The organism is Ruegeria sp. ANG-S4, assembly GCF_000814005.1.
Lineage (GTDB): Bacteria > Pseudomonadota > Alphaproteobacteria > Rhodobacterales > Rhodobacteraceae > Ruegeria.
The window spans coordinates 1,409,174-1,522,307 of record NZ_JWLK01000001.1; the positions used below are offsets into that span (position 1 = coordinate 1,409,174).

The 113,134-nt window shown below is 57.3% G+C and carries 114 protein-coding genes and 4 tRNA genes (2 of these 118 cut by a window edge); 58 read left to right on the plus strand and 60 right to left on the minus strand.

Annotated features, from left to right (window positions below):
* The 14 genes from RA28_RS07005 to RA28_RS07070 form a co-directional block, all read right to left on the minus strand.
* A protein-coding gene (locus RA28_RS07005; RefSeq protein WP_039524994.1) for a hypothetical protein crosses the window boundary here: on the minus strand, nt 1–302 show its start. 2,167 nt of this gene lie to the left of the window's left edge; 302 of the gene's 2,469 nt are visible here — the first part of the coding sequence; it begins with the start codon at nt 300–302; its stop codon lies beyond the left edge, outside the window.
* Nucleotides 303–526: 224 nt separating this feature from the next.
* Complete coding sequence (locus RA28_RS07010; protein ID WP_039524997.1) at nt 527–1,222, minus strand: RraA family protein; 696 nt, start codon at nt 1,220–1,222, stop codon at nt 527–529.
* On the minus strand, nt 1,215–1,919 hold the full coding sequence (locus tag RA28_RS07015) for an alpha/beta fold hydrolase (RefSeq protein ID WP_039525013.1): 705 nt from the start codon (nt 1,917–1,919) through the stop codon (nt 1,215–1,217). Before RA28_RS07015 ends, RA28_RS07010 begins: the two co-directional genes overlap by 8 nt.
* A complete protein-coding gene (locus RA28_RS07020; protein WP_039525033.1) occupies nt 1,920–3,047 on the minus strand; it encodes a cobalamin-independent methionine synthase II family protein in 1,128 nt (375 codons plus the stop codon).
* Between the two features lie 11 nt (nt 3,048–3,058).
* The gene (locus tag RA28_RS07025) at nt 3,059–3,661 is read right to left on the minus strand and encodes a class I SAM-dependent DNA methyltransferase (protein ID WP_039525041.1); all 603 of its coding nucleotides are present in this window, start codon (nt 3,659–3,661) and stop codon (nt 3,059–3,061) included.
* Nucleotides 3,658–4,617 (minus strand): cupin domain-containing protein, encoded by a 960-nt coding sequence (locus tag RA28_RS07030; RefSeq protein WP_039525042.1) that lies wholly within the window; start codon nt 4,615–4,617, stop codon nt 3,658–3,660. Before RA28_RS07030 ends, RA28_RS07025 begins: the two co-directional genes overlap by 4 nt.
* A gap of 152 nt (nt 4,618–4,769) precedes the next feature.
* Complete coding sequence (locus RA28_RS07035) at nt 4,770–5,741, minus strand: ester cyclase (RefSeq protein ID WP_039525044.1); 972 nt, start codon at nt 5,739–5,741, stop codon at nt 4,770–4,772.
* Nucleotides 5,738–6,751, minus strand: coding sequence for a LacI family DNA-binding transcriptional regulator (locus RA28_RS07040; protein WP_039525046.1), 1,014 nt, complete (start codon nt 6,749–6,751; stop codon nt 5,738–5,740). The genes RA28_RS07035 and RA28_RS07040 overlap by 4 nt, the downstream gene beginning before the upstream one ends.
* A complete protein-coding gene (locus tag RA28_RS07045; protein ID WP_039525050.1) occupies nt 6,751–7,515 on the minus strand; it encodes an SDR family NAD(P)-dependent oxidoreductase in 765 nt (254 codons plus the stop codon). The genes RA28_RS07040 and RA28_RS07045 overlap by 1 nt, the downstream gene beginning before the upstream one ends.
* Complete coding sequence (locus RA28_RS07050) at nt 7,515–8,567, minus strand: ester cyclase (RefSeq protein ID WP_039525052.1); 1,053 nt, start codon at nt 8,565–8,567, stop codon at nt 7,515–7,517. Before RA28_RS07050 ends, RA28_RS07045 begins: the two co-directional genes overlap by 1 nt.
* Before the next feature lie 6 nt (nt 8,568–8,573).
* Nucleotides 8,574–9,902: a histidinol dehydrogenase gene (gene hisD, locus RA28_RS07055; RefSeq protein WP_039525054.1), complete on the minus strand. Its 1,329-nt coding sequence runs from the start codon at nt 9,900–9,902 to the stop codon at nt 8,574–8,576.
* A gap of 9 nt (nt 9,903–9,911) precedes the next feature.
* Complete coding sequence (locus tag RA28_RS22990; protein ID WP_241481080.1) at nt 9,912–10,859, minus strand: ester cyclase; 948 nt, start codon at nt 10,857–10,859, stop codon at nt 9,912–9,914.
* The gene (locus RA28_RS07065; RefSeq protein ID WP_039526126.1) at nt 10,859–11,395 is read right to left on the minus strand and encodes an ester cyclase; all 537 of its coding nucleotides are present in this window, start codon (nt 11,393–11,395) and stop codon (nt 10,859–10,861) included. Before RA28_RS07065 ends, RA28_RS22990 begins: the two co-directional genes overlap by 1 nt.
* Before the next feature lie 138 nt (nt 11,396–11,533).
* A complete protein-coding gene (locus RA28_RS07070; RefSeq protein WP_039525056.1) occupies nt 11,534–12,580 on the minus strand; it encodes an ABC transporter ATP-binding protein in 1,047 nt (348 codons plus the stop codon).
* A 285-nt stretch (nt 12,581–12,865) separates the two neighbouring features.
* Between RA28_RS07070 and RA28_RS07075 the strand changes: the two genes are divergently transcribed.
* The 5 genes from RA28_RS07075 (at nt 12,866) to RA28_RS07095 (ending at nt 18,319) form a co-directional block, all read left to right on the plus strand.
* Nucleotides 12,866–14,095, plus strand: coding sequence for an ABC transporter substrate-binding protein (locus tag RA28_RS07075; RefSeq protein WP_082029743.1), 1,230 nt, complete (start codon nt 12,866–12,868; stop codon nt 14,093–14,095).
* Nucleotides 14,096–14,170: 75 nt separating this feature from the next.
* The gene (locus tag RA28_RS07080) at nt 14,171–15,202 is read left to right on the plus strand and encodes a carbohydrate ABC transporter permease (protein WP_039525059.1); all 1,032 of its coding nucleotides are present in this window, start codon (nt 14,171–14,173) and stop codon (nt 15,200–15,202) included.
* Nucleotides 15,203–15,204: 2 nt separating this feature from the next.
* Nucleotides 15,205–16,089, plus strand: coding sequence for a carbohydrate ABC transporter permease (locus RA28_RS07085; RefSeq protein WP_052261319.1), 885 nt, complete (start codon nt 15,205–15,207; stop codon nt 16,087–16,089).
* 43 nt (nt 16,090–16,132) lie between these two features.
* Nucleotides 16,133–17,269, plus strand: a complete 1,137-nt coding sequence (locus RA28_RS07090; protein ID WP_039525062.1) for a nuclear transport factor 2 family protein — start codon at nt 16,133–16,135, stop codon at nt 17,267–17,269.
* Between the two features lie 57 nt (nt 17,270–17,326).
* Nucleotides 17,327–18,319: a nuclear transport factor 2 family protein gene (locus tag RA28_RS07095; RefSeq protein WP_039525064.1), complete on the plus strand. Its 993-nt coding sequence runs from the start codon at nt 17,327–17,329 to the stop codon at nt 18,317–18,319.
* Nucleotides 18,320–18,359: 40 nt separating this feature from the next.
* Here the strand turns inward: RA28_RS07095 and RA28_RS07100 are convergent, their stop codons facing one another.
* A complete protein-coding gene (locus RA28_RS07100) occupies nt 18,360–19,598 on the minus strand; it encodes a Tm-1-like ATP-binding domain-containing protein (RefSeq protein WP_039525066.1) in 1,239 nt (412 codons plus the stop codon).
* A gap of 12 nt (nt 19,599–19,610) precedes the next feature.
* Nucleotides 19,611–21,095 (minus strand): aldehyde dehydrogenase, encoded by a 1,485-nt coding sequence (locus tag RA28_RS07105; protein ID WP_039526135.1) that lies wholly within the window; start codon nt 21,093–21,095, stop codon nt 19,611–19,613.
* A gap of 177 nt (nt 21,096–21,272) precedes the next feature.
* Between RA28_RS07105 and RA28_RS07110 the strand changes: the two genes are divergently transcribed.
* From RA28_RS07110 to RA28_RS07145, 8 genes are read left to right on the plus strand one after another with little or no spacing between them, the layout of a single operon-like run.
* A complete protein-coding gene (locus RA28_RS07110; RefSeq protein ID WP_039525070.1) occupies nt 21,273–22,211 on the plus strand; it encodes a tripartite tricarboxylate transporter substrate-binding protein in 939 nt (312 codons plus the stop codon).
* A gap of 58 nt (nt 22,212–22,269) precedes the next feature.
* Complete coding sequence (locus tag RA28_RS07115) at nt 22,270–22,803, plus strand: tripartite tricarboxylate transporter TctB family protein (RefSeq protein WP_052261320.1); 534 nt, start codon at nt 22,270–22,272, stop codon at nt 22,801–22,803.
* Entirely contained in the window at nt 22,803–24,407 is a 1,605-nt protein-coding gene (locus tag RA28_RS07120; protein ID WP_039525074.1) for a tripartite tricarboxylate transporter permease, read from the plus strand. The genes RA28_RS07115 and RA28_RS07120 overlap by 1 nt, the downstream gene beginning before the upstream one ends.
* Nucleotides 24,388–25,644 carry a cytochrome P450 gene (locus tag RA28_RS07125; protein WP_039525077.1) on the plus strand — a complete coding sequence of 419 codons (1,257 nt, stop codon included), beginning with the start codon at nt 24,388–24,390 and terminating at the stop codon, nt 25,642–25,644. The genes RA28_RS07120 and RA28_RS07125 overlap by 20 nt, the downstream gene beginning before the upstream one ends.
* Before the next feature lie 7 nt (nt 25,645–25,651).
* A complete protein-coding gene (locus RA28_RS07130; protein WP_039525080.1) occupies nt 25,652–26,944 on the plus strand; it encodes a glutamine synthetase family protein in 1,293 nt (430 codons plus the stop codon).
* A gap of 1 nt (nt 26,945) precedes the next feature.
* Nucleotides 26,946–27,656 (plus strand): type 1 glutamine amidotransferase, encoded by a 711-nt coding sequence (locus RA28_RS07135; protein ID WP_039525083.1) that lies wholly within the window; start codon nt 26,946–26,948, stop codon nt 27,654–27,656.
* On the plus strand, nt 27,657–28,463 hold the full coding sequence (locus RA28_RS07140; RefSeq protein WP_052261321.1) for an IclR family transcriptional regulator: 807 nt from the start codon (nt 27,657–27,659) through the stop codon (nt 28,461–28,463).
* A 4-nt stretch (nt 28,464–28,467) separates the two neighbouring features.
* On the plus strand, nt 28,468–29,820 hold the full coding sequence (locus RA28_RS07145) for an aminotransferase class III-fold pyridoxal phosphate-dependent enzyme (protein ID WP_039525089.1): 1,353 nt from the start codon (nt 28,468–28,470) through the stop codon (nt 29,818–29,820).
* Between the two features lie 12 nt (nt 29,821–29,832).
* Here the strand turns inward: RA28_RS07145 and RA28_RS07150 are convergent, their stop codons facing one another.
* Nucleotides 29,833–30,303 carry a MarR family transcriptional regulator gene (locus RA28_RS07150; protein WP_052261322.1) on the minus strand — a complete coding sequence of 157 codons (471 nt, stop codon included), beginning with the start codon at nt 30,301–30,303 and terminating at the stop codon, nt 29,833–29,835.
* Between the two features lie 108 nt (nt 30,304–30,411).
* Between RA28_RS07150 and RA28_RS07155 the strand changes: the two genes are divergently transcribed.
* From RA28_RS07155 to RA28_RS07180, 6 genes are all read left to right on the plus strand, one after another.
* Nucleotides 30,412–30,801: a 5-carboxymethyl-2-hydroxymuconate Delta-isomerase gene (locus RA28_RS07155; RefSeq protein WP_039525092.1), complete on the plus strand. Its 390-nt coding sequence runs from the start codon at nt 30,412–30,414 to the stop codon at nt 30,799–30,801.
* Nucleotides 30,798–32,306 carry a 5-carboxymethyl-2-hydroxymuconate semialdehyde dehydrogenase gene (hpaE, locus tag RA28_RS07160; RefSeq protein ID WP_039525097.1) on the plus strand — a complete coding sequence of 503 codons (1,509 nt, stop codon included), beginning with the start codon at nt 30,798–30,800 and terminating at the stop codon, nt 32,304–32,306. The genes RA28_RS07155 and hpaE overlap by 4 nt, the downstream gene beginning before the upstream one ends.
* 84 nt (nt 32,307–32,390) lie before the next feature.
* Nucleotides 32,391–33,374 (plus strand): 3,4-dihydroxyphenylacetate 2,3-dioxygenase, encoded by a 984-nt coding sequence (hpaD, locus tag RA28_RS07165; RefSeq protein ID WP_039525102.1) that lies wholly within the window; start codon nt 32,391–32,393, stop codon nt 33,372–33,374.
* 13 nt (nt 33,375–33,387) lie between these two features.
* Nucleotides 33,388–34,242, plus strand: a complete 855-nt coding sequence (locus RA28_RS07170; protein ID WP_039525105.1) for a fumarylacetoacetate hydrolase family protein — start codon at nt 33,388–33,390, stop codon at nt 34,240–34,242.
* Nucleotides 34,239–35,039 (plus strand): 2-oxo-hept-4-ene-1,7-dioate hydratase, encoded by an 801-nt coding sequence (gene hpaH, locus RA28_RS07175; RefSeq protein ID WP_039525109.1) that lies wholly within the window; start codon nt 34,239–34,241, stop codon nt 35,037–35,039. Before RA28_RS07170 ends, hpaH begins: the two co-directional genes overlap by 4 nt.
* 12 nt (nt 35,040–35,051) lie before the next feature.
* Nucleotides 35,052–35,843, plus strand: coding sequence for an aldolase/citrate lyase family protein (locus tag RA28_RS07180; RefSeq protein WP_039525112.1), 792 nt, complete (start codon nt 35,052–35,054; stop codon nt 35,841–35,843).
* A 30-nt stretch (nt 35,844–35,873) separates the two neighbouring features.
* Here the strand turns inward: RA28_RS07180 and trhA are convergent, their stop codons facing one another.
* From trhA to RA28_RS07245, 13 genes are all read right to left on the minus strand, one after another.
* Entirely contained in the window at nt 35,874–36,542 is a 669-nt protein-coding gene (gene trhA / locus RA28_RS07185; RefSeq protein ID WP_039525118.1) for a PAQR family membrane homeostasis protein TrhA, read from the minus strand.
* A gap of 108 nt (nt 36,543–36,650) precedes the next feature.
* Nucleotides 36,651–39,014: a fatty acid cis/trans isomerase gene (locus tag RA28_RS07190; RefSeq protein WP_039525121.1), complete on the minus strand. Its 2,364-nt coding sequence runs from the start codon at nt 39,012–39,014 to the stop codon at nt 36,651–36,653.
* Nucleotides 39,015–39,114: 100 nt separating this feature from the next.
* On the minus strand, nt 39,115–40,224 hold the full coding sequence (locus tag RA28_RS07195; RefSeq protein WP_039525124.1) for an alpha-hydroxy acid oxidase: 1,110 nt from the start codon (nt 40,222–40,224) through the stop codon (nt 39,115–39,117).
* Nucleotides 40,224–40,778: a sulfopyruvate decarboxylase subunit beta gene (gene comE, locus RA28_RS07200; RefSeq protein ID WP_039525128.1), complete on the minus strand. Its 555-nt coding sequence runs from the start codon at nt 40,776–40,778 to the stop codon at nt 40,224–40,226. Before comE ends, RA28_RS07195 begins: the two co-directional genes overlap by 1 nt.
* Nucleotides 40,775–41,281, minus strand: a complete 507-nt coding sequence (gene comD, locus RA28_RS07205) for a sulfopyruvate decarboxylase subunit alpha (protein ID WP_039525131.1) — start codon at nt 41,279–41,281, stop codon at nt 40,775–40,777. Before comD ends, comE begins: the two co-directional genes overlap by 4 nt.
* Nucleotides 41,282–41,329: 48 nt before the next feature.
* Entirely contained in the window at nt 41,330–41,740 is a 411-nt protein-coding gene (locus RA28_RS07210; RefSeq protein WP_039525135.1) for a universal stress protein, read from the minus strand.
* A gap of 25 nt (nt 41,741–41,765) precedes the next feature.
* Nucleotides 41,766–42,746 (minus strand): alcohol dehydrogenase catalytic domain-containing protein, encoded by a 981-nt coding sequence (locus tag RA28_RS07215; RefSeq protein WP_039525138.1) that lies wholly within the window; start codon nt 42,744–42,746, stop codon nt 41,766–41,768.
* Nucleotides 42,743–43,504, minus strand: coding sequence for an SDR family NAD(P)-dependent oxidoreductase (locus RA28_RS07220; protein ID WP_039525142.1), 762 nt, complete (start codon nt 43,502–43,504; stop codon nt 42,743–42,745). The genes RA28_RS07215 and RA28_RS07220 overlap by 4 nt, the downstream gene beginning before the upstream one ends.
* Nucleotides 43,497–44,804, minus strand: a complete 1,308-nt coding sequence (hisD, locus tag RA28_RS07225) for a histidinol dehydrogenase (protein WP_039526150.1) — start codon at nt 44,802–44,804, stop codon at nt 43,497–43,499. The genes RA28_RS07220 and hisD (RA28_RS07225) overlap by 8 nt, the downstream gene beginning before the upstream one ends.
* 12 nt (nt 44,805–44,816) lie before the next feature.
* Nucleotides 44,817–46,145 (minus strand): TRAP transporter large permease, encoded by a 1,329-nt coding sequence (locus RA28_RS07230; RefSeq protein WP_039525147.1) that lies wholly within the window; start codon nt 46,143–46,145, stop codon nt 44,817–44,819.
* A gap of 11 nt (nt 46,146–46,156) precedes the next feature.
* Nucleotides 46,157–46,669 (minus strand): TRAP transporter small permease, encoded by a 513-nt coding sequence (locus tag RA28_RS07235; protein WP_039525149.1) that lies wholly within the window; start codon nt 46,667–46,669, stop codon nt 46,157–46,159.
* Nucleotides 46,670–46,786: 117 nt separating this feature from the next.
* Nucleotides 46,787–47,932: a TRAP transporter substrate-binding protein gene (locus RA28_RS07240; RefSeq protein WP_039525152.1), complete on the minus strand. Its 1,146-nt coding sequence runs from the start codon at nt 47,930–47,932 to the stop codon at nt 46,787–46,789.
* Between the two features lie 23 nt (nt 47,933–47,955).
* Nucleotides 47,956–48,141 carry a hypothetical protein gene (locus RA28_RS07245; RefSeq protein WP_039525155.1) on the minus strand — a complete coding sequence of 62 codons (186 nt, stop codon included), beginning with the start codon at nt 48,139–48,141 and terminating at the stop codon, nt 47,956–47,958.
* A gap of 135 nt (nt 48,142–48,276) precedes the next feature.
* Between RA28_RS07245 and RA28_RS07250 the strand changes: the two genes are divergently transcribed.
* Nucleotides 48,277–49,296 carry a LacI family DNA-binding transcriptional regulator gene (locus RA28_RS07250; RefSeq protein ID WP_039525159.1) on the plus strand — a complete coding sequence of 340 codons (1,020 nt, stop codon included), beginning with the start codon at nt 48,277–48,279 and terminating at the stop codon, nt 49,294–49,296.
* A gap of 13 nt (nt 49,297–49,309) precedes the next feature.
* On the opposite strand, the gene RA28_RS07255 is transcribed toward RA28_RS07250, so the two are convergent.
* The 13 genes from RA28_RS07255 to RA28_RS07315 form a co-directional block, all read right to left on the minus strand.
* Nucleotides 49,310–51,151 (minus strand): V-type ATP synthase subunit A, encoded by a 1,842-nt coding sequence (locus RA28_RS07255; protein WP_039525161.1) that lies wholly within the window; start codon nt 51,149–51,151, stop codon nt 49,310–49,312.
* Nucleotides 51,148–51,840 (minus strand): hypothetical protein, encoded by a 693-nt coding sequence (locus tag RA28_RS07260; RefSeq protein WP_039525164.1) that lies wholly within the window; start codon nt 51,838–51,840, stop codon nt 51,148–51,150. The genes RA28_RS07255 and RA28_RS07260 overlap by 4 nt, the downstream gene beginning before the upstream one ends.
* A gap of 1 nt (nt 51,841) precedes the next feature.
* Nucleotides 51,842–52,519 (minus strand): hypothetical protein, encoded by a 678-nt coding sequence (locus RA28_RS07265; RefSeq protein WP_039525166.1) that lies wholly within the window; start codon nt 52,517–52,519, stop codon nt 51,842–51,844.
* Nucleotides 52,519–52,962 carry an ATP synthase subunit C gene (locus RA28_RS07270; protein ID WP_039525169.1) on the minus strand — a complete coding sequence of 148 codons (444 nt, stop codon included), beginning with the start codon at nt 52,960–52,962 and terminating at the stop codon, nt 52,519–52,521. The genes RA28_RS07265 and RA28_RS07270 overlap by 1 nt, the downstream gene beginning before the upstream one ends.
* Nucleotides 52,959–54,755: a V-type ATP synthase subunit I gene (locus RA28_RS07275; RefSeq protein WP_039525172.1), complete on the minus strand. Its 1,797-nt coding sequence runs from the start codon at nt 54,753–54,755 to the stop codon at nt 52,959–52,961. Before RA28_RS07275 ends, RA28_RS07270 begins: the two co-directional genes overlap by 4 nt.
* The gene (locus RA28_RS07280) at nt 54,752–55,357 is read right to left on the minus strand and encodes a V-type ATP synthase subunit D (protein ID WP_039525176.1); all 606 of its coding nucleotides are present in this window, start codon (nt 55,355–55,357) and stop codon (nt 54,752–54,754) included. Before RA28_RS07280 ends, RA28_RS07275 begins: the two co-directional genes overlap by 4 nt.
* Nucleotides 55,335–56,696 (minus strand): V-type ATP synthase subunit B, encoded by a 1,362-nt coding sequence (locus tag RA28_RS07285; protein ID WP_039525179.1) that lies wholly within the window; start codon nt 56,694–56,696, stop codon nt 55,335–55,337. The genes RA28_RS07280 and RA28_RS07285 overlap by 23 nt, the downstream gene beginning before the upstream one ends.
* A 240-nt stretch (nt 56,697–56,936) precedes the next feature.
* Nucleotides 56,937–57,011, minus strand: a tRNA-Glu gene (locus RA28_RS07290).
* A gap of 22 nt (nt 57,012–57,033) precedes the next feature.
* A tRNA-Glu gene (locus RA28_RS07295) sits at nt 57,034–57,108 on the minus strand.
* A gap of 109 nt (nt 57,109–57,217) precedes the next feature.
* Nucleotides 57,218–58,960 carry a single-stranded-DNA-specific exonuclease RecJ gene (gene recJ, locus RA28_RS07300; RefSeq protein ID WP_039525182.1) on the minus strand — a complete coding sequence of 581 codons (1,743 nt, stop codon included), beginning with the start codon at nt 58,958–58,960 and terminating at the stop codon, nt 57,218–57,220.
* Nucleotides 58,961–59,051: 91 nt separating this feature from the next.
* The gene (glpX, locus tag RA28_RS07305) at nt 59,052–60,035 is read right to left on the minus strand and encodes a class II fructose-bisphosphatase (protein ID WP_039526152.1); all 984 of its coding nucleotides are present in this window, start codon (nt 60,033–60,035) and stop codon (nt 59,052–59,054) included.
* A 71-nt stretch (nt 60,036–60,106) separates the two neighbouring features.
* Nucleotides 60,107–61,393, minus strand: coding sequence for a homoserine dehydrogenase (locus tag RA28_RS07310; RefSeq protein ID WP_039525184.1), 1,287 nt, complete (start codon nt 61,391–61,393; stop codon nt 60,107–60,109).
* Nucleotides 61,394–61,531: 138 nt separating this feature from the next.
* The gene (locus RA28_RS07315) at nt 61,532–61,780 is read right to left on the minus strand and encodes a hypothetical protein (protein WP_039525187.1); all 249 of its coding nucleotides are present in this window, start codon (nt 61,778–61,780) and stop codon (nt 61,532–61,534) included.
* 99 nt (nt 61,781–61,879) lie between these two features.
* Between RA28_RS07315 and RA28_RS07320 the strand changes: the two genes are divergently transcribed.
* Nucleotides 61,880–62,467, plus strand: coding sequence for a TetR/AcrR family transcriptional regulator (locus RA28_RS07320; RefSeq protein WP_039525190.1), 588 nt, complete (start codon nt 61,880–61,882; stop codon nt 62,465–62,467).
* A gap of 24 nt (nt 62,468–62,491) precedes the next feature.
* Here RA28_RS07320 and RA28_RS07325 read toward each other — a convergent pair whose 3' ends face one another.
* Nucleotides 62,492–63,403: a pirin family protein gene (locus tag RA28_RS07325; RefSeq protein WP_039525192.1), complete on the minus strand. Its 912-nt coding sequence runs from the start codon at nt 63,401–63,403 to the stop codon at nt 62,492–62,494.
* A gap of 161 nt (nt 63,404–63,564) precedes the next feature.
* On the opposite strand from RA28_RS07325, the gene RA28_RS07330 reads away from it, so the two are divergent.
* On the plus strand, nt 63,565–64,044 hold the full coding sequence (locus RA28_RS07330) for a hypothetical protein (protein WP_039525196.1): 480 nt from the start codon (nt 63,565–63,567) through the stop codon (nt 64,042–64,044).
* Nucleotides 64,045–64,056: 12 nt separating this feature from the next.
* Here the strand turns inward: RA28_RS07330 and RA28_RS07335 are convergent, their stop codons facing one another.
* The 3 genes from RA28_RS07335 to RA28_RS07345 all read right to left on the minus strand — a co-directional run bounded on the left by RA28_RS07335 (nt 64,057) and on the right by RA28_RS07345 (nt 67,095).
* On the minus strand, nt 64,057–64,569 hold the full coding sequence (locus tag RA28_RS07335; RefSeq protein ID WP_241481081.1) for a hypothetical protein: 513 nt from the start codon (nt 64,567–64,569) through the stop codon (nt 64,057–64,059).
* 79 nt (nt 64,570–64,648) lie between these two features.
* A complete protein-coding gene (locus tag RA28_RS07340; protein WP_052261324.1) occupies nt 64,649–65,281 on the minus strand; it encodes a TadE/TadG family type IV pilus assembly protein in 633 nt (210 codons plus the stop codon).
* Nucleotides 65,278–67,095 (minus strand): pilus assembly protein TadG-related protein, encoded by a 1,818-nt coding sequence (locus RA28_RS07345; protein WP_052261325.1) that lies wholly within the window; start codon nt 67,093–67,095, stop codon nt 65,278–65,280. The genes RA28_RS07340 and RA28_RS07345 overlap by 4 nt, the downstream gene beginning before the upstream one ends.
* A 323-nt stretch (nt 67,096–67,418) precedes the next feature.
* On the opposite strand from RA28_RS07345, the gene RA28_RS07350 reads away from it, so the two are divergent.
* The 9 genes from RA28_RS07350 (at nt 67,419) to rpoD (ending at nt 79,490) form a co-directional block, all read left to right on the plus strand.
* The gene (locus RA28_RS07350; RefSeq protein WP_039525202.1) at nt 67,419–68,849 is read left to right on the plus strand and encodes a Glu/Leu/Phe/Val family dehydrogenase; all 1,431 of its coding nucleotides are present in this window, start codon (nt 67,419–67,421) and stop codon (nt 68,847–68,849) included.
* A gap of 142 nt (nt 68,850–68,991) precedes the next feature.
* Nucleotides 68,992–69,846, plus strand: a complete 855-nt coding sequence (locus RA28_RS07355; RefSeq protein ID WP_241481082.1) for a hypothetical protein — start codon at nt 68,992–68,994, stop codon at nt 69,844–69,846.
* A gap of 142 nt (nt 69,847–69,988) precedes the next feature.
* Entirely contained in the window at nt 69,989–71,242 is a 1,254-nt protein-coding gene (locus RA28_RS07360) for a sarcosine oxidase subunit beta family protein (protein ID WP_039525205.1), read from the plus strand.
* Nucleotides 71,243–71,297: 55 nt separating this feature from the next.
* Nucleotides 71,298–71,561, plus strand: a complete 264-nt coding sequence (locus RA28_RS07365) for a sarcosine oxidase subunit delta (protein WP_039525208.1) — start codon at nt 71,298–71,300, stop codon at nt 71,559–71,561.
* Complete coding sequence (locus RA28_RS07370) at nt 71,558–74,491, plus strand: sarcosine oxidase subunit alpha family protein (RefSeq protein ID WP_039525211.1); 2,934 nt, start codon at nt 71,558–71,560, stop codon at nt 74,489–74,491. The genes RA28_RS07365 and RA28_RS07370 overlap by 4 nt, the downstream gene beginning before the upstream one ends.
* The gene (locus tag RA28_RS07375) at nt 74,484–75,029 is read left to right on the plus strand and encodes a sarcosine oxidase subunit gamma (RefSeq protein ID WP_039525216.1); all 546 of its coding nucleotides are present in this window, start codon (nt 74,484–74,486) and stop codon (nt 75,027–75,029) included. The genes RA28_RS07370 and RA28_RS07375 overlap by 8 nt, the downstream gene beginning before the upstream one ends.
* Before the next feature lie 34 nt (nt 75,030–75,063).
* The gene (locus RA28_RS07380; RefSeq protein WP_039525218.1) at nt 75,064–75,360 is read left to right on the plus strand and encodes a hypothetical protein; all 297 of its coding nucleotides are present in this window, start codon (nt 75,064–75,066) and stop codon (nt 75,358–75,360) included.
* A gap of 80 nt (nt 75,361–75,440) precedes the next feature.
* Complete coding sequence (dnaG, locus tag RA28_RS07385) at nt 75,441–77,387, plus strand: DNA primase (protein ID WP_039525223.1); 1,947 nt, start codon at nt 75,441–75,443, stop codon at nt 77,385–77,387.
* Between the two features lie 114 nt (nt 77,388–77,501).
* Nucleotides 77,502–79,490, plus strand: a complete 1,989-nt coding sequence (rpoD, locus tag RA28_RS07390) for an RNA polymerase sigma factor RpoD (protein WP_039525226.1) — start codon at nt 77,502–77,504, stop codon at nt 79,488–79,490.
* A gap of 183 nt (nt 79,491–79,673) precedes the next feature.
* Here the strand turns inward: rpoD and RA28_RS07395 are convergent, their stop codons facing one another.
* A complete protein-coding gene (locus tag RA28_RS07395; protein ID WP_039525229.1) occupies nt 79,674–80,696 on the minus strand; it encodes a helix-turn-helix domain-containing protein in 1,023 nt (340 codons plus the stop codon).
* A 378-nt stretch (nt 80,697–81,074) separates the two neighbouring features.
* Here RA28_RS07395 and RA28_RS07400 point away from each other — a divergent pair, with 378 nt between their 5' ends.
* The 6 genes from RA28_RS07400 to ribD all read left to right on the plus strand — a co-directional run bounded on the left by RA28_RS07400 (nt 81,075) and on the right by ribD (nt 84,625).
* Nucleotides 81,075–81,491 carry a thiol-disulfide oxidoreductase DCC family protein gene (locus tag RA28_RS07400; protein ID WP_052261355.1) on the plus strand — a complete coding sequence of 139 codons (417 nt, stop codon included), beginning with the start codon at nt 81,075–81,077 and terminating at the stop codon, nt 81,489–81,491.
* Between the two features lie 4 nt (nt 81,492–81,495).
* Nucleotides 81,496–82,041, plus strand: coding sequence for a DUF4166 domain-containing protein (locus RA28_RS07405; protein ID WP_193747359.1), 546 nt, complete (start codon nt 81,496–81,498; stop codon nt 82,039–82,041).
* 78 nt (nt 82,042–82,119) lie between these two features.
* Entirely contained in the window at nt 82,120–82,521 is a 402-nt protein-coding gene (locus tag RA28_RS07410) for a hypothetical protein (RefSeq protein ID WP_039526166.1), read from the plus strand.
* 2 nt (nt 82,522–82,523) lie between these two features.
* On the plus strand, nt 82,524–82,937 hold the full coding sequence (locus tag RA28_RS07415; RefSeq protein WP_039525236.1) for a secondary thiamine-phosphate synthase enzyme YjbQ: 414 nt from the start codon (nt 82,524–82,526) through the stop codon (nt 82,935–82,937).
* A 120-nt stretch (nt 82,938–83,057) separates the two neighbouring features.
* Complete coding sequence (gene nrdR / locus RA28_RS07420) at nt 83,058–83,528, plus strand: transcriptional regulator NrdR (RefSeq protein ID WP_039525240.1); 471 nt, start codon at nt 83,058–83,060, stop codon at nt 83,526–83,528.
* Complete coding sequence (gene ribD, locus RA28_RS07425) at nt 83,525–84,625, plus strand: bifunctional diaminohydroxyphosphoribosylaminopyrimidine deaminase/5-amino-6-(5-phosphoribosylamino)uracil reductase RibD (RefSeq protein WP_082029744.1); 1,101 nt, start codon at nt 83,525–83,527, stop codon at nt 84,623–84,625. The genes nrdR and ribD overlap by 4 nt, the downstream gene beginning before the upstream one ends.
* A 2-nt stretch (nt 84,626–84,627) precedes the next feature.
* Here the strand turns inward: ribD and RA28_RS07430 are convergent, their stop codons facing one another.
* The 3 genes from RA28_RS07430 to RA28_RS07440 all read right to left on the minus strand — a co-directional run bounded on the left by RA28_RS07430 (nt 84,628) and on the right by RA28_RS07440 (nt 89,145).
* On the minus strand, nt 84,628–86,628 hold the full coding sequence (locus RA28_RS07430) for a capsular polysaccharide biosynthesis protein (RefSeq protein ID WP_052261327.1): 2,001 nt from the start codon (nt 86,626–86,628) through the stop codon (nt 84,628–84,630).
* Nucleotides 86,629–86,631: 3 nt separating this feature from the next.
* Entirely contained in the window at nt 86,632–87,765 is a 1,134-nt protein-coding gene (locus RA28_RS07435; protein ID WP_039525253.1) for a polysaccharide biosynthesis/export family protein, read from the minus strand.
* A gap of 66 nt (nt 87,766–87,831) precedes the next feature.
* Complete coding sequence (locus tag RA28_RS07440; protein ID WP_039525257.1) at nt 87,832–89,145, minus strand: capsule biosynthesis protein; 1,314 nt, start codon at nt 89,143–89,145, stop codon at nt 87,832–87,834.
* A gap of 138 nt (nt 89,146–89,283) precedes the next feature.
* On the opposite strand from RA28_RS07440, the gene RA28_RS07445 reads away from it, so the two are divergent.
* From RA28_RS07445 to RA28_RS07465, 5 genes are all read left to right on the plus strand, one after another.
* On the plus strand, nt 89,284–89,871 hold the full coding sequence (locus tag RA28_RS07445; RefSeq protein ID WP_039525259.1) for a riboflavin synthase: 588 nt from the start codon (nt 89,284–89,286) through the stop codon (nt 89,869–89,871).
* A 117-nt stretch (nt 89,872–89,988) separates the two neighbouring features.
* Entirely contained in the window at nt 89,989–91,110 is a 1,122-nt protein-coding gene (ribB, locus tag RA28_RS07450; RefSeq protein ID WP_039525264.1) for a 3,4-dihydroxy-2-butanone-4-phosphate synthase, read from the plus strand.
* Between the two features lie 2 nt (nt 91,111–91,112).
* Nucleotides 91,113–91,664 (plus strand): 6,7-dimethyl-8-ribityllumazine synthase, encoded by a 552-nt coding sequence (locus RA28_RS07455; RefSeq protein ID WP_039525267.1) that lies wholly within the window; start codon nt 91,113–91,115, stop codon nt 91,662–91,664.
* A complete protein-coding gene (nusB, locus tag RA28_RS07460) occupies nt 91,661–92,143 on the plus strand; it encodes a transcription antitermination factor NusB (protein ID WP_039525271.1) in 483 nt (160 codons plus the stop codon). The genes RA28_RS07455 and nusB overlap by 4 nt, the downstream gene beginning before the upstream one ends.
* Nucleotides 92,144–92,202: 59 nt before the next feature.
* Nucleotides 92,203–92,508 carry a hypothetical protein gene (locus RA28_RS07465; protein ID WP_039525275.1) on the plus strand — a complete coding sequence of 102 codons (306 nt, stop codon included), beginning with the start codon at nt 92,203–92,205 and terminating at the stop codon, nt 92,506–92,508.
* A gap of 215 nt (nt 92,509–92,723) precedes the next feature.
* Here RA28_RS07465 and RA28_RS07470 read toward each other — a convergent pair whose 3' ends face one another.
* Nucleotides 92,724–93,149, minus strand: coding sequence for an SRPBCC family protein (locus tag RA28_RS07470; RefSeq protein WP_039525279.1), 426 nt, complete (start codon nt 93,147–93,149; stop codon nt 92,724–92,726).
* Nucleotides 93,146–93,466 (minus strand): ArsR/SmtB family transcription factor, encoded by a 321-nt coding sequence (locus RA28_RS07475; protein ID WP_039525281.1) that lies wholly within the window; start codon nt 93,464–93,466, stop codon nt 93,146–93,148. The genes RA28_RS07470 and RA28_RS07475 overlap by 4 nt, the downstream gene beginning before the upstream one ends.
* A 113-nt stretch (nt 93,467–93,579) precedes the next feature.
* Between RA28_RS07475 and RA28_RS07480 the strand changes: the two genes are divergently transcribed.
* Nucleotides 93,580–94,011 (plus strand): MmcB family DNA repair protein, encoded by a 432-nt coding sequence (locus RA28_RS07480; protein WP_039526169.1) that lies wholly within the window; start codon nt 93,580–93,582, stop codon nt 94,009–94,011.
* Between the two features lie 4 nt (nt 94,012–94,015).
* On the opposite strand, the gene RA28_RS07485 is transcribed toward RA28_RS07480, so the two are convergent.
* Nucleotides 94,016–94,204 (minus strand): DUF6324 family protein, encoded by a 189-nt coding sequence (locus RA28_RS07485; protein WP_039525284.1) that lies wholly within the window; start codon nt 94,202–94,204, stop codon nt 94,016–94,018.
* A gap of 79 nt (nt 94,205–94,283) precedes the next feature.
* Between RA28_RS07485 and RA28_RS07490 the strand changes: the two genes are divergently transcribed.
* The 6 genes from RA28_RS07490 to RA28_RS07515 all read left to right on the plus strand — a co-directional run bounded on the left by RA28_RS07490 (nt 94,284) and on the right by RA28_RS07515 (nt 99,143).
* Nucleotides 94,284–94,766: a GNAT family N-acetyltransferase gene (locus tag RA28_RS07490; RefSeq protein WP_039525288.1), complete on the plus strand. Its 483-nt coding sequence runs from the start codon at nt 94,284–94,286 to the stop codon at nt 94,764–94,766.
* A 47-nt stretch (nt 94,767–94,813) separates the two neighbouring features.
* A tRNA-His gene (locus RA28_RS07495) sits at nt 94,814–94,890 on the plus strand.
* A gap of 206 nt (nt 94,891–95,096) precedes the next feature.
* Nucleotides 95,097–95,927 (plus strand): DNA adenine methylase, encoded by an 831-nt coding sequence (locus tag RA28_RS07500; protein WP_039525291.1) that lies wholly within the window; start codon nt 95,097–95,099, stop codon nt 95,925–95,927.
* 35 nt (nt 95,928–95,962) lie between these two features.
* Nucleotides 95,963–96,553 (plus strand): hypothetical protein, encoded by a 591-nt coding sequence (locus RA28_RS07505; RefSeq protein ID WP_152612031.1) that lies wholly within the window; start codon nt 95,963–95,965, stop codon nt 96,551–96,553.
* Nucleotides 96,553–97,707, plus strand: a complete 1,155-nt coding sequence (locus RA28_RS07510; protein ID WP_052261356.1) for a DGQHR domain-containing protein — start codon at nt 96,553–96,555, stop codon at nt 97,705–97,707. The genes RA28_RS07505 and RA28_RS07510 overlap by 1 nt, the downstream gene beginning before the upstream one ends.
* A 290-nt stretch (nt 97,708–97,997) precedes the next feature.
* Entirely contained in the window at nt 97,998–99,143 is a 1,146-nt protein-coding gene (locus RA28_RS07515; RefSeq protein ID WP_039525297.1) for a tyrosine-type recombinase/integrase, read from the plus strand.
* Between the two features lie 568 nt (nt 99,144–99,711).
* Here RA28_RS07515 and RA28_RS07520 read toward each other — a convergent pair.
* Nucleotides 99,712–99,785, minus strand: a tRNA-Cys gene (locus RA28_RS07520).
* 222 nt (nt 99,786–100,007) lie between these two features.
* On the opposite strand from RA28_RS07520, the gene RA28_RS07525 reads away from it, so the two are divergent.
* The 3 genes from RA28_RS07525 (at nt 100,008) to RA28_RS07535 (ending at nt 103,015) form a co-directional block, all read left to right on the plus strand.
* Entirely contained in the window at nt 100,008–100,661 is a 654-nt protein-coding gene (locus RA28_RS07525; RefSeq protein WP_039525300.1) for a protein-L-isoaspartate O-methyltransferase family protein, read from the plus strand.
* Between the two features lie 95 nt (nt 100,662–100,756).
* A complete protein-coding gene (locus RA28_RS07530) occupies nt 100,757–102,175 on the plus strand; it encodes a TolC family outer membrane protein (RefSeq protein WP_039525303.1) in 1,419 nt (472 codons plus the stop codon).
* 75 nt (nt 102,176–102,250) lie between these two features.
* Nucleotides 102,251–103,015: a hypothetical protein gene (locus RA28_RS07535; RefSeq protein WP_039525322.1), complete on the plus strand. Its 765-nt coding sequence runs from the start codon at nt 102,251–102,253 to the stop codon at nt 103,013–103,015.
* A 3-nt stretch (nt 103,016–103,018) separates the two neighbouring features.
* Here RA28_RS07535 and RA28_RS07540 read toward each other — a convergent pair whose 3' ends face one another.
* On the minus strand, nt 103,019–104,476 hold the full coding sequence (locus RA28_RS07540; RefSeq protein ID WP_039525329.1) for a cobyric acid synthase: 1,458 nt from the start codon (nt 104,474–104,476) through the stop codon (nt 103,019–103,021).
* Nucleotides 104,477–104,535: 59 nt separating this feature from the next.
* On the opposite strand from RA28_RS07540, the gene RA28_RS07545 reads away from it, so the two are divergent.
* Nucleotides 104,536–105,093, plus strand: a complete 558-nt coding sequence (locus RA28_RS07545; RefSeq protein ID WP_039525330.1) for a cobalamin biosynthesis protein CobQ — start codon at nt 104,536–104,538, stop codon at nt 105,091–105,093.
* Between the two features lie 71 nt (nt 105,094–105,164).
* Here the strand turns inward: RA28_RS07545 and RA28_RS07550 are convergent, their stop codons facing one another.
* Complete coding sequence (locus RA28_RS07550; protein WP_039525333.1) at nt 105,165–105,485, minus strand: DUF6280 family protein; 321 nt, start codon at nt 105,483–105,485, stop codon at nt 105,165–105,167.
* 218 nt (nt 105,486–105,703) lie between these two features.
* Between RA28_RS07550 and efp the strand changes: the two genes are divergently transcribed.
* Nucleotides 105,704–106,267, plus strand: a complete 564-nt coding sequence (gene efp, locus RA28_RS07555) for an elongation factor P (RefSeq protein WP_039525334.1) — start codon at nt 105,704–105,706, stop codon at nt 106,265–106,267.
* A 42-nt stretch (nt 106,268–106,309) separates the two neighbouring features.
* On the opposite strand, the gene RA28_RS07560 is transcribed toward efp, so the two are convergent.
* Both RA28_RS07560 and ygfZ read right to left on the minus strand, forming a co-directional pair.
* Nucleotides 106,310–107,257 carry an ABC transporter ATP-binding protein gene (locus RA28_RS07560; RefSeq protein WP_039525336.1) on the minus strand — a complete coding sequence of 316 codons (948 nt, stop codon included), beginning with the start codon at nt 107,255–107,257 and terminating at the stop codon, nt 106,310–106,312.
* 97 nt (nt 107,258–107,354) lie between these two features.
* Nucleotides 107,355–108,092, minus strand: coding sequence for a CAF17-like 4Fe-4S cluster assembly/insertion protein YgfZ (gene ygfZ, locus RA28_RS07565; protein WP_039525338.1), 738 nt, complete (start codon nt 108,090–108,092; stop codon nt 107,355–107,357).
* Between the two features lie 73 nt (nt 108,093–108,165).
* Here ygfZ and RA28_RS22480 point away from each other — a divergent pair, with 73 nt between their 5' ends.
* Nucleotides 108,166–108,840: a TIGR04283 family arsenosugar biosynthesis glycosyltransferase gene (locus tag RA28_RS22480; protein ID WP_082029746.1), complete on the plus strand. Its 675-nt coding sequence runs from the start codon at nt 108,166–108,168 to the stop codon at nt 108,838–108,840.
* An 844-nt stretch (nt 108,841–109,684) separates the two neighbouring features.
* Here RA28_RS22480 and RA28_RS07575 read toward each other — a convergent pair.
* Nucleotides 109,685–110,548 carry a MurR/RpiR family transcriptional regulator gene (locus RA28_RS07575; RefSeq protein WP_241481083.1) on the minus strand — a complete coding sequence of 288 codons (864 nt, stop codon included), beginning with the start codon at nt 110,546–110,548 and terminating at the stop codon, nt 109,685–109,687.
* A gap of 125 nt (nt 110,549–110,673) precedes the next feature.
* Here RA28_RS07575 and RA28_RS07580 point away from each other — a divergent pair, with 125 nt between their 5' ends.
* The 3 genes in view from RA28_RS07580 to RA28_RS07590 are tightly spaced (each overlapping or abutting the next) and all read left to right on the plus strand, a layout consistent with a single transcriptional unit that may run on beyond the window.
* Nucleotides 110,674–111,459 carry an N-formylglutamate amidohydrolase gene (locus tag RA28_RS07580; RefSeq protein ID WP_039525346.1) on the plus strand — a complete coding sequence of 262 codons (786 nt, stop codon included), beginning with the start codon at nt 110,674–110,676 and terminating at the stop codon, nt 111,457–111,459.
* Nucleotides 111,459–112,040, plus strand: a complete 582-nt coding sequence (locus RA28_RS07585; RefSeq protein ID WP_193747369.1) for a TRAP transporter small permease subunit — start codon at nt 111,459–111,461, stop codon at nt 112,038–112,040. The genes RA28_RS07580 and RA28_RS07585 overlap by 1 nt, the downstream gene beginning before the upstream one ends.
* Nucleotides 112,037–113,134 carry the 5' portion of a TRAP transporter large permease gene (locus RA28_RS07590; RefSeq protein ID WP_039525352.1) on the plus strand. Its footprint extends 222 nt past the window's final position, so 1,098 of the gene's 1,320 nt are visible here — the first part of the coding sequence; its start codon is at nt 112,037–112,039; its stop codon lies beyond the right edge, outside the window. The genes RA28_RS07585 and RA28_RS07590 overlap by 4 nt, the downstream gene beginning before the upstream one ends.

The window sequence follows — 113,134 nt, forward strand, 5'->3', positions numbered from 1 at the left end:
AATTCGGCAATGCGCGATGCGTTTTCCAACCGTTCGCTGTCGACTGCGGTGATCTGCGCCTGCAACTCAGCCAGCTCGGTTTCGGCTTGTACAACGTCCGCGGCCAAAGCGTCTTTGGTCGACCGGGCGCGGTCGATTTCTTCCTGTAATAAAGCCAGAATTTTCCGAAGAGAGGCCGCGCTTTGTGTTGGTTCTGCGGACGCGCCAGAGGCCTCTGCGGCTTCCTGCGCCAGAACAGCTGGGGTTGCCGCACCAAAACAAACAACAAAAAATGTCAAAACAATCAGGCGCGACGGGACCATACGCCAACTCTCCACACGAAAAACAACTCGATAAGTGTCTCACAAATTTGCGAAAAAGTCTAACTTCGGTCATGCGCGGAAATGTGGTGCGCACAAACCGAATGATGAGACATGACGCATTGCAATTTCCGTCAGCGCAAGTTTGCAGCGGGAAAACGACAATATTCGCCCGACCCGAGAGGCGATTGCACACGGATCAGTATGAAAAAGCCGAAAAAAAACGATTACGTGCGTGCGCGTTCGAAAGCAGCCCATGCGGTTTCGAACGCGGCGAAATCAAATCCCTCGGCCCGCGCCGGTTCAAGGATCAGCTTTTCGGTTTCTAGCAATTTGTGGATCGCATCTGCCAGATTGGGGATGACCTCATCAGGAATGACCAGCGCGCCATGCCGATCCGCATGAACCAAGTCTCCGTCTTGGACCACCATGCCAAAAACTTTCACTGGCGTGCCGACTTCGCGGACATGGACAAAGGCGTGGCTGGGCCCAATCGAGCCCGCCAAAACGGGAAAATCTGCCGGCAGATCACCAAGGTCGCGCATCACCCCGTTGGTCAAGGCTCCCGCCAGTCCGAACCCTTTGTGAACGGTTGTATTGATTTCCCCCCAATACGCACCGACGGCATTTTCGCCATCTACGTCTTCGACGACAGCTAGTGCCGGGCGGGGACCATCGGACATGTGGCGATAGTATTCCATGCGCCGCGCCCTGATTACATCGGCGGGTTCGGTGGGTGGGTGAACCGCTGCTATTTTTGCCGTTTTGGCAAAACCCACAATCGCGCCAGCCTCTGGGTCGCTGCAAAGCACCGTTCCCCGCGTGTACCGGTCAAAACCGCGTGCGCCTTGTGCGACTTCGATCGCATTGCATACAGTCGGCGTGTCAACGGCTCTCAACAAGGCCAGCAATTCTTCATTCATTGTCAACTTCCTTCAGCCAGCGACCAAGGGCGCGGGTGGTTTCAACGGGTTTTTCCAGGGTCGGCAGGTGACCGGCACCGTCGACAATCACAAGTTCGGATCGCGGCAGAAGATCATGCATCAACTCATGCCGGGAGATTGGGCACAGCTTGTCTTCCCGCCCACAAAGCGCCAGCGCCGGTTTGTCGAAACTGCGCAGGGTCTCGGTCTGGTCTGGCCTATCGCGCAGCGCGACGGATTGTTCGCAAAAGACCTTGGGACCCAACGAAAGCGCCATGTCCATGCAAAGATCCAGAATTTCGGCTCGGTTGTCCCCGTCGCTCAGATAGTTTGGCTTCATCTCGTCCCGCATGACGCTGTCCAGCTTGCCCGCAAGAGCCCGCTCCATTTGCGGGCCACGGCGGGCCTGAACATCTGGGATTTCGGCCAGAGGGTTGGTGTCCAGCAAGGCCAACCCTTTCACGCGATCGGGCGCCTGTCGCGTGATCTCCATGGCCAGAATGCCACCCATGGACAGTCCGCACAGCGCGAAATGCGCAGGCGCGTCGCCTAAAATCGCGGCCGCCAGCCCAGACATGGTGTCACTGCCCGACACTTCGGGCACCCAAACGGTTCGGTCATCCGAGAACGCCTCGATCTGCGGCGCAAACAGGCGGGCGTCGCACATCATGCCTGGCAGCAGGACCAGTGGGGTCATTCAGGCCTCCGACACGGAAGCCGCGCCTTTCGACAAAGCCTCAAGCTTGGCGTAGGCGATGGCGGGGTCGACGGCACCGAACCCGGCGAATGTGCCGAAACCGCAATCGCTGCCCGCGATCACGCGGTCCGTCCCGACGATGCCGGTAAACCTTTCGATGCGCTGCGCAACAAGGTCGGGATGCTCGACAAAGTTTGTTGTTGTGTCGACCACTCCGGGCACAAGTACCTTGTCGTCGGGAATGTCCGCTTTGCGACCACGAAAGACCGTCCATTCGTGACCGTGGCGCGGGTTTGACGTCTCGAACAGAACATAGCGGGATTTGGTCGCCATCAGCGTATCGAACATCTTGGACATCGGGATATCGCAAAGATGTGGCCCCTCATAATTGCCCCAACAGATGTGCACCCTGACGCGGTCCTTTGGCACGTCCGACAGGGCGTGGTTAAGCGCGTCCACATGCATCTGCGCGACTTTTACAAACTCATCGTCGGTAAGGTCGGTAAACAACATGTGCCGCGACAACGCCAAGTCCGGGCAATCCAGTTGCAGGTCCAGACCAGCGGCAACGATTGTCTCGTATTCCTCTTTCATCGCATCGGCCAGCGCTGCCAGATACGCCTCGCGCGTTTTGTAGAAATCGTTTTGAAGGAACAAGGAAATCACGCCCGGGCTGGCCGCATTCATAAAGCCGCGCGACACCCCGTGTTCGGCCATAGCAGCCTTGAGGTTGTCGATATCCTTGCGCAATTCGTCCTGCCCTTTGGACCGCACCTCACCGGTGCACATGGGTCGTGCGTATTGCGGCGTACCGCCGGAATCGGCCAGTCGCTGCAGAAAAGTCGGGAACATCTTCAGATCGGCGGGCGCGTTCCGGGGGCTGTCGCCTGAGAAGCCTGTATAGCGATCCTTGACGTAGGTCGCGTAGCTGATCTTGGACGTTTCTCCGTCCGAGACGATGTCAACGCCCGCATCTTTCTGCTGCTTGACTGTCTGGGACACCGCCGCGGTCATGCAAGCATCAAAAGCTGCCGGGTCATACGGCTCTTCACGTTCACGGGCAAAGATGAAATCAACCACATCCTGCGTGCGGGGCAGGGATCCGACATGTGTTGTTGCGACGGGCATGGGCGCCTCCTTCAAATCTTGCGTGCCATCAATACGCTGTGGCGTTCGGTTTCGGGATCTTTGGCCAGAAATCCCGTCATGCGCAGGCCGTTTGCCTCAAGGCAGGTGGCATAGCCAGCGGGCGAAAGCGACGCGTGGTAGACCTGTTCGGTTCCGACTGTTCCCTGCGCTTCGCCCTCGCCGGGTCCGACCGTAAGCATCAACATGCCACCCGACCGCAAGTGCCGCGACATGCGGGCGATGCAGCTTTCCTGCTCCTGGGCCGTCAGGTGAAAAAAGCTGTTCCAGGCGATTATGCCGTCGAATGTCTCATCGAAGTCAAAGTCACGCATGTCCGCCTTGCGCCAGTCGCCGTCGGGCCACCGTTGGCGCGCGATTGCCAGCATCGCGTCGGAAAAATCGACACCTGTTACCGTAAACCCTTCGGCCTTGAACCAGCGCGCAATCGGCTCGCCGGTGCCGCAGCCCAGATCCAAAACATGATCTCCCGGTTTCAGGCTTGCGGTGAAGCGCGCGAGCCAGCGCGCTTCGAACAGGACCCGCGACCTTTGCTGGTCATAGGCCGTTGCCTGCCGTTCATAGATGGCGTGCGTATCGTTTGGGTCGACCGTCATCCTGTCCAGGTCGCTCCCGCAGGGTCATCGGTTGCAGTAATACGATAAAGGCCGGCCTGACCGGTCATCGACGGCTCGACACAATACTGTTCGCCCGGCATGACCAAAGCGGTGTCGCCAACGGACAATTTGACCTCGTGCCCGTCAATGCCGACATGCCAGTGGCCGCTGGCCGGCATCAGGACGACAGGCTTTGCAGCCTCGACAGGTTCTGAGACGCAAGAGCCGCGCCCCAGGAAATCGACCTCGAACCCAGGTTTGTCCTTGATCATTCCGTTCTCGCCGATGACCACGGCGGGCGTGTTGGCGGACAGCGCCATCAGGTCCCAGTACCGGGCGACGTATTTTCCCACGACGTCCTCGACCGGAACCTCGGGGTAGGCCTTGAGTTCCTCATCGGTCAAAAGCGGCATGGGGTGCACGTTGTGAGGCAGGTCCTGGCCTTTTTTCGAATCGTACAGCACACCGTTGTCGCCCAGCATCAAGCCATGTGCCTGCGCGTCTTCGATCACCTGCGGGGCCCATGTGACCCCGCCACCCGCATCATCGCCACCAAGGATCGACATGATCATACCATAGTCCTGACCGACGTTCTCGAACCCGCGAAAGATACCGGTGGGAATGTTGAAAATGTCACCTTCCTCGGCAATGAACTCACCTGCCGTTCCGTAGCGGCCCCAGAAGAACCGCCAGCGGCCTTTGGCCACAAAAAACACCTCGGCGGTTGTGTGGCTGTGCAAAGAGTTGCGGCATTTCGGCGGTTGGCCTGCGGCGCCAATGTTGAAGCCGATCTTGTCGGTAATATGGACGTGCTGGTCCGGGGATTCAGAGACCCCGCCACCAATAATGGTAAAGTTTTCCTTTTGGTCCGAACCCGGCGTGTGGGCGTCGATGAAGGCCGTTTTACAGGGCTTCAATTCGCCGTAGCGGACGATGCGTTGTTGGACTGTGCTCATTTTCTTTCTCCTTGGAATTCTTTGGGTTTGGATGGCTCAAACCCCTATCCGGGAGGTCGATTGTTCAGCCGCCGCGCACGCAGACTGGCGCGGTGCGTGTGAAAGCGACGGGCGGCCTGACTAGCGTCCAGATATGAGACCAAAGCGGTCACTCAAACGTCTCCGGTCTGCAAGAGAATCTGTTTCCAGATGGCGACTTCATCGTACAAGCTGAACTCGCGTCGCAAACCCCAAGGGCCAAACTCGGCATGGGACATACCCATGACATGCACTTTTGCTCCGGTTGGTCGACCAAACGCCCCCCAGCCATCATGCTGTCCGTCCAGCGACCAGCGAACCGAGGCGCGCGGCGGCATCATGCCGCCATCCATCCCGATCTGGTGGTGAACCTTGAATCGCGCATCCGGGAAAGAGGACCGAAGCCCAATCCAGAACTGGCTGGCGGCCTCGCGTCCGATGGCCTGTTTCGAACCTGCATATTCACCAACGACCGCCCGGTCGTAATCCTCGAGGATATGCCGGAAGTCTTTGTTCATGATCCGGGTCAGAGTTTCGGCGTACCGGGCGCCCCATTCATTGTCGTTCCCTGTTCCATGGTACCCGCCATCGACATCGATGTCCGGCGTGAATGGGCGGCTGGCCTGATCTGGACCACCCTCGGCTGCGATCATGGCGCGGGTGTAATCCTCGGGCTCTAGCCCCAACTGGCGCACCAGCCCGCCATAGTCGCGCACCAACCACTCATCATAAATCGTTTCGCCTTTGGCGGCGCAATCGGCAATGACCCGCACCGTCCATTTCTTGCCGCTGGCCTTGCCGAACTGGCCATCCTGAAGATGCGTTGCTGTCGTCAGCAGCCGGTGAGAGGACAGATACCCGTGTTCTTCCGAAAAGGACCAGATGACATCTTCGCCATAAAGCTGCCGGTCCGGGAATTCGTGGCATGTCGCCATTGTCGCAGCGATAACGCCCTGGTTTCCGTGGCTGATGCCCATCGGAGTACGCACCGGGATCTCGGGTGCGTAATACCGGTTTAGGGTCGCTGTTCCGCGATCTTCCCAGATCTCTTTGGTGACCCCGAGGATATAATCGGGAAAATCTTTCCACTTTTCAGCGTATGTCATGGGTTGAAGCCTTTTGGTTTTCGGGCCGATCCGCGAATTTTCAACGGACCGGGTATTTGAATGCGCTCCGATGCCGAACCATGCTCGATACGCGACAGCAAAACGTCCACGGTCGCGTTGACCATTTTGTTGATCGGTTGGCGGATGGTCGTCAGGTCATAGGCGGGCCAGGCAGAGATTGGTACGTCGTCATAGCCGACAATGCTGACGTCATCCGGAACGGACAGTCCAAGCTCGAACCGCAATGTGTCCATTACGGCAAACGCCATGTGGTCGTTGCCCACAAAAATCGCGTCTGGACGATCTGTTGTGCTGCACAAGCGGCGGGCGATGCCCGACGCGATCTCTTGATTGTATTGTCCGTCTTCGATGGCGAAGGGTTGCAACCCATGGTCCTGCAGCCCGTCCACGAAGCCACGCATGCGGTCCACGCCTGTCGATGATCCTTGCCATCCGGAAATATGCGCGATTTTCCGGTGTCCGGCACTGGCGAGAAAATTCGCAACGGTGCGCCCGCCTTGAATATTGTCTGATGTCACCTGTGCCAGATTTCCGGTTTCGCGCCCGCGGTTGAACATGACGACCGGGATGCCTGCATCGTCGCACTGTTTGGCAATATCGTTGGTCATCGCTACCGAGGCCGTGATGATCCCTTCGACCTGATAAGACATCAGGTCCTCGACGATCTGCCCGACGCTGTCATCGTTTTTGGCCATGAACAGCAGGATATGATAGCCGCGGTCTTTCAATGCGCGATCCAGGTGTTCCAGCGCCATCGGATAGAACTGGTTCTCCAGATAGGCGACAACCACGCCGATCACGCGGCTTTTGCCCGTAATCATCGCACGCGCCAGCGTGTTCGGGCGATAGCCCAAGTCCTCTGCAGCTTTCATCACCTTGTCGCGGGTCGCGGCCGATGCAGACGCGCCCGGCGTGAAAACGCGGCTGACCGCAGACTGGCTGACACCCGCGCGGCGGGCAACGTCGAAGGATGTGACCTTGTCCGCCATCAGTCCGCCGTCCAGCCGCCATCCACCAGCAGCGATGTACCGGTGACAAGGTTTGCGGCGTCCGAGGCCAGATAGACAGCAGCACCGGTCAGGTCACTCAACTCTCCCACGCGGCCAAGCTTGATCTTGTCTTCAATCCAGGCGCGTCGTTCGGGTATCGCAAGCGTCTGCTCGCCCAGTGGCGTGCGAATGAAGGTCGGTGCGATGGTGTTGACGCGGATCGCGTGTGGTCCCCATTCGATCGCCATCGCTTTGGTGAACCCTTCAACAGCATGTTTGGTGCCGCAATAGACGGCACGGTCGATGCCACCGACTTGACCCATCTGGCTGGTGATGTTGATCAGGCTGCCCGGCTTGTTCGCCGCAATCAGCCCACGCGCCACCGCGCGGGTCAGGAAATAAGCGCCCCTGAAGTTCAGATTGCTGACCGTGTCGAAATCCGCTTCGGTCGTTTCCAGAGCTGGCGTGTGCTTGGCAAGACCCGCCGAATTGATCAGGATGTCGAAGGGACCGCTTGCGTCCACCGCGGCTTCGGTCGCGGCGACGTCCGCAACGTCCAGAACCAAAAGCCGGGCCTGCCACCCTTTTTCAGCAAACGCGCCGACAATTTCGGTCAACTTGTCTTCCGACCGCGCCGCAACCGTGACCTCGGCACCATGGCTTGCCAGGGCCGTGGCACAGGCCAGTCCGATACCCGAGGATGCCCCGGCAACCAACGCGCGTTTGCCGTCCAGACGGAAGGAAGGGGCAGGGGGCAAGTTCATCAGGCATCTCCGACAGGGAAGGGCACGCGTCCCGGAACCCGGGCTTTATTGAACTCGCGCAATCTGCGGAACACGTCTACCCCTAACTGTCTGTAGGCATCCAACATGTCGACCATGACCCAGTTCTCGCGAATGCGGCCATCCGCAATACGCCAGAAATCGAGACTGCGCATGGTAATCTTCTTGCCGGACGGTGCGATGCCCAGCCAGCCATCATGCGTCACTGTCTGAACCATGTCGGGCCAACCTGTGACCGCGGCGTAGGGTCCATCACCGAAAAAGTGATAGGTGATCTCGTCCAGGTACTGACCGCGATCCGGCATACCCGACAAAAACGGGATTTGGTGCCAGTTTCGGAAGCCGCGAATGCCACGGCAGGTTCCGATTCCAGCAGGGCCGTACCATGTCATGTTTTCATGCCAGAAACGCGCCATCTCCATCACTTCGGGTCCGCCCTGCGACGGGTGGCGCTTCATGTGGTTCAGCATGTCCACAATCAGGTCACGGCTGGCATTGCTTTCGACCTCGCTGCGGTCCGGACGGTTCAACCCGTCTTCTGCCGCCGGGCCCGGGATGAAAATCTCGGCCCCCAATGACGGAGACATGGGCCACGCACCGACCTGCATCATGACCTCGGGCAAATCCCAGATCATTTGCATCTCGGCCACTTTGCCATCAACGATGCGGTAGTATTCGTGAAACCGCATGTGAACTAGATGGCCGGATGGAGGAATGTCCAGCAATGGTCCGGCGAAGGTGCCCACATAGTGCCCGCCACAGCCGACCCAGTTTTGCCCGTGCTCGTCTTCCCCGGCCATCACCAGCCAGTCGCGCCGCTCGGCGTCGGGCCATGCCGTACGCAACGGTGTCAGGACATTCTCAAAAAACGCCCGTGGTCCAATCTGATCGCCAAAGGGGTGACAGCAATGAAAGACGGCGTCCGGGGCACAAAGCGTTTCGAGAACCTGCTGAACGTCGACGTCGTTCCAGTCATAAAGCGCGGCTCGCAGCGGGGTCAGCAGGGTCCGGTTGATGTCGTGTACACTTGGCATTCGGCGTTACTCAGCGGCCTCGACAGGTGCTACGGGTTCGCCGTAAGGGACATTTCGACCACCGTACCGGCGCACGCGTATGTTGCACTGTTCAGCATGGCCGACAAAACCTTCGAGCATGCAGAGCCGAGATCCATACTCGCCGATCAAAGCGGCGGCTTCATCGGTCGTGACTTTCTGATAGCTGTGCGTTTTCAGGAACTTGCCGACCCATAGGCCCCCTGTATAGCGACCGGCTTTTTTCGTCGGCAAGGTATGATTTGTTCCGATAACCTTGTCGCCGTTGGCCACGTTGGTACGCGGCCCAAGGAAAAGCGCACCGTAAGAGTGCATATTCTCAAGGTACCAATCATCCCGGTCGGTCATGATCTGCACATGTTCGTAGGCCATGTCATTGGCGACCTGAAGCATTTCCTCATGCGTGTCACACAAGATGACGTCTCCATAGTCTTCCCAGGACGCAGAGGCGGTTTCGCTTGTAGGAAGGACTTGGAGAAGGCGGTCGATTTCGGACAGCGTGCCTTCGGCCAGGTTACGTGAGTTTGTGATCAGGCAAGCGGGTGAGTTGTATCCGTGTTCGGCCTGGCCCAGCAGATCGGTCGCACACATTTCGGCATCTACGGTTTCGTCCGCGATCACCATTGTCTCGGTCGGACCAGCGAAAAGATCGATCCCCACGCGGCCAAACAGCTGTCGTTTCGCCTCGGCCACAAATGCGTTGCCCGGTCCGACAAGCATATGGACGGGATCGATGGTTTCCGTGCCGATGGCCATTGCGCCGACGGCCTGAATGCCGCCCAATACGTAAATCTCATGCGCGCCGCCCATATGCATTGCCGCAACAATCGCCGGATGGGGGCCGCCATCGACCGGCGGGGCCGAGGCCACAATTCGCGGAACACCAGCGACCTGGGCCGTCAGCACCGACATATGCGCCGAAGCCACCATTGGGAATTTGCCCCCCGGCACATAGCACCCGACGGACTGAACCGGTATATTCTTGTGCCCAAGAATAACGCCGGGCATCGTTTCAACCTCGACATCCGTCATCGAAGCGCGCTGTGCTTCGGCAAACCGACGGATCTGCGTCTGTGCAAAACGGATGTCTTCCATTTCGCGCGTCGAGACCTTTTGCATCGCCGCCTCGATTTCCGAAGCGCTGAGGCGGAACGCGTCCGGGCTGTATCCATCAAACTTCTGGCTGAGCTCGCGCACGGCAGCGTCACCGCGTGTTTCAATATCTGCAAGGGTCGCTTCCACCACCTTGCGCACCTTGGCGTCGTCTTCAGCGCGGGCTTCCGCAGGTTTGCCGGATTTCAGGTATTGGATTGTCATATCAGCCTCCTAGGCCGCAGGTTGTGCGCTAAAGTCAAATGGCATCTCTCGTCCCCAGCCTCTTCCGGCGAAAACGTCGCCGCCCAGTTGCTCGACGATGCTGGCAAAATCGACCCGAACGATGTTCTCGGCGATTTTGGTGCCTTCGATGCGCCAGAAATCGATGTAGGGGATGCGGATTTGCTGCCCTGTGGCCTCGATACCCATAAAGTCACGTTCGAGGGTTGCGTGGCAGGCGCCGAAGCAGGCCGCCCAGTCTCCGTCCTGCATGAAGTGAGGCGTCACAAAGTCCCGATTTCCGAAGAATTCGCGGAAGGGCAAATACCATCCGCTTTCAAACTCATCGAGACCATGCTTCAGGCCGCAGCCGTAATTCGCGTCCCACACAAAATCCTCGTGAAAGAACGCGGATACATCCACGTCGGACCGTTGTAACGCGGCTTCCATCGCCTTTACGATTTCAAGCGGTTCGGCCGCGGCTCCGTGTCCCTGTTTTCCGCGCCACAACCGTGCGACGGGCGGATCGAGTCTGTCCCAGCCTTTGCCCTGAAAGACGTCCCAACCCAATTGAGCTGCAACGCCGGCGAGGTCGACATTGACTTTGTTATAAGCGATGCGCCCGTCCCGTATCTGCCAGAAATCCACATACGGAACACTCAGAGGCCGACCCGAGGGCGGGATTCCCATGAAATCGCCTGAATGCGTTGCGTGGCATGTTCCGACACAGGCGACCCAATCGCCGTCTTCCAGCCATAGGGGGGTGTCGAACCTTCGGTTGCCAAAGGCGGCCCGGAAGGGGTGTTGCCAGCCTGTCTGGAACCCGCGCAGGCCAGTCTTGCGGCCGCACCCTGCGTTTCCGTCCCAGATAAAGTCTTCGTGGAACCAAGGCGACATATCGGTCTCGGAACGCCCCAGCGCCTGTTCCATATCCTTGACCAGATCGAGCGCGGCGCCCATCACGAACCTCCGCCGGGTCTGGGCGGCGTTGCCTCGCCCCGGTCGTAGCTTTCCCAGCCTTTGCCCGCAAAAACATCGTGGCCAAGCTGTGATAACACATGCGGAAAGTCGACCATGACCCAGTTGTCCTGAATCTTGCCGTTCACCACTTTCCAGAAGTCCATATAACGGATCTCAATCCGTTTTCCGGTCGGCGCGATTCCCATGAATTCGCCGGAATGCGTGGCCTCTTGGCGACCAAATGCAGCCGCCCATTCGCCCATGTACAAACGCGCTTCGTCGACGCAAACCTTGTCGGAAAATGCAGCCTGGAATGGGCGTTGCCAATTGTCCTGGAACTCCTGCAGCCCAGTCTTGGTGCCGCAGCCGGTGTTGCCGATCCATCGAAACCCCTCGGCAAAGAACTCGCCGATGTCACCGATACGATGGTCGTTCAGTCCGTCGACCATGCCCTCGATCACTGCGCGGGTGTCTTCTGTTTTGCTCATGTCCGTGTCGCGGCTCAGCACGGCCTGTTCTGGGCGGGACCCTTTCACGCGGTATCCTCCGGAGTGTGTTGACGGGCGCTTGGCCCAAATGTTGTTTTTGCGCAGGCCTTCGGCGTTCCCCGCAGTTCGGCGATGGGTCGGCGCTTGCAAAGCAATTCCACGGTCGCGGCTTGTGCACCGGGTTCGTCAATCCAGACGTTGGCCGGTGTCCGCATCGAAGATGTGGCAAATATCGGGGGGAATGTTCACGGATGTGTGGTCTCCGATCTCTGCCCTGTATTCTTTACCAGCCCGTACGGATGCGATCGTGCCGCCCATTTTGAATGTCGCGATCGTGGCGTCACCCAGCAATTCCAAAGAATACAAGGGCGCGCCGGAGGTCCCGTTCGGGTCCAGCATTGCGTCCTCGGCCCGGAACCCGAGGGTGATCTTGCCCTCATGCGTGGTCGGAAGGCCGCTGATAGAGACATTGCTGCCGGTGAACGTGCCCCCGGAAACCTCACCTTCCAGCAGGTTCATTGCGGGGCTGCCGATGAAGCTGGCCACAAACGTGTTTGCCGGTCGGTCGTAAATGTCTGTCGGGGTGCCAACCTGCTGAACCACGCCTTTGCTCATGACCACAACACGGTCGGCCAATGTCATGGCCTCGATCTGGTCGTGCGTCACATAGATGGTCGTGACCTGCAATTCGTGGCTGAGGTTCTTGATCTGGTGACGGGTCGATACCCGCAGCTTCGCGTCGAGATTCGACAACGGCTCGTCCATCAAAAACACGTTGGGCTCGCGCACAATCGCACGGGCCAACGCGACCCGCTGCCGCTGTCCGCCCGACAATTCGGCGGGGCGTCGGTGCATGAAATCCGTCAACTCGACCATTTCCGCAGCACGTCTGACACGTTCATCATGGGTAGATGGGTCTGTTTTTCGGACCTTCAGCGGAAAGCGAATATTCTCGTAGACATCCAAATTGGGGTAGAGCGCATAACTTTGGAACACCATTGCAACGTCCCGGTCCTTGGGGTCCAGATCGTTGACGACTTTGCCGTCGATCGTGATTTCGCCTTCGGTCACGTCCTCAAGCCCCGCGATCATGCGCATGGTCGTTGTCTTGCCGCAGCCCGACGGGCCCAGCAGCACAAGGAACTCTTTGTCGGCAATCGTCAGATCGAAATTCTGAACCCCGACAAACGACCCCCAACGCTTGGAAATGTTCTTAAGCTGAATCTCGGCCATTTCGCTATCACTCGTTGCATTCGTTTTCAAAAATGTGCCAGCGAATGCATAATTTGGCAAGCGCAACTTTTGCGGAGTCCAAAGTTTGCACCAAATTTGAACGCAAGCACTAGCGATTAACTGTTAAAAATAAGAGAAATAGGGTGCGCAAAAGGAAATTCTTGTCACGGATCGTTTTATTGGCATAATGATGAATGCGAATGCATAAAATCGCAACTTCACGCGATTCGACAACACAGCGGGCGCGCAGCCCGCGAAACAGGGTCCAACCGGAGGGTTCAAATTATGTCTTTCATGAAAAGTTTTGCGATCGGTACCGTCGCGACGCTAATGGCGACCGCGGCCTTTGCCGAGTGTGAGATCGCCAGCGGCAATGTGAACGTGCTGGCCAACGACTTCCCTGCGCTCAAGGCGGTCACGGCTGCAGCGGCGGAATGCACCGGCGGTGTCACGGTCTCGGCAAACCACAACAAAGACTTCCGCAACATTACCGTGCAGGCGTTGACCGCGAACCCGGCAGAATACACAGCCGTGGTGGTCGCCAACTCTTCGATCGTACCGCTGTTGAACGAGGGCCTGCTGCGTCCGCTGGACGATCTGGTTGCCAAGCACGGTCAGGGTCTCAGCAAGAACCAGCTGATCACCATCGACGGCAAGATCATGGCAATCGCGTTCATGGCCAACGCGCAGCACCTGTTCGTTCGTCAGGACGTGCTTGATCAGATCGGAAAACCGGTGCCGGCCACTTGGGAAGAGGTTGTGGAAACCGGCAAGGCCATCAAGGACGCCGGCATCATGGATCACCCGTTCGCGTTCCTCAGCATGTCCGATTGGAACCTGGGTGAGGAATTCGTGAACATGTACCTCGGGCACGGCGGTGAGTTCTTTAAGCCTGGAACAGCAGAGCCGGCGATCAACAACGAAACGGGCGTTGCCACGCTGAATATGATGAAAGATCTGGTGTCTCTGTCGAACCCGGACTTTCTGACTTACAATACAGCGACCGTGGTTCCGATTTGGAAATCCGGCGATCTGGCAATTGCACAGCTTTGGGGTTCGAGCGGCGGCGAGTTGCTGGCAGGTGAAGGTGCTGCGGAAGGCGTTGCAGAAAACACTGTACTGGCCAGTGCCCCGACTGTCGCTGGTGGCGACACACCGGCGTCCACCCTGTGGTGGGACGGTTTCACAATCGCCAAGAACATCTCGGATGAAGATGCCGAAGCGACGTTTATCGCGATGATGAACGGCATTTCGCCCGCAATGGTCGAGGCGAACAATGACGCTGCCGTTTGGTTGATGGATGCGTACAACCCCGGACCGGCAGCAACGGGCGTTGCTGCAACAGCGACCGGAGGAGCCGAGCCGTATCCGATGTTGCCCTACATGGGTCTGCTGCATCAGGCGTTCTTTGAAGAGCTTCCCGATTTCCTGCAGGGAAATGAAAGCGCCGAGCAGACGCTTGCAGATATCGAGGCTGCCTATATCGCCGCGGCGAAAGAGGCCGGATACCTCTGATCCTGATGGTCCGGGGCCACGAACGGCCCCGGACCCATTTGATGTTAGCCGAATTGCTGGATTGGGTGCCTTGCCATGAAACATCGCACGTTCTTTTGGTTTATCCTGCCGTCTTTGGCCGCAATGATCTTGTTCATTGCACTTCCCACTGTTTCGGTGGCGATCCAGTCCCTGTTTGTCGAACACGAACAGGTCATGGTCGAGGTCGAAAACTGCGGTCCTTTCAAATGCGAAACGGTGCTGCAGGTCGATAACGAAGCAACCGCGGCGCTTCAGGAAGACGCACCGCTTGGTCGTTTCAACGGTCTGGGAACCTATACAAACCGGAAGCACCTCGCCTTTGAACAGGTCGGCGTCGCGTGGAATGAAACTGAATCATTGGGCGCGTTCCTGTCAGAGTTGCTGAACCTGCCATTCTACAAGGCACTCATCTTTACGCTCACGTTTACGTTTGTCGTCACACCTTTTGTGATCGTGCTTGGGCTGGGCGTTGCACTTGCGGTCAATACCGTACCGCGTCTTTTCAAGGGTCCGACGATTTTCGTTTCCCTTTTGCCAATGATCGTGACGCCGCTGGTCGGGGCACTGATCATTTTCTGGATGGTCGATGCCGATGGTGTGATTGGCGCGACGCTTCAGAGAATCTTCAATAACCCGAACCTGTCGCTCAAGGCCTCGATGCCGCTGACATGGATCATGTTGATCGTGTACGGAATCTGGAGTTCCACGCCGTTCAGCTTCATCGTGTTCTATGCCGGCCTGCAGACCGTCCCGAAAGAAACGTTGGAAGCTGCGAAAATTGACGGTGCGTCTCGGTGGCAGGCCATTCGATATGTCGTCGTGCCCTACATGATGCCGTTGGTCGTGTTCATCACTCTGATGCAGCTTATGGACAACTTCCGGGTGCTCGAACCAATTGTGGCGTTCCAGGCATCTGCAAAGGCCACGTCGCTTTCATGGATAATTTACAATGACTTGCGCGGTGGCGATATCCCGCAATTCGGATCGGCTGGGGCCACGTCCATTCTGACCATCATCGGTGTGGCGATCCTGTTGACCCCTGTGCTGATCCGCACTTGGCGCGACTTTAACCGCAAGAGGGCCTGATCATGTCAACATCCGTCGCAGACAGAAAATCCAAGGGCCTTATTTGGTTTACCACAAGTTTTGTTGTCTTGTGGGTTTTTATCGCCGCGGGGCCGTTCCTTTGGACGGTTTGGGGATCATTCAAGGTGCAGCCCGACTTCTTCTCAAAGTCGGATTGGACGAACGCAATATACGGAGTGATGACCAAGGCAGAAACCGGAAGCGCCTTTACCGGCGCCGGTTACTATGGCGCGTGGGTCGAACAAGAATTCTGGCGCAACTCGATCAATACCGCGATCGTGGTGTTCTTTACGGTTCTGATTTCTTTGACCCTTGGAACGTTGGGCGGATACGCTTTGGCGCGCTCTGGCTACCGTTACGCATTCTGGTTACTGATGATTGCGCTGGTATTCCGGGCCATGCCGCATGCCACATTGGTGTCGGGTTATCTGTTGCCGTTCTTTGAGTGGAATATTTGGGGCCGGTTGTCGACAACGATCATCGTTCTCGTTGCAATCAACCAGCCGTTTACGCTTTGGATGCTGCACTCTTTCTTTCTGAACATACCCAAGGATATGGACGAGAGCGCGATGGTTGACGGCTGTACGCGGTTCCAGGCCTTTCGGTACGTTATTATTCCGGTAATGTGGCCCGGCGTCATCACCACAGGTCTGTTCAGTTTCTTGCTGGCTTACAATGACTTTACGATTGGTGCGGTGTTGCTGAACTCGGAAAACCAGACCATGGTGCCAAAGATCGCGAGTTTCCTTGGCACGGTTCGCGAAACAGGCGACGTGATGTTCGCTGTCGCCGCAGCCGTAAGCGCACTGGTTCCGCTATTCTTCCTGATCTTGTTCTTCCAGCGCCAGATCGTCAGCGGACTGACTGCGGGTGCGGTAAAGGGATAAATCCAACGCATTTCCGACCACATTGCGCTGACAAGGAGGGAAAATGTCACGGAACTATGGGGCTGCGCAGCCGTTGGTCCGCCGGAACATGCCGACGGGCTATGACATATCGCTGCGCGACTACACCAAGAACCGAACAGTGCGAATTCCGCAGGAATTCGGCCCCAAACAAAGCCTTCGCGGGTTTGAAAAAAACTATAACAATATCGTCGATTACATCGTTCGCATTACCCACCGCATCTGGGAAACCGATGCGCGCGACGTCGACTACATCGGTGCCTGTTATGCGCCAAGTTCGCTCATATACGACGACTACGGTCTGCAGACCGGAAGCAAGAAAATCATTGCCGACACGCATCATACCACGGGTGCATTCCCGGACATCGTTCTGGATGCCGAAGAAGTCATCTGGGCGGGGGATGACGAGGTCGGATTTCATACCTCGCATCTGACACGGATCATCGGAACAAATACCGGGCCAAGCCGTTACGGTCCCGCGACTGGTAAAAAGATCGGTGTGTTGGTCATTGCCAACTGCGTCGCGTTGGAAAATGATATTTTCCAGGAACATGTGCTCTACAACACTTCGGCGATGCTTCAGCAGCTTGGCATCGATCTTTGGGAGGAAGCAGACCGATTGGCGGCTGATCCGCCGCCCGGTTGGCCCCGCAGCCAGCAAACTTGGGATGACCTGCGCCGCTCGGCATCGCCTGCGCAGCCTTTGTCCTTGACCGATCCCGTAGACGGGTTCGACCCCGACGCATTCGCGCGCCGTCTGCACGACAACATCTGGAACGGCGACATGACCCTTATCGATTCTGAGTACGTCGCCGAATTGCCTTTCGAAGGCACGACCGAGCGCAAGTTCAATGGCATCGTTGCGTATAAAGACTATGTTAGCAGCCTACGCGCGGCGTTTCCCGACTTGTCGCTGCACGTTGACGAGATCTATTGGATGGGCAATGACGCGGACGGTTGGTTGATCTCGACGCGATGGAGCGCTGAGGGAACGCACAACCGCGACACAGAAATCTACCGCACGGCGACCGGAGCCGCCTGTCAGATCTGGGGGATTACGCAATGGCGTGTCGTGCAGGGCCGCGTGCAGCAGGAATGGCAATTGTTCAATGAATTGGATCTGATGATGCAGATCGCGAAGGCACGCCAGAACGCGGTCTGAGTCAAAAAACACGTCGGGCACGACCGACGGCACACTAAACTTGCGAAAGAAAAAGAAATGTCAGAACTGCAATCCGCAAAAACTCTGGTGCGGAACTACTATGACGCGCTGGATGCAGATCCGGTAACGGCTGCCAAGGCCTACTTCGCACCAGATGCCATCTGGCGCGGGTACCACCCATTTCACGAAATCCATGATCCGGTCGAGGTGGCCGAGCGATTCTGGGTTCCGCTGCAATCCAGCCTGCGGCGGATGCAACGCCGGTTGGATATCTTCCTGGCCGGTGAAAACCATCTTGAGTCCGAAGGTGTCTGGGTGGCTTCAATGGGGCACCTGATGGGCCTCTTTGACGCGCCGTGGTTGGATATCCCGCACACGAACAAGATCGCCATGCTGCGGTATTCCGAATTTCACCGCGTCGAAGGCGACCGGATCACCGACACGGCCATGTTCTTCGATATTCCGCACCTGATGGCACAAGCCGGGCTGAACTTGTTCCCTTCGCAAACCGGTGCGCAGCTGATCCAGCCCGGACCAATGACCCATACAGGCGTTATGTTCGATCCGCAGGACCCCGAAGAAGGTCGCAAGACCCTTGCCGCGATTGAATTCATGGTGAACGACATTCGAGACTGGAAAGGGCGCGAGGAGCAGGGGCTTGAGGAAGAATTGCCGCGCAGCTGGAACGACGACATGATCTGGTGGGGACCGACAGGTATCGGATCGACCTACACGATCGAGCGCTACATCAAGCAGCATTCGGGCCCGTTCCGGGATGGTCTGGCCGACAGGCACTTCAATGGGCATATCGCGCGGATTGCCGAAGGTGAATTCGGGGGATTTTTTGGCTGGCCAAACCTGACACTCAGACCATCAGGCGGCTTCATGGGAATGCCCGCGACCGACAAGCTGAGCGACATGCGCGTCATCGACATGTACCGGCGGTCCGGCGACAAGCTGACCGAGAACTGGATCTTTATCGACCTGTTGCACTTCTGGAACCAGCAGGGGGTCGATCTGTTGGCGCGTATACCCTACATGCGCGGATAGTCAGGCGACTGGCCCCGCGCTTGCATTGGGCAAAACCGGCTTATGTGGCTGCTTTGACCTGACCCGACGCGATCCAGTCATCGATGACCCGCAGCGCCGCGTCCGCAAACAGCGGGTCGTTGATGTGTGCATCCAACTCGATCAGGGTCGCGTTGTCGGGGCAGTGCGCGCGCACCTCTTGCACAAAGGCGGCCAAGCCTTCGGGATCGCTGAGCGGACCGCCCGGCCGATCCCATTCGTTTCCGCCTTGTGTTGGCAAGATCAAAGTTGTCGGACCCTTTGCCAGCGCCAACTTCGTACAGATTGCGCGCGCCATGTCGCGGCGTTGGTCGGCGGTCATCATAACCGACGAAAGCAAACGATTATGCGCGTGGGTTTCCTGACCGGCCAGCGTGGCCGGTGTGTCCTGCCAGCCAACAAAATCCACCAGATCATAGCATCCGATGGACACGATTTGCGGCGTGCCGAACAACCCGGCCGCAGTCATTCGATCCGCGCCCGCGGAAACCGATGAACCCATCAGATGATTGCCGACTTCCTGCGGTGCGAAGTCCATTACGGCGGCAAACCGGCCTTCCGCGGCAAGGCTCTCAAATGCGCGACCGCCCATGCCGGTTGCATGGAACACGGCCACTTCGAAACCACGCTCTTCCAGTGCCGGTTTCAGCGCAACCATATATTTAAGGACAGTTTTTCCAAACGAGGTCATCCCGATCAGGGGCTTGTCCCGGCTTGGTCTTTCCACCGCTTTTGCGGCCCCCAAAACGGCGCCCGCTGCCTGGCTCAGGGACGCTTTGCAGACGGAATTCAAACCGTAAAGCCCGCCGGCCCAAAGGATCATCTGAATATCGGCCGGCAATCGTTCGGGTGGGATCAGGGGTGAAAACGAGACGGTTGAGACAACGTATTTGGGCACGCCGACCGGAAGGGCCGAACAGATATCCAGCGCAAGATCTGTGCCCATCGTACCGCCAAGCACCAAAGCGCCGTCGATCTTGCCTTCGGCCTGCAAACGCGCGGCAAGGATGGCACCGCCTTTGGCCATGATTTGCATGGCCGTGTTTTCATCCCCGCTGTCGATGGCTTCCTGAATGCTGTGTCCGCCTGCTTCTGCAACATCGTGCTTGGAGATGTCGGTGGGTTTTGACGGGTCGCCTAGTACGCTGACGTCCATGCTCAGAACCTGACCACCCTGTGACTGGATTTTCTCGGCCAGATAGTTCAGCTCGTCATCTTTGGTGTCATAGGTTCCGACGAGCAAGATGGTCGTATCAGTCATTGCAGAAAGTCCTCAGATTTTGATCCAGGCGGTTTTCAGGTCGAGGTATTTATCGAAGGCATGCAAGGACTTGTCATGCCCGTTGCCGGATTGCTTGACCCCGCTCAGGGGAACGGTGATGTCCGCGCCCCCGTATGTGTTGACATGCACAACACCGGCTTGAATGCGCTTGATCATCCGGTGTGCGCGGGACAGGTTTGAGGTCCAGACACCCGCCGCCAAACCGTAGTCAGACCCGTTCGCAAGCGCCACGGCCTGATCTTCGGTGTCGAAAGCTTGAACGGTCAGCACGGGGCCGAACACCTCGTCCCGCACGATGCGGTCATCGGCTGCGACACCTGTCACAATTGTTGGGGCCATGTAAGTGCCACCTGTTTCTTGCAGGATGCGCGTGCCGCCCGTTGCTATGTTTCGCCCGGCAGCGCGTGCTTCGTCGATAAAGGCAAGGTTCTGCAACAGTTGCCGTTCAGAATTGACAGCGCCTGCGTTCGTGCCGGGATCAAGAGGATCACCGACTTGCATCGCCTCGGCATGTGCGACCAGCTTCTGGACAAATGCGTCATGGATATCGCGTTCGACCAGCAAGCGAGAACCGGCGATACAAACCTGACCAGAGTTTCGGAAAATGCCCGCAGCAGAGACTTTGGCGGCTTCGTCAAGATTTGGGGCATCTGCGAAAACGATGTTGGGCGACTTGCCGCCAAGCTCAAGGTAGACGCGTTTCAGATTCGATCGTGCCGAAGCTTCCAACAGGCGGCGCCCGGTCGCCCCAGATCCGGTAAAGACCAGAACGTCGACATCATGCGACTCGGCGATGGCGGCCCCAACCACGGAGCCTTCTCCGGTCACCACGTTCAGTACGCCGGGGGGAATGCCAGCATCCAGCGCAAGTTCAGCCAGCCGGACAAGTGTCAGCGACGCTGTTTCAGCCGGTTTCAGGACAACGGTGCATCCTGCGGCAAGGGCAGGGCCAAGTTTCCAGCTGCCGATCATCAAGGGGAAATTCCAGGGGACAATGGCGCCGACGACCCCAACAGGTTGCTTGTGGATCAAGCCCAATGCGTCCGGCGCGGTCGGGGCGATCTCTCCATAGATTTTGTCGATGGCCTCGGCGAAGTGGCGGATCGTGCCAACGGCGCTTAACGGCTCGGCCTTAAAGGCCATTCCGATTTCAGTGCCATTGTCCCGCACGCCAAGAACGGCCAGTTCTTCCGCCTCAGCCTCAATAAGATCGGCCCATTTCAGCATGGCTTTCTTGCGCGCTGCTGGCGGCAACAGGGACCAGCGCCCATCATCGAACGCAGAGCGCGCCGAAAGGATTGCGGCCTCGGCATCTTCTGCGGTGCCTCTTGGGATCGTCGTCAACAGATTGCCGTCGATCGGCGATGTAACGTCCAGAGTATTGCCGTCTGACGCCGCCCTGCGTTCGCCGTCAATGATGTGACTGGCAGGAGGAACGGTACGGGCACGCAACGCCGGAATTCTGGAGAAATCCAATTTACACTCCCAAAGGTTTATTATTTGAACCGCCAGTATCAAAAAAAGTGTCAGATTTTTAAGGTGCATTTGTCAATGATGATTTTTTTGTTGACAGGTTAAGATTCAAGTTCAGAATAAATGATACTAAAGGTTCATATAATAAACCGAATAATAAGCGCATCGCAGGGAGATGACATGTCCAATACAACCAAGGCCCTTCTGGCCGCGCTCGCTGTTGGCCTCGCAGGTCCAGCCTTTGCTGAATATCCCGAAAAACCAGTCAGCTTCATCGTTCCGTGGCCTCCGGGCGATCTGGAAGACGTTCTGACCCGTATGATCGCAGAAGACTTTCAAGCGGAATATGGCGTGCCGGCGGCGGTGGTGAACAAGCCGGGCGGCGGCGGCGGTCCTTTCCCCGGCGCGGTCGAGGTCGCAACGGCCCCGGCGGATGGCTATACGATCGGGTCTTTTGTGCCGGCGGTGTCGCTGATCGGGCACGAGATCGATATTCCAGAGCTGACGCCCGAGAAATTCGACCCCATCGGCATTTTCCTGACATACCCATTTGTCATAGCCGCGTCAGGCAACGCACCGTATTCTTCGATGGACGAGCTTGCGGACTACGCGAAGGAAAACGACGTTTTTCTGGGTCATTTTGGCGACGTCCTTACGCCGACCCAAGTGACCAAGGCACTTTCGGCAACCAAAGGGTTTGAATGGGCTGGCGATGCGCCATTCGATGCCCTTGATTGCAACACTCTTGCCTCGGGCGATGCTGATGTCATCAACACGACGCTGCAGCTGATCCTGCCATGTCTGGACGATGTCAAAGTTCTGGTGTCGATCACAGGCGAGCGCATCAGCAAAATCCCGGACACGCCTGCGATTGGCGAAGTCGAACCGACATTGGACATTTCGCTGTGGAACGGTCTGTTCGTGACCAAGGACACACCGGCCGATGTGCGTGAGAAGATTGCCGCCGTCGCGGAAAAGACAGTGACCAGCGAACGCGCACAGCAACTGGCCGAAGAAACCGGCGCGCTGGTCTATTGGCTGAACGCGGATGAAAGCGCGGCTGTCATTGCAGAGGACAAGGCGACGCTGGGCACAATCGGCTCGGCACTCGGTAACTGAGAACGATCGCTAAGAGGGCGGTCCGCCGCCTTCTCAGACAAGGCAGGAGCCCTTCCACATGGACAATTCCGAGCTTTTGAAAGTCAAAACAAAGACGTCCGGGCAGGTCGTGTTTGTCGTTGCGGGGCTTGTCTTGTCCTTGTTGCTACTGTCGCAGATCGGAACGCAGACAGAATGGTCCGAACGCGCGCGCAACATCGGCAGTCAACCGCGACTGTGGCCCGCAATTGCTCTGGCGGTGATGGTGGCAGGATTTGCCATTCACTATTGGCTGATGCGCCAGCGGCGTCCCAATGCTTTGGACTGGGTCGAAACGCGCCGCTGGTCAGAGCCGCTGGAATATCTGGTCTGGTTTTTGATCTACGTCGCCGCAGTACCGCGTCTGGGCTTCATGCCGATGAGTATTCTGTTTGCCTGCGCGCTGACCTACCGGTTGGGCTATCGCCACAAGGCCGCGCTTGCCATTGCGGCGGGCTTCGCCATCGCAATGGTCGTGCTGTTCAAAGGGCTGCTGGGCGTGAACATTCCGGGTGGTCAGATCTATGAGCTGTTGCCCGATTCAGTGCGAACCTTCTTTCTGGTGTATCTCTGATGGACCTGATCCTTTCCGCAGTTGACGTTTTGGCCCGTTGGGACGTCATGCTGGCGCTTCTTGTCGGAGCGGTCGGCGGCGTGGCCATTGGCGCCATCCCCGGCGTCGGTCCTGCCGTCGCCATTGCGATCCTTTTGCCTGCGACCTTTTCGATGGACCCGATTGTCGGGTTGACGCTGCTGCTGGGTATCTATGGGTCTTCCATGTACGGCGGATCGATCCCCGCAATCCTGATCAACACGCCGGGTACAGCTGTCAATGCGCTGACGACCTATGACGGTTTTCCCATGACCCTGCGGGGCGAGGGGCGTCGCGCCTTGTCTTTGGCTTACTCGGCCAGTTTTTTGGGTGGCATCTTTTCGGTCGTGTGCCTGATCTTTCTTTCTCCGGTTCTGGCCAAAATCGCTCCGATGTTCGGGTCGCGAGAGATCTTTCTGGCCGCTTTGCTCGGGCTGGTTTTGGTGGTCGTCGCGCATAAGGGGCAAATGGCTATCGCGGCGGCTTTGGCTGGTTTCGGAATCCTCGTCGGCACCGTCGGATTGGAGCCCGCTGCCTATACCCGCCGGTATACCTTTGGCCAAAGCTGGTTGGCGGGCGGGTTCGATCTGATTGTTGTCGTGTTGGGCCTCTTCGCGCTGTCCCAGGCGTTCCTGCTGCTGACTATGGACGACGAGAAAATCCGCCTGCCAAGATCCCGCGGCTCATTGTTCCAGGGGTTTCGGGAATTGGCAAAACACCCCCGCGTCGCCGGCATTGCGGCGAGTTTTGGGGTCGTTATGGGGATGATCCCCGGCGTTGGCGAATTCACTGCCCAGTTCATGTCGTACACCACCGCCCGGAGGCTTTCCAAAAACCCAAGGGCGTTCGGGCACGGATCGTCGGAAGGTTTGATCGCATCCGAAGCCGCCAACAACGCGGTCCCGGCGGCGGCCATGATCCCTTTGCTGGCGCTGGGCATTCCGGGTGAGGCGTTGACCGCAATGATGCTGTCGGTTTTCTACGTCCACAACGTTGTTCCCGGCCCGGGGCTCTTTCAGAACGACATGGATTTTGTCGTCGCGCTTTATATTGCGCTTTTGGTCCTGAATTTGATCGTTGTTGGGTTCCTTCTGGTTTCCACCGGGTGGCTGGTTCATCTGACCCGAATCCCCAACCGGTTCTTGGGCATGTGCATCTTGCTGCTCAGTTTTGTGGGGGTTTACTCGATCCGCAACTCGGCGATGGACTGCATTATCGCGGCGGTGTTCGGCCTGTTGGGTTTCATTCTCAAACGGCTGAACATGCCCATCGTTCCCATCATCCTCGGCATGGTTCTTGGGGGCATTATGGAGGTCAAGCTGCGCGCCTCATTGGCACGTGTGAAGACACCTTTGGACTTCATCGACCGCCCAATCGCGTTTTTGCTGTTCTGCGTGATCCTGATCATCATCGGATCAACCATCTGGCGGGTCCGCAAAGAGTGGCAGCCGGTGGATCGACGTACGCTGCAGAAGAAAGCCTCGAACACTTTCTCGAAACGCATTTCGGGCCGTTCGCATCGGCATTTCGAAAACCGGAAGAAACAACAAAGACGGAGGCGCTTCTATGACCATGTGGGTTCCTGAAGACGACGGGTTTGCCGACCTCGGTTCGCATGACAGCTTTGCACAGGGTGCGCCTTACAACACCTTTGCGCGGCTGCGTCGCGAAGCACCGTGCCATTGGTCCGACTTTGACGGGGGCAAGGGCTATTGGTCTATTACGCGGCACGCGGATATCGACAAATTGGTTCGCGAGACCGAGACCTTCTCGTCCGCGCGTGGCATCCGGATGGAGGACCAGACCCACGAAGAGTACATGGCGCGCAGGACGTTTCAGGAAACCGACGGCACTGACCATCGCAAGGTTCGGATGAAAGTGGCCAAGGCATTTTCGCCCAAGGTCGTCGCCGGGTTTGAGGATCAGATCCGCGATCTTTGTGGCCCCATTCTGGACAGGGCACTTGAAAAAGGCACATTCGACGCGACCCGCGACATCGCGCGCGAATTGCCAATGCGGATGCTGGGGCAAATTCTTGGTGTACCAGACGAAGATCTTCCCTGGCTAGTCGACAAAGGTGACGCATTGATGGCGAATTCTGATCCTGATTTCACCGATCATGTGGTGGACAAACTCGAGACAGATGAATTTCGCCTCATGCCGTTCAACTCTCCGGCGGGGGCCGAGCTATATGAATACTCGCGCACTTTGATGGACAGGAAAAACGCGACCGGTGATACCAGCGGGATCCTTCACCTGATCCTGCAGCCGGATGAAAATGGCGAGACGATCTCGGAAACCGAGTTTCGCAATTTCTTTTGCCTGCTGGTGGCCGCTGGCAATGACACAACGCGCTATTCCATTGCGGCTGGCATTCAGGCCATTGCGCGTCAGGATGGACTTTTGCAAGAGCTTCAGACAGACGAGGTTTGGGGCACCGCCGCAGATGAGATTGTGCGCTGGGCGTCGCCAGCTACGTATTTCCGCCGCACTGCGATGAAGGATGTCGAGGTTCACGGGCAGCAGATCAAAGAGGGCGACAAGGTTCTTTATTGGTTCATCTCGGCCAACCGGGATGAAAGCATGTTCGAAGATCCTTACCGTCTGACGCTGTCGCGTAAACCCAATCGGCAGCTTGGCTGGGGGCAGGGCGGTCCGCATGTGTGCCTGGGAATGCATCTTGCCCGCCTCGAGGTGCGGGTCCTGTTTCAGGAACTGGCCAAACGCATCAAGACCATCGAACCTGACGGGCCCGAGGCCTTCGTTCGGTCCAATTTTGTAAACGGCATCAAACGGATGCCCGTTCGCGTCACTTTGCAGTAGGGTCCCCATGTCGAACCGTTTGCGTGCCCTTTTCATTGACCACCTGTCGATCCCGCGCGGAAAATACATGCCCGCCAGCAAAATCGGCGACGCATCGACGCGCTTTGCTCGGGCAACGTTTGGTGTTCATTACGACCGCGACCTGCTGCTTGACGCGCCACATGCGCAGGTCCGCGAAGGGGCTCCGGATATGGAGTTGCGCTGGCGGGGCGAGGAGGTACGTCAGGGGTGGGAGCCAAATACCTCTGTCGTGGTGGGTGATTTGTACGATGCGGATGGAAGCCCGTTATCGCTTTGCCCGCGCGGCGCATTGAAACGCGCGGTGTCCGATTGGGAAAAACACGGTTTAAAACCGATGCTGGGGATCGAACTTGAGGCATACGCGCTGCAAGGGGGCGAGGATGGCCGCCTGCGGCCCTACGATGCGCCGGGCGGCGGAGTTTACGGCACCGGGCCTTTCGCCGATCCGATGCGGATCAACGATGTGATCTGGAACAAGGCGTTGGAAATGGGTTTCCGTCTTGACCTGATCACGGCTGAATTCGACAGTCCGCAATTCGAATACACTCTGACCTTCGACGATGCGCTGAAGGCCGTGGACGACATCGTACTGTTCCGCCTGATGGCTCGGGAAATCGCATTGGATCACGGTATCGTTCTGACTTTCCTGCCAAAACCGCTTTCGGAACTTGGCGGGTCAGGGATGCATATCAATTTCTCGTTTCAGTATGCCAACGGAAAAAATGCGTTGGCAACGGGGGAAGTCGGTGGACCCGATCACCTGAATGACCTGTCCCGCGGGTGCCTGGCGGGTCTGGTGCACCATCACGAAGGGCTTGCTGGACTGATCGCACCAACAACAGGATCATACCGCCGGCTGCAACCGTCATCCTTGTCGGGGTATTGGAAAAACTGGGGCGGCGACCATCGCGGTGTAACAACCCGCGTGTCCGGCGAAGGCGGCGCGAAGGCACGGTTGGAACACCGAATGGCCGACGCCAGCGCAAATCCCTATACAGCCGCGGCTGCCGTGTTACAGGCCGCCCGGCTTGGGTTCGAAGGAAAGTTTGACCTGCCCCCGATCGAGACCGGAGACGGGTTCGATACCGTTGACGCCCGAACAGGCACTGCGGCCAATTTGCGCAAAGCCATACAAGACCTTGAAACCGATACAGCTTTGGTCGATGCGGTTGGGCGCGAGTTGGTCGAAAACCATGCCTTCATGAAAGAACGGGAATTCCGTAAGACGCGCGAACTCGAGCCTGACGCTCTGCTGGACTTCTACGTGTGGTTTGTCTGAGATGAAACTTGCGACCCTTGTCACAAACACGGATTTCAGCGCCTTCGCCAAGGCGCGCCCGTTGGATGACGAAAAGTTTGCGGCGCTGATTGCCGAGGTGCGACCTGATTGGGACGTCACGGCGTTTTGGGTCTGCAAGGGCGAATTTCCCGACGACATCGCGGCGTATGATGGCGTGATGATCACCGGCAGCCCGGCCTCTACAACAGAAAACGCGCCTTGGATGCAAAAGCTGGAAACCCTGGTCGAAGAGATTATCGAGAACAAAATCCCCTTGTTCGGCGCCTGTTTCGGGCACCAGATCATCGCCAAATCCCTTGGGGCACCCATTGTGCGTAACCCGGAAGGGTGGGCGCATGGCCGGATTGAAACTCACAGGGTTGCGCAGAAGCCATGGTCACTGCCTCAAAAGGACTTGCATCTTTATGGCTCGCATATCGAGCAGGTCGGCGCGCTTCCGCATGGGGCGGACCGTGTGTTTGAAAGCGACGGTTGCCCGATAGCAGGTTTTTCTATTGGAAACAAAGTTTTGACAGTGCAACATCATCCAGAAATGACAGCCGAATTCATTGCGGACTTGGTTGAAGAATATGCCGATCATGTTGGCTTCGACGTCACCAAACGCGCCCGCCGATCCATCGAAGCGGGTCCCGCCGATCGAACAGCATTTGCGACGGAAATCGCAGCATTCTTTGAGCATGGGGTGCGTTAGATGGGTACGATCACAAAAGCGCTGGACCTGCTTGGGCTTTTCGCCCGTGATCGTGCCGAAATAGGGCTGGGCGAGTTCGTGCGCCTGACGGGACGGGACAAGGCAACCGTTCATCGCCACCTGACCGAATTGGCCGAGAACGGTTACCTGGAACAGCATCCCGAAACGCGCGCCTATCGTTTGGGTCCGGCCTTGTTGCGCCTGTCAGCGCTGCGAGAGGTGCTGTTCCCGGTGCGGAAACTGTTGCAACCGATTGTTTTTGATCTGTCCGAAACGGTTGGCGAGTTGGCCCACGCCAGCCTTTTGCAGGGCGAGGCATTGTCGCCGGTCGCTCATTCGGACCCGAGTTTGCACGGGGTACAGGTGAACTTCGACATTGCCGAGATGTTGCCTTTACACGCCACTTCCTCCGGTATCGCCGCCCTCGCGTTTTGCCCGGATGAGTTGTTGGCAAAGGTGATGGCCCGGCCGTTGTCCAAATACACTGATCGTACGATTGCCGACCCTTCCGCACTGCGGGAAAAAGTGGGTGTCACGCGCCGGTACGGTGTGTGCACGGTGACGGGGACGTTCGACGAAGGCGTCAGTTCGGTTGGTGCCCCGGTCTTTGGCGACGGCGGGCGCGTTGCAGGGTCGCTTGCGGTCGCCGTCCCAAGCGCTCGTGCCACACCCGAAAAATTACGCGATATCGCGATTATCCTTTTGAAAGAGGCTGATCGGGCCTCAACCGCCCTGGGTGGGGTATTTCCAAAGACGTTTGATGCTCTGCCGGAAAACTGGGCTGACGAAACCACAGCAAACAGGTGATCTCATGAAGGATAGCAATTTCCTGAAAGAAAACAACGCCCGCCACCTGTGGCATCCGATGGCGCATCCGGCGGATAGCCTTGCAAACCCTCCCGAGATCATTGTTGGCGGGGACGGCGTTACCATTACAGACGTTGATGGCCGCACAGTTGTCGACGGGGTGGGCGGCCTGTGGAACGTCAATCTTGGGTATTCCTGCCAACCTGTGAAAGATGCGATCCGAGACCAGCTTGATCGCTTGCCCTACTATTCGATTTTCCGTGGAACGACCAATGATCTGGTTATCGAGCTCAGCTGGATGCTGCGCGAGTTCTTTGCGCCGGATGGCCTGTCGCGCGCGTTTTTCACATCCGGTGGTTCGGATGGCGTTGAAATCGCTTTGCGTCTGGCCCGGCAATACCACAAGGTTCGGGGCGAGGCCGGGCGCGTCAAGTTCCTGAGCCTGAAGAAAGGATATCACGGGACACACACGCTTGGGGCTTCGGTCAACGGAAACGCGAATTTCCGTACCCAGTACGAACCGCTGATGCCCGGCTGCCACCATATTCCTTCGCCCTATACGTACCGGAATCCTTTTGACGAAACCGATCCGGAACGGCTGGCCCAACTTTGCCTTGCAGCGTTGGAAGACGAGATCAAGTTTCAGGATCCCTCGACCATCGCTGCGATGATCATGGAACCGGTTCTGGGTGCAGGCGGTGTGATTCCGCCGCACGAAAGCTTTATGCCCGGCGTCCGCGAGATCTGTTCGAAATACAGTATCCTTTTGGTCGCCGATGAGGTCATCACCGCCTACGGTCGCACCGGGGCATGGAGCGGGTCGCGTCGCTTTGGCGTGCAACCGGACATGGCAGTAACGGCCAAGGCAATCACAAACGGATATTTCCCCTTTGGCGCGGTCATGATCAGCGATGCGGTTTCTGAAGTCTTCGAAAGTGACACTTCGGGAAAAGGGGCGATCGGGTCAGGCTATACCTATTCTGGCCATCCGGTCGGTGCAGCGGCGGCGATTGCCTGTCTGAAGGAAACAGAGCGGTTGAACGTCAAGGACAACGCTGCCGCCCGAGGCCAGCAGCTTTTTGAGGGGCTCAAAAGACTGGGTTCCAAATACGATCTCATTGGCGATGTGCGGGGCGGGTACGGCTTGATGTGTGCGCTTGAACTGGTTTCGGACCGCGCGACGAAATCTCCGATCGGCAAAACCACGATCGGGAATGTTCAAAAGACAGCTTACGATGCGGGTGCAATGGTACGTGTGTCCGGAAACAACATCATTTTGTCGCCTCCGCTTATTCTTGAAGAAGATGACGTGGAAACGATTGTGTCGGCTTTGGATCGGGGGCTTAAAGCCGTTTGAGCCTCACCGAGGCTACGGTTGCTCATCCTCAAGGCTGCGCACCAGTTTTTGCAGCAAGGCCACCAGCGCATCGTGATCCTTGTCCCCCAGAACGTCGCGAAAAAGCGCCGCAATTTCGCTGGCTTCGGACAGGTGGTCATTGATGATGGACTGCCCCTTGTCCGTGATGTTGATGTGCTGTCTGCGGCGGTCATTGGCGTCCGTCTCCCGCACGAGATAGCCACCGGTTTCCATCGATTGCACAATACGGCTTAGGCTCGCAGGCAAAAGGGCTGCGTGTTTGGCCAGGTTGCCGGCGTCCATTTTGCCGTGCTCGCTGAGAACGCGCAAAACGCGCCATTGCTGTTCGGTTATTCCGGCGCGAAGCAGCATTTTTCGTATTGGCGCCATGACCGCCTCGCGGGCACGGATCAGAGAGACGGGCAACGAGTCTCCGGTCGATGGTAACACGTTGGGTGTTTGGCTGTTCGGTGCAAGGTTCATTGTGGGGGTCCTGAAAAGAATAACATGTTAAATAAATCATTTGACTCGCCGCTGCAACATCCGCTAGTGAGTGTATTAGTTAACATATCAAAGAAATTCGGTGAAGCCATGCCGCACATTCACATCGAATATTCCGGCAATCTGGAACAGGTCGTGGATATGACTGCCTTGTGCGAAGCGTTGCGCAAGGAAGCCGTCTACATCGATGCGCTACCGATGCCCGGTGTGCGCGTAAGGGCCAGCCGGGTCGATCACTACGCAATTGCGGACGGGAACCCGAAGCACGGGTTTGTCGATATCTCCGTGCGTTTGCGAGAGGGGCGACCAGAAGATGTGAAGCAGGATGTGATCGCGCGCATTTTCGAGGCAGCACGGGTCTTTCTGCACTCCGCGATGGACACGCATTCCATCGGTTTGTCTGCGGAGTTGCGCGAGATCAACGCGGGCCTTTCACCAAAATGCGGAACCATCCGCGAGCATCTGGAGGACAGTGTATGAGCATTCTCGACCAGAACATCCAAAAGCTCCAGAATTTGCTTGAGAGGTTCCGTTCCGACGGTATCCCGAACAGGATTGCAGGCGAGGACCGTGCTGGATCGGCCGGCAGTTTCGACAATACCTCACCGGTCGACAAAAGCCTGATCTGCCGAGTCGCCCAAGGCAACGCAGACGACATTGATGCCGCGGCCAACGCTGCGGCGGATGCGTTTGCCCAATGGCGGGATATGGCGGCCACCGAGCGGCGCAAGATCCTGATCCGGGTGGCCGAAGGCATCGAGGCTCGGGCGGAAGAAATTGCTCTTTGCGAATGCTGGGACACCGGGCAAGCGTTGAAATTCATGTCCAAGGCTGCATTGCGCGGGGCCGAGAATTTCCGGTACTTCGCAGATCAGGTGGTGCAGGCCCGCGATGGCCAGCACCTGAAGTCCCCGACGTTGATGAACATCACGACTCGCGTGCCAATAGGCCCTGTGGGGGTGATCACGCCATGGAATACGCCGTTTATGTTGTCCACATGGAAAATCGCCCCGGCTTTGGCTGCAGGGTGTACCGTGGTTCACAAGCCGGCTGAGGCCAGCCCGCTCACAGCCCGCCTGTTGGTGGAAATCGCAGAAGAGGCCGGGCTGCCCAAGGGCGTATTGAACACAGTAAACGGATTTGGCGAAGAGGCGGGTAAGGCCTTGTGCGAACACCCCAAGATTCGTGCTATCGCGTTTGTCGGCGAAAGCCGGACAGGTAGCCTGATCACCAAACAGGGCGCCGACACGCTCAAACGCAATCATCTTGAACTGGGGGGCAAAAATCCTGTCATCGTCTTTGATGATGCGGACTTGGACCGGGCCTTGGATGCCGTGATCTTTATGATCTATTCGATCAATGGAGAGCGGTGCACTTCGTCCTCACGCCTGTTGGTCCAGGACACGATCCGCGAAAATTTCGAGGCCAGATTGGTGGAGCGGGTCAATAGAATCCGCGTCGGGCACCCGCTCGACCCCTCGACCGAGGTTGGCCCGTTGGTGACACAGGAGCATTTTGACAAAGTCACCTCGTATTTCGACATCGCAAGGCAGGATGGCGCGACGGTGGCCGCAGGCGGTGAAGTGATCGGCGAGCAAGGTTACTTCGTGCGCCCCACCTTGTTCACCAACGCCAACAACCAGATGCGGATCGCACGAGAAGAAATCTTTGGGCCCGTGCTGACGTCCATCCCGTTTTCGACCGAGGAAGAGGCCCTGCAAATCGCCAATGACACGCCATACGGGCTGACCGGGTATGTGTGGACCAACGATCTGACGCGCGCGCTGCGCTTTACCGACCGGCTGGAGGCGGGAATGATCTGGGTGAATTCCGAGAATGTCCGGCACCTGCCGACACCCTTTGGCGGGGTCAAGGCATCCGGTATCGGACGAGACGGCGGTGACTGGTCGTTCGAGTTTTACATGGAGCAAAAGCACATCGGCTTTGCAACCGGCCAACACAAGATCACGCAACTTGGGGCCTGAACCGAACCACCGCAAACGCGTAAACTCATATCTGTTGGCACGTGCCAAAGCCATCCGACACACTGATTTCGATAGGAGTACACCATGCCAGTTCCCACTCCGAACCTTTACCCGGATTTCAATACGATCCGCCTTAGCCACGTTTGCCTGAATGTCAGCGATCTGGCCGCGTCCAAGGCGTTTTATGTTGATATGTTCGGCTTGCAGGTGACGGAAGAAACTAGCACTCATCTGTATCTGCGCGCGCTGGAAGAGCGGGGTCACCACAGCGTCGTTTTGCAGAAGTCCGACGCGCCCGGCACGGTTGAGGTGATGGGGTTCAAGGTTTTTGACGCGGATGATCTGGATCGCGCCGAAGCGTGGTTCAAATCAAAAGGTCGCCCGACACATTGGATCGAACGCCCGCATCAGGGCCGGACATTGTTGACCTCGGACAACATCGGCATTCCGCTGGAATTCTATCAAAAAATGGACCGGCTGCCGACGATCCATCAGGAATATGCACGTTATCACGGTGTGCGGCCCCTGCGGATTGATCATTTCAACTGCTTCAGCCCGAATGTGGACAAAAGCGTCGCTTTCTACAACGACATGGGGTTTCGCGTTACCGAATATACGGAAGACGAGGACAGCAAGCGCCTTTGGGCGGCGTGGCTTCATCGCAAGGGCGGCGTTCACGACATGGCGTTCACCAACGGGACAGGACCGCGGATGCACCATGTGGCGTTTTGGGTTGCCAATCCGCTTCACATAATTGACCTGTTGGATGTCATGGCGACAACGGGTTACGTCGGCAATATCGAACGGGGTCCGGGACGGCATGGCATCTCGAACGCATTCTTTCTGTATATCCTTGATCCTGATGGTCATCGGATCGAGATTTACAGTTCCGACTACCAAACGCTGGACCCCGATCATGAGCCGCTGAAATGGGATCTCAAAGACCCACAACGCCAGACCCTTTGGGGCGCACCCGCCCCGCGCAGTTGGTTCGAGCATGGAACCCAGTTTGTCGGCGTCGACACGCAGCAGGCCGAGCTTGCGGCGACCCCAATCGTCGCGCCCTGACAAGGAGTTGCAGATGCGATTTGCCACCTTTTCCGCAGACGGCGAAACATTTTTTGGCAGCATCACGGACGAGGGCGCCATTGCACTGAACAGCGCGTTTCCGAGCCGAGGCTCGCTTTACGATGTCATAGCAGCGGGTCAGTTTGATGCGTTGGCAGATGCGGCCAGCGGAAAACCGATCACGCATAAAGACTTTGCCTATGAGATGGTGATGCCCGATGCGCGGCGTATTCTGTGCGTCGGCGTGAACTTTCCGGATCGCAACGCCGAGTACAAGGACGGCAGCGCGCAGCCAGAGTACATGTCGTTGTTCCCGCGCTTTGCCAGCGGGTTCACAGGCCATGATCGCCCCTTGATACGTCCACCGGAAAGTCAAAAGCTCGATTATGAAGGTGAAGTTGCGATTGTGATCGGCAAAGGCGGACGTCGCATTTCCCAAGCCGATGCTTATGGCCACATTGCCGCTTTGACATTGTGTAACGAGGGCACGATCCGTGATTGGGTGCGCCACGCAAAATTCAACGTGACGCAGGGCAAGAACTGGGACCGTTCCGGCGCCATGGGTCCGTGGCTGGTCCCCTTTACGGACGCGTCGCAATTGGACGAGGCGCGCCTCACAACCCGCGTGAATGGCGAGTTGAGGCAGGATGACGTCCTGTCCCGCATGATGTTTCCGATCCGGCGAGAGATCGAGTATATCTCGACCTTCATGACCTTGCTGCCCGGAGATATCATTGTAACAGGCACACCGACGGGCGCGGGCGCACGGTTCGACCCGCCCAAGTTCTTGCAGCCCGGCGATGTCGTCGAAGTTTCGGTTGAAGGCATCGGCACCTTACGCAACACGGTCGAGGACGAGCCCGGATGACCCCCGAAGATCACACACGCGCTGCCGCTGATCTGATGGCAGCCGAGCGGGAAGGGCGGCAGATCGGATTGCTGAGCCTTCGCCATCCCGATATCGGTATGGATGACGCCTATGCGGTGCAAAATGCCATCTACCGCGCCAAACTGGCTGAAGGACGCAAGGTGATCGGTTGGAAAATCGGGCTGACCTCAAAAGCGATGCAATACGCATTGAACATAGACATCCCCGACAGCGGTATTTTGTTCGATGACATGATCTTCGAAACCGGTTCAACTGTACCTGACGGCCGTTTCATCCAGCCCCGTATTGAAACCGAGATCGCCTTTGTCATGAAGGATGCCCTGGGCGGTGCGGACGTGACGCGCGATCAAGTTCTGGCCGCGACCGATTACGTTGCCCCATCGATCGAGATTCTCGACACCAGAATTCAACGCGTCGATCCGCAAACCGGAAAAGCCCGAACCGTTTTTGATACCATCAGTGACAACGCCGCCAATGCTGGCCTTGTACTGGGAGCTGAAAAGCACGATGTAGACGCCTTTGACCTGCGATGGGTTGGCGCGCTCACCTTTCGAAATGGCGAGATCGAAGAGACCGGGCTGGGCGCTGGGGTGCTGAACGATCCCGTCGAAAGTGTGGCCTGGCTGGCCCGTCGCATGGCAGACTATGGGCAGAGCATCGAGCCCGGTCAGGTGATCCTGTCGGGCAGCTTTATCCGGCCTGTGGAATGCCCATCGGGTACCGCGATCCATGCGGACTTTGGCGGTTTTGGGTCGGTAAACATAGAATTTGAATGAAGGAACACTGAAATGCCCGCTCCGCACAACCCACTGAAGGCTGCCCTTAAGGCCGGACAGCCCCAATTTGGCTGCTGGCTTGGCTTGGCGAACGCGTATGCTGCGGAAATCGCGGCCACCGCCGGGTATGACTGGTTGCTGGTTGATGCCGAGCATGCGCCGAACGACCTGCGTTCGGTGCTTGAGCAGGTACGGGTCGTCGAAGCCTCTCCCAGCCACCCTGTGGCCCGCCTTCCGATTGGCGAGGCGTGGATGATCAAGCAATTCCTGGACGCGGGCGTTCAAAGCCTTTTGGTGCCCATGGTCGAAAGCGGCCAACAGGCCAATGACCTTGTCCGCGCTGTTCGCTACCCGCCTGTGGGTGTGCGCGGCGTTGGCTCTTCGATGGCGCGGGCGTCGCGGTTTTCGGCAATCCCGGACTACCTCACGACGGCGGATGACCAGATTTGTTTGCTGGTCCAGGTCGAAAGCCGACTGGGTATGGACGCTTTGGATGATATTCTGGCGACCGACGTGGACGGTGTTTTCATTGGTCCGGCTGATCTGGCGGCAGATATGGGGCATTTGGGAAATGCGGATCACCCAGACGTGGTGCAAGCGATCCGGGATGCCTTGGGCCGGATCGTATCTGCAGGCAAAGCGGCAGGTATTTTGACACTCGACACCGAGATGCAGCAAAACAGCCTTGAATTGGGGGCAACGTTTTTGGCCACAGATATCGACGTCTTGGTGTTCGCTAAGGCAATCCGCGGCGCCGCCAAGTCGGGCAGGGCGCTTGTAGAGGGCATTTCCAGAGAAAAGTGACGGGTTGCGCCACGCGTCTGTGGGCGCGTGCTAGGCCTGCAACTCAGGCGCAAGGGCGATCCGAGCGGCCACAGCGATAAAGAACAGAACGCTGCCTGTCAGGACAAAGACGTGCCAGATCGTGTTGTGAAACGGCAACCAGTGCATCAGGTAGAATGTAATGCCGACGGTGTAAACAAGGCCGCCGCCGATCATCAACGCAACGACAAGCGTTGAAAGTTCCGACAACATCGGTTGCCCGGCCCAGATGACCGCCCAACCCATCATTACATACAGCGCCAGACCGAACCACCTGAACCGGTTTGGGTCCATCATCTTCAAAGCTGATCCGAGTGTTGCAGATGACCAAAGCCCGATCAAAAGCCCCGGCGCCTGCACCCCGGATAGCAACAGGAACGGCGTGTAAGTGCCTGCAATTTTGATGTAAATCCCTGAATGATCAAGGCGGCGCAGCAAGCCCGACCACCGGTCGCTTTCAACCATGTTGTACAAGGCAGACAGGATCAGCATCAGAATGAGCGTGACCCCGTAAACCGAGGCGCCCAGCAATGCCTCGGGCTCTGTCCGGTGGTAGGCGGTCAAAACAACCAAAACAGGCACCGCCACAACGGCGAGGCTGATGCCCAGAATGTGAACAACACCGTCACTTACGCGCTCGGCCCGACTGTAAGCCGGGCGCATCTCTGCAAAAGACACCATACCGCTTAACCTGCGAACAATAGGAATAAGCTATGGACCTCGATGCACCGCGACAAGGCACCTACAACGCATTGTGTTCATGTGACAGGGGTTTGAAACCTAAATTGATCAGGTCGGATCGTCGTTCAGCTTGGGGTCCTTGTACCGGTTGAGGTCCAGAATGCCGGCTTGAACTGGGTCCTGTATCAAGAATTTTGCATTCACCATGTCACTTGTTGACCAGAAGTCAGGGCTTGTTCTGCGTAAGCCATAGGTGGCCACCACATTTAGCCAGTCGCCCTGCGATCTGACGGCGGTCAATGCGTCGGTAAATGACGTCAATTGATCTTCGGGGACCTTGAAGAAGAAGTTGGGGTAACTTGCGAACAAGCCCGGCAAGATCGTCAAAACGTCCGCTTCAGGATTGCGCCTTGCCGCTTCGTCGAACAGGAACGCCACGTTGTAGTGAGCCTTGTCATGGGCCAGAGAAAAGAGCTTGGGCTCACCCTGTCGCGTTTCGATGACAAGAATCGATAGATCAGGAAGGAACTTAACCCAAGGCCCGGTCTGGCTTGCGATTTCCCGCAAGGGTTTCAGCAAGGCTTCTTGACCATCGACCTCGCAATCTACATTTGCGCACCTGTTGATCGGATCAGTTTCAGGCCATAACCCGTTTCCCAGGCGCAGCAACTCAAGCAAAAATTCCTGCTTCGGGTCGCTGGTGGCAAAGTCGACACCGGACGGAAAATCATGATCCACCTGCCGACGATGCCAATACGTGTGAATCTCGGCCAACGTGCCCTGATACCACGCGGCGTGTATGTCTTGCCGGACGTCGCGGGGCATAAAGGTCAGAAACAAGTCCTCACTCTCCATCCGCAGTTCGTCCATGTAAAGGCGGGTGGAAAGTTGGTGTTCAACCCGGCCGAAAACATCGTAGCCAGCCACCAGATCATAATAGATGCGTTCAAAAATCGGATAGTCGATAACCCAGGCCGTTTCAGGAATGTCGCCGTGGAACCCTGTCATCGCCGAAGCATTGTCGAAGTGCCGGAATACGGTGATCCGGGCATCGGGGTTGGTTCCGTCCCCGTCCCAGATTGATGAATAGTCAAAGCCGGTTTCAAAAAGCGGGCTGTTCCGATAGCGGGCATCGCGGAATTTCAGATACTCAATCTGGGCCTTGTGGGAAAACTCCTGCAACTCGCCCAGAACGCCGTCATTGACCTGAGAGACCGGCAGTTCCAGATAGGTCGCACCGTCGGACAGGTAGCTGGGGTCTGTAACCGAGAGGTCGGCGTCGGGATCCAGAAAGCTCACCCAGAACCTGTCTTCGATCACGTCAACGGCGGTTTCGCCGTGACAGACCGGGCCGCGAATAAAGCTGCGCACAAAAAACAACGCATCATCCAGAAGGAACTGATAGCGGCTGCGCGCGGGGATGGCTGCGAATGTACTGAACGGGTTTCCACCCTCGGACGTGCCATAGTCAGGCAACTCGGATACCGACCAATCGGGGTTCAGGAACAAAGCCTGAAACCTTGTCATCCTGTCAGGGCTGAGATCGTAGACAAGGTGTTCCTTGTGCACGATGGTTTCATCGATGATCTGCAAGCGGTAAAAAAAGGGGTTCGCGCCGGGCGCATCAAAAGGTCGCCGGGTCGCTATGATTTCAATCTCTTCGCCCGGTGCAGTCGTGGAACGGACAAGTTGGAAGAACCGTCGTGAGTCATCCTGATCAAAGTGAAGCCGGGCCAGGAACAAGTGCTCGTACAAATAGCGGCTCATCAGCTGGCTGCGCAGGTCCGCGGCGTTCAGGAATTGCTCCCATCTGGTGATCTGATCCTGAACCGCTTCGGGCACCTCAGGCGACGCCGACGGCATCGGTATGCCTTCGCCAGCCCAGGCCATCAAAGTCTCGTACTCAGAATCTCCGAGGGGCGCGGTCCCGTAGGGCATGCCGGCCAGCGGATGGCTGTCGCGGAACGCGTCGAAGTCGGATGTTGTGGGGCATACCAATGGTCGGTCCAACGCAAGCCCTAATTCCTCGGGCAGTGGCGCGTCCGGGGTCAGCGGTGCGGCGCGACCGAGGTCTAGGTACCTTTCAAGAAGCGACGCCGAATTGCCCGGCTCTGTGACCGTATGAAACCCCAATGCCCGCCATTGCGGTACGGTCTGAGCATCAATCCCAAGACGTGTCGGCTGGGCATCGGATAGGCGCTCGGTATGGTAGACGGCTTCATTGCTGGCCCCGCGCAACAGTCCGGCAGGCGATGTCAGTTTCAGTTGGCAGGGGGCGTCATAGCAGCTGTGGCAAACAACACAGCGGTGGTCGAGGATGTCTTTTACCTGGGCCCAATTCTGTTCTTCAGCTTTGGAATTGGCATTGGTGGATTGGGCGCGTGCCGGGTTTGCGGACCCGACAGCCAGGACCAAGACCAGCGCGGAAAAGGTCAGCAACGCCCGGATACACAATGGAACAACTTTCCCCATCGGTTTTTTCCATCCTACTAAAGCCTTTACAGGTTCAGTGTTGCCCGCGCTCGGATCAAAGTCGAGTCTTGTGGCGGATGCGGTATAGCTTGACCTAAGGTCAGGCGTGAGCGGCTCGCAATTGGTCGATCTGCGTGACACCAAGCTGAGCCATCGCGACGTCGATTTCCTCACACAGCACGGACCACAGTTGGCCAAGCCCGGCCTCGCCCTCGGCGGCAATGGCAAACTGCATAATCCGGCCGAAAAAGACGAAATCCGCCCCACAAATCAGGGCTTTGATAACGTCTTCGCCCGACCGCAGGCCGCTGTCATAGAACAAGGGAAAGCTGTCCCCCAAGGCCGCGCGTATCTTGGGCAGCATCAAAAACGGTTCAGGCGCGCTTTCCAACTGCCGCGATCCGTGGGAAGAGACCTGGATTGCGTCGACCCCGGCGTTCTTGACAGCAATTGCGTCATCCACATTCAGCACGCCCTTGACCACGAGGTTGCCGGGCCAGCGATCCCTGAGCCGCGCCAGCGTGTCCCAATCGGCTTTGGCCCGGCTTTCGGTTCGGTCAAACTCGTACCCGTCCATCAGGAAATTCGCCATTTGCGGCTTGCCCTGCAGTAACGTGGCAATGGACCATTGTGGATGCAGTGCAAAATCCAGAACCTGCCGGGGCCCCATCCTGAAAGGCATACGAAATCCGTGCCGCAATTCTCGCGGGCGACGACCGACTTCGGGAACGTCGACCGTCAGGACCAGGGTGTCGTACCCGGCCGCCCGGGCACGGTCGACCAACTGGAATGTCCCTGTGCCATCACCACTGAAGTAGAGCTGGAACCAGGCGTTTCCCTCGGCCTCTTCGATCACATCTTCCATCGGGGTAGAAGCCACGGTCGAAACACCCAACGGAACCGATTGACGCGCGGCCAAACGGGCCATCATCAAGTCCGCGCCGGGTGCCGACAGATTGCACATGCCCATCGGCGCGATGCCAAATGGCACTTTGGTTTGCGAGCCAAAAACCGAACTCGCCAACGACCGCTCGCTGACATCCCGCAGTATTCTTGGCTGCAATGTCATGGCGTCCAACGCCGCGCGGTTTCGGGTTGCCCCCACTTCTGTGCCCGCTGCGCCGTCGATATAGTCGAAAACCATCCACGGCAGACGCCGCCGCGCGAGGCGGCGGGCATCTTCGGCGCTGTGGATGGCGCTTGATGGCATTATGCCTGTACGGCCTTCATAAAGCGGTCGCGGATCACGACCGGGTCCATCGTAATCGGAGGCATCTTGGCATTGCCGCTTTCGCATTTGCTGACGATGATCGTCATCTGTTTTGCGTCCAGCGCCTCCTGCAGGACCCGACCGGTGTCTTCTGCCCGACACTCGATCACCCGCTCGCACCCGGCGGCTTCGGCCATCTTGGTCAGTGAAGTTTTCTGCCCGGCGTAAGTGGGCTGATCCCCGGTTGAGCCGTAAGAGCCATTGTCGACAATCAGCAGGATGTAGTTGTCAGCGACATTGTTCGCGATGGTGGGCAAGGTTCCCAGATTGGTCAGAACAGAACCGTCGCCATCAATTGCGATCACGGGTTTCGGCTGTGACAAAGCCAGCCCGAGTCCGATGGACGATGCCAAACCCATCGTTCCCAGCATGTAAAAGTTCGTGGGCTGATCGTCGATGGCATGAAGTTCCTGGCTGGGGATGCCGATATTGCAGACAACCAGTTGATCCCGCAGGATCGGAGCGATTTCTTTCAGGATTTCAGAACGGATCATTGGTCGCCGTAGCCTCCCCAGAAATTGGCGTCGGTCAGGATGGCGACCGGTTTGTTGCACATGAACGTGTATTTCAGGATTGCATCCAGTTCCTCGACATCCGCTTGGTGGTGGAAGTGGTAGGTCGGGATATTGAGTTGCGCCAGCAGCGCCTTTGTGTGAACCGCCATCTCGACCTGACAGGCGATGGGTTCGCGCAGCTCGCCGCGGTAAGAGATCAACATGGGCAGCGGCATCCGGTAATACTGAATCAGCGTGGCCAGCGTGTTGATGGTCACTCCGATCGCGGTGTTCTGCATGATGATGGCAGGCCGCTTGCCGCCCATCCATGCACCAGCGCACAACCCCATGCCTTCGTCTTCCTTGTTGGACGGTATATGATAGATGCCGTCACGCTTGTCGATTTCCTCGATCACGCCGGCCAGTTGCTTGCACGGCACGGTGGTGACAAACGATACATCGTTCGCCGCCAGATCGTCGGTGATCTTTTTGTCTATGTTCATGTTCGATCTGTCAGTCCTGTATAAGGCGCCGAGGGCGCAGTTGACGGTTTAGGGTCTGCGGTGCACATGCACGGCACAATGTGCATGGCGGACGACGCGCGAAGCTGTCGATCCAAGAAAATAATCGCTGAGGCCCGGTTTGTGTGAGCCGATCACGATGCAATCGACACCATTGTCATTCGCGTAGTCGATGATCGTTCGGGCCGTATGCCCCTTAACGATTTCCGCTTTCACGCCTTCCAGCCCTTCAGTCTTGTTTAGCAGCGCGTTCCGCGATCTTTGAAAGGCCTCTTCAACAATGGATTTGTCCAGATACGTACTGACCGAGCCTTGCGGCAATTCGTAGACATGCAGCGCAATGATCTCGGCACCGGTTTCTGACAGGGCGCGCGCCACTTCAAGCGTGTGCTGCGAGATGTCGTGATCCAGCGCCATTGGGACAAGAACTTTTTTGTACATGGAAACCTCCGGGGTTATGACGGGTCTATCCCCATGGTGTCAGAATAATCTTGGGCGCGGCAACCGCGCCAGAGCGTATGTCGCTAAAGGCCTTGGCGCCTTGGGCGAGCGTTCGTTCCTCGACCCAGTCGAGCGACCCCAGCCGTCCGTCAAAGATGGCTTGTGCGGTTTGCCGGAAATCTTCGGCTGTATAGGTGTAGGTTCCGACAAACGTAATCTCTTGTAACGTCATACGGCGAACATCCAGACCGCCGCTGTCCTCACCCAACCCGACATGCGCAATAACGCCACCGGGTTCGGTACGTGCCGACGCAAGCGCCCGAGTGGCGGAAAACCCCACCGCGTCGATTGTGATTGGGAAACTGCCATCGACAGCCTCCTGAACTTTTAGTCCCAAAAGGTTGTCCAGGTATGCCCGCCGTACCGGATTGGGTTCTGAAAGGGTCACGTCCTCGACGCCCATCGCGCGCAGTGCCAGCGCCGCCGCGACACCAATTGCCCCGCCGCCGATTACCAGCGCCCTTTTTTCCATCGCAGGATGCAGGGCCTCCAGCGCCAGTCGGACAGCGTGCCAGCTTACCGCCAACGGCTCGGCCAGCGCCGCTTTGGACAGGGATACGTCATCAGGCACGTCAACAACGTTTCTGTCAGGCATTGCGACGAACTGCGCAAACGCGCCTTCCCGCGGCGGCATCGAGATGATCTGTCGTTCGGGGCACAAGTTCTCGCGCCCCGCAACGCAGGCCGGGCAAATCCCACATGTCACCAGCGGGTTGATTGTCACGCGGGTTCCGTCCCTCGGGCCACCCACGATGACACCCGCCGCCTCATGACCCAGTATCAGCGGGGCAGGGCGGCGGGCATCGTGCCCCAAATAAGCGTGCATGTCAGAGCCGCAAATGCCGACCGCCTCGACCCGGATCAGGTGTTCCCCATTGTCGGGGGAGGCGTCCGGCACATCCTGAAACGCAAGCTGTTCAACGCCCTGATAGACCAATGCCTTCATTTCGCGGTAAATCCCCCGTCAACCATCAGAATCTGCCCGGTCACATAGTCGGATGCGGGCGAGCAAAGGAACAGAATCGGGCCGTCGATGTCCTCCATCCGTCCATTGCGTTGAATGCAGGTTTGTGCTGCGTTTCGCGCCGCGCGCTCGGGGTCCTCGAACACTGCCTGCGTCAGTTCTGTTGGAAAGAACCCAGGACCAATGGCGTTCGCGGTAATGCCGTGGGGCGACCACGCTTCGGCCATTGCCCGGGTGAGTTGCCCGATACCGCCCTTGGTTGCGCCATACGCGATGCCACCCGGAAAGGCCCGCGTCGTTTGCAAAGATGCGAAATTCACGATCCGACCCCAGCCGCGTTCCTTCATTGCAGGCACCATTGCCTTGCTCAAAAAGAACGGCGCGCTCAGGTTCAGCGCCAGCGTCGCGTCCCATCCGTGATCCGTCACCTCGTCAGCGGTTTCGCGGGTATTCAACCCGGCCGCGTGTATCAGTATGTCCGGCGCACCGAATTTGTCCGCAACCTTCTCAACCAGATCGTCGATTCCATCGCGGTCAGCGACATTGCCAACCACCGCAGCCGCGACGTCACCGATTTCCGCACACATCTCATCCAGCGCATCAGCCCGTCGGGCAACCCCGACGACACGTGCACCAGCGGCGGCCAGGACCTTGGCGGCCTGCCGCCCGAGCCCGGAACTGGCGCCTGTCACGCACGCCACCCGTCCTGTCAGGTCAAATAGCGTGCGGGGGTCATCCATCGGCAGTCAGGTCAAACTGTTCGTCCGGGAAATACTTGGCAAGACGTACATCCGCCGCGCGTGCGTGACCTTCCATCCCCTCGAGGCGGGAAATGCGGGCGGTCGCTTCGGCGATTGACTTCGATCCTTCGCGGGTGGCTCGCTGCCATGTGACGATCTTCATGTATTTGTGTACGCTGAGCCCGCCGGTATAGCTGGCCGCGCCTGAAGTCGGCAGAACATGGTTCGTGCCTGTCGCTTTGTCGCCGTAAGACACGGTTGTTTCTTCTCCCAAAAACAACGAGCCATAACAGGTCAGGCGGTTCAGCCACCAATCCAGGTCGTCCGCCTGAACAGTAAGGTGCTCGGGCGCGTAGGCGTCCGAACATGCGGCCATTTCTTCTCGGTCTGAGCAGACGATAACCTCGGCATAGTCGCGCCATGCGGCAAAGGCATTCTCGCGGTTGAGTTCCGGTAGATCGTCGATCAATGACGGGACCAGTTCCATGACCTTCTGCGCCAATTCGCGATCGTCGGTCACCAGCCAAACAGGCGAGTTATAGCCATGCTCGGCCTGGCTGACCAGATCGGTGGCCACCACATGCGCATCGGCAGAATTGTCAGCAAGGATCAGACTGTCTGTGGGGCCTGCGATCATGTCTATGCCGACCTTGCCGTAGAGAATACGCTTAGCTTCTGCCACAAACTGGTTTCCCGGACCGACCAGAATATTGGCGCGCGGAAGGCCAAACAACCCGTAGGTCATTGCCGCCACGCCCTGTACGCCGCCCATGGCCAGAATGCTGTCCGCGCCGCAAATATGCGCGGCATAGACAATCGCGGGGGCGACACCTTCGCCGGGGCGTGGGGGCGAACAAGCAGTGATATGGCGACACCCTGCGACCTTGGCAGTGGTCACGGTCATGATCGCGCTGGCGATGTGACTATAGCGCCCGCCGGGGACATAGCATCCGGCAGCATCCACCGGGATCGCCTTCTGCCCTGCGACGAAACCCGGCACAATCTCCATCTGCACGTCGGATACAGTCGCCTTCTGCGTTTCCGCAAATCGGCGCACATTGTCATGCGCAAAACGGATATCGGCCTTGAGCTTTTCCGGAACCCTGGCGCACGCGGCTTCGATCTCGTCAGCCGTCATCAGAACATTGCCTTCGAACTTGTCGAACTTGGCCGCATATTCCAGCGCCTTGGCATCGCCGCCGACCTCGATATCGGCGAGGATGGTTTTGACCGTGTCATGCACCTCCGAAGCATGTGATTGGGCAGTCAAAGTTGCCTTTTTTAGGTAGTCACGAGGCATATTCAGCATGTCCTATTGGTAAATTGCAGGAAGCAAGGTGGTCGAAACCGCCGGTACGTATGCGATCAAAAGAACCACGATCAGCATTGTCAAAACAAAAGGTACGGCACGGGCTGCGATTTTCAGAATTGACTCGCCGGTGATGCCAGAAACGACAAACAGGTTCAGGCCCAAGGGGGGCGTGATGAACCCGACGCCAAGCGCAGTGATCATCATGATACAGAACTGAATCTCATTCATCCCGATATTGTCCGCCAATGGCTTCAGGATCGGCGCAAGGATCACAATGTTCGGGGTCGTCTCCATCACGCAGCCCGCTGCGATCAGAATGCCGATCATCAGCAGGATCAGCAGATAAGGATCATCTGTCAGATTGGTAACAGATGTGACGAACCCCTGCGGGACACCCATAATCGCCAATGCCTCGGCCAGAGGGGCAGAGAAGGCAATGATCGGCAGGATCACACCATTCACCTTGGCGGAACTGACCAGCATCGAAGGGAAGTCCGCCAGCGTCAGAGTGCGCAGGATAAATCCCATAATGATTGTCACAACCACCGCGGTGGCGCCGGCCTCGGTCGGAGTCAGGCGACCCGAGAAGATGCCGTAGAAGATGATGCCGGGCACGATGAACGCATACCAGCCGGATTTCAGCGCTTTGCCCAGATTGGCCAGCCATTCGCCCATGGTCATCATGCCGCCGCCCTCATAGGCGTAGATGCGGTTCATGATGATATTCGTAATCAGGATCGAGACCAGAATTGCGAGACCGGGGATCAATGCCGCCAGAAACAAAGTCGACGCAGAGATACCCAGAACAAGACCGATGATGATATATGCGATCGAGGGTGGGATCAGGATGCCGGTACAGGCACCGGCAGCAACCAGCGCACAGGCATAGGGGCGGGGATATCCGCTTTCGACCAGCCGGTTGATGGTCATCCGACCCACAGCCGCAGCGCCGGCCGCATCCGATCCCGAGATCGCCGCGAACATGCCGCAGACCAGAACCGTTGCCGATCCGAAGCCGCCTTTGGCGAAGCAGGTCAACGCCTCGGCCACGTCGAGGAACTTACGCGACAACCCGGTTCTGACCAAAACGTCTCCGGTCAGGATAAACAGAGGAACAGCAGTCAGGGCGAAAGCGTCGATGCCGGTGAACAGGCTTTCACCCACAAGGCTCAGCGGCAGATCGCCCGACATGATCAGCATGACGATGGCGGCCGTGCCGATGGCAGCCCAAACCGGAACGGCAAGGGCGATCAGGCCAACAAAGAGAATGACGGGCAGATAAAAATCCCAGCCGAGTTCAACGGTCTGATTGAGAGAATTCCAGAGCATTCAGCGTCTCCTCAATCAAACAGCTTGTCGCCTTCGAAGACGGGTGTTCCGTCACGAAGGGATTTGAGGTCGCGCAGAAGCGATTGGATCAGGCGCCAGATCATCAAGGCAAATCCGGTGGGGACCGCCATCAGGAACCAGACTTTCGACACCCGAAGCCCGTCGGTGACCGAGCCGAATTTGGCCGAGACGTGCACGGCCTCATACGACCAATACAGCGCGATCACCGCGACCACGAACATCACCAGGTCGCCGAAGATATACAGCAGCGCCTTCGGGCGCGGCCCGATATAGTGCATGATCACATCAATGCGGATATGGGCGCGTTCCTTCACAGCGGCCGCGGCCCCAATCCACGCCAGATAGATGAACGAGTAGCGAACAATTTCTTCGCCCCAGATCGAGGAATAGGCGAAGATCTCTCGCCGCAGGACCTCGATGGCCATTGTGATGACCAGCATCACGTAAAACACCAGCAGGAGCCAGCGTTCGGCGTTGCGGTCTATGTTTTGTAGAACGGTCATCGCATCCCTCGACCTTAGAACAGTCAGGCCAAAGCCTTCTGCGCCGGGCCTTTTTCGACCTGACTGTCATTGGTTTTTGTCGGGCACCCTGATCGGATGCCCGTCGCAGCTGTGGTATCAGGCGTCGTGGACGTAGTATTTTCCCTGAGTGCCAGCGGCTTCGACCAGCTTTTCAAAGTTGTCCATCGACCCGGCCAGTTCGGTCTTGAACGGATCCCATTCCGAACGCTGGTATCCGCCGACGTCCTGCCATTCTGCCAATTGATCATCGGTCAGGGACTGGAACTGAACGCCTGCCTTGTTAAGTTCAGCCATCGCATAAGCGCGGGCCGACGGAACTTTGGAAAGGTTCTGGTGGCTGGTCATTTCCGAACCCCACATGATGCCTTCCTGAACATCGGCAGGCATCGAATTGAACCATTCGAGGTTGCAGGAATAGACCTGACTGTCGGGCACGGCCTGCGTGAACGTCACGTTGCTGAGGATGTCCTTGAAGCCGAACACATACAGCGCCCCGACCGACGGATCGAGCGCATCCGCAACACCCTGCTTGATGGCCGAGGGGGTCTCACCCCAAGCAACAGGTGTCGGGTTTGCACCTACCATGCGGTAGTATTGCTGTAGCATTTTCGAGCCGGGCACGCGGAACTTCACGCCGCTCATGTCCGCGGGGGTGACAATGGGGTTGCCACCCTGACGCACCGCGACAACGCGCGGATCAATGACCACGTAGAACAGGGCCTTGAAACCGGCGGCCTCGACCTTGGGGTGGACTTCGTTCTGCCACGTGTCGGAATGCACAAGGTTGGTGAAGCGCTGGTTCGAACCGCACAGATACGGCATGTTGATCAGGTCGACGGTCGATGCAAAAGGTGCAAAGTTCGACAGAGAATGCTGTGCGGCCTGAATGGTTCCGCCCTGAACCTTCTGCACCAGAGCACCACCAGCGCCCAACTGTCCGCCGGGGGCCAGCTTGACATAGACCTTACCGTTCGTCGCGTTCTGGATATTCTCTTTCAGATCAAGCTGCATGATCGGATAGCTGCGCGACGCGCCCAGAACGTAGGCCGTGGCGATGGTCATCACATGGTCAGCGGCCTTTTCCCGTTCGTTTTCTTCCTTGGCGGTCTGCGCTGCGGCTTCGGACGACCACAGGACGCCGCCAGCACCCGCCACCAGCGCGGCGGTAAAGGCGCCGCTGGCGCTGAGCTTCAGAAAATTGCGCCGCTCCTCGGACGCAAGTTCGGTCTTGTCGTTGTTCATGAATTGCCCTCCCAAGCAAAAATTCAGCTGTCGCTTTCTGCGTCGCGGTCAGCTTCCTTTTTCAGAATTGCGACAACGAACAGGATCGACGCCGCGAACAGGACCAACATTTCTCCGACGTCGCCAAGAAACGCGCTGCTTGCGATGGCTCCAAGCGCCACGTTCGCGAAGTAGATGGCAAACACGATGATGGATGCAGCGAGATACATTTCCGGGACTCCCAACAGAATCGGCCCTGCTATATTTGTAAGCGCTTACATCAATAATGCAAGCGCTTACATTTGCGCTTTAAACGCGCTTCGGAAATCGCTAGACTTCGGAAAAAGCAAATATCGGGATCGAAAATGTCAAAACTCCGGTCGGCACCGACCCTGGATGATGTTGCCAAAAGGGCAGGCGTTTCGACCGCAACTGTCTCACGGTGCCTGAACGATCCGCAGCGCGTGGTGCAGGCGACGCGCGACCGGGTGATGGAAGCCGTTGATGCCTTGGGGTACACCCCGAATTTCGCAGCACGTGTTATGGCTGCGAAGCGGTCCTTCACAATCGGCGCGATTATCCCGACGATGGAGAACGCAATCTTTGCGCGGGGTCTGCAAGCGTTTCAGGAAGAAATCCATCAACGCGGATATACTTTACTGGTGTCCAGCTCTGCCTACAAACCCGAGGTTGAGGAAGAGCAAATTCGAACGTTGGTCGCCCGTGGGGCAGACGGATTGCTGCTGATCGGACATGACCGGGACCCCGGCATTTGCGATTACCTCGCGCGACAGAAAGTTCCTGCGCTGGTCGCCTGGTCATATGAGGCCGAAGAGCGGATGCCGTCGATCGGGTTCGACAACAGGCAAGCCATGATGGCGCTTGCGGACCAGGTCATTGCATTCGGCCATACACGCCTCGCAATGATTTCGGGCCTGAGCGAAGGGAATGATCGTGCCAGGCTCAGGATTCAGGGTGTTCGGGACGCGATGGCACAGAATAGCCTTAGGCCAGAAAATCTGCCGGTCATCGAGACACCGTATGAGATTGAAAACGGGGCCGATGCGTTTCGTAACCTCATGACGCAGGACGCGCCGCCGACGGCTATTCTGTGCGGAAACGATGTCCTCGCCGTTGGCGCAGTGCGTCAGGCAGCGCAAATGGGGTTACGGGTGCCAGAGGATATTTCGATAACCGGATTTGACGACATCGAGCTGGCCAAAATCGTGCAGCCGAGCCTGACCACAATCCATGTTCCACACCGGGATATGGGGCGCGCGGCGGCGGTTGAACTGGTCAAGATGATCGAGACATCTTCGCCCGGGAAATCAACGCGTCTGGACACTGGGATTGTCATGCGCGACTCGCTTGCGCGGCTTATATGACGCCCCAACGTCGCTACACACCGAATTTATCTTTGCACAGCGCCTGTATCTGCGTCCAGATGGACTTGAATTCAGGCGTATTTTCAGCGGCGTAGTGAAAGTTCTTCATCAAACCCGTTAGCTGGGTAAATGTCTGCCGCGCCTCGGATTTGTCGGAAAAGGCTGCATCTGAATTCGCCACGTCGTAAACCAGTTGGAAGGTCATCTTTTGGCGTTCCAGCGGAACCGTTGCATCCACTTTGTCGAACGCGTCCTGCTGCAGGTAGACCATGTCGACGAACAGCGCTTTTTGCTGGGTGACAAAGTCCTCGATTGTCACGCCTTCCTCGCCGGTGACCTGCATCATCTGGTCGACTTGTTCGCCTTTTTCGATCAGGTCCAGCAGGTCCTTGACCTTTTGCGTCCAGCCGGGCTCGGCGTTTTTGTCGTACCAGTCGGATAACTGGTCCAGATACCGCGACCAGCTGAGCATTGGGTCGACTGCAGGGTAAAACCGCTTGTAGGCGCGTTCCGATGACAACCCGAGGAAGCATTTGACGGTCGACAAGGTCGATTGCGTGACAGGTTCATCGAAGTTTCCGCCCGCAGGCGACACCGTACCAATAAGGGTCAGACTGCCCGTATCACCGTCATTCGTTTTCAGTGCTCCCGCCCGTTCATAAAGACCCTTGATGGAACTTTCCAGATAAGCGGGAAATCCTTCTTCGCCCGGGATCTCCTCCAATTTGCCCGAGGTTTCCCGCATCGCCTGCGCCCAACGGCTGGTGCTGTCGGCAATCAGCAGAACCTCAAACCCCATTTGTCTATAGTACTCACCCAAAGTGATGCCGGTAAAAATGGATGCCTCACGTGCGGCCACGGGCATGGACGAGGTATTGGCGATGATAATTGTCCGGTCCATAAGGCTTCCGCCGGACATCGGGTCGGTCATTTTGGGAAACTCTGCGATGGTTTCAACGACCTCTCCGGCGCGCTCACCGCAGGCAACGACAATGACGATATCGACCTTCGCGTTGCGGGCGATCAGGTTCTGCAAAACGGTTTTGCCTGCGCCAAACGGGCCGGGAATACAGGCGGTGCCGCCCCGTGCAATCGGAAAGAACGTGTCGATCAGACGCTGTGAGGTCAGCACAGGCTCGGTCGGGTAAAGCCGTTCGGACAGGGCACGTTTCAGAATGTTTTCGGGCAGGGCACGCCGCACGGGCCACTTCTGTGACAGCGTCAATGTGTGTTCGCCGCCGTGTTCATCCTCAAGCCGCGCAACAATGTCGTGAACCGTTGCCGCACCCTTCTGCACCCAGACCACCTTGTACGCACCCGCCCAATTGAACGGCAACATGATCTTGTGTGTGAAACGGCCTTCGGGCACCGAGCCTATACTGTCGCCCGCAGTCACAGAATCTCCGACTTTCACGCTTGGCGAAAAAGACCATTTGGCCTGCAGGTCCAATGGGGCAATTTCGGCACCTCTTGGCAGGAACGTTCCGAATTCGGCGGCAACCTTGGGCAATGGGGCTTGCAGCCCGTCATAGACTTGCCCCAGCAAGCCAGGCCCCAACTCGACCGACAGAAGCTGCCCGCTCTGCTCGACGGGGTCATCCACGGCGACGCCATCTGTGCTTTCATAGACCTGAACGTCAGCCGTGTCCCCGCGTACCCGCAGAACTTCGGCCTTCAGCCGCTCTTGCCGCCCATCCGAGGCCATGCGGGTTGGAAGAATATAAACAACCTCGTTCTTTACCAATTGCCCGGGCTGGCCTGCGGCGTCGGGCAGGGACTGGATTTGAACCAGCCCTTCCTGAACGGAAACGACGCGCGCGGTTGCGGTTTCAGAGGATGCGGTTGGGGCGGTCATGCGGGAGCTCCCTCAAAGTCGATTTCCGCGACATCGGCCATAGCCTGTTGCGCGAGTTTCTCAAATCTTTTGGCGGCGTCCTGCGCGTTGCTTTGCGCCCAACGATCGAAAATATTCCAGATCAGCACGTAAATCGCGACCGCTTCAAAATCGAACATATGGCGCGCGGCATGTCGCTTTAGCTGTTGGTGGCTGACCGACAATAATAGCCGCTCCAGCCCCAAAGGATCGTCACTGTCGAGCAGTTGATTTGCGTCCTTCACCCACGGCATCTGCGTTTCCAGATGAAAACCAGGGTCACCCCAATTGGCCGGAATATGGCGGCTCCACCGCCCCACACCGAACGCGCCAGAGGGCGCTGGCCCACCGTTCCTTCGCAACCGCATCGCCGCGACGACCGTGCGAAGATCCATCCGCTCCATGAACACTTTGCGCAAAGTCGTCTGCGGTATCTCTTTCACGGCCTGTTTGCAGCGCTCGATCGCCTGCGCGTCTGTGACATCCATGTCGTAGGCGTTCCAGTTCAACGCGTTTTCCAGAACTTTCAGAACCCTGGCGTCTTCCGCCGCAAGCGCACTCAGGCGCCGGTCCAACCTGATCCGCGACAGAGGCGGTTGCTTGGCGACAAACAACCGTTCCGAGCCCGGCAGGCTGCTGATCAGCGCGATATAGGCGTAGGGGTCGGACATCTTACCGGATTACGCCTTCCAGAACGGCGCGGAATCGAGGCTGCAGATGTTCCATCAACAATGAGGCGACCGCCTTGTCGCTGAGATCAAGGACAACGCCCTGGTCCTCGGCCCGTACGCGAATACCTTCCTGAGTGTCATCTGACGCATGTAGTTCGACGTTTTCCTTCAGCATTTTGGCAGTCAGGCCCAGAACATATTTCGTCAATTTGCCGGACTGAATATCATCGGCATTCTGCTTGATGTCTTCCTGCGTTGCGATCTTGGTTGGCAAAATGACCTGCACCTTGCCATCCAGCTTTGCGCCTTCTGTCGCGCGACCAACGACTTCAAGGATCATCTGCTTCAACAGATCGGGGTCTGCCATTTCTTTGGTCACCAGACGTTCAACATCTTTCTTGAACCGATCCGTCAGCCCGGCCTTCATCGTCAAAACTGCATCTCGCATGGCGGTGTTCAGTGCCTCTTCGCCCGCTTCGCGGTAATTGTCGGACTCGGTTCGCGCTTTCTTCTGGTAATCATCGGCCTCACGTTTGGCGTCAGCCAAAATGCGCGCGGCCTCGGCTTTGGCTTCGCTGCGCAGTTTCTCGGCCTCGGCCTGACCTGCGGCAACCCCGTCGTTGCGCAGCCTGTCGATCAACGCGTCGACGCCATGTGAAATTGTCCGATCCTGCGACATCAGCTGATCCCCGCACTGATCACGAGGGCAAAGACAAATGCAAATACGCCAAAGCCTTCGATAATTGCGGCGGGCGCCAGCGCCAGACCAAAGATTTCCGGCTTTTCCTTGGTGGCATTTATCGCGGCAGCGCAAGCACGGCCCTGCCAAATACCGCAATACATCAGCGCGATGCCCGACAGTATGCCAATCCCGAACAAGCCGCCCGCATTTTCCGGCGTTACATCCCGGTTCAGCGTGAACATGATAACGATCCCGTAGATCACCATCGTGGATGGGAAAGCTGACACACCGATAAAGCGGCCATACCCACCGTCGGTCTCGGTCATTGCGCCGATACTGGCCATCCCGGCGATCGAGCATCCAATGGCGCTGGACGCAGCACCCAGCGCCATTGGTGCGTAGATCCCCAACCAACCCAAGGTCAAAACAAGCTCATTCATTCCTGAACCTCCTTGCGGGCAAACGGACGAAAGACGACACCTTCATCCGGCAGACCCCATTTAAAGAATTCGATGTAATTCAGACGCAACCCGTGGACGACGCCGCTCATCATCGCGAGGGCGAAATTCAGGATGTGGCCGACAATCAGGATAAGCAGACCAAACAGTATGCCGGGGCCTTTCAGGGCTTGCATCACAGACACCGCCAGATCGTTGAACGTGATGGCCAGCGAAGCTGACGCCAACCCAAGCGCAAACAAGCGCATATAGCTAAGCACATCCCCGAACGCGCCCATTGCCCCGGCAAGGCTTTGTATCCCGTCGATCAGGCGCCACAACCAATCGGTCGGCTTCTTGATGACGCGTTCGCTGGAAAACCAGACGATGGCCAGAACACCAAGGCCCATCGTAGCGCCACCGGGGATGGGCGAGGTGCCCCTCATGTAACTCAGCCAAAGAATAAACCCACCGACAAGCGCGCAAATCCAACCAAGGTTTGCGACGGCTTTGCGGTGTCCCCAGGCCGCCCGTGCTGCCAAGGCGTTTGCCAAGACCAGATGCAAAACGCCGACAACGATCGAAACCATCATCATCGCGTTGAAATTGTTCAGATCCAGCAGTTTGAGTCTGGCCCAAATCGAACTGTCCGGCGGCGACGCACCGAAATAGCTGCCGACCAGAACACCATATATTATGGTGGCACCCGATATGATCAATCCGAACCGTCGCCAGGATCGTTCGGACACCGTGCGGTCCATCCGTTTCCAGAACAAAAGCACGCCAAGCAGGATGACCGCGCCATATCCGGCGTCCGCCACAATCATCGCAAAAAAGATCGCGAAGGAAGCCGCGACAATGACACTGGGATCCCAATCCTTGTATCCGGGCACCTGATAGAAAAGTGCCAAATCAGTGGCCGCGCTGCGGCTGTCGGGTTGTTCCAGCAGGGTCGGGGGCATTTCGCCGCCTTGCGGTTTTTCGATCAGAACCGCGACGTCCTTGGCATTAGCCATTTCCAGAACCGCCTCAATACGCTCTTCCGGCACCCAGCCCTGTACGGCAAACATCGCTTCTTCATCACGTACTTTCTGGGTCGCGTGCGCCAGTTCGGCCGCGCTTTCCGCCACCGACAGGTTCTGCCGCATCAACGTCAGATACCGGGTCTGTGCAACGCGTTCGGCCTCGAGACCCTCAAGCGCGATTTCTGCGTCTTCCAATTGCGCTTCAAGCTTGTGGATCGGCAAAGAACCGACATGGGTGCGCGCCACCGGAAGGACATCGTCTTCCGGCTCGACCGGCCCAATCAATACGGTGTAGAGATACCGGTGATCCTGCTCCAGCACCGCCCAGGGGAATTCCAATTCTGTCAGGGCGTCACGATGTTTGACAGGAAGCCGATAGAACCAAAGGCGATTGCCCGCCAGCGCATCGGTCGGAGGAAAGTCGAGATCACCCCAAGGCCGGACCTGAGAGATGCGGTGTTCCAGAAAGTCGCGGCGATCCGTCATATCTCGCGTACGTTCCATCAAATCGCCAACGTCCTTGACCAACTGCTCCATATCAAAGTTCGGGTCGCGCTGAATCTGTCTTCGCGGATCGGGAACCTCTGCAAGAAAACGCAGCGCCTTATAGGCGTCCTTGGCGCCGCGCTCGCTGATCTTTTCCGGCTCGCTCGGCGGAGGTGCAAGCGGCAACACATGCATGCAGCCCAGGTCCTGAAGTGCTTCAAGCGTCGCGGCCTTTTGATCGGCGGGCCCGACAAGCGACATTTTTTTGAGCCGGGCAATCGTCACGATACGGCCTCCTGCGCGTGCTTGCGTTTGGAGATCTTCGACCGTACGACCGCCTGCATCTGTTCGTCGCTCAGATAGATGCGGATCTTTTTGATATTGGCCTTGGCGCGAGGGATCAGGACCTTTTCGAACAGATTGACCCGCTGCGTGATCGTGGCGACAGCCTTGTCGAAGATGCGAACGCGTTCCTGCGCAATTTTGACCCGAAGGCGCGCCTCAATCATGTCGTGCAGCAGACGTGCTGCGGCGTCGACCCAATGGGGTTTGGCCAAATAGGAATAGGGGCGCACCGCGACTTCGATCCGATCCAACGCAGGCATCTTGACACCGACGACGTTGACCTCTTTGACATTGTAATCCTTCAGGGCAACCAGACCGTCCAGGTCGACACCTTGCTGCGCCAACATCGGCAACTTTTCCCCAACCTGTTGGGCAAGTTCTTTTACCTGTGCCTGCAAACGCTGCACATCATGACGCGCCTTTACGCGTTCTGCCATCAATTGCTGTCGCTTTAGGTCCAGCGAGGGCAGGAACCGCTCATAGCTTTTCAGCTGCGTCTGCTCGCGGGCCAGCGAAGATTTATTCAGCTGCAACCGCGCCATCGGCATCCTTTGGGAAATATTTGTCGATCAGGGATTGCTTCATCAGCAACTGCTCTGGCGCGAAACACTCGGCCAGCGTTTTCCAGCCAAGATCAAGCGCCTCTTCCAAGGGGATCGAAACGTTGATGTCCATGAACCGCTTTCGGAACAACTGACCGAATTTCAGCAACTGGTGGTCATAGTCCGACAAATCAAAGGCCATTGCCTGTTTCTGCGCGGCATCGCGGCTTTCCGAGTAGAAGCGGATCATCGTGTTCATGATCTGACCGTGATCTTCGCGCGTGGTCTTTCCGATCACATTCTGCTTTAGGCGCGAAAGGCTGCCAAACGGATCAATCACACCGGAATGCAGATAGAACTGCCCCTCGGTGATGTACCCGGTATTGTCCGGCACCGGGTGAGTAACGTCATTCCCGGGCATCGTCGTCACGGTCAGTACGGTCACCGATCCGCCCTTGGCATAGTCGCAGGCCTTCTCGTATCGCCGTGCAAGCTGCGAGTAGAGATCGCCCATGTAGCCCCGCTGCGACGGCACACGCTCCTGACTGATGCCGACCTCTTTCATCGCGTCAGCATAGGCCGTCATGTCGGTCAGCAGAACCAGAACGCGCTTTCCCTCTTCCAGCGCGAATTTTTCGGCAACCGCCAATGCCATGTCTGGCACCAAAAGGCGTTCGACCAGCGGGTCCATCGCTTGGTTCACGAACATCACGGTGCGCGAGAATACGCCCGCATCCTCAAAGGACGTGCGGAAGGTGTGGTAGTCGTCAAAAATCAAACCAAGCCCGCCAAAAACAACAATATCGGCGTCGGCCTGTATTCCAATCCGGCTGAGAAACGCATTGAACGGTTCGCCCGAGACCGAAAAGATCGGGATTTTCTGGCTTTCGACCAAGGTGTTGAACACGTCGATCATAGGTACATCCGTGCGGATCATCTTTTTTGGCACCGCACGTTCAGCCGGGTTCACGGTTGGGCCGCCAATGTCGATCCGAGGTTCGGACGACAGATCAGGACCGCCATCAATCGCAACCCCGGCACCATCGAACACACGCCCTAGAATATTGGCAGAGTAGGGGGTCTGCATCGGGTGCCCCAAAAAGGTGGCTGTCGCCTCTGTCGAAATGCCCTTGGTGCCCGAAAACACCTGAAGTGTGACCACGTCATGGTCGATTAAGATCGCCTGCGCCAGCGTTTTGCGACCATCTACGGTTTCGATCACGGCCAGATCGTTGAACCGGATCTTCATATCGTTTGCGCCTTGCGGTGGGACCCGTACCTTTATGGTGTCCCCGACGATCTCGAGCACGCGCGTATATTTCAACAGAGTTTGAGACATGGACCCCCCTCAGACAATGCGAGAAGACATGGGCTTCAAAGATCGTATTCAAAGATATCATTGAGTTAGTGCGTCAAGCTTACATCGAATTGGACAATTCTCAAGCGGTACAACGACGCGCCCGCCGAAATGACAATGCAAGTCCCATCCGAGCCCTTGGCTTGCGGCAATAAAGCAGCCAAAACGCGCGACAATTGAGCAGGTGGAGGGCAATCCAAACGGTGTCAACTGCTGAAATGGTGGTAGCCCGTAGGGGAATCGAACCCCTCTTTCCAGGTTGAAAACCTGGCGTCCTAACCGATAGACGAACGGGCCATCAGGTCCAACCAAGCGCAAATGGCAGCCCGTAGGGGAATCGAACCCCTCTTTCCAGGTTGAAAACCTGGCGTCCTAACCGATAGACGAACGGGCCGCGCTTGCTTGTGGAGGGCCTTTTACGGTTTAGCTAGCACCCCCGCAAGCCGAAAAACGCAAGGCCGCGCAACTTTTTTGCGACCGCCAAACCGTCGCTGAATCCGGTGTCAATTTGCTTCGGCGGCGTCTTCGAGCCTGAGTTGAACGGTTTGCCGTCCGCCCCAGGAATTCACCTCAAGCCGGCCTGCAAAATGAAACCGGGCGCCGCCGTGGTTCGACAAACGATCGCCCAGCGGCCCGTCAAAAGCACCAAAGGCAATCGCGTCCAGGCCGCCATTCATCCCGTCCGACAACGACAGTTTCAGATGGGATTCGCCAACGCGCTTGGCGAAACGCACCTGCAGATCGGGCAGGGCGTAACGCGGGGCAGGGGCACCTGCTCCAAACGGGCCCGCTTTTTCAATTTGCTCGATAAGATCGACAGTCGCGGCGCCCGGCATCAGCGCGCCTTCCAGCTTCAGGTCAGCCGGCCCAGCTTGCCCGGCGCCTTGTTTGGCCAGCAACGCGCTCAGACGCTCCATCGCCGGTTCCAACTGTTCGCGCGTTAAGGTCAGACCCGCTGCCATTTTATGCCCGCCGCCCTTGACCAGCAGGCCCTCGGCCGCGAGCCTTTGGATTGACGCACCGAGGTCGACGCCGGACACGGAACGGCCCGATCCCTTGCCCTCGTCGCCGTCAAAGCCAATCACGATGGCGGGACGGTTGGCGGCCTCTTTCAGGCGCGATGCGACGATTCCAACGACGCCCGGATGCCAACCGTCGCCCGCCGCCCAGACCAAAGGTGCATCGAGCCCGCGATCTTCGGCTTGCGCCATAGCGGCGGCACGTACGGCGCTTTCAATCTCGCGCCGTTCTGTATTCAGTGTATCCAAACGTTGCGCCAAGGCCTCGGCCTCGGTGCCCGACTCCGTACTCAGCAGACGCGCGCCCAGATCCGCCTGACCAATGCGCCCGCCCGCGTTGACGCGCGGTCCCAGCAAAAACCCAAGATGATAGCTGTTCGGCGCGGTATCCATCCGTGACACGTCCGAAAGCGCCACAAGTCCTGGCCTGCGGCGCTGTGTCATGACTTTCAATCCCTGTCGCACAAGCGCGCGATTGGCGTCGATCAGTGGCGCGACATCTGCCACCGTCGCCAACGCGACCAGATCCAGCATGGCCATCAGGTCCGGGCCTTTGGTGCCCGCCTCACGCAACTGGCGACCGGCTTCAACAAGCATCAGAAAGACCACTGCGGCCGCACACAGATAGCCGAGATCGCCGCTTTCGTCCTGCCGGTTGGGGTTCACGACGGCGACACAATCCGGCAAGGTCTCTCCACCCAGATGGTGATCCAGGACAATCACATCTGCGCCTTTGGCGGCGGCGATCGGCGCGTGACTGAGGGTGCCACAATCGACGCAGATGATCAGGTCATGCGATTCCGCCAGTTCGGCCATTGCAGGCACGTTTGGCCCATATCCCTCGTCAATCCGGTCAGGCACGTAGAGTGTCGCCTGCAGCCCCATCTGACGCAGCCAGACGATCAGCAAAGCCGCTGAACTTCCGCCATCCACGTCATAGTCGGCAAAAACCGCGATCTTTTGCCGATTGCGTACAGCCGTCAGGAACCGCGCCGCGGCGGCGTCCATGTCTTTCATCGCACGCGGGTCAGGAAGCAGTTCCTTCAGTTTGGGCTCGAGAAATCCACGCGCCTCCATCGGTGGCACGCCACGTCGGGCCAGAACCTGACAAACGGCGCGGGGCAGCTCGGTCTGCTGAACAAGCACTTCCGTGGCGCGCTCTACCTCGGCGGCAGGTCCGATCCAACGCCGCCCGGTCAACGATTGTTCAACACCCAGAAAACTCACGTTTCACCTCATGCGCCAAGGCCGCGCCCTTGCAGGCCCGGCCTCTTAATCTTTTTTCAAATACTCTCGCCGAAGGCAGCGGCGCAAGCCGCTATGCGTTGTCGTGCGACCACATGGGCGTACGATAGGACATGCGACGGACCGAGCCTGTCTTGGACCGCATCAGCAAAGTCGTCGTTTCCACCCAACCCGGCTCACGCTTGATACGTGGCAACAACGAGCCGCCGGTCACCCCGGTTGCAGCAAAAATAACGTCTGCCGTTACCATTTCGTCCCGGCTGTAGATGCGATCCAGATCGGTTATGCCGGCTTTGGCCGCGCGTCCTCTCTCGTCATCATTGCGGAACAACAGGCGACCGAAGATTTGCCCACCCATGCATTTCAGGGCCGCGGCGGCCAAAACGCCTTCGGGCGCGCCACCCTGTCCCATATACATGTCGATGCCGGTCACTTCGCTTTCGGCGCAGTGCATGACGCCCGCTACGTCTCCGTCCGTAATCAGTCGTATGGAAGCGCCGGTTTCGCGTACCTCGGCAATCATCGCCTCATGGCGGGGCCGTTCGAGGATGCAAACGGTGATATCGGCAGGTTCGCAGCCTTTCGCCTTGGCCAGCGCCTCAACCCGTTCGCGCGGGGACATGTCCAGGGTCACAACACCTTCCGGAAATCCCGGGCCAACGGCCAGCTTGTCCATGTAAACGTCTGGCGCATGCAGCATCGAACCGCGCGGGCCCATTGCAATGACCGTCAGCGCATTGGGCATATCCTTGGCGGTCAACGTGGTACCTTCCAGCGGATCCAGCGCAATATCAACGCCGGGGCCGTTCCCGGTGCCTACTTCTTCGCCGATATACAGCATCGGCGCTTCGTCCCGCTCGCCTTCACCGATGACGACGACACCCGCTATTTCCAGCAGGTTCAGCTGTTCGCGCATCGCATTGACAGCGGCCTGATCGGCAGCTTTTTCGTCACCGCGCCCGACCAAAGAGGCCGAAGCCAGCGCAGCTTGTTCCGCAACCCGCGCAAGTCCAAGGGAAAGCAGGCGATCGTTAAAATCGGTCTTTGCAGGATTCATATTCGGTATTCCTTTGGTCAGCATGGGCGTCTGTAACGGCATAGCCCGCCACCGATGCGGGCCGCAAGTGGTCAGACCTGTTCGATTCTCAGAGCGACGGGTTCTCCGGCCACCACGTCAGTTTCGCGCAAGCCATTCAACGCATGATCCAGGGTCGAGCGTGTTGTCTTATGCGTGACGATCAATACGGGCGCAGTGTTTTCGGCATGTGCGTATTGGCGCATTCGGTCAATTGATACGCCGGCATCGCCCAGAACTGCCGCCACTTTCGCAAGTGCGCCGGGTTTGTCCAGAAGGGCAAGGCGCAGGTAATAGGGGGCGGGCAATCCGGTCTGAGCAGGCCGGGCCTCTTCCAAAGAAGCGGCCGGGCGACCAAAGGTCGGGATTTGCAATCCGCGTGCCAGATCGCAGACATCGCCCATCACCGCGCTGGCTGTGGGACCTTCGCCCGCGCCCGGGCCGCGCAATACGACCTGATCGACAGCGTCGCCTTCAATCACAACCATGTTCGTCCCGCCTTCAAGCTGCCCCAGGGCCGAGTCACTTGGCACGAGACAGGGTTGCATGCGCTGCTCAAGTCCACGCGCCGTGCGCTGCGCGACGCCCAACAATTTGATGCGATAGCCCATATCGGCGGCTTGATGGATGTCATCGAGGCTGATTTGCTGGATACCTTCAATCTGAATACCGTCGAAATTGGGTTTTGTACCAAAGGCGATCGACGACAGCAGCGCCAGCTTGTGCGCCGCGTCTATGCCACCCACATCCAGATTGGGGTCTGCTTCCAGATACCCAAGCTGCGCACATTCTTCAAAGAGCGCGTTGTAGCCCAGCTCCTGCGATTGCATCCGGGTGAGGATGTAATTGCAGGTCCCATTCATAACACCCATGACGCGGGTGATTTCATTGCCTGCCAGCCCTTCGGTCAGGGATTTAATAACCGGGATACCGCCCGCCACGGCGGCTTCAAACCGGATCACGCGTCCAGCTTCTTCGGCCTGTTCCGCGAGGTCCTGACCGTGAATGGCAAGCAGCGCTTTGTTGGCTGTGACAACATCCTTGCCGCTGGTCAACGCAGCCTCGACCGACGCTTTTGCCGGGCCGTTTTCGCCGCCCATAAGCTCGACAAAGACATCAATGTCGTCCCGTTTTGCCAAAGCGACTGGATCGGTCTCGAACGCGTAGTCTGACAGGCTGACACCGCGATCCTTTTTCGCATCCCGCGCTGATACGGCCACGATTTCAATCGGTCTTCCGGTTCGGGCTTCAAGCAAGTCGGCATGTCTGCGGACGATCTTGACGACCCCGACGCCCACGGTGCCCAAACCCGCAATTCCAAGCCTCAGCGCCTGTGTCATTCCGTTGGGTCCTTTCCGCTCGAATTTGCCGCTTGGGGCAGATGTCCTTTGCGGGCTGCCTTAGCGGGTTCATGGAAAGGGTTCAATCCGTCTTGGACGGATCAACGATCAACCGAACCGGCAATTTTGGGCGGCGCCTTAGTCAATTTCGACCTCTTGCAGCGCTTTTGCCTTATCGGCCAGTGCCTCGCTGCGGGCGGTCAATTCTTCTTCGACCTCGTCTGCCTCGCTGATCGGGTCACTCGGCGGACCAAGCGTGTCCGAGATCGGGACCAGCTTGGGGTATGCGGCTTTGCGCAAGGCCGGTCCCTCGCTTCCCTCTAGTTCGGGAATGTCTGCGCAGGCGGCGCAGGCAATCAAAGCGGCTATCAGCGGCAAAGGCTTCATTGCGGACCCATAGGTTGCAGCATTGACCTGTGATGCACCTTTTGCCCGCTCGGTTCAAGCGGGGTTCTATCTGAACGTTTGTTCATATACGGTAAGGATATGGCACGCACGCAAGGTTCACATTCCGACATTACGGGCCCCCGGATCCGAAAGGCAGCGCTTGGGTTGTTCGCGCGACATGGCTATGCCGCTGTTTCTATGCGCCAAATCGCGGGCGAAGTCGGGGTTCAGGCCGGGGCCTTGTACAATTACACGCCGGACAAACAAAGCCTTCTGTTTCGTTTGATGCACGACCACATGCTTGAACTGCTGTCAGCCTTGGGTGAATTGCCTGTACAAAAGGACCCGACAGCGGCGCTCAGGCAATTCATCGGTTTTCACATCCGGTTTCACCTGCAACGCCCGGACGAGGTTTTCATCGCCTACATGGAGCTGCGCAACCTGACGTCCGAAAACTTTGCCCAGATCGAAATCCTTCGTCGCCAGTATGAAGACATCCTTGAAGGGATCCTGAAAACGGGCCAAAAGGACCGAGTATTTTCGGTCGCGGACACCAAGATCGCCACTCTGGCCGTCATTGCCATGCTGAACGGTGTAATGACCTGGTACCGCACCGAAGGTCGTTTGACCTTGGATCAGGTCGAGGGCGTCTATTGGGACATGGTGCGCAGGTCTGTCACCGAGTGATTTTGGGCACTGAACGACACGACGCTAGTGCGCAGGGCGAATAAAGGTGCCGTTGCGCAGCTCTCGAAACGCTTCTTCCAGCTCGGATCGGGTGTTCATGACAATCGGGCCATGCCACGCCACTGGCTCATTGATGGGCGCACCGGAAATCAGCAGGAATCGCACGCCGTCCGGACCCGCCTGTACCGTGATCTCGTCACCGGTACCAAAACGCACAAGCGTTCGGTTTCCGGACATGTCGCGAATGTTGACTTCTTGTCCCGCGACCTCTTTCTCCAGCAAAACGCCCGTTGGCTGAGATGCGTCAGCAAAGGCAGCCTGGCCCTGAAACACGTAAGCAAATGCGCGTCTGTACGTGTCGATTTTGAACGTCTTCTTCACGCCTGCCGGAATTGACAGGTCCAGATATTGCGGGTCAGCGGCAATGCCGTCGACCGGACCTGTCTTGCCCCAGAACTCGCCAACAATGACCCGAACGGTCGTTCCGTCATCATCGGTGATTTCGGGAATCTCGGTGCTGTTGACATCTTGATATCGCGGGGCCGTCATCTTTTGTTCGGCAGGCAGGTTGCCCCACAGCTGAAACCCGTGCATTTGGCCCGTCTGATTTCCTTTGGGCATTTCCTGATGCAGGATGCCTGACCCGGCAGTCATCCACTGGACATCGCCGGCACCAAGCGAGCCGCTGTTGCCTAGCGAGTCGCTGTGATCCACTGTTCCGGCCAGGACATAGGTGATTGTTTCGATCCCACGATGCGGATGCCAGGGAAAACCAGCCTGATAGTCTTGCGGATGGTCATTCCGAAAATCGTCAAACAGTAGAAACGGGTCAAGCTCCGACGGATCCTGAAAGCCGAAAGCTCGGTGCAGTTTTACGCCGGCACCTTCCATTGCTGGAATTGCCTGTCTGGTTTCCAATGTGGGTCTCAGAGACATGGTATCCTCCTGACTGTCTTCACCGCAATCTAAGCGTGGTCGAGTGGCGATCAACCGGCACAGACACACCGGTCCTGTGCAAAGATGCTCAGAAGGGGCGGGGGTCTCTGTCCTTTCGTTCGCAAAGCAGCTAAGGCAGGTGCGGCAGGCAGGAGAGTTTCATGCAAGATGATGTATTGGCCACGGTTCAGGCTTCCGCACCCCGGCGATACACCGGCGTCGGGATGCTGGTCGTCGTCGGGGCCCTGGTGATTTACGTGGCACTTGCTTCGCCGCCGCAACTGGGGTGGCAAGTGTTCTTGCTGGCGGTTGGCGGAACGGCCTTCTGGCTGGCCCGGCGTATGTGGGTGGCAACACAGGACGTGCTCGAATTGACCCAGTCCCAACTGCGCAGCCAGTCCGGCGACGTCATTTGCGAGGTTGCGGACATCGAAAGCATCGACCGCGGTGTCTTTGCTTTCAAACCTTCCAACGGTTTTTTGGTTTTGACCCGCACACGCGGTCGCAACAGGTGGGAGCCCGGCGTTTGGTGGCGCGTTGGTCGCAGGATTGGCATAGGCGGCATGACTGCCGCATCAGAAGCCAAGTTCATGTCGGAAGTCTTGGCGACGCTGTTGGTCCAGAAGGGCAACGTCCGTTAGATCAGTCTTCAATCACGTGCATTGTGGGTCATCGTTGGGCCCATACAGTTGGTCGTGAATACGAGGGTGCGTGAACACAAAGCTGCGCATGTCGAAGTTCTCAAACCCAAACCCGATGTTGAAAGGCGCAACATAGGTATTTGTTGTCTCGACAACGATCATCTTCCCGTTGTTCGGCATGGCCGGCAGTGCATCTTCCAAGAATTCTGCTGTTGCCGTCGTCAATCGCGGATAGACCGATCCACGAACGCATGACCATCCAACCTCGTGCGTTCCAGACTCTCCGGAATCCTCGTCGAAAATGACGTATGACACGCGCATCGAAATTGGGGCTCTGGTCGAAACCATCCTTTCCAGCAAGTCATGCAACGTCGAAACGTATGTTTGCGTAAGAGCGTTGTCTTCGCGTGAAATGATGTCCGCAACCGCGTAGGCGGCTTTGATGTTTCGTGAACTTTGGCGATAGCCGTCATAGAAGGTGTATGAGGCAAAAACAGACCACAAGACCATGGGTAGGATCAGCATTGACTCGATGGTGATCGAGCCGTTTTCGCGCCGAAAGAAGCGTTTTAACCTTGTCCGCAAACGGGTCGGCAAAGAAGGATCAGTCACCCGCATCTGCAACCTCCACCGCGGTTGAGTTTTCGGAGTCGTCGGATCCGCCTCCGAACGGTTCGTGAACAAACACAGTTGTTGCGTGCAATTCCCACTGGCCTGCGGGGTCTTGGCTGACGGGCCCGCCGATCATCGTGAAGCCCCAAACGGGCGAAACTTCCAGACAGGCGCGCAGCATCATCAATTCGTTTGAGGAACCCTGATCAAATGCAATCGCGCCGGGGCCTTCGGGATCAGGGTCGCGAACCTCTACCGGCGTGTCGACACAAAAAGGCGTCTCGTTGATTTCGTTTCCGACGCGGGGGTCAATCGACTTCATCTCAAGTGACAAGTCTCTGAGACAACTGGGCGAGCTGTTAAAGCCCTGGCAGATCATATCTTTCAGCAGTTCGTGATCCCATTCATCCTCGCCTTCCGGCAACCGGTTCAGACGAACCTCACGAACAGTTTCGTCAAGCGACCGTTCCAGGTTGGCATGGCTGAATGACATCAATCCAAGGTCAATACCGGACCACGCGAAATAGACGAAAACCGGGAACCAAAAGAGGAACTCGATCGTCGATGCGCTGCCGTCTTCGCTGCGGCGGAACCGCCGCAGTTGTGTCTTGAGCGAACGTATCATTGGGTCAGTCTCAGGTTCTGGATTGTTGCACTGATCGAGTCAAACACGCCGATAATTTTTTTACCGTCTGCTTCGTAGTAACGATTGTCTTTGACGGCACAGTCTTTCAGCATCTGTTTCACGCCTTCTGGCGCCTCATATGCAATCGAGAAGATTAGGACCTCTTCTTCCTGGGCCTTTTCGCACAGCGACTCGACCCGGGGGTCTTTGTTCCACTGTCTCAACTCGGTCGTGGAATCGTCCCAGAAGTCGTTGGCGGCATTGCTACCCTGACCATCATACAGCAGATTGTAGATGGCTTCTTTTTGGGTGTGAGCCCAGACATCCGGCCACTCCAACTGCTCTGACGATCCGTAGCCGGTGTCATAGTAGTACGTGCTGCTGGTCTCATAGCATGTGCCGTTGGAGTAATCCGTGCAGCGATAGCGTTTGTACCTCAATTGGGTCGAACCATTGTCTTCGGTGGCACTATAGGCGTGATCTTGGTAGTAGTTTCGCGTCCACCGCGATCCGTTATTGTGCCGAACGGTGCGTTTGACGTTCGTCCAGATGTAGCGATCCTGGTCTTCGTCGTAGACCGAGTATGTGTTGGCCGCATCATTCCAATGGATATCTGACACACCTTCGTTATAAGGCGCATTCACTTTATGCTGCCGCGTGTTTTCGCCGTCTGTCATCAAAACCAGAACCTTCAAAGAGTCCCCGGTCTTGTTGCGGGCCGGACGTTCGTCAAACTCACTTGGAATTGCCGAAGTTTCCGACAAACGTGCGATGAGCGGTTGAATGCTATCGTCCAGTAGAGTGAGACCCCACTTCAAGCCGACATCAATCGAAGTCCATCCCTGTGCCTGAAGCAGATTGATCTGGTCTTCCAGCGTGTCGGGATTTTTTTGAAGGACTGCCATGGCGCGTTGGTCAGTGGCGGTTTCCCTGCGGCACGTGGTGCTGTTGATCAACTGGTCGGATTCACGATAGTCGTTGCGACCATAATCGACAAAATGAAGTGTCCGCGGAACAAAACTTCCAGCTCGGATGACAACGCCGTTCTGGTCTTCGATATCGTAATAATCGAACTCGGTCGTCGTGAAATCGTTCGGTCCAAAGTCGATGCAATTGGCAACTTCGTTTTCGCCGATCGTTTTCAGCTCATCCATAAGGAAGTCAGGAACTGAAACCTGTTCGGAATAGGGCACGATCGAAATAGACAATTTACCGTCTTCCGACTTTTCGTCCATTTCGTGGACAAAATCTATCGCGGCTTCTTTCAGGTTGGTCAGCTTTGTCCCCGCCATGGAGCCTGAAACGTCCAGCACCAGCGAGATCTCAACGTTACCGATGGATTCTTCCGCGACGCTTGCCGCAACAGTTCCCAACGTTTCCACGCCGCTCCACTGCATGAAATGCGTTCTGACCTGCATTTCAGCCTGGGCTTCGACCTTGCGCGTGCCTGCCAGCCTTGCATTCTGGGCGCCGCAGGTTTCGGGCGTCACCTTTATACTGTCTTCAATCAGATATTGGTCGAGACCTTCTTTCGCCAGATAGTCGCGCACAACATCTTTCGGGCAAAGCTCCTGATCAAGGTCTGCCGCAGCCAGAACCGCGCGGTCCAGCGCGTATTGCAGTTTCACGCGTTCGCGGTCATACCGCATTGTGTCTACGGCAAACCCCGCGGCGGTGAAAACGATCATCACAAGAAACAGCGCCAAAATTGTCATGGAACCGTCAGTCTCATCCGCAAACCGGCGCAGGTGCCGCACGCACGGGTGGGCACTGTTGGGCGTTCCGAATGTCGACTTCCAATTAGACTTGTGCATATCGAATTCCTTTGCCGGTCAGATGAACCGTCGGTATTTCACAACGTTAATAATTTAGAGACGGATCGTGGCGAGATTTGGGCATGTCGGCCACTATACTGCTCATTTTGCATGAAAATTGTCCTTAGTATCGGCGGTTCATCCCCTTTTGTTTCTTGGGGTTGAACAATCACAGCGGTGTGACCGTCGAAAACGACTCACCCCGTGTTGGATGCGCGAAGTTCGCAAATTGATGAAAAAAAGTGCAGATGAGAATTGCAGTAAGGCCTCAGTGGTGCGACAAAAAGTCATGACGTACGTCATTTACCAGCACGGAGGATTTTATGACCGGCACAAAAGAACCCAGCTTTCGCGAGAGTGTTGATCTGATGTTCAATAGGGCGGCGTCCCTGATGGACCTGCCGCCCGGGCTGGAAGAAAAGATCCGTGTCTGCAACGCGACGTATACCGTCCGTTTCGGCGTTCGTCTGCGGGGCGATATTCACACCTTCACAGGCTACAGATCGGTGCATTCCGAACATATGGAGCCGGTCAAGGGCGGTATCCGCTATGCCATGGCCGTGAACCAGGACGAGGTCGAGGCGCTTGCGGCGTTGATGACCTACAAGTGCGCGTTGGTCGAAACGCCGTTTGGTGGGTCAAAGGGTGGATTGCGCATCGACCCGCGCAAATACGAAGAGCATGAGCTGGAGCAGATCACCCGCCGCTTTGCCTATGAATTGGCCAAGCGTGATCTGATCAATCCCTCGCAAAACGTACCTGCGCCCGACATGGGAACAGGCGAGCGCGAGATGGCATGGATGGCCGACCAGTACGCCCGGATGAATACGACCGACATCAACTCGCGCGCCTGTGTGACCGGCAAGCCGTTGAATGCCGGTGGCATTGCGGGGCGTGTCGAGGCAACCGGGCGGGGTATTCAATACGCCCTGCGCGAGTTCTTCCGCAATCCGGAAGACATCAAGGCTGCGGGTCTTTCCGGTACGCTGGACGGTAAGCGGGTTGTCGTGCAGGGGCTGGGCAACGTGGGATACCACGCGGCCAAGTTTCTCAGCGAAGAAGACGGTTCGCGCATCGTTGGCGTCATTGAATGGGACGGTGCGCTGTACAACCCGGATGGCATTGACGTTGAATCCGTTCGGCAATGGATCGTCAAGCATGGCGGCGTCAAGGACTATCCGGATGCCACACACACGGCCGAGGGCTCTTCGGTGCTGGAGGCGGACTGTGACATTCTGGTTCCGGCCGCACTCGAGGGTGTTATCAACCTGTCCAACGCCGACCGCATCAAGGCACCATTGATCATCGAAGCCGCAAACGGGCCGGTTACAGCCGGTGCCGATGAGATCTTGCGAAAGAAAGGCACGGTGATCATCCCGGACATGTATGCCAATGCCGGGGGTGTTACGGTGTCTTACTTTGAGTGGGTCAAAAACCTCAGCCATATCCGTTTTGGCCGCATGCAGCGCCGGCAGGAGGAATCCCGGCACGAATTGATCATCAGCGAACTGGAACGGTTGGACCGTTACCTGGGCGATGCGTGGTCGATGTCGCCGGATTTCAAATCCAAATACCTGAAAGGTGCGGGCGAACTCGAACTTGTGCGCTCGGGTTTGGATGACACGATGCGGATCGCTTATCAGGCGATGCGAGAAGTCTGGCACAGCCGATCTGACGTCGATGACCTGCGCACGGCTGCCTACATCGTGGCGATCGACAGGGTTTCGAAGAGCTATCGCGCCAAAGGGCTCTGAGGCCTGAAAAATGACAGCAATCGGGCTTTGACGAAAAGCCCGTTTGCCATACCTTTTCCCCAGCTTAAACAAAGCTCAAGGGAAAGCAGAGCAGATGAAATTCTCATTGAATTCAAAATGCGCTATCGCGTCCTTGCCTTTGGTGTTTGCCGCAGCCTGCGTGCACGCACAACAGCCGGGTGGATGGGCCACTTCCGTGGACGGGTTGGCCGTGTTTCAAGGTAGCGCAGATTTAGACGATGGCGGTGATTTCAGCGCATCGCGCGTCTTTTTGCGCGCAGGCGCGATCAATCGGTTTGAGGACGGGTCCTTTGCCGGCGTGCTGTTCAGCTATGGGCAATTCAACTACGATTTTGGGTCAAGCGAGAACGCACCTTGGGAAGACATCCGAGATATTCGGATTTCGGTGCCACTGAGATTTGCCCTGGACAACGGCGCCAACGTGTTCGTGTCGCCCCAGCTGCGTTGGGACTATGAAGAGGGCGCCAGCGCATCCGACGGTTTTACCTACGGTGCGTTCGGCGGGATTTCCTGGGCGTTGACGCCAAACCTGCGGATCGGCCCGGCGATCGGTGTCTTTTCCGAGATCGGCTCGGACGATTTGGAGGTATTTCCGGCGCTGTTGGTCGACTGGAGTTTTGCCGACCGATGGAACCTGAGCACAGGCGGCGGCGTTGGCGCCACGCAAGGCCCCGGATTGTCACTGGATTACGCGGTGACAGACGATTTGAAAGTCGGTCTGGCGGTGCGATCCGAACGTGTTCAGTTCCAACTGGATGATGAGGGGCTTGCCCCCGGTGGCGTTGGCGAAGACAGCAGTATTCCGGTCGTTCTGTCCGTGCAATACGCGCCAAATCCGGGCATGTCGCTTACGGCCTTTGCTGGTGCCGAATTCAACGGCGAGTTGACGCTGGAAAACTCATCTGGCCGCGAGGTCAGCCAGCAGGACTATGACACGGCACCAATTGCAGGTCTGGCCTTTCAGCTACGTTTCTGAAAACGACGCGAAAATCGCAATCTGCCCGGTTTTCGTCGCGCATAGACAAGTGCGGGTCGAAAACGTACGCGGAACGTCTGAGTGACGTTGCTAATGCTGATCAGAGTTGGTTTGATGCCGACACACCCGCAAGGAGGTTCGAATGCGTTTTTCCGGCTTGCGCGTCCTCAAAGAGGGCCTGACCGGCAACAAGGGCTGGACGCCGCATTGGCGCGATCCCGAGCCCAAATCCGAATATGATATCGTCATCATTGGTGGTGGCGGTCACGGGCTGAGTACAGCCTTTTACCTGGCCAAGGAACATGGTCTGACGAATGTGGCGGTGCTGGAAAAGGGCTACATTGGCGGCGGCAATGTCGGGCGAAACACGACGGTTGTTCGCGCGAATTACTTTCTTCCGGGAAACTCGGAATTCTATTCACATTCGCTGAAACTGTGGGAGGGGCTTGAGGAAGAGCTCAACTATAACGTCATGCATTCGCAGCGTGGGTTGATCAATCTGTTCCATTCGGACGGGCAACGCGACGACGCAGCGCGGCGCGGTAACATGATGATCAGTCAGGGCGACGACGCGATCCTGTTGGGCCGTGACGAATTGCGGGAAATGCTGCCTTACCTGAATTACGATGATCTTCGCTTTCCGCTGTACGGAGGCCTGTATCATCCGCGCGGAGGCACGGCGCGGCATGACGCGGTGGCTTGGGGTTATGCGCGTGGCGCAGACCAACGTGGCGTGGACATGATCCAGAACTGCGAAGTGACCGGCATCGATATCGAGAACGGGGTTGTTCGTGGTGTGCAAACCTCGCGCGGGCCGATCCGTGCCAAGAAGGTGGCGATGGTCGCAGCAGGTCGGTCAGGGCAGGTTGCGGCAATGGCCGGAATGCGGTTGCCGATCGAGAGCCACATCCTGCAAGCGTTTGTAACGGAAGGTCTGAAACCCTGCATTGATCACGTCGTGACCTTTGGGATGGGACACTTTTATATCAGCCAATCGGACAAGGGCGGTTTGGTCTTTGGCGGCGATCTGGATTTCTATGCCTCATATGCGGCGCGGGGTAATTTGCCGACCGTTGAAAGCGTGATGGAAGCCGGGATGGCACTGATGCCGATGATCGGAAAGGCGCAGGTGCTGCGGTCATGGGGCGGGATCATGGATATGTCGCCCGATGGCTCTCCGATCATCGACAAAACCGATATCGAAGGGCTCTATCTGAATTGCGGCTGGAACTACGGCGGGTTCAAGGCTGTTCCGGGTTCGGGCAATGTGTTCGCCCATCTGATCGCGACAGATCGGTATCACGAGAATGCAACCGGGTTCCAACTGGATCGTTTCCGCACCGGGCGCGGGATCATCGATGAAGAGGGCAAGGGCTCTCAACACAATCTGCATTGAGGGTGGCGATGTCGGATTTGAGTATTTTTGAAAAGATGAAGGTGGGGGCACGGGCATGAGGATTACCTGTCCGTATTGCGGCGAGCGGGATCGGCGCGAGTTCTACTATCGCGGCGCGGCTGTTGATCTGGAGCGTCCGGCGCCGGATGCAGGTGAAGACGCCTGGAATGATTTTGTCTATCTGCGGGATAATCCGGCTGGTGTGACCCGAGAGCTTTGGTGTCACGAAGGTGGCTGTGGCGCGTGGATCGTGGTCACACGGAACACGGTCACGCACGAAATCCTCGGGTCGCAATTGGCATCAGAGGTGAAGCGATGAGGATTGAGGGCAAAGGTCTGATTGATCGGTCGGAAACCGTTCCCTTCGTTTTTGATGGCGTCCGCTATACCGGTTTTCGCGGCGACACCCTGGCGTCCGCTTTGTTGGCAAACGAGCAACGTCTGATGGGGCGGTCGTTCAAATACCACCGTCCGCGCGGTGTTTTGACAGCCGGTAGCGAGGAACCCAACGCGTTGGTGACAGTCGGCGAAGGCGCGGCGCAAAACCCGAACGTGCGCGCGACGATGCAGGAGATCTATCCCGAGCTTTCCGCGCGCAGCCAAAACCGCTGGCCCAGCCTGAATTTTGATCTGATGTCAATCAATGATCTGGCCGCGCCGTTTCTGGGGGCGGGTTTTTACTACAAGACTTTTATGTGGCCCAAGAGCTTTTGGGAAAAGCTGTACGAACCGGTCATTCGCCGTGCGGCGGGTCTTGGGGCGCTGTCCGGCGCAGACAACGTGGACAAATACGAAAGCGCCTATGCGTTCTGCGATCTGCTGGTCATTGGCGCGGGCCCCGCCGGGCTGATGGCGGCCTTGGTCGCGGCGCGCGCTGGTGCGGATGTCATCCTGGCTGACGAGAATGCGCGCATGGGCGGGCGACTGCTGTCCGAGACCTACGCGGTTGACGGCAAACCGGGCCATGTGTGGGCCGATGAGGTGCTGAGCCAGCTTGAGGCGATGGAAAACGTACGCCTGATGACGCGAACGACGATCGCGGGTGCTTATGATCAAGGCACGTTCGCCGCTTTGGAACGTTTTGGGCACCACACAGAACATCGCCCAAGCGGGGCACCGCTGGAGACGTATTGGAGGATCGTCGCAAAACGTTCTGTTCTTGCAGCGGGTGCGCTGGAACGGCCGGTCGCGTTCCGGGATAATGATCGCCCCGGCATCATGACCGCGGGCGCGGTGCGGGCCTATCTGAACCGGTGGGGCGTCAGCCCGGGGCGGAACGTTTCGATCTTTGGAAATACGGATGACATTCACCGGACAGCGCGAGACTTGTTGGATGCCGGAGTTCACGTCGCGGCGGTCATCGACAGCCGTCACGACGCGCCGCTGTCGAATGAGTACGAGGTGCTTCGCGGGGCGCAGGTATGCGGCAGCACGGGACGCAAGGGGCTTGAGGCCATAACGGTTCGTCGCGCCAGTGGCGAGGAGCGTATTCACACCGACTGCCTTGCCATGACGGGAGGCTGGAACCCGTCGGTTCATCTGACCTGTCATATGAATGGTCGCCCTACCTGGAACCGTGACATCGAAGCGTTTGTGCCGACGCCCGGCGCGATACCCGGGATGATCACGGCTGGTGCTTGCAACGGATCTTTCTCGACCGTGTCCTGCCTGCGGGACGGGATCGAAGCGGCCAAATCGTCGTTAGCCGAACTGGGCCTCAAAGCACCCAAAACCCCTGTGCCCGACGCGGAAGATGATCCGTATAACATTTCCCAGCTTTGGGCGGTTCCCGGCACAGGGCGGGCTTGGCTGGACTTTCAGAACGACGTCACGGTCAAGGATGTGAAACAAGCCGCGACCGAGAATTTTCGGTCTGTCGAGCATATGAAGCGCTATACAACGCAGGGTATGGCGACCGATCAGGGAAAGAACTCGAACGTCGCTGCGTTGGCGGTTCTGGCCGATGCGACCGGTCGTGGCATTCCCGAGACGGGCACGACCACGTTCCGCCCGCCTTATTCGCCGATCGCCATTGCGGCGCTGGGCGCGGGGGCCGAGGGCAGTGCCTTCAAGCCGCAACGTTTCACGACTTCTCACCCGGCAAGTCTGAAACGGAATGCGCCGATGATCGAGGCGGGGTTGTGGTATCGCCCGAGCTATTTCTCGAAAGATGGCGAGACCACCTGGCGGCAATCCTGCGACCGCGAGGTCAATATGGTGCGGCAGGCGGTTGGGATCTGCGACGTGTCGACCCTCGGCAAGATCGACATTCAGGGCCCCGACGCGGGCGCGTTTCTGGATTTCGTCTACACGAATATGTTCTCGACCCTGAAAGTTGGCCGTACCCGGTACGGTCTGATGCTGCGCGAGGACGGGTACGTCATGGATGACGGCACCACGGCGCGGCTGGGTGAGACGCATTACCTGATGACCACCACAACCGCCGCAGCGGGTGAGGTAATGAAACATCTGGAGTTCGTGCATCAGGGCCTGCGCCCGGATCTGGATGTGACCTTTACGTCGGTGACGGAACACTGGGCGCAATTCGCGGTGGCCGGGCCTAAATCGCGCGAGCTGCTGAGTGCGCTGTTGGACACGCCGCTGGACGACGAGAACTGGCCATTCATGGCTTGCGGTCCGGTTTCCGTGTTGGGGGTTCAGGGACGGTTGTTCCGCATCTCGTTTTCGGGCGAACATGCCTATGAGATCGCGGTGCCCGCGCGGTATGGCGCGAACCTGTTTGACATCCTGACCGAACGCGCCGAGGCGCTTGGCGGTGGACTATACGGGATGGAGGCGCTGAACGTTCTGCGGATCGAGAAAGGTTTTATCACTCACGCAGAAATCCACGGGCGTACAACGGCCTATGACATCGGCATGGGCCGCATGGTGTCGCAGAAGAAAGACTGCATCGGCAAGACCATGTCCGAACGCCCCGGGTTGGAAGAAGCAGGTCGCGAGCGGTTGGTCGGGCTGAAACCCATCGGCGAAAGCAAGGAGCTTTTGGCGGGCGCGCATCTGTATAACGAAGAGGCCGAGCCGGTGCGCACCAACGATCAGGGCTATCTGACCTCGGTGTGTTACTCGCCGACGATGGAAACCATGCTTGGATTGGCGTTCCTGGCAGATGGGCCTGACAGGTACGGAGAGATCGTGAAAATGGTAGATCATCTGCGTGATGTCACGACGCTCTGCGAAGTGGTGAACCCGGTTTTCTTTGACCCGGAAGGAGGGCGCGTCCGTGGATAAACTGATAGCCAAAACGCCCTGCGACGGGCTGCTGCCGCTGAGTGTGGGCACAGTAAAGCTGAGCGAAGAAGATGTGGGCGCGATCCATTCAATCTCTCCCTACAAAGGCAAACAAAAAGCTGTGTCCGAGGCCATGAAAGTGGCGCATGGCATGGCTTATCCTTCGGCCAACAGATCGACCGGAAAGGCGGGTGCACGGGCCGTTTGGTTCGGTCCGGCCCATGCGATGATGATGGGCCCCGAACCTGATCCTGCCCTGTCGGAAAACGCGGCCATTGTAGATCAATCAGATGCGTGGGCGGTTGTCCGGCTGGAAGGCGCAGGCGTGGAAGACGTACTTGCACGCGTGGTGCCCGTTGATCTGCGCAAAGCGCAGTTTAAACGCGGGCATACCGCGAGAACCCTTTTGTTCCATATGACCGCGTCGATTACCCGCGTCGGTGAAAACGCGTTTCAGATCATGGTTTTCCGATCCATGGCCGGGACGTTGGTTCACGATTTGAAAAGGGCGATGGAAGGCGTTGCCGCGCGCGGGTAAACTGCGCTGAAAGAAACGAATCCGGGAGACCCCCATGTTGCGTATCGCCATTGTCGCGGCTCTACTTGCCACCCCCGTGGCTGCTCAGGACACCAAAGAACAAAGCTGCCAGTATCAGGCCGATGTCGTGGCAGCGATACAGCAGGCACGGCTGGACCGGGTCAAGGAACGCGACGTGGTGCAGGCGGTGGCTGACAGCGGCCCGACATGGCCCGAGAATTACAACGCGGCGATCCCTCTGATCACCCCTTGGGTCTATGAACAAAAGATGCGCGATGTACGCAACAAGGATTTGGGCGCGGCCTGGTTGGAGCTGTGTCTTCAGCAATAATCCACAATCCGCGCAATTCGCTGTGGACAAACGCGCGTCATCCCCTTGGCGCGCGTTTCCATTTCTGGCAGGTTTGAGCCATGTCTTTGCCCCCCGGATTTCTGGATGAACTGCGTTCGCGCCTCAGCCTGTCTCAGGTCGTGGGGCGCAAGGTCACGTGGGACCCGCGCAAATCCAATCAGGGCAAGGGCGATATGTGGGCGCCGTGCCCGTTTCATCAGGAAAAAACCGCCTCTTTCCACGTCGATGATCGCAAAGGCTATTACTACTGCTTTGGATGTCACGCCAAAGGCGACGCAATCACCTTTGTGCGGGAAACCGAGAACGTGCCGTTTATCGAAGCCGTTGAGATTCTGGCGCGCGAGGCGGGCATGCCCATGCCCGCGCGGGATCCAAAAGCGCAGGAAAAGCAGGATCGGCGGTCGCAACTGGCCGAGGTGATGGAGCAGGCGGTTCAGTTCTTTCGCCTGCAGCTCAAGACCGGCGCTGGGTCTCCCGCGCGCGATTACCTGACCCGCCGCGGTCTGGATGCAAAGGCTCTGGACCGATGGGAGATCGGGTTTGCTCCGGACGGTTGGCAAGCGCTTTGGGATCATTTGCGCGGCAAAAACGTGGACGAGGAATTGATCCTTGCCGCTGGTCTGGCCAAGCCATCGAACAAAGGCAAGAAGCCTTATGACACGTTCCGCAACCGGATCATGTACCCGATCCGCGATCCACGCGGGCGTTGCATTGCGTTTGGTGGTCGGGCGATGGACCCCAACGACAATGCCAAATACCTGAACTCGCCCGAGACGGAGTTGTTCGACAAGGGGCGCAGCCTCTACAACCATGGCCCCGCGCGCGAGGCGGCGGGCAAGGGGCAGCCCCTCATTGTGGCCGAAGGGTATATGGACGTCATCGCGCTGGCCGAAGCTGGGTTTGGAGCCTCGGTTGCGCCGCTGGGAACCGCGATCACTGAGCATCAGTTGCAGCTTTTGTGGCGCATCTCGGACGAGCCGATCATTGCGCTGGATGGCGATACTGCGGGATTGCGTGCGGCGATGCGTGCGGTCGATCTGGCGCTGCCGTTGCTGGAGGCCGGCAAATCACTCCGCTTTGCCCTGATGCCCGAGGGGCAGGACCCTGATGACCTGCTGCGCGCCGATGGGGCAGGGGCGGTGCAATCGGTTCTCGACGACGCCATTCCGATGGTCAAGCTGCTGTGGCAGCGCGAGACCGAAGGCAAAGTGTTCGACAGTCCCGAACGAAAGGCGGCGCTGGACAAATCGTTGCGAGAGAAGATCCGGCTGATCCGCGATCCATCTATTCGTTCGCACTATGGTCAAGAAATAAAGGACCTGCGCTGGCAATTATTCCGCCCCCAGCGACAACCTCAGAACCGCAACTGGCAACCGCGCGGCAAATGGCAGCCGCAGCAACCAGCCAGTCCCGGTGCACGTACATCGTTTCTGGCGTCGTCTGAGAATGCCGATATTCAGTTGCGCGAGGCGGCCATTCTGGCGATTGCGGTGCTTAATCCCGATGTTGTTGTTCAGTTCGAACAGCAATTAGAGGACATGGAATGCCAGAACCCGGATTACGCCGCGCTGCGCGACGCGATCCTGCGTCATGCCATCGACGATCCCGAAAATCTAAAAGACCACATTGTGCAAACTTTGGGTCCTGAACCCCTTGAAAACCTGCTGGCCCTTCGCCATGTCGCTGTGATCCCCTGTGTGTACAAACCGGGCGACGTTGAAAAGGCCGAGATGACGCTGGCCGAGGAACTCGCAAAGATCAAAGCGCTCCGGGGGTTGGATGCTGAGATTGCCGAAGCGGCGGAGGAGTTGTCTGATCTGGCCGATGAGGCGCTGACATACCGGCTGGCCCAAGCCGCCGAAGAGCGCAACCGTACAAGCCGTAGCCAGAATGAAGACAAGGCCGTTTTCGACATCGCCGACAATGGTGCGCGAATCAACCGCGACGAGAAAGACGCATTTGAGGCCATCATGTCAGGCATCAATTTCGAGCGGAAACGTCGATAAAGTGATGTTTTCGTAAGGCACTGGAAAAGAAAAACGGGTAAACGGGTGGCCGAATCACTTCTACGCGCTAATGATTCGGACCTAACGAATCACCCATCCCTGCAGGAGCATTGAATGGCCGCCAAGGATACGAACGAAGACCGCAAATCCGACGAGCAGGAACAGGAAATCTCGCTGGACATGAGCCAGGCCCAGGTCAAGAAGATGATCGCCGAGGCCCGCGAGAAAGGTTACATCACATACGACCAGCTTAATCAGGTTCTGCCGCCTGATCAAGTCAGCTCGGAACAGATCGAGGATGTGATGTCGATGCTGTCCGAGATGGGCATCAACATCATCGAAGATGAAGAAGCCGAGGAAGAAGAGAACAAGGGCTCTACCGAACTGGTCACAACCGAAGGCCCGCGCGAGGTTGCACTGGCCGGGGCGCAGACCGAAAAGCTGGACCGCACCGACGACCCCGTACGCATGTATCTGCGCGAGATGGGCTCGGTCGAATTGCTGAGCCGCGAGGGCGAGATCGCCATCGCCAAGCGCATCGAGGCTGGACGCAACACCATGATCGCGGGGCTGTGCGAAAGCCCTCTGACCTTCCAGGCGATCACCATCTGGCATGACGAATTGCTGTCCGAAGACATCCTGCTGCGCGATGTCATCGATCTGGAAACCACCTTTGGTAATCAGATGGACGAAGACGGGGATGTTTCTGAACCCGTCGTCGATACCTCTGCCGTTCAAGCGGCAAAGCCTGAGAAAGACGAAGGCCCAGAGCTGGACGCGGACGGCAACCCGATCGCCAACGACGATGATGATGACGAAGACGATCAGGCCAATATGTCGTTGGCCGCGATGGAAGCCGCGCTGAAGGATCAGGTCCTGACCACGTTGGAACGGATCTCGACCGATTTTGCGCAACTCAGCGAGATGCAGGACAGCCGGATTTCCGCAACGCTCAACGAAGACGGGACGTTCAGCGCACAGGACGAAGAGACCTATCAGAAGCTGCGGGCCGAGATCGTTGAACTGGTGAATGGCCTCCACCTGCACAACAACCGAATCGAAGCGCTGATTGACCAGCTCTATGGCATCAACCGACGCATCATGTCGCTGGACAGCTCAATGGTGAAGCTGGCCGATCAGGCCCGCATCAACCGTCGCGAATTCATCGACGCCTATCGCGGACGCGAATTGGACCCGAACTGGCTGACCGAAATGGCGGAAAAGCCGGGTCGCGGATGGCAGATGTTTATAGAACGGTCCTCAGACAAGGTCGCAGACCTGCGCAACGATATGGCGCAGGTCGGACAGTATGTCGGTCTGGACATCCCCGAATTCCGCCGCATCGTGCAGCAAGTTCAGAAGGGCGAGAAAGAGGCGCGCCAGGCCAAGAAGGAAATGGTCGAAGCCAACCTGCGGCTGGTGATCTCGATTGCCAAAAAGTACACGAACCGCGGCCTGCAATTCCTTGATCTTATTCAGGAAGGCAACATCGGCCTGATGAAAGCGGTCGATAAGTTTGAATACCGCCGCGGGTACAAATTCTCGACCTACGCGACATGGTGGATTCGTCAGGCGATCACACGCTCGATCGCGGATCAGGCGCGGACGATCCGTATTCCGGTTCACATGATCGAGACGATCAACAAGCTGGTCCGGACCGGCCGCCAGATGCTGCACGAAATCGGTCGCGAGCCGACGCCCGAGGAACTGGCCGAAAAGCTGCAGATGCCGCTTGAGAAGGTCCGCAAGGTGATGAAGATCGCCAAGGAGCCGATCAGCCTTGAAACCCCGATTGGCGACGAAGAAGACAGCCAGCTGGGTGATTTCATCGAGGACAAGAATGCCGTGCTGCCGCTGGACAGTGCAATTCAGGAAAACCTCAAGGAAACGACAACTCGGGTACTGGCGTCGCTTACCCCGCGTGAGGAACGGGTTCTGCGGATGCGCTTTGGTATCGGCATGAACACCGACCACACGCTGGAAGAGGTTGGCCAGCAGTTCAGCGTGACGCGTGAGCGTATCCGACAGATCGAGGCGAAGGCGCTGCGTAAGCTCAAACACCCTAGTCGATCACGAAAACTTCGGTCCTTTTTGGATCAATGAGTTTGAGGCGTCCCAACCGGGGCGCCTTTTCTTTTCGCGCTCAGGTCTTTTCACGTTGTCTCGACGTCACATCAAATTGGCGAGAACTCGAAAGGGTTCTGCCTCAGCCTTCTCTATATCGCCGGTGTCCACTCATGGACCGGCCGGGGTGAGGCAGAAAACGCCAATGACCCCCGGCCACTTTCAACCCGGGTGCAGCGGGTGATCGACCCGCTTTCGGAACGAGCTTGGCGCCTGACCCGTCCACCGTTTGAACGCAGTGGAAAACGCCGCCTGATCTGCATAACCAAGTGAATAAGAAATTTCGGACAGGTTCATTCCGTTCTTGATGAAGGTCTGTGCCAAATCACATCGCAGGTCATCGACAACCTCGCGATAGGTGGTGCCTTCTTCGTTCAGTCGCCGCGCCAAGGTGCGCGGGCTAACGCCCAGTTTTTCAGCGACGTCTTCGGCCTGCAGGATAAATCCCGGCATCGAACGGGTGATAAGCCCCTCGACCTTTGCTCGGGTTTTCTGTTTGGGAGTGCGACGTTCGGCCAGCAACCGTTCGCCGTATTCCAGCAGATGCGCCCGCAAGCTTGGATCATATGTCGGGACAGGTAGGTCGAGTGAGGCCAGCGAAAGAATGATTTCCAGCCGTTCAGTTCCAAATTCAACCGGAAACCCGCCGATTTTGGCATAACTGGCGGCGTGTTGGCCGACCTCGTGCTGAAACCGCATCTGTAGCGGGTGAACGGTCACTTGGGTCAGGGCGCGCATCCGCGCAACAGCAGCAAACAGCATGAACTCTGTCCTGCGGTGATAACGAGAGAACGTGGCATCCTTCCAATCCGCTTCAATCGTTGCGGCGTTTCCGGACACGCGCAAGGTGAAAGCGATGGAGGGATCGATCATCTGGTGGAACCGCGTGGTGTTTTCCATGACCTGCCGCAAGTCACGCGAGTATTTGCTGATGTATGCGGTCACGCTTGAGGAAGAACTGAACTGCAACCCGGCCTGTGCACCAAACGTTATGTCTTCGACCGCGTCACAGGCATGGCGTACGAATTGCGCCTCGTTATGCGCGCTGTAGACTTGCGCCGGGGGCGAGATCTCGCTTCTGCTCAGCCCACTGTCCCGCAACACCTGATCGACCAAAGACGGGTTGTCCGTTTGACCTTCCAATACTCTGGTCAGCAATTGAATTCTTGAAATATCGACATCCATGGCTGTATCCGGCCAATGCGTTATTGTTCCATAAAGCTTAACAGAGAAATTGTTGCTGTCGCCATCCCGCGAACGGCGTATTCAAGAATTCGAGCCAATCCAAAAGAATTTGGCTGAATCTCGAAAGAATTTGTCCCATATGACCAAGAACTACAGCGGATTGGCACCTAGATTTGCCAAGTTGTCGGGTCAGCGCCCTGATGGGGATGGGGTCAGAGCCTGGGAAAACGGATTTACCAAACCGTTTCAAAAGGTTCCCCGGCACACCATTTTTTCGCCTTGGCCAACATGCAGCCCGAGATGTCGCATTGTCGTGCGGTGTTTGGCGTGCCAGCCTATTGCAGAACTGTCCCAAGGCCTGCGCAAATGCCGCACGATATGACATTGCCGAAAGAGGATCTGATCGTCTTTGATGGCGAATGCGTGCTTTGTTCTGCCTTTTTCCGTTTCATATTACGGCACGATACGGCGCACAGGTTTCGCTTTGCGACGGCTCAGTCGCGCCTGGGGCAGCGTCTTTACCGGGATGCGGGTCTGCCCACAGATGACTTTGAAACCAACTTGGTCTTTGTGGATGGGCAGGTGCATCAAAAGCTGGATGCCTTCGCGGCTGCGATGGGCGCGTTGCCCGGTCTGCCGCGCGTCTTGTCCGGGTTGCGCCTGTTGCCGAAGTTTCTGAAAGACCCGATTTATCATCTGATCGCGCGCAATCGCTACAGGATTTTTGGTCGAGAAGCGACATGCTTGGTTCCTGATCCAGATCTCCGTGCGCGGTTCGCACCCGGTGGGTTCTAGGGCATTGGGCGACCCTTTTCTGCGCGCGCTCCCGCAGGATGCCAAACTGCCGACTGCGGTTTTGGGCCTGCACACCCAGCCGGACCGTTTCACAGGGCGCTGCCAGATTACGCGGGGCCGCGGAATACTGATCGCGTTGGCATTGCGCATCGGGCGCTTTCCGCCAACAGGTGAGGATTTGCCGGTTTCGCTAACAACGCAAAAGGTCGGCGAAGATTGGCTGTGGCGGCGGAATTTCGCAGGCCATTTGACCCAATCTCGTCTTTCTTACGATGCCGGTTGGAATTGTGTTCGAGAGCAGATTGGTGGGCTGACGATCTGGATACGCCCGGTCTGGCGGCAGGACCGATTGGGCATTGAGGTTGTCCGAATGAAGATCTGCGGTCTGCCCTGCCCAAAAGCGCTGCTGCCGCAGTCTTTTTCCTTTGAGTGGCAGGATGCACAGGGGCGCTTTTGTTTTGACATATCTGCCCGGCTGCCTTGGTTGGGGTCGCTGATCCGATATCACGGATGGCTGACGCGCGATCACGAAGGATCGGCCCAACCTTAAATGCCCGTGAGGTGCACTGTTTTGCGAAAAGGGATGACCTAACCTATGTGTCATGTCAGAACAGGAAAGATGGTTATTATGAAACAGGTATTTGCTTGCACGACAGCGGCACTGGTTGCGCTGATCCTTCCGGCGATGGCCAGTGCCGCGCCCAATGGTTACCGGACCGAGCCGATGAGCGGCACCGATTTCGAGGTGATACCCCGCACCGATCAATTCATTGACGGTTACTGGTGTGCCGCTGCGGATTTTGCCAGGCGAAAGTTGGGCGCAGGCTGGCAACAGCCGATTTATGTATTGCGCGGCTACGGCCCAAGTGTGACGACTGGACGAAGAACCGCCGTTCAGTTCACGTTGAAGATGCCCACGGATGTGCCGCAACAAGGCAGCAATCCCTTTTCTCCGTTCAAAGTCGGTGACAGCATGTCCGTTCAGGGTGCGAATGCCCGATGCGGCTATGTCCCGTTTTTCAGGAATTAAATGTGCAGACTGAATTCATAATCGAAACCTCGGGGTCGGGACTGTATGAGTTCACGGCCCCCGTGCGTAACTGGGCAGGCGGGTTTTCGGGCAATGGCCTTATGACATTGTTCGTTCGCCATACGTCCTGCTCACTTTTGATCCAGGAAAACGCAGATCCCGAAGTACAGACAGACTTGAACGCATATTTTGATCGTCTGGTGCCGCCGTCGGATCATCCTTCGATGTCGTACCTGCGGCACACCTATGAAGGCACTGATGACATGCCAGCGCATATCAAAGCGGCCATGATGCCCGTGTCACTGTCTGTTCCACTTGCCAACGGCCAACCGGTTTTGGGCACCTGGCAGGGCATTTACCTGTTCGAGCATCGCCGCGCCCCGCACAGTCGCAAAGTCGCGGCGCATATTGCCTGACCCCCTTATATAGCGGTGAAAATTTCCGACTACCCAAATCCTAGAGGCTGCCCTATAGTTGTGGATAAGTAAGCCGAAGCGCTTACAAAAAGAGGTAAGCTAGGGACGAGGAGACGGCGGATGCGCTGCCCGTTTTGCGGAAATATCGATACTCAGGTCAAGGATTCACGCCCGGCAGAGGATCACGTTGCGATCCGCAGGCGTCGGTTCTGTCCGGCGTGTGGGGGCCGGTTTACCACCTACGAACGGGTACAACTGCGCGATCTGGTTGTCATCAAGACCAACGGTAAGCGTGAAGACTTCGATCGCGACAAGCTGGAACGTTCGATCCGAATTTCAATGCAAAAACGCCCCATCGACCCGGATCGGATCGATCAGATGATCTCGGGAATTGTGCGTCGATTGGAAAGCATGGGCGACACCGACATCCCATCCAACAAAATTGGTGAAATCGTCATGGAAGCGCTGGCCCGTATCGACACGGTTGCGTATGTTCGCTTTGCAAGCGTGTACAAGAATTTCCAGGCGGCCGATGATTTCGAGGAGTTTGTCCACGAACTGCGCCCGCCGCAGCCTTCTACGGACGAGTGAGCGAAACAGATAAGCGATTTATGGCGTTGGCCCTGTCTCTAGGGCGACGCGGACAAGGGACGTGTTGGCCCAACCCATCCGTGGGCTGCGTCATCGTTCGCGACGGACGCATAGTCGGACGCGGCTGGACACAACCGGGTGGTCGGCCGCATGCCGAAACCGAAGCGTTGGCGCAGGCGGGCGAAATGGCGCGCGGTGCCACCGCTTACGTGTCGTTGGAGCCTTGTTCGCACTACGGAAAAACACCGCCCTGTGCGCAGGCGTTGATAGACGCGAAGGTCGCCCGCGTCGTGTCCGCAATCGAGGACAGTGACCCCAGGGTTGCAGGGCAGGGCTTTGCGATGCTGCGAGAAGCCGGGATTGAGGTTGAAACCGGGGTCCTAATGGATCAGGCCGCGTGGGATTTATCCGGGTTCTTTCTGAAAACCGAGCAGGGCCGCCCGTTTGTGACCCTGAAACTGGCAAGCAGTTTTGACGGCAGGATCGCGACGGAAACGGGTCACAGCAAGTGGATTACCGGACCCGAAGCCCGCCGGGCAGTGCATGCCATGCGGGCCCGGCACGATGCGGTCATGGTTGGCGCGGGAACAGCCCGCGCAGACGACCCGTCGCTGACCGTGCGGAACTTGGGTATCGAACACCAACCCGTTCGCATTGTGGTCTCTCGCCATCTGGATTTGCCCTTGCTTGGGCAATTGGCTCGAACGGCTGCTGATGTTCCGGTTTGGCTGTGCCACGGCCCACGACCGGACGCCGAGCGGGCGCGGACCTGGGAAGGGTTGGGCGCCCGTTTGATCCCATGCGCGCTGAACGACCACCAGGTGGACGCGGCAGACTTGTTGCAGCAATTAGGGCAGGCCGGGCTGACACGCGTGTTTTGCGAAGGGGGGGCTTCGCTGGCGGCATCTTTGCTGGCTGAAGATTTGGTCGACGAACTTGTCGGCTTCACGGCCGGGCTGACCATCGGTGCGGAAGGGCTATCGGCAGTCGGCTCGCTGGGCCTTGAAACACTTGAGACCGCGCCCCGGTTCGAGTTGATAGACGCACAGGTCATCGACGGGGACGTTTTGCACCGTTGGGGTCGCACAGCGCGATAACGTCAACGCCAGAGATGCGAATGCGTGGCCAAAGCGCCCTGTAGCTTGGAAAGCAACCGGTTTGTTAACCCGACAGGTGACTGCTGACCCGACGCCAGCCGGTCAACCGCAACCTCAACCGGGCAAGATAAGCCTGTGACCGGATCCAGATAGCGCGGATAGTCGATCAGGGCCGCGTGAACCAGCCCCATGACAGAGGGATGCGCCCCGCGCCGCGCGGGAACAATGTCCAGATCGGTCGTCAGCCCCCATCCGGCGTAAAACGGCGCACCCAGCGTTGTTACTTTGACCCCACGCAATAGGGCTTCGAACCCCAAAAGCGAGGTCATGGTCCAAACCTCTTGCACTTGTGTCAGCAGGCTCGCTGGATCGACATTTTTGACTACGACGTCAGCCAGGCCGTCCGTTTCTATCCCGCCGTCACGCAGGCCGGCCTCGACGTCTGGATGCGGCTTGTAGATCAGAACAGCCTCTGGGTTCGCCTTACGGGTCGCGACCAACAAATCCCGGTTGGTTCGGGTCGAACTTGTGCCCTTGAGGATTGAGGCGTCGTCTTCGACCTGTCCCGGAACCAAAATGCGGTGACCCAAAGGCAAATCCGGCGGCGTCAGGCCCACATTGTATTTGGACAGCCCTTCGGCGATTAGGCGCGCAACCAAACGTTCCGCGCGCAGGTGCTGGTCAGGACGCAGGCTTTCACGGGCAGCAATCAGATTTTCCAACCGGCTCGGGTGGGTGGGGTCGTAGTAAATGCCTTCGTCGTCGGTAACCAGAGACAGCGGCGGTACAAGACTTGCGCCCAGACCGCGCGAGCGCAGAAAACCGTCCTCAACACGTGTCGCCTGTGACGTTTGTTCGGCGTGGCGCGCCCAAACCATATGAGGACGGTCGGCAGGTTGCGGCGGTCCGCTGGTGAAACGCAATTTGCGCTGGGAACCAAACATCTGCTGCAGATGTCTGCGCTTCCAAACACGCATCCCCGACGCGGTCCAACCTTTGCGATCGTCGCGCCATGACCGGGTTTGCGCTTCGAGCGTGTCCAGCACCGTTTCCAGCTCGCAAAGCGTGTCCCGATACGGATCGTACCATTTGGGGTACAGGATCATCGTCGCTGCAAACAGTTGTGCGCGCGTCAGATTACGTTGTCTGCGAGGTACGGGGTTTTCGTCCTGTGTCAGCCCCCAACCGGCATAGAACGGCTGACCAAAGACCCGGGGTTTGTGACCAGCCAGTATGGCTTCGAATCCAAGCTGTGACGACAAGGTGTAGACGCCAATTGCCCCCTCAAGCAGGGGCCACGGGCTGATCGGGTCCTTCAATAATGTGACGCGGTCGGTTTGATCCTGATCTGCGAAGTGCCCCGCGCGGTGGCCGGATTGTGTTTCCGGGTGGGTTTTTATGATCACCCGAGAGCCGGGGTGCTCCTCCTGCGCCATGACCAGCATTTCGCGAAACAAGGCCGTGTCGCCTGCGCTGGCCGCGACCGCCGCGTCGCCTTGCGTTTGATCGACCACCAGAACATATCCGGGATCAGGCGGTGCGATATCCGGGTCGAAGGCCGAATATTTGCTGAGCTGCAATTCGCGCAGCCGTTCCATCGCGCCGCGCGCCCTGTCGAGTATGGCGGTGTCGTCCAGCGGATGCGTGGACAACAATTGTTCGAGATCAGAAGGGATTGTGGGATCGAAATGCACACCCGACTGATCCAATATTAACCCCAACGGGGCCTCTCCGCTGCGCCCCGGATGCAGCGACCTAAGAAATGCGTCCTCGACCCTCAGTATAGGTGCAGCGTGTTTTTCAGCGACGCGGATACCCCGATGCGCGGTAGGGCTGGCCCCCCAGACACCAACGGTATCGCCCGGTTTAGGAAGTCCCAACCGGATGTCAAACCCCGCGAGGGACAGAATTCGGCGCAGGCGACGTTGTGTCAGAAACCCGCCATTATAGACGAACAGGCGCTGGCGCTCGTTGGTGTCCGGCGGCTCCACCTCAGGAAACACCGGTCAGTTGCCTGTCAGCGTTGCCACGTTTGCGATGGGCGTCAAACCTCCGGCGATCAGCGAGATGGACTTGGTCCACTGCGCATAAGGCGCTTCGGTCACATAGATCGTGTCGTCGTCGCGGATGACAAAGTCCCGCGCAACAAACAACCCGTTTGGCGCCGTGAGGTTCAACAGGTAGATCATTCTTTGGTCACCTTGTAGGTCTGCACGCCCCATGACTTTACGCGCGATATCCTGCCGCTCTTTGCGCAACACGAAGATACCGGTTGGGTCTGATGACAGTGACTGCAAGCCACCAACCTGCGCGATCGCCTCAAGGGCGGAAAGATCCTGGCTTTCGAATGGTACCCGGGATTGACCGCCGGTTGCACCCAGCGCGATGTAGGACCGGCTGTCTTCCTCGACGAGAATGCGATCACCGCTGCGCAGCGCAATGTCCGTTCCGGGCGAGCGGAAAAGGTCATCGTACCAGACAGTGCCCTTTTGCTTGCCGCGTATAACCGTGACCAGAGCAATGTCGGACGACACCGAAACACCGCCAGCCTGGGCCAACATGCCGGACAAGGTACCGGTGGGCCGTTCAATCGGGTACACGCCGGGCGCACCAACGGTACCGGTCAGAGAAACTGTTGCGCCATCGCCCGCAACGCGGCGAACCTGGACCTGAGGGTCGGGGGTTTGCTCTTCCAGCTTTGAAGAAATCAGGGTGCGCAACTGCTCGGGCGTGTTGCCGGCCGCGCGTACCCGGCCAGCGTAAGGAACAAAGATGAAGCCGTCATTGTCTACCTGAACTTCATCCAAAGAGGTGGCCGCGCCGGTTCCGGTTGTCAAAAGGCCGTCGTCAACGTTTTCCCAGATCGTCAGGCCCAACACGTCGCCCGGCCGTACTGTATCCGAGGCAACGCTTTGCGCATTGCGGAAGGACTGCGAGAAACCGAATTGGGGGACTGCCGCGGTTTCCCGGGTCACCCTGTCGTCAACCTCGACAACAAAGGCGTTACCGCCGTTCGTTGTGGAACCCGCCAGAATTTCGTTTTTGTTCGGCCCGGATTTCGGAAGCTGGCATGCCGCCAGCAAACCAGCAGCCGCCACGAAGGAGACCGCCCGTATCCATCGGGTTGGGATGCGTGTCACTGCCGATTTTCCTCAGTTTTATAGTCTTTTGCATAGGCTAACCGGTTCGGCGTCAAACTTCCAGCATCAGCTGCCTGTGTGTCCGTCAACGATTTTCAACTGTGGCGTGTTGGTCGCGTTGCCTGATAGGGCGATCTGGTACGGGTCTTGATCCTGCAACATCAAGTCCACCGCGCGACGCAACAACTGTTGTCTGCCACGCCGCGAATAGAACCCACCCGGCACCTGGCTCGTTTCCAACAAAAACCGGCGATAGACGCGGTAGGCGGTTGCGTCGGGTGGCTCCGGGTTGGCAAAGAACGCGGCGATCGTCTGCTGAGACACGAATTGCGGTTTGTCGTAAACGGATCGTCCAAAAATCCGCAACGGTATCCCGCGCCACAGGACCTGCTGCCCAGCTGTCGAGTTGATTGTCACCGCAGACCGCGCGTCGTCCAGCAATCGCGCCAGTTTCCCGCCGGGGACATAGTGAATGCGTTCGGATAGCCCGTACGCTTTTGCAAGTTGGCGAGCGCGTTTGCGCAGCGGCTCGCGGTGGTTTTCCAAAGGGTGCTCTTTGATCACAAGATGATGATGCTGAGGCGCACCAGCAGCGAAACCGGCTATGATCTGATCCAGAAACGCGCACATGCCTGAGAATTCTGAATGCGATTGTACGGAACTGTCATGACCCAATTGCAACAGCACCAAATGATAGGGAAAACCGCCCCGGCGCACCCGAGACGTCGCCAACCGACGCTGTAGCCGGTGGATCGGCATCAACATCAACCGCTTGAAATAAAGTTGAAATTCACGAGAAACCGGCAGCTCTCTGTGCCGGCGAAAGTTGCGGTATCCCTGATTGAAGAACATCAGGAACCAGTGATACGCGGCGCCATAAAAGATATGCTGCCGCATGTCCCCCCAGTGCGACGGGGGCGGAAGGGCGTGTGCGTCCGACCGGGCAAGAGCGACCTGCATTTGATCGACGCTCAGGTCCATCAGGCGCGAGTTTCCGTTGGACCCATCACGCTCGTACGTCACCCACCAGGGCCTAAGATAGCCTTCTTCGAACACATGAACGGTAATGCCGCGTGACCGGGCGGCCTCGACCGCATAGGCATGGATAGGTCGCGTGTCGCCGTACAGAACGATGTCAGTTACGTTTCGATCGAGGATCAATGTCGCAAGAAAGTCGGGCCAATCTTCGGCGGGTTCGCGAAACGCTATGTAACTGCGCCGATCCCGCCAGAACGCCTGATCGCCCGCGTTGAACCCGACACGCCAGACCTGCGAACCGGCTGCGCGCAGTGCTTTGCCCAATGCATTGAAAAACGGTCCATGTGGTCCCTGAAGAAACAGGAACACGCGTTGCCTTGGATGATCTGCCGTTAGCGTCATGCGGGGTGTTTGGTGACTGCTCATCTGTTTGTTGCAAAAATTATGCCCGTTTGTTGCTTTCCCGGCAAGCCGGGTCTTGCCGGTGGCGTCGCGGGCCTTTACCTCGACTCTCAGACTTAGGCTCAGAGGGTTGACGAAATGTTCACAGGCATTGTCACGGATATCGGCACGATCACCGAACTGGACCAACAGGGCGACCTGCGGGCCCGGATCAAAACCGGATACGAGACGGCGGGTATCGATATCGGCGCTTCAATCGCAAGTGACGGGGTCTGTTTGACGGTCATCGCGTTGGGCGAAGACTGGTACGACGTTCAAATCAGTGCGGAAACCGTGTCAAAGACCAATCTGGACGCATGGAGCGTCGGCAAACGGGTAAATCTGGAACGCGCCCTCAAAGTCGGCGACGAACTGGGCGGTCATATCGTTTCTGGTCACGTTGATGGTGTGGCCAAAGTGATCGAGGTCGCGGACGAAGGGGACAGCACGCGCGTCACCCTCCGAGCACCTGAGAGCTTGGCCCGCTTTATCGCGCCCAAAGGCTCGGTGGCGCTGAATGGCACCTCACTGACCGTGAATGACGTGGATGGATGTGACTTTGGCATCAATTTTATTCCACATACCAAAGAGGTGACAACCTGGGGCGATGTTGCGACGGGCGACCGCGTCAACCTCGAGATCGATACGCTTGCCCGTTACGTTGCCCGGCTGGGCGAGATGTCCTGACCGCAAAGGCGGTGTACGTCCGTTTCGCGGCGTGGCGTTACAGCCGTTTGCACTCTGGTCTTTGCGGGCGGACTCGTCTATTCCGCCGTGCATGAATGCTCAGCGAGAGGCTGCCTTATGAGCTTTGAAACCCCCGGTCCGGTCGAGGCCCAGTTGCGGGCTGCGATCAGTCCCATCGAAGAGATTATTGACGAGGCGCGCAAAGGCCGGATGTATATTCTGGTTGATCACGAAGATCGCGAAAACGAAGGCGATCTGGTGATCCCTGCCGAATTTGCGGATGCCGAGGCGATCAATTTCATGGCCACCCATGGGCGCGGGTTGATCTGCCTGCCGATGACCGCAGAACGGATTGATCGGCTTGGCTTGCCGATGATGGCCGTGAACAACTCCTCCCGCCACGAGACCGCCTTCACCGTTTCGATTGAAGCGCGCGAGGGTGTTTCAACCGGTATTTCCGCGGCTGATCGTGCTCTGACCGTCGCCACCGCGATCAACGAGCAGAACACGATGGCGCATATTGCAACGCCAGGCCATATCTTCCCGCTGCGCGCTAAAAGGGGCGGGGTGCTGGTCCGCGCAGGCCATACCGAAGCGGCTGTTGATATCTCGCGTCTTGCCGGGCTCAACCCCGCCGGGGTGATCTGCGAAATCATGAGGCCTGACGGGACGATGGCGCGACTACCGGATCTGGTCGACTTCGCGACAGAGCACGGTATGAAAATCGGAACCATCAGCGACCTGATCGCCTATCGCTCGCGCAATGACAACCTCGTGGTCGAAACCTCTAGGCAGACGGTCTCGTCGGAATATGGCGGCGCGTGGGAGATGCGAATTTTCACCGACCAGACCCACGGGATCGAGCATGTTGTTCTGATCAAAGGTGACATCACGACACCTGAACCAGTTCTGACCCGGACTCACGCTCTGCATGAGGCGCCCGATATTCTGGGCCTTGGTCCGAAATCTTCCCGCGAGTTGCCGCGCGCGATGGAAAAGATCGCGGAAGAGGGACGGGGCGTTGTTTGTCTGTTCCGCCAGCCGCGCAATTCACTGTATGCGGCTGAGGATGAAGGCCCGCGGACCATCAAACAAACCGGTCTGGGTGCGCAGATCCTGTCCAAGATGGGGCTTCAGGAATTGGTTTTGCTCACCGACTCTCCGGAAACGAAATATCTGGGTCTCGACGCCTTTGGGTTGTCCATCGTCGGGACCCGCTCGATCCTCAAGGAGGACTGATCGTGGCTGAACAAGACAAACATGGCATTCTGCCCCGGCCGACTTTCGACAAACCGGTGAAGCTGCTGATCGTGGCAGCACCGTTTTACCGCGCAATTGCCGACGACCTGATCCAAGGTGCCAAGGCCGAGATCGAAGCGGCAGGCGGCACCTGCGAAGTGGTCGAAGTGCCCGGCGCGCTGGAAATCCCCACGGCCATTGCGATGGCAGATCGCCAGTGTAATTTCGACGGATACGTCGCGCTGGGCTGCGTTATTCGCGGTGAAACCACGCATTACGAGACGGTATGCAATGATTCCAGCCGTGCCATTCAGTTGATGGGTTTGCAGGGGCTGTGCATCGGCAATGGCATCCTGACCGTCGAGAACGACGCTCAAGCCGAAGTGCGCGCAAGCCCGGAAAAGATGAATAAAGGTGGCGGAGCCGCGGCGGCGGCCTTGCATCTGATTGCGCTCAGCCGTAAGTGGGGCTCTTCGCAGAAGGGCGTGGGCTTCAAGCCGCCGTCCGAGTCCATCCTAGTGGCGGGCGACAGCAACGGACCCACGACAGCATGACCCAGACCGACGCGCCGAAACCGGCCAACCAGAAACGCCTGATGAAATCCGCCGCACGCCTCTATGCCGTGCAGGCGCTGTTCCAGATGGAGCAATCGGGCCAGACGACCGAGCAGGTTGTGACCGAGTTTCTGGATCATCGTTTTGGCGCTGTCTACGAAGGTGACGAGATGCTGGACGGCGATATCTCGGTATTCCGCAAGCTGGTTGATGATGCCGTGAATTATCAGGCCCCGATCGACCAGATGACCGATCGTGCGCTTGTTGCCAAATGGCCGATCGCCCGCATCGATCCAACCTTGCGTGCCGTATTCCGCGCGGCAGGTGCGGAACTGACCCAAAGCGATACGCCGCCCAAAGTGGTCATCACCGAATTCGTCGACGTGGCCCGCGCGTTTTTCCCGGAGGGGAAAGAGCCGAAATTCGTAAACGCCGTGCTCGATCACATGGCGCATGAGGCCAAGCCCGAGGCGTTCTGACGCCTTTACGTAGATCAGACATGCGCTAGACTCTCCATCGACGCGCAAGGAGGTCTGATATGCCCAAACTCATCCGACTGTACATCACCCAAGTTGCGCTTGGATTCGTAATCTCAGCCGTCTTCGTCGGCGTGCTGCTGGCCTTCAACGTCGCGAATCTACGCCATCTGATCACAAGCTCTGAAATCGGCCTGATTGCTTTGGTCATGATCTGGTTCATGAACGGTATCGTCTTTGCCGGGGTGCAATTCGCCTATGCGATCATGAGCATGGCGGAAAAACCCGAAAATCCGCGTGGCGGAACGCCCGTGGCGCATGGTCAGAAGCCCGTCCCGGTCAAGCTGGAAGCGCGCGCAGGGCGCTGAATTCTCGGGCAAAGGTGTGGCGGGACCACCAGTCAACCGTGCGGTTTGATTCCCGAGGACCTGTATGTACAGGTGGGTGCCAGGTAATCAGGCCAGGACCTGAACAGAGCCAGCCCCCTCGGAATTGCTTAAGGCCACCAGAATACTACCAGTCACAAGAAGGGCAGAACCCGCCACGGGCCTAAGTAGGGTGTGCGGCGGGTTTACACAAGGGGTCAGGCGTCGACAGTTTCGTGGAGCGCGGTGCGCATCTTGCCGAAATGTTCGTCCCAGCCGTTGTCGAGGGCAAGGATCAGGCCAAACGCATCAGCGCCCTGCGGCAGGCCCTCGTGCACCAGTCCAAGGCGCGTACCGCCAGCAACAGGTTCGAGGGTCCATTTGACGACACTGACCGCGTCGCCCATCGGTTTTACGGTGAAGGTGTATTCCAGATACTCAGGTCTGCGCGCTTCCCGCACTTCTCCCCAGATCAGAAGATCGCCGCTTGTTGTTCCGAACATTTCCAGCTTATGACCCTGTGCCACAGCTCGTTCAGGTTTGTGAAACCACTCGGCCAACCGGTCCGGTTCGGTCAAATAGTCCCAGACCGTTTCGGGCGTGGCGCGGAGATAGATGGATTTTTGCAAAACAGCCTGGGTCATTTTTGATTTCCTTCAATAGCTTTCTTGAGTTTGGCAAGGCGATCATCCCAGAACTGGTCAAAGAAACTGAGCCAGTCCAGCACCGGGGCCATCCCCTTGGGTTCAAGTTTGTTGATACGCTCGCGGCCGCGGGCCTCGACGGTGATCAGCCCGCCATCCGACAACACGGTCAGGTGCTTTTTGACGGCGGCGCGGGTCATGTCGAAACGGTCCGTCAATTGCCCGATGGTCATGTCTTGTGATGCAAGCATCTGCACAATGTCCCGACGGGTCGGGTCGGCAAGGGCGCGAAACGCGTTTTGGGTTCTTATTTCCATGGGCAACCTCATTGAGATACCATTTGGTTTCATATCAATGCGATACCTTATGGTATTATGTCAAGGGCAAGCTTGAGGTTGATTTTTGTTCACGAATTGTTCACATTCCCAAAATGACCCTTGATCTGCAACCCGGACAGAAACTGGCCCGCGGTGTCTCCAGACACCTTTCGACGCATGGCTTTGTTTCAGTTGAGGAATTTGTCCCAGCGCGCGGATTGCGCGTTGACGTGATGGGGCTTGGACCAAAGGGCGAGCTTTGGGTGATCGAGTGCAAATCAAGCCGTGCCGATTACCAGTCGGATTCAAAATGGCAGGGCTATCTGGAGTGGTGCGATCGATTCTTCTGGGCGGTTGATACCGAGTTTCCGGTGGATTTGCTGCCGCCCGAAACGGGCTTGATCATCGCGGATGCCTATGACGCCGAGATCATCCGCATGGGCCCGGAAACCAAGGTTGCCCCGGCACGGCGGAAGAAGATGATTCAGAAGTTTGCAACCGACGCCGCCCGCAGGTTGCAGATGCTGCGCGATCCGCGGGTCTAACGGATCAGCCTTTAACTGCTCTTGCGGCCTGCGCTGCCGCCCGGATCTCTTCCGCAATCTCCTCGGCTTCCTCAGGGTCAAAATCCATCGGGATCTCGGTGCCCGGCGCCTCGATGAACAGGCGCACCATACCCTGATCCGTGGGTCCGATTTGCAGATTAGCTTCGATATCGCGTTCGGTGTTGATACCCATCTGAGCCTCCGGCGGGGTGAGCCCGTTTGCTAGCGTGCAAAGGGTTGAGAATCAAGCAGCCTCTGCAGTCATATAAGACATGAACAATATCATCCTCAGACCCTTCCGCGCGGACGATGCCCCCTGGTTGGTCGAGCAGCATGGGACGCTCTATGCCCGCGATGAAGGCTTTGACGACAGCTTCGCGCCGCTTGTTGCGCGTATTTTGAAGGCGTTCATTGCCGATCACGACCCCAAGCGCGAGCGCGGCTGGATTGCCGAACAGAACGGGGCGCGTTTGGGCAGTATTTTTTGCGTCTCTCAATCCGATCGCACAGCCAAGCTGCGCCTGTTTCTTTTGGTGCCACAGGCGCGGGGGCAGGGGGTCGGTAAACAACTGCTGACCGCCTGTATGGAGTTCGCGCGCAGTGCCGGCTACGACGAAATGGTGCTTTGGACGCATGAAAGCCACCGTGCTGCATGTGGCTTGTACCGTTCCTTCGGATGGCAGTTAATTGATGCCAAACCGGTGCGATCATTCGGCGTTGATCTGGTCGAACAAAGCTGGAGAATTCAGCTTTAACACCCTTGCAATCCCCGTGCGCCTTCGGTAAATCGCCCCCCACAAGTGCCGCCTTAGCTCAGTTGGTTAGAGCGCTGGATTGTGGATCCAGAGGTCCCCTGTTCAAGCCAGGGAGGCGGTACCAAAAAAAATTTTTCCCAATAAAAACAGTCACTTATGAAGGCTCACTTTTAGCGTTTTTAGCGGTGTACTGTTGGGGCCGGAATCCAGAGGTCCCTTTCGTATCAAATCGGTATAAATCCCTTGCAAATCCCTGTCAGATGAAGTGAGTTATCAAGTAGTTCAACCAAAAGCAGCATTTCTGCAAACAATAACAAGCGAGTATATGCCTTGGAGGCGGACGGAGCAGGTGAGCAAAAAGCTCTCAAACCTTTCTTAAAATGGGCAGGTGGTAAGCGTTGGCTGTTGCCACATCTACAGGACTTACTGCCTAAAAAATACGAAACGTACCTAGAGCCCTTTCTCGGCGGCGGGGCAGTATTCTTTGGTTTGCAGCCAAAGTCAGCCGTACTCACAGATCTGAATGGAGATCTTATAGAGCTGTACCAAGTCGTGCGTGATATGCCTTCAGAGGTGCAAGACAAGCTGTCGAAACACCAACTTCGACACAGCAAGGAATACTACTACGAGGTTCGAGCTGAGGTTCCGGAATGTAGAATTGATCGCGCTGCTCGATTTCTTTACCTCAATCGGACGTGTTTTAACGGGCTTTACCGCGTAAATCGGCGGGGTGAGTTTAATGTCCCGATTGGAACAAAGACCAAAGTTCTATTTGAAACTGAGTCTTTTCACGACTTGTCGTTGTCTTTGTCTCAAGCGGAACTTTCAGTGGCAGATTTTGAATCCACTATTGACCGTGCGCGCAAAGGAGATTTGTTGTACGTGGACCCTCCGTACACGGTGGCGCACAACTTCAACGGGTTTGTAAAGTACAATGACAATATCTTCTCTTGGGAGGATCAGGTTAGACTGAGGGACTCTTTGGATCGCGCTGCCGAGAGAGGCGCTGCAATCATCGTGAGCAACGCCAATCACACATCAATCGATGAACTGTATGCTGACTTCGGCACTAAGCACGAAATGCCGAGGCATTCAGTGATTGCAGGGCCGTCGGGACGACGAGTTCCAACCTCCGAATTACTCTTCTGTGTCGGGTGCTAATTATGAGGTGGATCAGTAGGAGAAATCTACGCTGGATGTTCACAAAGGTCCCAATCTATGGGCAACTGATTAACTCGTCGTCGAGTTCGGTAAAGGAAGCGACGACAGACCTAATTACAGCGACTCTTTTTTCACTTTTGCCGCTTTGGTTTTACCCGATAATCTCGAAGTTCGCTTACGGCACTGACTTTTGGGCGACGGTTAAGTCTTTCATTGGGGGAGGAGAACTATTTCTCTATTCGGCGGCCTTGGTCGGGCCGTTGATTTTTTCAATTACCAGAAAATACGGTGAAATGTCGCCGGTACCATCAGACGGGGATACGGAACACTCTACTTTCCCTAGGATGTACACAATTCAGTTCCCATACGGAATCTGGTTTGTGTTGGTATCTGCTTTAGTTCTTGGGTTTGCAGCTTATTTCTTCGGTATTTTGCGCGAAGCGGGCTTGGAAAACAGTGCAAGGACACCGAACGCAGAGAACTTACTGTTCGTTTCTGGGATCATGTATTGCTTTACCCTGTCGTGCTTTTTTTGCGTCTCCGTTTACCGCCTCCAACTTGATAGTACGCCACAGGAATTCGGGGCGGACACTCGCGATCTTATGGATGAATGGGAGACCAGATGATGTCTGACCAACTAAATTTAGTTGACCCTGATCCTGTAGTGATCGAGCTAGAGTGCCTAAGGGCTACACAGCCAATTGGGGACGTTTACATTGCAAGCGTTCCTCATGATGAACTTGTAAAAATCACGCACTTTGATGTTCGTAGGGTTCTTCAAGAGGACCGAGATGTTGAACGCTACCTCGGCATCCAGAGGCCGCTGATCAACTCTCGCGTTGATGGCTTGCAAAAGTATGTAAACTTCTTTGACGCTTCTTTTCCTACCGCAATAATCATTGCAGTCGACGAGAAGTTTGCTGAGTACGATGCAGAAAAGAAGACTATTTCTCTTTCAAACGTGCCTAGGGATGGTGACAGGCCAGAAATCCCGATCAGGAACATTGCACGAGTGTTGGACGGGCAACATAGAATAGCTGGATTGCGTGGTTTCACAGGCGACAGGTTTGACTTGCCGGTTACCATTTTCGTTGGTGCGGACATTGCAGATCAGGCGCATATTTTCGCAACGGTGAATTTGGAACAACAGAAGGTCAACAAAAGCCTAGCTTACGATCTTTACTCATTGTCAAAATCGCGAAGCCCCCAAAAGACTTGTCACAATGTTGCAGTTGTACTGGATCAAGATAAGAACAGCCCTCTATATCGAAGAATTAAGCGCCTTGGTGTAGCTACGGATGGTCGTGACTTTGAGCCGATCTCCCAAGCGACATTTGTTGAGGCGCTCATGAAATTTGTATCTTCTGAGCCAAAGGTCGATAGAGACAAGTTGTTGAAGGGGGAACGGCTTGAAAAAGCAGATCCGGATCTAATTTGGAAGCTTCCCTTCAGAAATCTGTTTGTAGAAGAGAAAGACGTGAAAATCGTTGAGGTGGTTTTCAACTACTATTCTGCGATTAAAGAACGATGGCCAATTGCTTGGGCTAGTACGGATCGCGGAAACATGCTGAACAGAACTAACGGTTTTCGTGCCTTTATGCGAGCCTATCGGCACGTTCATGAGCTGCACGGGACGCCAACTGGAGTAGTTCCAAAGGCATTCATGGACGAGTTTATGAAAAGAGTGCCGTTGGAGGACAAAGATTTTAACATTGAGAACTTCAAACCCGGCACAAGCGGAGAATCGACGCTGCATAATGTACTGATCGACGTTCAGTAGGCCGAGTGCTTCGTTTTACGACGCGGTAGTGCGTTGATATTTGTGCTGTTGATTCGAGAACCTCCGAGGGTAGCTCTAACCTGCACTATATTTTGCAAGATTATCTTGTTTGCTTTGCTATTGTCCGTGACAGTTTTCTAAGAATCCCGCCTCAAGCAAAACGAATTGCAAGCTAATATTGCGCAAATTAGTTTAATAATAACAAAGATTTAATTTGATTGACTCAACGCCGCTGACCTTGCTTGAACTGTTGCTCAATTGAGTTCCAGTGGATGCAAGGACGGGTACACATGGTAGAGTTGGTCAAGCTAGGTTGTGGAGGTCAAACGGCATTTGCTGTCGTTTGGCTCGATCCTGAGCATGGAGAACTGGAGAGAAAATTCTCAAGTCGTGCAGAAGCAATGCTTTTTGCAGGATCGATTGAATCTCTAGGGAACAGCCTCCGACCAACAAAGCCTGTCTTGGTTTCTGAACTTTGCAAAAAATACCTTATTGAATCTAGGGCTGGCCGTGATGGAGCGCTTCCCTTGGCTCAAGCAACCTTGGTTAGCTACCAGCATCATTTCTCGAAAACCATCGAACCTGTAGTGGGAACCTTGCGTATCGACCAAATTGACAGGAACCTCGCTAGGGAAATTCAACGAGCCATTATCTTTCGTGCCACATCTCGTGATGCAGCTTCACGAGCTTTTAATTTCCTCAAGACCTGCTTCATGTGGGCTACAACGGAGCTTGGACTTGTCCCAAATTCACCGTTCGAGAAAATGCGGATCCAAACGCGACGACGGGGTCAACCTAAACGGATAAAAATTCACTCCGAAAACGAGATGAGCAGAATAAAGTCCGCTGCGTTCGACCTATATACATCGAGCAATAAGCGTACCCGAGAAGCGTGGTTCACATATTACCCAATGCTACTCTTATTGATGGGGACAGGAATAAGAATATCTGAGTGCCTAGGAATCCAAAGGCGGGATTTTTCTGAGAACCTCAAGGACTTGTCGATCTGTAGATCCATCGAGAAGAACCATGGTGGGCGCCCCAAACCTCTAAGGGTGGTGGACGTCAAGTCTGGCAGCTCTGAGCGTACAGTTCCCGTGCCAAATAGTATTACTCCCTTTTTGGAAGATCTGTTGCAGGCTCATTCATCAGTTTGGGTTTTTCCTAACGGAGGGGGTTCATTCCGGGACTACGATACCGTCAGGCAACGAATGTGGAACCGGTTAGTTTCAAGTGCTCAGGTGCGACACTTAGGGATTCACAGTTTGCGCCACTATTACGCTTCTGAACTCATTAGGGCTGGCTTCGTAAAGGAGGCTCAACGCAACTTGGGACATCACTCAGCAGCGTTCACGCTCGACATGTACGGTCATCTGATTGATGACGGCGGCACGCGCTTGCGCGAGTTAGCAAATGACGTTTCAAGCCCGTTCTAGGTGTAGCTTATTCCCCCGGCCAAAGCGCACGGCGATTTACTTTGATAAATACAAATCTGTTGGCCAAGGCTGGAGGCACTCGACAGAATAAGTTGCATCATGAGGAAGAAGTGATTGCCTTGGCTATGCTAAGTGACATCTGGAGTAAGAGAAAATTGCAGTCCAGAGGTCTCATTACAATTTTGGCGTACTGAGATAGTCGTTGGGCAACATATTGTAAGTTTTTCTTGCAATGACACAAAATCTTGCGCAGGTACTGCGTAAACAGTGCATAAACTCAATTTTGAATTTTACTAACCATTTGAAAATAAATAATAAAAAATGGACAAGGGTTGGATTGTGGATCCAGAGGTCCCCTGTTCAAGCCAGGGAGGCGGTACCACTCCTCGACAACCAAACGTCACGATCAGGCGGTGTTTTTGCTGCCCTGTCGAAACGCATTCCACCCGAATTCAATGAGCAAGGCTCAGACGCGCGCCCTCGTCTTGCATTGTAAGAGTTGCGTCTACAGCGATCGAAACCCATTGCACGCCACATCCGCGTATTAAACTATTGATTTGGTTTGAAATGGAGGCGAGTACCGGAATCGAACCGGTGTACACGGATTTGCAATCCGCTGCGTCACCACTCCGCCAACTCGCCTTAATCAAGTAATATCAATCACTTGCTGTGGTGTGGTGGGCGTTCTAACAGCTTTCAGGGTGGGCGTCCAGTGGTTTGACGCCAAAACGCGCGACAATGGCGAATTACTGTGATCTGGCCGGGCGGCAACTGCGTTTCTTCAAACCGTGCATCGGCCCGTTGCCGCAAGGGGTCGGATGTGGCACAAGCCGAGGGTACGTCGGAAATTGAACGAGCGATGCCATGACAGATTTCGCAGCCCGCCGCCTTACGATGGTCGATACGCAAGTGCGGCCCTCGGATGTGACGAAGTTTCCCATCATCGACGCAATGCTCACCGTGAAGCGCGAGAACTTTGTGCCGGATGGGCAACGCGAGGCGGCCTATGTCGAGGACATGGTCGACCTGGGCAACGGGCGCTTTATTCTTGAACCTCGCACGTTTGCCAAAATGCTGGATGCCGTGAACATCGCGAATGACGAGGTGGTTTTGGACATAGGTCCGGCGCTTGGCTATTCGACAGCAATTGCGGCGCGGATGGCAGAACTGGTGGTGGGCGTCGAAGACAACGAAGAGCTTGCGACCGAAGCACAGTCGGTTTTGATGGACGAGGACGTCGACAACGCCATTATCCACACAGGTCCGTTGGACGAGGGGGCCGCCGAGCATGGTCCCTATGACGTGATCATGATTCAGGGAGGTGTAGAACAGGTTCCGCAGGGCATTCTGGACCAGCTCAAGGACGGTGGACGGATCGCATGTTTGTTTATGGACGGTGAATTGGGTACAGTGAAGATCGGTCTTAAGTCGGCCGGTCGGGTCACGTGGCGTCATGCATTCAACGCGTCGGCCCCTGTTTTGGCTGCTTTTTCGGTAGTGGATGCATTTTCGCTATAGTCGTTTGGCAAAAATTTTTGTCGCCTTGATTACTTGAAAACACTGACGCAAACTGTTCGTGAGGCAGCGTAAAATTGGTTTGAGAGGATTACGATATGCGTTGGACGGCGAAAGGAAAGCTCGTCAAAGTGCTTGCTTTGACCGCGAGCATTGCTTTGGGAGCCATGTCAGAACGGCCCGCTTGGGCTGACAATCTGACGGACGCGTTTATTGGGGCCTACAACACCAGCGGCCTGCTTGAGCAGAATCGGGCGTTGTTGCGTGCAGCAGACGAAGACGTCGCAATTGCACTTGCCGCATTGCGCCCGATCATCAACTGGACGGCGCGGGTCAGTCAGGATTTTTCGCGCACACGTCTGGATGGCACGGTCACGACAGATGAACCGTCAGAGTTCTTCACAGGTCTGACATTGAGCCAGCTGATTTACGATGGTGGCGCGTCGATCCTGGGCAAACAGTCCGCACAAGAGACTGTCCTGGCAACGCGTCAATCCTTGATCGATATCGAACAGCAGATCCTGTTCCGGGCCACGACGGCGTATCTGAGCGTGTTGTTGCAGGAAGAAACCGTTGGCATTCGTCAAAACAACGTCGATCTTTCGGCGGAAGAACTTCGTGCATCGCAGGACAGGTTCGAAGTGGGCGAGGTGACCCGGACCGACGTTGCATTGTCCGAAGCACAGCTTGCCAGCTCGCGTGCGGATTTGGCCGATGCGCGGGGCGCATTGAGTACGGCGCAGGCGGAATACGTCAATGCGGTCGGCAAATTGCCCGGTCGTACGGCTGGTCAGCCCAGCCTGCCCAGTTTGCCACGATCGGAACCAGAGGCGCAGTCGCTTGCGCAGCGCAATCACCCGGCGATCCTGTCCGCTCAGCATCAGGTGCGTGCGCTTGATTTGATCGTGCAGCAGCAGCGGGCCAACCTTGGGCCGAACGTGCGCTTGAACGCAGACGCGGGCATCACCGAAAGCTATGACGACGATGACTATCGCAATGCCGGGCGTGTCTCGCTTGACCTGACACAGCCGCTTTATGCGGGTGGTCGGCTGGCTGCGTCGGTGCGGCGGGCGATGGCAACGCGGGACGCCTCGCGGGCCAACCTTCTGAACGTACAAAAAGACATCACGCAAGGTGTGACCGACGCCTATGTCCGGTTCCAGACCGCAACTGCCAGCCTGACAGCATCGACCGAGCGTGTGCGCGCGTCACAGGTTGCGTTTGACGGGATCCGCGAAGAGGCCACCCTGGGCGCCCGGACCACGCTTGACGTTCTGGCCGCTCAGCAGGACTTGCTGGATGCGCAATTGGCCGAGGTCGCCTCGCGCACCGAACGGTCTTTGGCGGCTTATCAGTTGCTGCAGGCGCAGGGCCTTTTGACGGCTGAACGCCTGGGTCTCGCAGTGCAGATTTACGACCCGACGCTGTACTACAACCTTGTGAAGAAGGCGCCGGCGCAGGTCAGCAAACAGAGCAAAGACCTAGATCGGGTCCTGAAGGCATTGCGGCGCGACTGAGGCGCAATTCGACCGGTTGTTCGCGTTGGTCCGATTGGCTACACTCGGACCAAAGGGCAAGAGCGGTAGAGAACAATGTCAGATAATGTCGTGAAATCGGACACCGGGGACGTTTTGTCCTCGGTTAAGCGATTGGTTAGCGAAGAAGTGCGCGAAGACTCGGAGTTTATTTTCATACCGAACTCACCGGGGCGGAAGCCGGGCAGGCTGGTTCTGACCGAATCGCTAAGGGTCACAGAGCAGAAGGACCCAAAGCCGCTAAAGCTGGTGCCCGAGTTCAGCGCGGTGCCCGTCGCCCCGAAACCGGCCGAAAAAACCCCGGCCAACAAGCCAGAACCGATGCGGCTGAGCGCCAATGACATCGTCACGCCCACCGAAGCCCCGGCAAACCGAAGTTCGAGCGAAGCCGATAAGCCCGTCTCGCAAGAGAGCGCCGTGCCTGAAGGCAGAGAAAAGCGCGATCTTGCCGGCAGTCTGAGCGCCAAGATCGAAGCGCTCGAAGCTGCAATCGCCCGGACCGAAGATCAGTGGGAACCGGATGGCGAAAGCGACGATGCTTATTCCGGAACGCCAACCAAGGCAGTGGACTGGCCCGAAGAAACCGCCGAGCCGAAACCCGAAACCGTCGAAACACCCGTCATGTTCACCCGCAGCAACGATCTCGTCGATCCCCCGGTCGCGGCAGCCCCTACGTTGGACGAAGAGGCTCTGAGTGAGCTGGTGGCACAGATTGTTCGCAAGGAGCTGCAGGGTGCCTTGGGTGAAGGGATTACGCGCAACATCCGGAAGATGGTGCGGCGCGAGATCAACAAAGCTTTGGCGGAGCAGGGCGCGAAATAGCGCTTATTGCCTGCGCGGCGTTTGAGCAAGCGAGAGCAGCAAATCGAGATCCATATGCTGTTCAAGATGGTCGGCCAGCGTATCCAGCACCTGTTCAACGCCGTCTTCGTAGGCAAGTTCTGACGTCACGCCCAACTGCGCAAGAAAACTGGCGCGGAAGGCGTCGGACGAGAAAATACCATGCAGGTAGCTGCCGCGAATGCGCCCGTTCGGGCTGGCTGCGCCTTCCGGGCGACCGTCAATTTCCAGCCACGCCCGATTACAGTCCGGACCTTCGGTGTGTCCCATGTGAATTTCGTAGCCGCTGACTGCTTGGCCATCCGGTCGGGCGACTGCGTTGCGCAACGTCACCTGTTTCTGTCCGGCCATAGTCGTATCAACATTCAACAGACCTAAACCCGCTACCGAACCTTGACGCCCATCCACGCCTTCGGGATCGGATATCGTCTTTCCAAGCATCTGGTATCCGCCGCAAAGGCCCAGAACATGCCCGCCGCGCCTCACGTGGGCGTAAAGGTCGACATCCCAGCCTTGGGCCCGGAAGTAGGCCAAATCGCCGATTGTAGACTTGCTGCCGGGCAGCAGGACGAGATCTGCATCGCCGGGCAGGGCGCGTCCGGCAGGCACAATCTCGACCGAGACGCCGGGTTCGGCGGATAGTGGATCCAGATCGTCGAAATTTGCCATCCGCGCAAGCTGCGGAACAGCGACTTTGCATGCACCACCGGTATGCGAACGGATGTCCATCATGTCTTCGGCGGGTAATTTCCAGGCGTCGTCGAACCAGGGAACCACACCCACGCAAGGCCAACCGGTGCGCGAGGCGATATCATCGCGTCCGTCATCGAACAGGGTTACGTCGCCTTTGAACCGGTTGACGGCAAAGCCGCGGATCGTCTTCAGATCGCCGGCATCAAGAACGGCCTGGGTACCAACGATCTGAGCAATGACGCCCCCGCGATGGATGTCCCCGACCAAAATAACGGGGACACCCGCCACGCAAGCGAAACCCATATTCGCGATGTCGCCTTTGCGCAGATTGGTCTCGGCCGGGCTGCCGGCGCCTTCGACAAGGACCAGATCCGCATCCTCGCAAAGGCGATCAAAACTCTCCAGCGCGGCGCTAAGAAGCTTGGATTTGTCCTTGCGGTAGTCTGCCGCCCGCATCGTGCCAGCCCGTTGCCCATGCACGATGACCTGAGCGCCTGTGTCCGTTTCGGGCTTGAGCAGTATCGGGTTCATGTCTGTGTGCGTTGGGCGTTTCGCAGCCCGAGCCTGAAGCGCTTGTGCCCGTCCGATCTCTCCCCCGCTTTCGGCAACTGCTGCGTTGTTTGACATGTTCTGAGGTTTGAACGGTGCAACCCGTAGACCACGCCGGGTGAACGCACGGGCCAGACCGGCCACCAGTACCGATTTCCCGACATTGCTGCCGGTGCCCTGAATCATGATGGACCGAACCATGACCTGTCTCCTATCTTGTCGCGCAGATGACCTGATTTGCAGGCAAAGGAAAAGCCCGTATGAACACGCCCGCGCATCTTTTGATCGGCGCCGCCGCATTTGCGCGGCCTGCAAGCGGTCGAACCCTGTGGGCGGCATTGCTGGGGTCATTGTTGCCGGATCTGTCGCTCTATTTGATGGCCGGGACATCCTTGTACGTCCTTGGGATTTCGCCGCAGGTGGTTTTCAACGATCTGTACTTTTCACCGGCTTGGCAGACGGTGTTTGCCATAGACAATTCGTTCATTCTTTGGGGGCTGGTTTTGCTACTGGCAATGTGGCGGAGCTGGCGATTTCTGACTGTGACGGCGTCAGCCGGTCTACTGCATCTGGCGTTGGATTTCCCGTTGCATGCCGGTGACGGGCGCCCACAATTCTGGCCACTGAGTGATTGGGTGTTTCACAGCCCAATCAGCTATTGGGAAAACCCTTGGACAGTGCTTGTCTCTGTCGTGGTCTGCGCGGGGTGCTATCTGGTGCTTTGGAGAAGGGGCCTTTCTGTGTCGGCCAAACTGTTCTTTGCAGCGCTATTGGCGGCAGAGGTCTGGGTTGCACGGCAATGGCTGCTTTTCTTCTGAAGCCGATGTGACAAATGAAAAGCGCGCTCCGTTGATAGGAGCGCGCTTTTTCAGCCAATCGTCTGATGTGCTTAGGCGGCTTCCGCCTGATGCGCCGCGTTGCGGCGTTCGCTTTCTTCCCGCGACAACGCAACCGAGGTGCGCACGCCACGGCCAACGAATTCCATCAGGCCACTTACAACACGTTCATTCGGGTCGATGCCCGCGCAGGACAAAACCTCGCGCCCATCGCGCGAACGCGCCCAGCGTGCGATCTGTTCCGGGCCATTTCCATACTTCTTGTCGTCGGCGATTGCGTCATCGAGTGCAGCCAACACAACGGCCGCAAAAAGTTTGCGCGCACGATTGCCTTGCTCATTGTTAAAGGCAGTGCCGTCAACGAAATCTCTCATCTCGTCTTCCTTGTTGTTCTTGCTCTTGCATTTTCGGCGTGACGGTCCTTATGACCTATTAGGTGCGATTCGGATACACCTAAAATGCATAGTTGCGTTGCGTCATTTGCATAGCTTGCTGCAACTGCAGCACTAGGTCTCGTTGTCTTGTCAGGTGTGGTCACGCCAGATATAGGGACGACAACTGACGCATCAACCGTTTGTGAAGGATTTATGTAATGCCCAAGATAAATGGGAACGAAATTCGCCCCGGCAATGTGCTTGAGCATAACGACGGGCTGTGGGCAGCCGTCAAAGTGGACCATGTAAAGCCCGGTAAAGGCGGTGCTTTTGCCCAGGTCGAGCTGCGCAACCTGCGTAACGGGTCCAAGCTGAACGAACGGTTCCGGTCGGCTGACAAGGTAGAACGTGTCCGGCTTGAGCAAAAGGACCAGCAGTTTCTTTACGAGTCCGACGGCATGCTGGTGTTCATGGATTCCGAAACCTACGAACAAATCGAACTGCCATCCGACCTGCTGGGGGAACGCCGCCCGTTTCTGCAGGACGGCATGACAATTGTGGTCGAGTTCTATGAGTCCGAAGCACTGAACGCCACGCTGCCCCAGAAGGTCACGTGCAAGATCGTCGAGACCGAGCCAGTGGTCAAAGGTCAGACAGCTGCGAACTCGTTCAAACCGGCAGTTCTGGACAATGGCGTCAAGGTGATGGTGCCGCCATTCATCGGCCAGGACGAAATGATCGTCGTGAACACCGAGACGATGGAATATTCCGAGCGCGCCTGATTGCGCCAGCGATGAAATCGAGAGGACCGCATTGACGGTCCTCTATTTTCGACCGCGCTTCAATTGGCGGTACCGCTCAGGGTGGGGGCCGAACAGTTCCAGCATCAGGTCATACTTGATCCGGTTGGCGCTGACCTGACGGTAGAAGGCGATCAGGAACGAAGTCGGGCCCTGGATGCGGCTCAGTCCGCTGGTGGCCGCAACGACAGTGCCGACATCGGTCTTTCCCTGCAACACCAACCAGCCGCCCAGCATGAGAACGCCGACCGTTCCGGCACCGTTTATGACGCTCAGCAGGAATTTGGCGGACAGTTTCCACAGGAACATCTTTCTTCGGGTCTCAAAGATGTCGTCAAACTGGGCTTCGATGTCTTTCGAAACTTTCTGGATATCCTCCAGCGTCAGTTCGTCCGTTGCCCTTCGCAGGATGCGAACGCGATCAGCGACAAATCTGTTCACCTTGCGCTGCGAAATCAGGACGATGATGATCTGCGGAAGGATCATTGAAAAAGCAATCGCTCCCAACCCGGGTTGGGTCGACGAAATATAGCCGATCACGCTTATCAGTGTTCCGATCTGGACAACCGGATCGGAGAACGCGCCACCGGCGAATTTGCCCAGCTCTTCGGCCTCGGCCGAAATGGCCGTCGTCATCGTGCCTTTTCGAACGTTTTCGCCGTCTTCGCCAACGTCGACTGCCCGCGCCAGCAGACGCTGTCGGATCATTCGGATCAGGTCTTCGCCCAGTGTTCCTGCTCGAAATCCCAGAACCCATTTCAGCCCAAGGCTCAGAAGTATGACGCCCATCATACCTGCGCCAAGCAGGATCAGGCGGTCCGTCTCGATTTCTTTCGTCGTCAGATGGTTGATGATGTCCCGCTGGAATTCCAGCGGCACGGCGGCGAGGGCCGCAATCGCAATGGACAGAATGATAAGGATGATCTGACGACCGGCGCTGGCGCGCCAGATCGCGGTGTAAAGGCGAAACATACGGTTAACCCAATCGCTTGCGTGACCTCAGTGATACCGCGCAAGACGAAATGGTCAAAGGCGTAAGCGGCCTGCCAGACCCGCCGTCGCGCCCAGCCTAGGAAACCAGTCGGACGATGGCATCCCCGGCCTGCATATCGCCGGTGGCGCGGTCAAATCGCAAATACGCAATCGCTCGGCCTCCGGATTGGGTAAACAACGTGCCGGCAGGCTTGCCGTTCGCTGTAATCTCGGACCCGACCGGCGCATTGCCGTCGACCTCAACCTGCCGCAGCCCTTTGCGCAGCTGGGTTTTGTGTTTCATGCGGGCGGTCACTTCCTGCCCGACATAACACCCTTTCTTGAAATCCAGCCCATTCAAAGCCTCAAGGCCTGATTCCAGAATATAGCTGTCCGGGGTCAGCTCGATCCCGGTTTCAGGGATGCAGTTCTGCACGCGGATCGCGTCCCAATCCGACCCGTCATCGCTGGCCGCTGCGGTCGAGTAGGCCCGCCAACCCAGATCCGGGTGGCGCGGGTCGGGCAGGGCGCCTTCGGGCGCAGGCCCTGTGCCACGCTGGAGGTTCAGGTCAGTGCCGTCAATGGCCACATCGGCCCGAAGCTTGTACATGCCAAGGCGTTTCACCAAGTCATCGGCAAGGTCGTCCGCGACGTCCAACAGGATTGAGTCACCGTCCCGATGCAGAAAGAAATCCGCCAGATACTTGCCCTGCGGGGTCAGCAGGGCCGCATAAACCAATCCTTCGTCCAGGCGAGCCAAGTCGTTGGTCACCAGCCCTTGCAGGAAGCTATCTGTATCCGCCCCGGTCAGGCGCAACATGCGGCGGTCGGACATCGGTTGATCCTTATCATTTGTCTTGGCTCCGTGATATAGGGGTTCGCACCGCCATGACCAGAGGGTTTCGTTCGTGTCCGCCCCGATCAGTATTGTGATCCCAACTTTGAATGCGGCGGCGGACCTGCCCAGAACACTGCAGGCGCTGATGGAGGGCGTGCATGCGGGTCTGATCCGCGAATTGGTCATCAGTGATGGCGGGTCTGTGGATCAGACACTTGATATTGCAGATGAGGCCGGTGCCCGGATCGTTCAAGGTGCGGCGTCCCGCGGTGGCCAGCTGAGGCGCGGGTGCGAGGTCGCCAGCGGAGACTGGCTGTTCATTGTTCACGCGGACACAGTGTTGCAACAGGGTTGGGCCGAGATCGTGTCGAGCCATCTTCCAACGGGACGACCGGCTGCTTGTCGGCTCAGGTTCCGCGCTTCGGGGTTTGGGCCCGCCTGGGTCGCCGGATGGGCCAACCTGCGCAGTCGCCTTTTGGGTCTGCCCTATGGCGATCAGGGATTGCTGGTGCGGCGGTTGGACTACATCAAGGCAGGCGGTTTCCCTGACCAAGCGCTGATGGAGGACGTGGCACTTGTGCGTGCGTTGCCGCGTGTGTCGGTGCTGAGAGTGGACGCGGTTACGAGTGCGGAGCGTTATGTCCATCAGGGCTGGGTTCGGCGGGGGGCGCGGAACCTGTGGACGTTGGCGCGCTACTATCTGGGCGCCGATCCTGAAAGTCTGGCTCGGGCGTATCGTCGCTGAACGAAGCGCGCAGCTCGACCACGGATTTTCCCAGCCGGAAGGGCGCTGCAAAGCTGACAAGGCACAACGCGATGATCTGCAGCACCAGAATGTGGGCATTGGCCTGCAGGTATTCCCACTCGTCCTTCAGTTTTCCAACCTGTTCGATCAAATCGTCATAACTTTGGGCGAGGATCAAATAGTCTCCCGCAATTGCGGGGACTTTGCGGCGCATATTGTCGATCGCAGTCCGGGTCGCATCATCGAGTGATGTGAAGACAAGGAACTGCTCGATATCGAACGCATCTGCCTTTGCGGCCATTCCGCGCGCTTCCTCCATGTCGTCTCTGGTCTGGCGACCGAACAAAAACTGCAGCCCTTGCAAGGGCGCAACCTCGTTTGTGACGGCAATGAACAGCGGTAGGTCCGCGTTGCTTGCGGTCGAGGCCGACAGAAATTCAACCTTGTCGCACAAAACAGCGGTATCGGGGTCATAAGCCGGGTCGCAGAAGCGTAGCCTGAACCGGGCCGCGTCGCGGTCAAAGGCCAGCGTTGCCGCGTAAGCGACGTCAATCTGTCGGTCCAACCGCGAACTGTCTGTGGTGTAAAGCCCGGCCAGCACCGCAACCAAAGCACCTACGCCACCCAACACGACCCAGACCAGATCGGCCAGCTTCCACGCGCGGTGGCCGGCTGGTTTGCGGAAAAGAAAACCGGTTCCGATCAACCCGGCCAAAAAGAACAGGATCAGCAGGGGCAATTGATTTTCAGTCACAAATGTCATGGGGCCAAGTGTACGTTCTGCATACCAAGGCGCAACAGCCCTCACGCGTAGTTGTTGCGGGTACCGCCCGACAGAAATGGCTTACGAGCCCGAGCCTTGTCCGAATTTGCGGAACAGTTTCGTCCGGTCAAATGCCTGTTCCAGAGCATCGGTTCGCTGTTTCACACTGTCCCACAGCCGTTCTTGTGCTTCCGCGATCACGCATTCCATAAGCACGAGAAGGGCGGCCATTGAATCCCAGGCTGACGGCACGGCGATCCGAGCGGCAAAGGTGTGTTTTGCAAGGCGGTGAATGGGTGAACGCCACTGATCCGTCAGCAAGACAACCTCGGCCCCGCGTTCGTGGCACAACTGGCCTATTAGCAATGTGGTGTTTTCATAACGGCGCACGTCCAGCGCAACCAATACGTCCCCTTCGCGTATTTCCAGCAAGTCGTGCGTCCACGATGCCGCGTCGGCCAGTAATTTCACATCCGGGCGGATCATTTGAAGGTGTAGGTACAGATAACGCGCCAAAGCTCCGGTAATACGGCCACCGGTTATGAACACGTGGCGGTTCGGGTCGCACAGCAAGCGACAAAAACTGTCGAACTCTTCCGGATCAATCTCGTCGATAGAGCGTTTTTGGTTTTCCAGCGCCTGCCGCGAGTAGCGGTTCAGAATGTGTTCTTCCGGCAGATCATTTTGCCACACGTCGCGTTTGGCCTCTGGTCCCGAGATCATCTCCTTGACCTCGTTCCGAACCGCTGCCTGAAACTGCGGATAGCCTTCGAATCCGGTTTTTTGCAGCATCCGCGCAACCGTGGTGGTCGAGACAGACGCAATGCTGGCCAGTTCGGTAATGCTGCCCAGCCCTGCCATGGGATAATCGTCCAGCAAGACGTTGACCAACTGACGCTCAGACGGCGTCATGTCTTCCCGATGAGCAAGGAGCTTTTCTGTCACCCGCACGTAAAGCCTCCTTCGGTTGCGCTGCCTTTTGTTCAATTTTTGACAGTATCGGCAGGCCTGTCGAAATTCATACAGGAAAAATATTGACAGGTGAACGGCTAATGTAGAGATTTTTCCAGATGAACCATTTGGAATCGCCCAGCAACGATCCGGTTTTCGGCCCGGTCGTTCATGTATCCAAGGCCGACGGCGCGCCTTCGGTCCTTGTGGTGTGCGAGCATGCCTCGAACCGCATCCCCGAGGATTTCGGTGACATGGGGCTTAGCCGCGAGGCGCTGCAAAGCCATATTGCCTGGGATCCCGGTGCCTTGACTGTTGCGCAGGCGATCTCGGATCACATGTCGGCCACGTTGATCTATGGTGGCGTTTCGCGATTGGTCTACGATTGCAATCGCCCACCCGAAGCGGCTGATGCGATGCCCGCAAGCAGCGAGGACATACCCATTCCTGCCAATGCGAATTTAACCGCAAGTCAACGCGCCGCGCGGATCGAGCGAATCTATCAGCCCTTTGCCGCGTCCGTTTTGGACGAGATCACGCAAAACCGGGCGTCGCTCAAGCTGATGGTGACCGTGCACAGCTTCACTCCCGTTTACAGGGGGCAGAGCCGGGCGGTTGAAATAGGACTTTTGCATGGTGAGGATGATCGTTTTGCAAGGGCCATGCTGGCCACGGTGCCTGATGCGGCGCCTTGGGTTGTTCGATTGAACCAGCCGTATTCCGCTGCCGATGGCGTTGCGCATACGCTGGACGTTCAGGCCGCGCCCTCTGGTCTGTTGAACGTCATGATCGAAATACGAAACGACCTGATCCAAACACCAGAGCAGCAACAGAAGATGGCCGACGACCTCGCCCCTTGGATCATGCGGACGCTGACGAAATTTGACGAAAGGAATGTCGCGTGATGGGCGCGATGGCCGGATACGTGCGGGTCGTGGATGCGGTCAACTACCGGATCGGACGGGTGATGATGTGGGGCCTGTTCGTGATGATGGGGATTCTGTTGTGGTCCTCGGTCTCGAAGACGTTCTTTCTGCCATCGCTTTGGACCTTGGAAATGGCTCAGTTCGCAATGGTGACCTATTACATACTGGGCGGTCCCTATTCGATCCAGCTTGGGTCCAACGTCCGGATGGACCTGTTCTACCACAACTGGAGCCCGCATAAGAAAGCCTGGTTCGACGCGTTTACGGTTTTGCTGCTTATCCTGTATCTGGGTGTGCTGCTTTATGGCGGCCTCGGCTCGACGGCTTACAGCCTGGGGTACTGGGGCGACGCGCCTTTGTCTTACTTCTCGGGGCTGGTAACGGGGACCGAGGAAATTGGTCGGCTGGAACGTTCATCAACCGCATGGCGGCCCTATATCTGGCCGGTCAAAGCGATCATGGTCTTCGGCTTTTTCCTGATGCTGCTGCAAGCGGTTTCTGAGTTTTTCAAAGACATAGCCCGGATCAACGGGCAGGAAATCGGGGTCCGGCGGGCATGAGTCAGGAATACATTGCCATCTTCATGTTTGCATTGATGATGCTGATGCTGTTCACCGGGCAGCGCGTTTTTGGCGCAATCGGTGCCGTCGCCACAATCGCCGCGCTGGCATTGTGGGGTACGGGTGGGCAGGACATCACCTTCTCGGCCGCCATGAAACTGATGAAATGGTACCCGCTGTTGACCCTGCCGATGTTTATTTTCATGGGCTACGTGCTGAGCGAAAGTCGGCTGGCGGATGATCTTTACCGGATGTTCCACGTCTGGATGGGGCCGGTCAATGGCGGGCTGGCAATCGGCACGATTGGCCTGATGGTCTTGGTGTCGGCCATGAACGGGCTGAGTGTTGCGGGCATGGCGATCGGTGCGACAATCGCGCTGCCGGAACTTCTCAGGCGCGGCTATGACAAGATCATGGTGACTGGCGTTATTCAGGCCGGATCGAGCCTTGGCATCCTCGTACCGCCGTCTGTGGTTTTGGTGCTTTATGCGATGATTGCAAGACAGCCGGTTGGGCAGTTGTGGCTGGCGGGCATCCTGCCGGGTCTTATGATGGCCGGTCTCTTCATCCTCTATATTTGGATCCGTTGCCGTATCCAGCCGAACCTGGGTCCGGCGATGGAAGACGTGCACGAAGTGTCGCGAGCCGAGAAGATAAGGCTGTTGGGGGCAGGGGCGCTGCCGCTGATTATTTTTGCCGCGATGATGGTTCCCTTCGTCAATGGCTGGACGTCGCTGGTGGAAAGCTCGGCCATCGGAGCGTTGACGGCGTTGATCGTTTCGGTCGTCAAACGTCGGATGACCTGGAAGATTTTCGAGACCTGTACCAAGCAGACGCTGGCGATTTCCTGCATGTTCATGTGGATCATTCTTGCCGCGCTGGGCTTTGGGGCCGTATTCGACGGTCTTGGTGCCGTCAAAGCAATCGACAACCTGTTTACCGAGCAATTGGGTCTGTCGCCTTGGATGATCCTGATCCTGATGCAACTCAGCTTCATCGTCATGGGCACTTTTCTGGACGATACCGCCATGCTGGTCATCGTGGCGCCGCTTTATGTGCCGCTGGTTGGCGCTTTGGGTTTCGACCTGATCTGG

What these genes read in the sequence shown, in the direction of transcription:
- RA28_RS07145 (WP_039525089.1), top strand. Translation starts at nt 28,468, where the DNA reads ATGAAGGATAGCAATTTCCTGAAAGAAAACAACGCCCGCCACCTGTGG.
- glpX (WP_039526152.1), bottom strand. Translation starts at nt 60,035, where the DNA reads ATGAATCCTGCAAAGACCGATTTTAACGATCGCCTGCTTTCCCTTGGA.
- RA28_RS07365 (WP_039525208.1), top strand. Translation starts at nt 71,298, where the DNA reads ATGAGGATTACCTGTCCGTATTGCGGCGAGCGGGATCGGCGCGAGTTC.
- RA28_RS07135 (WP_039525083.1), top strand. Translation starts at nt 26,946, where the DNA reads ATGAAACTTGCGACCCTTGTCACAAACACGGATTTCAGCGCCTTCGCC.
- hpaD (WP_039525102.1), top strand. Translation starts at nt 32,391, where the DNA reads ATGCCAGTTCCCACTCCGAACCTTTACCCGGATTTCAATACGATCCGC.
- comD (WP_039525131.1), bottom strand. Translation starts at nt 41,281, where the DNA reads ATGAACATAGACAAAAAGATCACCGACGATCTGGCGGCGAACGATGTA.
- RA28_RS07400 (WP_052261355.1), top strand. Translation starts at nt 81,075, where the DNA reads ATGACATTGCCGAAAGAGGATCTGATCGTCTTTGATGGCGAATGCGTG.
- RA28_RS07010 (WP_039524997.1), bottom strand. Translation starts at nt 1,222, where the DNA reads ATGAATGAAGAATTGCTGGCCTTGTTGAGAGCCGTTGACACGCCGACT.
- RA28_RS07270 (WP_039525169.1), bottom strand. Translation starts at nt 52,962, where the DNA reads ATGAATGAGCTTGTTTTGACCTTGGGTTGGTTGGGGATCTACGCACCA.
- trhA (WP_039525118.1), bottom strand. Translation starts at nt 36,542, where the DNA reads ATGGTGTCTTTTGCAGAGATGCGCCCGGCTTACAGTCGGGCCGAGCGC.
- RA28_RS07015 (WP_039525013.1), bottom strand. Translation starts at nt 1,919, where the DNA reads ATGACCCCACTGGTCCTGCTGCCAGGCATGATGTGCGACGCCCGCCTG.
- RA28_RS07100 (WP_039525066.1), bottom strand. Translation starts at nt 19,598, where the DNA reads ATGACTGATACGACCATCTTGCTCGTCGGAACCTATGACACCAAAGAT.
- dnaG (WP_039525223.1), top strand. Translation starts at nt 75,441, where the DNA reads ATGTCTTTGCCCCCCGGATTTCTGGATGAACTGCGTTCGCGCCTCAGC.
- RA28_RS07240 (WP_039525152.1), bottom strand. Translation starts at nt 47,932, where the DNA reads ATGAACAACGACAAGACCGAACTTGCGTCCGAGGAGCGGCGCAATTTT.
- RA28_RS07230 (WP_039525147.1), bottom strand. Translation starts at nt 46,145, where the DNA reads ATGCTCTGGAATTCTCTCAATCAGACCGTTGAACTCGGCTGGGATTTT.
- RA28_RS07545 (WP_039525330.1), top strand. Translation starts at nt 104,536, where the DNA reads ATGAACACGCCCGCGCATCTTTTGATCGGCGCCGCCGCATTTGCGCGG.
- RA28_RS07345 (WP_052261325.1), bottom strand. Translation starts at nt 67,095, where the DNA reads ATGCACAAGTCTAATTGGAAGTCGACATTCGGAACGCCCAACAGTGCC.
- RA28_RS07525 (WP_039525300.1), top strand. Translation starts at nt 100,008, where the DNA reads ATGACAGATTTCGCAGCCCGCCGCCTTACGATGGTCGATACGCAAGTG.
- RA28_RS07050 (WP_039525052.1), bottom strand. Translation starts at nt 8,567, where the DNA reads ATGCCAAGTGTACACGACATCAACCGGACCCTGCTGACCCCGCTGCGA.
- rpoD (WP_039525226.1), top strand. Translation starts at nt 77,502, where the DNA reads ATGGCCGCCAAGGATACGAACGAAGACCGCAAATCCGACGAGCAGGAA.
- comE (WP_039525128.1), bottom strand. Translation starts at nt 40,778, where the DNA reads ATGATCCGTTCTGAAATCCTGAAAGAAATCGCTCCGATCCTGCGGGAT.
- RA28_RS07255 (WP_039525161.1), bottom strand. Translation starts at nt 51,151, where the DNA reads ATGACCGCCCCAACCGCATCCTCTGAAACCGCAACCGCGCGCGTCGTT.
- RA28_RS07320 (WP_039525190.1), top strand. Translation starts at nt 61,880, where the DNA reads ATGGCACGCACGCAAGGTTCACATTCCGACATTACGGGCCCCCGGATC.
- RA28_RS07070 (WP_039525056.1), bottom strand. Translation starts at nt 12,580, where the DNA reads ATGGCCGAGATTCAGCTTAAGAACATTTCCAAGCGTTGGGGGTCGTTT.
- RA28_RS07505 (WP_152612031.1), top strand. Translation starts at nt 95,963, where the DNA reads ATGTTCACAAAGGTCCCAATCTATGGGCAACTGATTAACTCGTCGTCG.
- RA28_RS07310 (WP_039525184.1), bottom strand. Translation starts at nt 61,393, where the DNA reads ATGACACAGGCGCTGAGGCTTGGAATTGCGGGTTTGGGCACCGTGGGC.
- RA28_RS07330 (WP_039525196.1), top strand. Translation starts at nt 63,565, where the DNA reads ATGCAAGATGATGTATTGGCCACGGTTCAGGCTTCCGCACCCCGGCGA.
- RA28_RS07045 (WP_039525050.1), bottom strand. Translation starts at nt 7,515, where the DNA reads ATGAACTTGCCCCCTGCCCCTTCCTTCCGTCTGGACGGCAAACGCGCG.
- RA28_RS07140 (WP_052261321.1), top strand. Translation starts at nt 27,657, where the DNA reads ATGGGTACGATCACAAAAGCGCTGGACCTGCTTGGGCTTTTCGCCCGT.
- RA28_RS07210 (WP_039525135.1), bottom strand. Translation starts at nt 41,740, where the DNA reads ATGTACAAAAAAGTTCTTGTCCCAATGGCGCTGGATCACGACATCTCG.
- RA28_RS07325 (WP_039525192.1), bottom strand. Translation starts at nt 63,403, where the DNA reads ATGTCTCTGAGACCCACATTGGAAACCAGACAGGCAATTCCAGCAATG.
- RA28_RS07440 (WP_039525257.1), bottom strand. Translation starts at nt 89,145, where the DNA reads ATGACGCTAACGGCAGATCATCCAAGGCAACGCGTGTTCCTGTTTCTT.
- RA28_RS07470 (WP_039525279.1), bottom strand. Translation starts at nt 93,149, where the DNA reads ATGACCCAGGCTGTTTTGCAAAAATCCATCTATCTCCGCGCCACGCCC.
- RA28_RS07150 (WP_052261322.1), bottom strand. Translation starts at nt 30,303, where the DNA reads ATGAACCTTGCACCGAACAGCCAAACACCCAACGTGTTACCATCGACC.
- RA28_RS07115 (WP_052261320.1), top strand. Translation starts at nt 22,270, where the DNA reads ATGGACAATTCCGAGCTTTTGAAAGTCAAAACAAAGACGTCCGGGCAG.
- RA28_RS07380 (WP_039525218.1), top strand. Translation starts at nt 75,064, where the DNA reads ATGTTGCGTATCGCCATTGTCGCGGCTCTACTTGCCACCCCCGTGGCT.
- RA28_RS07280 (WP_039525176.1), bottom strand. Translation starts at nt 55,357, where the DNA reads ATGGCGCGGTTGCAGCTGAATAAATCTTCGCTGGCCCGCGAGCAGACG.
- RA28_RS07245 (WP_039525155.1), bottom strand. Translation starts at nt 48,141, where the DNA reads ATGTATCTCGCTGCATCCATCATCGTGTTTGCCATCTACTTCGCGAAC.
- RA28_RS07040 (WP_039525046.1), bottom strand. Translation starts at nt 6,751, where the DNA reads ATGGCGGACAAGGTCACATCCTTCGACGTTGCCCGCCGCGCGGGTGTC.
- RA28_RS07335 (WP_241481081.1), bottom strand. Translation starts at nt 64,569, where the DNA reads ATGCTGATCCTACCCATGGTCTTGTGGTCTGTTTTTGCCTCATACACC.
- RA28_RS07410 (WP_039526166.1), top strand. Translation starts at nt 82,120, where the DNA reads ATGAAACAGGTATTTGCTTGCACGACAGCGGCACTGGTTGCGCTGATC.
- RA28_RS07515 (WP_039525297.1), top strand. Translation starts at nt 97,998, where the DNA reads ATGGTAGAGTTGGTCAAGCTAGGTTGTGGAGGTCAAACGGCATTTGCT.
- hpaH (WP_039525109.1), top strand. Translation starts at nt 34,239, where the DNA reads ATGACCCCCGAAGATCACACACGCGCTGCCGCTGATCTGATGGCAGCC.
- RA28_RS07260 (WP_039525164.1), bottom strand. Translation starts at nt 51,840, where the DNA reads ATGTCCGACCCCTACGCCTATATCGCGCTGATCAGCAGCCTGCCGGGC.
- RA28_RS22990 (WP_241481080.1), bottom strand. Translation starts at nt 10,859, where the DNA reads ATGGGCGCCGCGCTCGATCTGGTCAAGGATATGGAACAGGCGCTGGGG.
- RA28_RS07395 (WP_039525229.1), bottom strand. Translation starts at nt 80,696, where the DNA reads ATGGATGTCGATATTTCAAGAATTCAATTGCTGACCAGAGTATTGGAA.
- RA28_RS07090 (WP_039525062.1), top strand. Translation starts at nt 16,133, where the DNA reads ATGTCACGGAACTATGGGGCTGCGCAGCCGTTGGTCCGCCGGAACATG.
- RA28_RS07075 (WP_082029743.1), top strand. Translation starts at nt 12,866, where the DNA reads ATGTCTTTCATGAAAAGTTTTGCGATCGGTACCGTCGCGACGCTAATG.
- nrdR (WP_039525240.1), top strand. Translation starts at nt 83,058, where the DNA reads ATGCGCTGCCCGTTTTGCGGAAATATCGATACTCAGGTCAAGGATTCA.
- nusB (WP_039525271.1), top strand. Translation starts at nt 91,661, where the DNA reads ATGACCCAGACCGACGCGCCGAAACCGGCCAACCAGAAACGCCTGATG.
- RA28_RS07350 (WP_039525202.1), top strand. Translation starts at nt 67,419, where the DNA reads ATGACCGGCACAAAAGAACCCAGCTTTCGCGAGAGTGTTGATCTGATG.
- RA28_RS07085 (WP_052261319.1), top strand. Translation starts at nt 15,205, where the DNA reads ATGTCAACATCCGTCGCAGACAGAAAATCCAAGGGCCTTATTTGGTTT.
- RA28_RS07155 (WP_039525092.1), top strand. Translation starts at nt 30,412, where the DNA reads ATGCCGCACATTCACATCGAATATTCCGGCAATCTGGAACAGGTCGTG.
- RA28_RS07020 (WP_039525033.1), bottom strand. Translation starts at nt 3,047, where the DNA reads ATGCCCGTCGCAACAACACATGTCGGATCCCTGCCCCGCACGCAGGAT.
- RA28_RS07285 (WP_039525179.1), bottom strand. Translation starts at nt 56,696, where the DNA reads ATGTCTCAAACTCTGTTGAAATATACGCGCGTGCTCGAGATCGTCGGG.
- RA28_RS07110 (WP_039525070.1), top strand. Translation starts at nt 21,273, where the DNA reads ATGTCCAATACAACCAAGGCCCTTCTGGCCGCGCTCGCTGTTGGCCTC.
- ribB (WP_039525264.1), top strand. Translation starts at nt 89,989, where the DNA reads ATGAGCTTTGAAACCCCCGGTCCGGTCGAGGCCCAGTTGCGGGCTGCG.
- RA28_RS07235 (WP_039525149.1), bottom strand. Translation starts at nt 46,669, where the DNA reads ATGACCGTTCTACAAAACATAGACCGCAACGCCGAACGCTGGCTCCTG.
- RA28_RS07220 (WP_039525142.1), bottom strand. Translation starts at nt 43,504, where the DNA reads ATGGATGACCCCCGCACGCTATTTGACCTGACAGGACGGGTGGCGTGC.
- RA28_RS07340 (WP_052261324.1), bottom strand. Translation starts at nt 65,281, where the DNA reads ATGATACGTTCGCTCAAGACACAACTGCGGCGGTTCCGCCGCAGCGAA.
- RA28_RS07445 (WP_039525259.1), top strand. Translation starts at nt 89,284, where the DNA reads ATGTTCACAGGCATTGTCACGGATATCGGCACGATCACCGAACTGGAC.
- RA28_RS07215 (WP_039525138.1), bottom strand. Translation starts at nt 42,746, where the DNA reads ATGAAGGCATTGGTCTATCAGGGCGTTGAACAGCTTGCGTTTCAGGAT.
- RA28_RS07095 (WP_039525064.1), top strand. Translation starts at nt 17,327, where the DNA reads ATGTCAGAACTGCAATCCGCAAAAACTCTGGTGCGGAACTACTATGAC.
- RA28_RS07585 (WP_193747369.1), top strand. Translation starts at nt 111,459, where the DNA reads ATGGGCGCGATGGCCGGATACGTGCGGGTCGTGGATGCGGTCAACTAC.
- RA28_RS07195 (WP_039525124.1), bottom strand. Translation starts at nt 40,224, where the DNA reads ATGCCATCAAGCGCCATCCACAGCGCCGAAGATGCCCGCCGCCTCGCG.
- RA28_RS07125 (WP_039525077.1), top strand. Translation starts at nt 24,388, where the DNA reads ATGACCATGTGGGTTCCTGAAGACGACGGGTTTGCCGACCTCGGTTCG.
- RA28_RS07370 (WP_039525211.1), top strand. Translation starts at nt 71,558, where the DNA reads ATGAGGATTGAGGGCAAAGGTCTGATTGATCGGTCGGAAACCGTTCCC.
- RA28_RS07180 (WP_039525112.1), top strand. Translation starts at nt 35,052, where the DNA reads ATGCCCGCTCCGCACAACCCACTGAAGGCTGCCCTTAAGGCCGGACAG.
- hisD (WP_039526150.1), bottom strand. Translation starts at nt 44,804, where the DNA reads ATGCCTCGTGACTACCTAAAAAAGGCAACTTTGACTGCCCAATCACAT.
- RA28_RS07170 (WP_039525105.1), top strand. Translation starts at nt 33,388, where the DNA reads ATGCGATTTGCCACCTTTTCCGCAGACGGCGAAACATTTTTTGGCAGC.
- RA28_RS07490 (WP_039525288.1), top strand. Translation starts at nt 94,284, where the DNA reads ATGAACAATATCATCCTCAGACCCTTCCGCGCGGACGATGCCCCCTGG.
- RA28_RS07480 (WP_039526169.1), top strand. Translation starts at nt 93,580, where the DNA reads ATGACCCTTGATCTGCAACCCGGACAGAAACTGGCCCGCGGTGTCTCC.
- RA28_RS07560 (WP_039525336.1), bottom strand. Translation starts at nt 107,257, where the DNA reads ATGTTTCGCCTTTACACCGCGATCTGGCGCGCCAGCGCCGGTCGTCAG.
- RA28_RS07530 (WP_039525303.1), top strand. Translation starts at nt 100,757, where the DNA reads ATGCGTTGGACGGCGAAAGGAAAGCTCGTCAAAGTGCTTGCTTTGACC.
- RA28_RS07510 (WP_052261356.1), top strand. Translation starts at nt 96,553, where the DNA reads ATGTCTGACCAACTAAATTTAGTTGACCCTGATCCTGTAGTGATCGAG.
- RA28_RS07580 (WP_039525346.1), top strand. Translation starts at nt 110,674, where the DNA reads ATGAACCATTTGGAATCGCCCAGCAACGATCCGGTTTTCGGCCCGGTC.
- RA28_RS07540 (WP_039525329.1), bottom strand. Translation starts at nt 104,476, where the DNA reads ATGGTTCGGTCCATCATGATTCAGGGCACCGGCAGCAATGTCGGGAAA.
- RA28_RS07120 (WP_039525074.1), top strand. Translation starts at nt 22,803, where the DNA reads ATGGACCTGATCCTTTCCGCAGTTGACGTTTTGGCCCGTTGGGACGTC.
- RA28_RS07475 (WP_039525281.1), bottom strand. Translation starts at nt 93,466, where the DNA reads ATGGAAATAAGAACCCAAAACGCGTTTCGCGCCCTTGCCGACCCGACC.
- RA28_RS07315 (WP_039525187.1), bottom strand. Translation starts at nt 61,780, where the DNA reads ATGAAGCCTTTGCCGCTGATAGCCGCTTTGATTGCCTGCGCCGCCTGC.
- hpaE (WP_039525097.1), top strand. Translation starts at nt 30,798, where the DNA reads ATGAGCATTCTCGACCAGAACATCCAAAAGCTCCAGAATTTGCTTGAG.
- RA28_RS07465 (WP_039525275.1), top strand. Translation starts at nt 92,203, where the DNA reads ATGCCCAAACTCATCCGACTGTACATCACCCAAGTTGCGCTTGGATTC.
- hisD (WP_039525054.1), bottom strand. Translation starts at nt 9,902, where the DNA reads ATGACAATCCAATACCTGAAATCCGGCAAACCTGCGGAAGCCCGCGCT.
- RA28_RS07485 (WP_039525284.1), bottom strand. Translation starts at nt 94,204, where the DNA reads ATGGGTATCAACACCGAACGCGATATCGAAGCTAATCTGCAAATCGGA.
- RA28_RS07550 (WP_039525333.1), bottom strand. Translation starts at nt 105,485, where the DNA reads ATGAGAGATTTCGTTGACGGCACTGCCTTTAACAATGAGCAAGGCAAT.
- RA28_RS07130 (WP_039525080.1), top strand. Translation starts at nt 25,652, where the DNA reads ATGTCGAACCGTTTGCGTGCCCTTTTCATTGACCACCTGTCGATCCCG.
- RA28_RS07360 (WP_039525205.1), top strand. Translation starts at nt 69,989, where the DNA reads ATGCGTTTTTCCGGCTTGCGCGTCCTCAAAGAGGGCCTGACCGGCAAC.
- RA28_RS07190 (WP_039525121.1), bottom strand. Translation starts at nt 39,014, where the DNA reads ATGGGGAAAGTTGTTCCATTGTGTATCCGGGCGTTGCTGACCTTTTCC.
- RA28_RS07080 (WP_039525059.1), top strand. Translation starts at nt 14,171, where the DNA reads ATGAAACATCGCACGTTCTTTTGGTTTATCCTGCCGTCTTTGGCCGCA.
- RA28_RS07035 (WP_039525044.1), bottom strand. Translation starts at nt 5,741, where the DNA reads ATGACATACGCTGAAAAGTGGAAAGATTTTCCCGATTATATCCTCGGG.
- RA28_RS07535 (WP_039525322.1), top strand. Translation starts at nt 102,251, where the DNA reads ATGTCAGATAATGTCGTGAAATCGGACACCGGGGACGTTTTGTCCTCG.
- ygfZ (WP_039525338.1), bottom strand. Translation starts at nt 108,092, where the DNA reads ATGTCCGACCGCCGCATGTTGCGCCTGACCGGGGCGGATACAGATAGC.
- RA28_RS07265 (WP_039525166.1), bottom strand. Translation starts at nt 52,519, where the DNA reads ATGTCGCAGGATCGGACAATTTCACATGGCGTCGACGCGTTGATCGAC.
- efp (WP_039525334.1), top strand. Translation starts at nt 105,704, where the DNA reads ATGCCCAAGATAAATGGGAACGAAATTCGCCCCGGCAATGTGCTTGAG.
- RA28_RS07250 (WP_039525159.1), top strand. Translation starts at nt 48,277, where the DNA reads ATGTCAAAACTCCGGTCGGCACCGACCCTGGATGATGTTGCCAAAAGG.
- RA28_RS07025 (WP_039525041.1), bottom strand. Translation starts at nt 3,661, where the DNA reads ATGACGGTCGACCCAAACGATACGCACGCCATCTATGAACGGCAGGCA.
- RA28_RS07030 (WP_039525042.1), bottom strand. Translation starts at nt 4,617, where the DNA reads ATGAGCACAGTCCAACAACGCATCGTCCGCTACGGCGAATTGAAGCCC.